104 protein-coding genes and 4 tRNA genes (1 of these 108 running past the window's edge) are annotated in these 114,329 nt (G+C 69.6%); 71 read left to right on the top strand and 37 right to left on the bottom strand.

What is annotated here, in order from left to right; genetic code table 11:
* The 6 genes from FHX50_RS07445 to FHX50_RS07420 form a co-directional block, all read left to right on the top strand.
* Positions 1–748, top strand: the 3' portion of a protein-coding gene (locus tag FHX50_RS07445; RefSeq protein ID WP_183376187.1) for a nucleotide-binding protein. The gene continues 275 nt to the left of window position 1, outside the view; only the last 748 of its 1,023 coding nucleotides appear in the window; its start codon lies beyond the left edge, outside the window; the stop codon is at positions 746–748.
* Positions 745–1,872: a TadA family conjugal transfer-associated ATPase gene (locus tag FHX50_RS07440; RefSeq protein ID WP_246370858.1), complete on the top strand. Its 1,128-nt coding sequence runs from the start codon at positions 745–747 to the stop codon at positions 1,870–1,872. The genes FHX50_RS07445 and FHX50_RS07440 overlap by 4 nt, the downstream gene beginning before the upstream one ends.
* Positions 1,869–2,927 carry a type II secretion system F family protein gene (locus FHX50_RS07435; protein ID WP_183376183.1) on the top strand — a complete coding sequence of 353 codons (1,059 nt, stop codon included), beginning with the start codon at positions 1,869–1,871 and terminating at the stop codon, positions 2,925–2,927. The genes FHX50_RS07440 and FHX50_RS07435 overlap by 4 nt, the downstream gene beginning before the upstream one ends.
* A gap of 143 nt (positions 2,928–3,070) precedes the next feature.
* Positions 3,071–3,286, top strand: coding sequence for a DUF4244 domain-containing protein (locus FHX50_RS07430; protein WP_343064062.1), 216 nt, complete (start codon positions 3,071–3,073; stop codon positions 3,284–3,286).
* A complete protein-coding gene (locus FHX50_RS07425) occupies positions 3,286–3,660 on the top strand; it encodes a TadE family type IV pilus minor pilin (protein ID WP_183376181.1) in 375 nt (124 codons plus the stop codon). The genes FHX50_RS07430 and FHX50_RS07425 overlap by 1 nt, the downstream gene beginning before the upstream one ends.
* On the top strand, positions 3,657–4,070 hold the full coding sequence (locus FHX50_RS07420) for an Rv3654c family TadE-like protein (protein WP_311200680.1): 414 nt from the start codon (positions 3,657–3,659) through the stop codon (positions 4,068–4,070). Before FHX50_RS07425 ends, FHX50_RS07420 begins: the two co-directional genes overlap by 4 nt.
* A 272-nt stretch (positions 4,071–4,342) precedes the next feature.
* Here the strand turns inward: FHX50_RS07420 and FHX50_RS07415 are convergent, their stop codons facing one another.
* Both FHX50_RS07415 and FHX50_RS07410 read right to left on the bottom strand, forming a co-directional pair.
* On the bottom strand, positions 4,343–5,566 hold the full coding sequence (locus FHX50_RS07415; RefSeq protein WP_183375244.1) for an IS110 family RNA-guided transposase: 1,224 nt from the start codon (positions 5,564–5,566) through the stop codon (positions 4,343–4,345).
* A gap of 250 nt (positions 5,567–5,816) precedes the next feature.
* Positions 5,817–8,117, bottom strand: coding sequence for a DEAD/DEAH box helicase (locus FHX50_RS07410; protein WP_221187263.1), 2,301 nt, complete (start codon positions 8,115–8,117; stop codon positions 5,817–5,819).
* 237 nt (positions 8,118–8,354) lie between these two features.
* On the opposite strand from FHX50_RS07410, the gene FHX50_RS12365 reads away from it, so the two are divergent.
* From FHX50_RS12365 to FHX50_RS07380, 5 genes are all read left to right on the top strand, one after another.
* Complete coding sequence (locus FHX50_RS12365) at positions 8,355–9,851, top strand: PrsW family glutamic-type intramembrane protease (RefSeq protein ID WP_183376177.1); 1,497 nt, start codon at positions 8,355–8,357, stop codon at positions 9,849–9,851.
* Complete coding sequence (locus tag FHX50_RS07400; protein ID WP_183376175.1) at positions 9,841–11,499, top strand: DUF7059 domain-containing protein; 1,659 nt, start codon at positions 9,841–9,843, stop codon at positions 11,497–11,499. The genes FHX50_RS12365 and FHX50_RS07400 overlap by 11 nt, the downstream gene beginning before the upstream one ends.
* Positions 11,500–11,557: 58 nt before the next feature.
* Complete coding sequence (gene topA, locus FHX50_RS07395) at positions 11,558–14,269, top strand: type I DNA topoisomerase (protein WP_183376174.1); 2,712 nt, start codon at positions 11,558–11,560, stop codon at positions 14,267–14,269.
* 319 nt (positions 14,270–14,588) lie between these two features.
* Complete coding sequence (tmk, locus tag FHX50_RS07385; RefSeq protein ID WP_183376173.1) at positions 14,589–15,338, top strand: dTMP kinase; 750 nt, start codon at positions 14,589–14,591, stop codon at positions 15,336–15,338.
* Positions 15,335–16,471 carry a DNA polymerase III subunit delta' gene (locus FHX50_RS07380; protein WP_183376172.1) on the top strand — a complete coding sequence of 379 codons (1,137 nt, stop codon included), beginning with the start codon at positions 15,335–15,337 and terminating at the stop codon, positions 16,469–16,471. The genes tmk and FHX50_RS07380 overlap by 4 nt, the downstream gene beginning before the upstream one ends.
* A gap of 21 nt (positions 16,472–16,492) precedes the next feature.
* Here the strand turns inward: FHX50_RS07380 and FHX50_RS07375 are convergent, their stop codons facing one another.
* The 4 genes from FHX50_RS07375 to FHX50_RS07360 form a co-directional block, all read right to left on the bottom strand.
* Positions 16,493–17,446, bottom strand: a complete 954-nt coding sequence (locus FHX50_RS07375) for a DUF3027 domain-containing protein (protein ID WP_183376171.1) — start codon at positions 17,444–17,446, stop codon at positions 16,493–16,495.
* A 2-nt stretch (positions 17,447–17,448) separates the two neighbouring features.
* The gene (locus FHX50_RS07370; protein ID WP_259922595.1) at positions 17,449–17,832 is read right to left on the bottom strand and encodes a cold-shock protein; all 384 of its coding nucleotides are present in this window, start codon (positions 17,830–17,832) and stop codon (positions 17,449–17,451) included.
* Between the two features lie 90 nt (positions 17,833–17,922).
* The gene (locus tag FHX50_RS07365) at positions 17,923–18,621 is read right to left on the bottom strand and encodes an NUDIX domain-containing protein (protein WP_221187259.1); all 699 of its coding nucleotides are present in this window, start codon (positions 18,619–18,621) and stop codon (positions 17,923–17,925) included.
* Complete coding sequence (locus FHX50_RS07360) at positions 18,618–19,292, bottom strand: endonuclease III domain-containing protein (protein WP_343064061.1); 675 nt, start codon at positions 19,290–19,292, stop codon at positions 18,618–18,620. Before FHX50_RS07360 ends, FHX50_RS07365 begins: the two co-directional genes overlap by 4 nt.
* 88 nt (positions 19,293–19,380) lie before the next feature.
* On the opposite strand from FHX50_RS07360, the gene FHX50_RS07355 reads away from it, so the two are divergent.
* Positions 19,381–20,058 carry a Crp/Fnr family transcriptional regulator gene (locus FHX50_RS07355; RefSeq protein ID WP_183376166.1) on the top strand — a complete coding sequence of 226 codons (678 nt, stop codon included), beginning with the start codon at positions 19,381–19,383 and terminating at the stop codon, positions 20,056–20,058.
* Positions 20,059–20,199: 141 nt separating this feature from the next.
* Here FHX50_RS07355 and FHX50_RS07350 read toward each other — a convergent pair whose 3' ends face one another.
* From FHX50_RS07350 to FHX50_RS07335, 4 genes are read right to left on the bottom strand one after another with little or no spacing between them, the layout of a single operon-like run.
* Entirely contained in the window at positions 20,200–21,012 is an 813-nt protein-coding gene (locus tag FHX50_RS07350) for an MBL fold metallo-hydrolase (protein ID WP_239375472.1), read from the bottom strand.
* Positions 21,009–21,488, bottom strand: coding sequence for a RidA family protein (locus tag FHX50_RS07345; protein WP_183376339.1), 480 nt, complete (start codon positions 21,486–21,488; stop codon positions 21,009–21,011). The genes FHX50_RS07350 and FHX50_RS07345 overlap by 4 nt, the downstream gene beginning before the upstream one ends.
* Entirely contained in the window at positions 21,485–21,664 is a 180-nt protein-coding gene (sp36, locus tag FHX50_RS07340) for a Sp36 family protein (RefSeq protein WP_183376164.1), read from the bottom strand. The genes FHX50_RS07345 and sp36 overlap by 4 nt, the downstream gene beginning before the upstream one ends.
* Before the next feature lie 10 nt (positions 21,665–21,674).
* A complete protein-coding gene (locus tag FHX50_RS07335) occupies positions 21,675–21,974 on the bottom strand; it encodes a WhiB family transcriptional regulator (RefSeq protein ID WP_183376162.1) in 300 nt (99 codons plus the stop codon).
* Between the two features lie 191 nt (positions 21,975–22,165).
* On the opposite strand from FHX50_RS07335, the gene FHX50_RS07330 reads away from it, so the two are divergent.
* From FHX50_RS07330 to FHX50_RS07320, 3 genes are all read left to right on the top strand, one after another.
* Entirely contained in the window at positions 22,166–24,487 is a 2,322-nt protein-coding gene (locus FHX50_RS07330; RefSeq protein WP_183376160.1) for a transglycosylase domain-containing protein, read from the top strand.
* Positions 24,488–24,489: 2 nt separating this feature from the next.
* The gene (locus FHX50_RS07325) at positions 24,490–25,461 is read left to right on the top strand and encodes a metallophosphoesterase (protein WP_183376158.1); all 972 of its coding nucleotides are present in this window, start codon (positions 24,490–24,492) and stop codon (positions 25,459–25,461) included.
* A 149-nt stretch (positions 25,462–25,610) separates the two neighbouring features.
* A tRNA-Pro gene (locus tag FHX50_RS07320) sits at positions 25,611–25,687 on the top strand.
* Positions 25,688–25,894: 207 nt separating this feature from the next.
* Here FHX50_RS07320 and FHX50_RS07315 read toward each other — a convergent pair.
* Both FHX50_RS07315 and FHX50_RS07310 read right to left on the bottom strand, forming a co-directional pair.
* The gene (locus tag FHX50_RS07315) at positions 25,895–26,158 is read right to left on the bottom strand and encodes a recombinase family protein (protein ID WP_183376156.1); all 264 of its coding nucleotides are present in this window, start codon (positions 26,156–26,158) and stop codon (positions 25,895–25,897) included.
* Between the two features lie 21 nt (positions 26,159–26,179).
* On the bottom strand, positions 26,180–26,410 hold the full coding sequence (locus FHX50_RS07310) for a hypothetical protein (protein WP_183376154.1): 231 nt from the start codon (positions 26,408–26,410) through the stop codon (positions 26,180–26,182).
* A 255-nt stretch (positions 26,411–26,665) separates the two neighbouring features.
* Here FHX50_RS07310 and FHX50_RS07305 point away from each other — a divergent pair, with 255 nt between their 5' ends.
* The 4 genes from FHX50_RS07305 (at position 26,666) to FHX50_RS07290 (ending at position 30,565) form a co-directional block, all read left to right on the top strand.
* Positions 26,666–26,833 carry a hypothetical protein gene (locus FHX50_RS07305; RefSeq protein WP_183376152.1) on the top strand — a complete coding sequence of 56 codons (168 nt, stop codon included), beginning with the start codon at positions 26,666–26,668 and terminating at the stop codon, positions 26,831–26,833.
* Positions 26,834–27,105: 272 nt separating this feature from the next.
* Entirely contained in the window at positions 27,106–27,981 is an 876-nt protein-coding gene (locus tag FHX50_RS07300) for a CPBP family intramembrane glutamic endopeptidase (protein ID WP_183376150.1), read from the top strand.
* A gap of 136 nt (positions 27,982–28,117) precedes the next feature.
* The gene (locus tag FHX50_RS12445) at positions 28,118–28,402 is read left to right on the top strand and encodes a GNAT family N-acetyltransferase (protein ID WP_183376148.1); all 285 of its coding nucleotides are present in this window, start codon (positions 28,118–28,120) and stop codon (positions 28,400–28,402) included.
* Positions 28,403–29,128: 726 nt separating this feature from the next.
* Positions 29,129–30,565 (top strand): beta-N-acetylhexosaminidase, encoded by a 1,437-nt coding sequence (locus tag FHX50_RS07290; RefSeq protein WP_183376146.1) that lies wholly within the window; start codon positions 29,129–29,131, stop codon positions 30,563–30,565.
* Positions 30,566–30,570: 5 nt separating this feature from the next.
* On the opposite strand, the gene FHX50_RS07285 is transcribed toward FHX50_RS07290, so the two are convergent.
* The 3 genes from FHX50_RS07285 to FHX50_RS07275 are packed head-to-tail and all read right to left on the bottom strand — an operon-like array spanning position 30,571 to position 36,607.
* On the bottom strand, positions 30,571–32,505 hold the full coding sequence (locus tag FHX50_RS07285) for an Ig-like domain-containing protein (protein ID WP_183376144.1): 1,935 nt from the start codon (positions 32,503–32,505) through the stop codon (positions 30,571–30,573).
* Positions 32,506–32,507: 2 nt separating this feature from the next.
* Positions 32,508–35,885, bottom strand: coding sequence for an ATP-binding protein (locus FHX50_RS07280; RefSeq protein ID WP_183376142.1), 3,378 nt, complete (start codon positions 35,883–35,885; stop codon positions 32,508–32,510).
* Positions 35,882–36,607, bottom strand: a complete 726-nt coding sequence (locus tag FHX50_RS07275) for a DUF4194 domain-containing protein (RefSeq protein WP_183376140.1) — start codon at positions 36,605–36,607, stop codon at positions 35,882–35,884. Before FHX50_RS07275 ends, FHX50_RS07280 begins: the two co-directional genes overlap by 4 nt.
* Positions 36,608–36,767: 160 nt before the next feature.
* Here FHX50_RS07275 and FHX50_RS07270 point away from each other — a divergent pair, with 160 nt between their 5' ends.
* From FHX50_RS07270 to FHX50_RS07250, 5 genes are read left to right on the top strand one after another with little or no spacing between them, the layout of a single operon-like run.
* Positions 36,768–37,388, top strand: coding sequence for a hypothetical protein (locus FHX50_RS07270; protein ID WP_183376138.1), 621 nt, complete (start codon positions 36,768–36,770; stop codon positions 37,386–37,388).
* Positions 37,389–37,432: 44 nt separating this feature from the next.
* On the top strand, positions 37,433–38,005 hold the full coding sequence (locus FHX50_RS07265; RefSeq protein WP_183376136.1) for a hypothetical protein: 573 nt from the start codon (positions 37,433–37,435) through the stop codon (positions 38,003–38,005).
* Positions 38,006–38,056: 51 nt separating this feature from the next.
* Entirely contained in the window at positions 38,057–38,665 is a 609-nt protein-coding gene (locus FHX50_RS07260; RefSeq protein WP_183376133.1) for a hypothetical protein, read from the top strand.
* Between the two features lie 33 nt (positions 38,666–38,698).
* Positions 38,699–39,325, top strand: a complete 627-nt coding sequence (locus FHX50_RS07255; protein ID WP_183376131.1) for a hypothetical protein — start codon at positions 38,699–38,701, stop codon at positions 39,323–39,325.
* Positions 39,318–39,905 carry a hypothetical protein gene (locus FHX50_RS07250; protein WP_183376129.1) on the top strand — a complete coding sequence of 196 codons (588 nt, stop codon included), beginning with the start codon at positions 39,318–39,320 and terminating at the stop codon, positions 39,903–39,905. The genes FHX50_RS07255 and FHX50_RS07250 overlap by 8 nt, the downstream gene beginning before the upstream one ends.
* On the opposite strand, the gene FHX50_RS07245 is transcribed toward FHX50_RS07250, so the two are convergent.
* Positions 39,875–41,362 carry a DUF3375 domain-containing protein gene (locus FHX50_RS07245; RefSeq protein ID WP_343064060.1) on the bottom strand — a complete coding sequence of 496 codons (1,488 nt, stop codon included), beginning with the start codon at positions 41,360–41,362 and terminating at the stop codon, positions 39,875–39,877. The genes FHX50_RS07250 and FHX50_RS07245 overlap by 31 nt on opposite strands.
* Before the next feature lie 112 nt (positions 41,363–41,474).
* Between FHX50_RS07245 and FHX50_RS07240 the strand changes: the two genes are divergently transcribed.
* Positions 41,475–42,005, top strand: a complete 531-nt coding sequence (locus tag FHX50_RS07240; RefSeq protein ID WP_183376124.1) for a hypothetical protein — start codon at positions 41,475–41,477, stop codon at positions 42,003–42,005.
* A gap of 12 nt (positions 42,006–42,017) precedes the next feature.
* Here the strand turns inward: FHX50_RS07240 and FHX50_RS07235 are convergent, their stop codons facing one another.
* Both FHX50_RS07235 and tgt read right to left on the bottom strand, forming a co-directional pair.
* Positions 42,018–45,095 carry a glycoside hydrolase family 2 TIM barrel-domain containing protein gene (locus FHX50_RS07235; RefSeq protein WP_343064059.1) on the bottom strand — a complete coding sequence of 1,026 codons (3,078 nt, stop codon included), beginning with the start codon at positions 45,093–45,095 and terminating at the stop codon, positions 42,018–42,020.
* A 132-nt stretch (positions 45,096–45,227) separates the two neighbouring features.
* Positions 45,228–46,478, bottom strand: a complete 1,251-nt coding sequence (gene tgt, locus FHX50_RS07230) for a tRNA guanosine(34) transglycosylase Tgt (protein ID WP_183376121.1) — start codon at positions 46,476–46,478, stop codon at positions 45,228–45,230.
* A 59-nt stretch (positions 46,479–46,537) separates the two neighbouring features.
* Here tgt and FHX50_RS07225 point away from each other — a divergent pair, with 59 nt between their 5' ends.
* The 4 genes from FHX50_RS07225 to FHX50_RS07210 all read left to right on the top strand — a co-directional run bounded on the left by FHX50_RS07225 (position 46,538) and on the right by FHX50_RS07210 (position 54,508).
* A complete protein-coding gene (locus FHX50_RS07225; RefSeq protein ID WP_183376118.1) occupies positions 46,538–49,003 on the top strand; it encodes an acyltransferase family protein in 2,466 nt (821 codons plus the stop codon).
* 43 nt (positions 49,004–49,046) lie between these two features.
* A complete protein-coding gene (locus FHX50_RS07220) occupies positions 49,047–51,023 on the top strand; it encodes a DUF6541 family protein (RefSeq protein ID WP_183376115.1) in 1,977 nt (658 codons plus the stop codon).
* 34 nt (positions 51,024–51,057) lie between these two features.
* The gene (locus tag FHX50_RS07215; RefSeq protein WP_183376112.1) at positions 51,058–52,383 is read left to right on the top strand and encodes a M18 family aminopeptidase; all 1,326 of its coding nucleotides are present in this window, start codon (positions 51,058–51,060) and stop codon (positions 52,381–52,383) included.
* Positions 52,384–52,495: 112 nt separating this feature from the next.
* The gene (locus tag FHX50_RS07210) at positions 52,496–54,508 is read left to right on the top strand and encodes an acyltransferase family protein (RefSeq protein WP_183376109.1); all 2,013 of its coding nucleotides are present in this window, start codon (positions 52,496–52,498) and stop codon (positions 54,506–54,508) included.
* A 16-nt stretch (positions 54,509–54,524) separates the two neighbouring features.
* Here the strand turns inward: FHX50_RS07210 and FHX50_RS07205 are convergent, their stop codons facing one another.
* Both FHX50_RS07205 and FHX50_RS07200 read right to left on the bottom strand, forming a co-directional pair.
* Positions 54,525–54,860, bottom strand: coding sequence for a hypothetical protein (locus FHX50_RS07205; protein ID WP_183376106.1), 336 nt, complete (start codon positions 54,858–54,860; stop codon positions 54,525–54,527).
* Positions 54,850–56,196: a glutamyl-tRNA reductase gene (locus tag FHX50_RS07200; protein WP_183376104.1), complete on the bottom strand. Its 1,347-nt coding sequence runs from the start codon at positions 56,194–56,196 to the stop codon at positions 54,850–54,852. The genes FHX50_RS07205 and FHX50_RS07200 overlap by 11 nt, the downstream gene beginning before the upstream one ends.
* Positions 56,197–56,273: 77 nt before the next feature.
* On the opposite strand from FHX50_RS07200, the gene hemE reads away from it, so the two are divergent.
* The 13 genes from hemE to FHX50_RS07135 all read left to right on the top strand — a co-directional run bounded on the left by hemE (position 56,274) and on the right by FHX50_RS07135 (position 70,181).
* Positions 56,274–57,365: a uroporphyrinogen decarboxylase gene (hemE, locus tag FHX50_RS07195; protein WP_246370857.1), complete on the top strand. Its 1,092-nt coding sequence runs from the start codon at positions 56,274–56,276 to the stop codon at positions 57,363–57,365.
* Positions 57,362–58,909, top strand: a complete 1,548-nt coding sequence (locus FHX50_RS07190) for an FAD-dependent oxidoreductase (RefSeq protein ID WP_183376099.1) — start codon at positions 57,362–57,364, stop codon at positions 58,907–58,909. The genes hemE and FHX50_RS07190 overlap by 4 nt, the downstream gene beginning before the upstream one ends.
* Positions 58,906–59,589, top strand: coding sequence for a hydrogen peroxide-dependent heme synthase (hemQ, locus tag FHX50_RS07185; protein WP_183376096.1), 684 nt, complete (start codon positions 58,906–58,908; stop codon positions 59,587–59,589). Before FHX50_RS07190 ends, hemQ begins: the two co-directional genes overlap by 4 nt.
* A complete protein-coding gene (locus tag FHX50_RS07180; protein ID WP_183376095.1) occupies positions 59,586–60,749 on the top strand; it encodes a ferrochelatase in 1,164 nt (387 codons plus the stop codon). The genes hemQ and FHX50_RS07180 overlap by 4 nt, the downstream gene beginning before the upstream one ends.
* Complete coding sequence (hemC, locus tag FHX50_RS07175) at positions 60,746–61,648, top strand: hydroxymethylbilane synthase (protein ID WP_183376092.1); 903 nt, start codon at positions 60,746–60,748, stop codon at positions 61,646–61,648. Before FHX50_RS07180 ends, hemC begins: the two co-directional genes overlap by 4 nt.
* 50 nt (positions 61,649–61,698) lie before the next feature.
* Positions 61,699–62,466: a uroporphyrinogen-III synthase gene (locus FHX50_RS07170; RefSeq protein ID WP_183376089.1), complete on the top strand. Its 768-nt coding sequence runs from the start codon at positions 61,699–61,701 to the stop codon at positions 62,464–62,466.
* On the top strand, positions 62,466–63,461 hold the full coding sequence (gene hemB / locus FHX50_RS07165; protein ID WP_183376086.1) for a porphobilinogen synthase: 996 nt from the start codon (positions 62,466–62,468) through the stop codon (positions 63,459–63,461). The genes FHX50_RS07170 and hemB overlap by 1 nt, the downstream gene beginning before the upstream one ends.
* Before the next feature lie 8 nt (positions 63,462–63,469).
* A complete protein-coding gene (gene hemL, locus FHX50_RS07160; RefSeq protein ID WP_183376321.1) occupies positions 63,470–64,753 on the top strand; it encodes a glutamate-1-semialdehyde 2,1-aminomutase in 1,284 nt (427 codons plus the stop codon).
* A gap of 4 nt (positions 64,754–64,757) precedes the next feature.
* Positions 64,758–65,294, top strand: a complete 537-nt coding sequence (locus FHX50_RS07155; RefSeq protein WP_183376084.1) for a hypothetical protein — start codon at positions 64,758–64,760, stop codon at positions 65,292–65,294.
* Positions 65,295–65,414: 120 nt separating this feature from the next.
* The gene (locus FHX50_RS07150; protein ID WP_183376081.1) at positions 65,415–66,434 is read left to right on the top strand and encodes an ABC transporter substrate-binding protein; all 1,020 of its coding nucleotides are present in this window, start codon (positions 65,415–65,417) and stop codon (positions 66,432–66,434) included.
* Positions 66,431–67,429 (top strand): FecCD family ABC transporter permease, encoded by a 999-nt coding sequence (locus tag FHX50_RS07145; RefSeq protein ID WP_239375423.1) that lies wholly within the window; start codon positions 66,431–66,433, stop codon positions 67,427–67,429. Before FHX50_RS07150 ends, FHX50_RS07145 begins: the two co-directional genes overlap by 4 nt.
* Positions 67,426–68,376, top strand: a complete 951-nt coding sequence (locus FHX50_RS07140; RefSeq protein ID WP_239375422.1) for a FecCD family ABC transporter permease — start codon at positions 67,426–67,428, stop codon at positions 68,374–68,376. Before FHX50_RS07145 ends, FHX50_RS07140 begins: the two co-directional genes overlap by 4 nt.
* Positions 68,373–70,181 carry an ATP-binding cassette domain-containing protein gene (locus FHX50_RS07135; protein ID WP_183376079.1) on the top strand — a complete coding sequence of 603 codons (1,809 nt, stop codon included), beginning with the start codon at positions 68,373–68,375 and terminating at the stop codon, positions 70,179–70,181. Before FHX50_RS07140 ends, FHX50_RS07135 begins: the two co-directional genes overlap by 4 nt.
* 180 nt (positions 70,182–70,361) lie before the next feature.
* Here the strand turns inward: FHX50_RS07135 and FHX50_RS07130 are convergent, their stop codons facing one another.
* Entirely contained in the window at positions 70,362–71,489 is a 1,128-nt protein-coding gene (locus FHX50_RS07130; protein WP_183376077.1) for a GTP-binding protein, read from the bottom strand.
* Positions 71,490–71,545: 56 nt separating this feature from the next.
* Between FHX50_RS07130 and rpmB the strand changes: the two genes are divergently transcribed.
* The 5 genes from rpmB to FHX50_RS07105 all read left to right on the top strand — a co-directional run bounded on the left by rpmB (position 71,546) and on the right by FHX50_RS07105 (position 72,748).
* Positions 71,546–71,782 (top strand): 50S ribosomal protein L28, encoded by a 237-nt coding sequence (gene rpmB / locus FHX50_RS07125; protein WP_183376074.1) that lies wholly within the window; start codon positions 71,546–71,548, stop codon positions 71,780–71,782.
* Position 71,783: 1 nt separating this feature from the next.
* On the top strand, positions 71,784–71,951 hold the full coding sequence (gene rpmG, locus FHX50_RS07120; RefSeq protein WP_183376072.1) for a 50S ribosomal protein L33: 168 nt from the start codon (positions 71,784–71,786) through the stop codon (positions 71,949–71,951).
* Positions 71,951–72,256, top strand: coding sequence for a 30S ribosomal protein S14 (gene rpsN / locus FHX50_RS07115; RefSeq protein ID WP_183376069.1), 306 nt, complete (start codon positions 71,951–71,953; stop codon positions 72,254–72,256). Before rpmG ends, rpsN begins: the two co-directional genes overlap by 1 nt.
* An 88-nt stretch (positions 72,257–72,344) precedes the next feature.
* Positions 72,345–72,629: a type B 50S ribosomal protein L31 gene (locus FHX50_RS07110; protein WP_183376054.1), complete on the top strand. Its 285-nt coding sequence runs from the start codon at positions 72,345–72,347 to the stop codon at positions 72,627–72,629.
* Positions 72,626–72,748: a ribosomal protein bL36 gene (locus FHX50_RS07105; RefSeq protein ID WP_183376051.1), complete on the top strand. Its 123-nt coding sequence runs from the start codon at positions 72,626–72,628 to the stop codon at positions 72,746–72,748. The genes FHX50_RS07110 and FHX50_RS07105 overlap by 4 nt, the downstream gene beginning before the upstream one ends.
* A 389-nt stretch (positions 72,749–73,137) precedes the next feature.
* Here the strand turns inward: FHX50_RS07105 and FHX50_RS07100 are convergent, their stop codons facing one another.
* Both FHX50_RS07100 and FHX50_RS07095 read right to left on the bottom strand, forming a co-directional pair.
* Positions 73,138–74,688, bottom strand: coding sequence for a glycosyltransferase family 4 protein (locus tag FHX50_RS07100; RefSeq protein WP_183376048.1), 1,551 nt, complete (start codon positions 74,686–74,688; stop codon positions 73,138–73,140).
* The gene (locus tag FHX50_RS07095; RefSeq protein ID WP_259922549.1) at positions 74,685–75,854 is read right to left on the bottom strand and encodes an NAD-dependent epimerase/dehydratase family protein; all 1,170 of its coding nucleotides are present in this window, start codon (positions 75,852–75,854) and stop codon (positions 74,685–74,687) included. Before FHX50_RS07095 ends, FHX50_RS07100 begins: the two co-directional genes overlap by 4 nt.
* Positions 75,855–76,039: 185 nt before the next feature.
* Between FHX50_RS07095 and FHX50_RS12360 the strand changes: the two genes are divergently transcribed.
* The 8 genes from FHX50_RS12360 to FHX50_RS07055 are packed head-to-tail and all read left to right on the top strand — an operon-like array spanning position 76,040 to position 85,670.
* Complete coding sequence (locus FHX50_RS12360) at positions 76,040–76,738, top strand: FHA domain-containing protein (RefSeq protein WP_183376045.1); 699 nt, start codon at positions 76,040–76,042, stop codon at positions 76,736–76,738.
* A gap of 4 nt (positions 76,739–76,742) precedes the next feature.
* Positions 76,743–77,246 (top strand): FHA domain-containing protein FhaB/FipA, encoded by a 504-nt coding sequence (locus tag FHX50_RS07085; RefSeq protein WP_183376043.1) that lies wholly within the window; start codon positions 76,743–76,745, stop codon positions 77,244–77,246.
* Positions 77,243–78,607, top strand: a complete 1,365-nt coding sequence (locus FHX50_RS07080; RefSeq protein WP_183376041.1) for a Stp1/IreP family PP2C-type Ser/Thr phosphatase — start codon at positions 77,243–77,245, stop codon at positions 78,605–78,607. Before FHX50_RS07085 ends, FHX50_RS07080 begins: the two co-directional genes overlap by 4 nt.
* The gene (locus tag FHX50_RS07075; protein ID WP_183376038.1) at positions 78,607–79,989 is read left to right on the top strand and encodes an FtsW/RodA/SpoVE family cell cycle protein; all 1,383 of its coding nucleotides are present in this window, start codon (positions 78,607–78,609) and stop codon (positions 79,987–79,989) included. Before FHX50_RS07080 ends, FHX50_RS07075 begins: the two co-directional genes overlap by 1 nt.
* Complete coding sequence (locus FHX50_RS07070; protein ID WP_183376036.1) at positions 79,986–81,431, top strand: peptidoglycan D,D-transpeptidase FtsI family protein; 1,446 nt, start codon at positions 79,986–79,988, stop codon at positions 81,429–81,431. Before FHX50_RS07075 ends, FHX50_RS07070 begins: the two co-directional genes overlap by 4 nt.
* On the top strand, positions 81,428–82,702 hold the full coding sequence (locus FHX50_RS07065) for a protein kinase domain-containing protein (RefSeq protein ID WP_183376033.1): 1,275 nt from the start codon (positions 81,428–81,430) through the stop codon (positions 82,700–82,702). The genes FHX50_RS07070 and FHX50_RS07065 overlap by 4 nt, the downstream gene beginning before the upstream one ends.
* On the top strand, positions 82,699–84,942 hold the full coding sequence (pknB, locus tag FHX50_RS07060) for a Stk1 family PASTA domain-containing Ser/Thr kinase (protein ID WP_343064058.1): 2,244 nt from the start codon (positions 82,699–82,701) through the stop codon (positions 84,940–84,942). The genes FHX50_RS07065 and pknB overlap by 4 nt, the downstream gene beginning before the upstream one ends.
* On the top strand, positions 84,942–85,670 hold the full coding sequence (locus tag FHX50_RS07055; protein ID WP_183376031.1) for an anthranilate synthase component II: 729 nt from the start codon (positions 84,942–84,944) through the stop codon (positions 85,668–85,670). The genes pknB and FHX50_RS07055 overlap by 1 nt, the downstream gene beginning before the upstream one ends.
* Positions 85,671–85,701: 31 nt before the next feature.
* Here the strand turns inward: FHX50_RS07055 and FHX50_RS07050 are convergent, their stop codons facing one another.
* Both FHX50_RS07050 and FHX50_RS07045 read right to left on the bottom strand, forming a co-directional pair.
* Entirely contained in the window at positions 85,702–85,881 is a 180-nt protein-coding gene (locus FHX50_RS07050; RefSeq protein WP_183376029.1) for a hypothetical protein, read from the bottom strand.
* A 1-nt stretch (position 85,882) separates the two neighbouring features.
* On the bottom strand, positions 85,883–86,584 hold the full coding sequence (locus FHX50_RS07045) for a class E sortase (RefSeq protein WP_183376027.1): 702 nt from the start codon (positions 86,582–86,584) through the stop codon (positions 85,883–85,885).
* 123 nt (positions 86,585–86,707) lie between these two features.
* Between FHX50_RS07045 and FHX50_RS07040 the strand changes: the two genes are divergently transcribed.
* From FHX50_RS07040 to FHX50_RS07015, 6 genes are all read left to right on the top strand, one after another.
* A complete protein-coding gene (locus tag FHX50_RS07040) occupies positions 86,708–86,983 on the top strand; it encodes a cell division protein CrgA (protein ID WP_183376024.1) in 276 nt (91 codons plus the stop codon).
* A gap of 2 nt (positions 86,984–86,985) precedes the next feature.
* Entirely contained in the window at positions 86,986–87,825 is an 840-nt protein-coding gene (locus FHX50_RS07035) for an SGNH/GDSL hydrolase family protein (protein ID WP_415829893.1), read from the top strand.
* 168 nt (positions 87,826–87,993) lie between these two features.
* Entirely contained in the window at positions 87,994–89,058 is a 1,065-nt protein-coding gene (locus FHX50_RS07030) for a hypothetical protein (RefSeq protein WP_183376020.1), read from the top strand.
* Positions 89,059–89,310: 252 nt separating this feature from the next.
* Positions 89,311–90,507 (top strand): LppM family (lipo)protein, encoded by a 1,197-nt coding sequence (locus FHX50_RS07025; protein ID WP_183376018.1) that lies wholly within the window; start codon positions 89,311–89,313, stop codon positions 90,505–90,507.
* A gap of 94 nt (positions 90,508–90,601) precedes the next feature.
* Positions 90,602–90,674 (top strand) — tRNA-Arg (locus FHX50_RS07020).
* A 202-nt stretch (positions 90,675–90,876) separates the two neighbouring features.
* Complete coding sequence (locus FHX50_RS07015) at positions 90,877–91,077, top strand: hypothetical protein (protein ID WP_183376016.1); 201 nt, start codon at positions 90,877–90,879, stop codon at positions 91,075–91,077.
* A 64-nt stretch (positions 91,078–91,141) separates the two neighbouring features.
* Here FHX50_RS07015 and FHX50_RS07010 read toward each other — a convergent pair whose 3' ends face one another.
* From FHX50_RS07010 to FHX50_RS07000, 3 genes are read right to left on the bottom strand one after another with little or no spacing between them, the layout of a single operon-like run.
* On the bottom strand, positions 91,142–92,839 hold the full coding sequence (locus FHX50_RS07010; RefSeq protein WP_183376013.1) for an FAD-binding oxidoreductase: 1,698 nt from the start codon (positions 92,837–92,839) through the stop codon (positions 91,142–91,144).
* The gene (locus tag FHX50_RS07005; protein WP_183376010.1) at positions 92,836–93,534 is read right to left on the bottom strand and encodes a lysophospholipid acyltransferase family protein; all 699 of its coding nucleotides are present in this window, start codon (positions 93,532–93,534) and stop codon (positions 92,836–92,838) included. Before FHX50_RS07005 ends, FHX50_RS07010 begins: the two co-directional genes overlap by 4 nt.
* Positions 93,531–94,304, bottom strand: a complete 774-nt coding sequence (locus tag FHX50_RS07000; RefSeq protein ID WP_183376007.1) for an SDR family NAD(P)-dependent oxidoreductase — start codon at positions 94,302–94,304, stop codon at positions 93,531–93,533. Before FHX50_RS07000 ends, FHX50_RS07005 begins: the two co-directional genes overlap by 4 nt.
* Before the next feature lie 109 nt (positions 94,305–94,413).
* On the opposite strand from FHX50_RS07000, the gene FHX50_RS06995 reads away from it, so the two are divergent.
* The 6 genes from FHX50_RS06995 to FHX50_RS06970 all read left to right on the top strand — a co-directional run bounded on the left by FHX50_RS06995 (position 94,414) and on the right by FHX50_RS06970 (position 101,446).
* Positions 94,414–96,636 carry an HAD-IB family hydrolase gene (locus FHX50_RS06995; protein ID WP_183376005.1) on the top strand — a complete coding sequence of 741 codons (2,223 nt, stop codon included), beginning with the start codon at positions 94,414–94,416 and terminating at the stop codon, positions 96,634–96,636.
* Between the two features lie 188 nt (positions 96,637–96,824).
* The gene (gene focA, locus FHX50_RS06990; RefSeq protein WP_183376002.1) at positions 96,825–97,751 is read left to right on the top strand and encodes a formate transporter FocA; all 927 of its coding nucleotides are present in this window, start codon (positions 96,825–96,827) and stop codon (positions 97,749–97,751) included.
* Between the two features lie 176 nt (positions 97,752–97,927).
* Positions 97,928–98,896, top strand: coding sequence for an ABC transporter ATP-binding protein (locus FHX50_RS06985; protein ID WP_183375999.1), 969 nt, complete (start codon positions 97,928–97,930; stop codon positions 98,894–98,896).
* Positions 98,893–99,654 (top strand): ABC transporter permease, encoded by a 762-nt coding sequence (locus tag FHX50_RS06980; RefSeq protein WP_183375997.1) that lies wholly within the window; start codon positions 98,893–98,895, stop codon positions 99,652–99,654. The genes FHX50_RS06985 and FHX50_RS06980 overlap by 4 nt, the downstream gene beginning before the upstream one ends.
* The gene (locus tag FHX50_RS06975; RefSeq protein ID WP_183375993.1) at positions 99,651–100,802 is read left to right on the top strand and encodes a sensor histidine kinase; all 1,152 of its coding nucleotides are present in this window, start codon (positions 99,651–99,653) and stop codon (positions 100,800–100,802) included. Before FHX50_RS06980 ends, FHX50_RS06975 begins: the two co-directional genes overlap by 4 nt.
* A complete protein-coding gene (locus FHX50_RS06970) occupies positions 100,799–101,446 on the top strand; it encodes a response regulator transcription factor (protein WP_183375991.1) in 648 nt (215 codons plus the stop codon). Before FHX50_RS06975 ends, FHX50_RS06970 begins: the two co-directional genes overlap by 4 nt.
* Positions 101,447–101,522: 76 nt before the next feature.
* On the opposite strand, the gene ppc is transcribed toward FHX50_RS06970, so the two are convergent.
* A complete protein-coding gene (ppc, locus tag FHX50_RS06965) occupies positions 101,523–104,369 on the bottom strand; it encodes a phosphoenolpyruvate carboxylase (protein WP_183375988.1) in 2,847 nt (948 codons plus the stop codon).
* 307 nt (positions 104,370–104,676) lie between these two features.
* Positions 104,677–104,766, bottom strand: a tRNA-Ser gene (locus FHX50_RS06960).
* Positions 104,767–105,000: 234 nt separating this feature from the next.
* Here FHX50_RS06960 and FHX50_RS06955 point away from each other — a divergent pair.
* A complete protein-coding gene (locus FHX50_RS06955; RefSeq protein ID WP_183375986.1) occupies positions 105,001–105,771 on the top strand; it encodes a CDP-alcohol phosphatidyltransferase family protein in 771 nt (256 codons plus the stop codon).
* On the opposite strand, the gene FHX50_RS06950 is transcribed toward FHX50_RS06955, so the two are convergent.
* Together FHX50_RS06950 and FHX50_RS06945 are read right to left on the bottom strand one after the other, a co-directional pair.
* On the bottom strand, positions 105,677–106,684 hold the full coding sequence (locus FHX50_RS06950; RefSeq protein WP_183375983.1) for a hypothetical protein: 1,008 nt from the start codon (positions 106,682–106,684) through the stop codon (positions 105,677–105,679). The genes FHX50_RS06955 and FHX50_RS06950 overlap by 95 nt on opposite strands.
* A gap of 3 nt (positions 106,685–106,687) precedes the next feature.
* Complete coding sequence (locus FHX50_RS06945) at positions 106,688–107,164, bottom strand: peroxiredoxin (RefSeq protein WP_183375981.1); 477 nt, start codon at positions 107,162–107,164, stop codon at positions 106,688–106,690.
* A 305-nt stretch (positions 107,165–107,469) separates the two neighbouring features.
* Here FHX50_RS06945 and FHX50_RS06940 point away from each other — a divergent pair, with 305 nt between their 5' ends.
* The gene (locus tag FHX50_RS06940) at positions 107,470–107,985 is read left to right on the top strand and encodes a hypothetical protein (protein ID WP_183375978.1); all 516 of its coding nucleotides are present in this window, start codon (positions 107,470–107,472) and stop codon (positions 107,983–107,985) included.
* A gap of 98 nt (positions 107,986–108,083) precedes the next feature.
* Here FHX50_RS06940 and FHX50_RS06935 read toward each other — a convergent pair.
* Positions 108,084–108,171: transfer RNA gene (locus tag FHX50_RS06935), tRNA-Ser, on the bottom strand.
* A gap of 293 nt (positions 108,172–108,464) precedes the next feature.
* Between FHX50_RS06935 and FHX50_RS06930 the strand changes: the two genes are divergently transcribed.
* Positions 108,465–109,517: a zinc-binding dehydrogenase gene (locus tag FHX50_RS06930; protein WP_183375976.1), complete on the top strand. Its 1,053-nt coding sequence runs from the start codon at positions 108,465–108,467 to the stop codon at positions 109,515–109,517.
* 21 nt (positions 109,518–109,538) lie between these two features.
* Here the strand turns inward: FHX50_RS06930 and FHX50_RS06925 are convergent, their stop codons facing one another.
* Genes FHX50_RS06925 through serS form a run of 3 tightly spaced genes read right to left on the bottom strand, consistent with a single transcriptional unit; the run spans position 109,539 to position 112,218 of the window.
* Positions 109,539–110,063, bottom strand: a complete 525-nt coding sequence (locus FHX50_RS06925; protein WP_246370856.1) for an aminoacyl-tRNA deacylase — start codon at positions 110,061–110,063, stop codon at positions 109,539–109,541.
* A complete protein-coding gene (locus tag FHX50_RS12115; protein ID WP_343064057.1) occupies positions 110,056–110,958 on the bottom strand; it encodes an HAD family hydrolase in 903 nt (300 codons plus the stop codon). The genes FHX50_RS06925 and FHX50_RS12115 overlap by 8 nt, the downstream gene beginning before the upstream one ends.
* Positions 110,959–112,218 (bottom strand): serine--tRNA ligase, encoded by a 1,260-nt coding sequence (gene serS, locus FHX50_RS06920; protein ID WP_183375971.1) that lies wholly within the window; start codon positions 112,216–112,218, stop codon positions 110,959–110,961.
* A 22-nt stretch (positions 112,219–112,240) separates the two neighbouring features.
* On the opposite strand from serS, the gene FHX50_RS06915 reads away from it, so the two are divergent.
* Positions 112,241–113,209 carry a diacylglycerol/lipid kinase family protein gene (locus FHX50_RS06915; RefSeq protein WP_183375968.1) on the top strand — a complete coding sequence of 323 codons (969 nt, stop codon included), beginning with the start codon at positions 112,241–112,243 and terminating at the stop codon, positions 113,207–113,209.
* A gap of 38 nt (positions 113,210–113,247) precedes the next feature.
* Here FHX50_RS06915 and pheA read toward each other — a convergent pair whose 3' ends face one another.
* Positions 113,248–114,216, bottom strand: coding sequence for a prephenate dehydratase (gene pheA / locus FHX50_RS06910; RefSeq protein WP_183375965.1), 969 nt, complete (start codon positions 114,214–114,216; stop codon positions 113,248–113,250).
* Positions 114,217–114,329 lie beyond the last annotated feature (113 nt).

Raw genomic sequence — 114,329 nt, 5'->3', positions numbered from 1 at the left:
CCTGGACGCCGGGGCGGCGAGCCTCCGGATCCTCCCCGGCGAATCCGCTGACCTGCTCGCAGACCTCGCGGGCGCATCCCGCCGGCCCGGCCGCGGCGCGATCATCACCGTTGTACCCGGGTCCGGCGGCGCCGGTGCCACATCCCTCGCTGCACGTCTCGCCGGGGCGGCTGCCCGCACGGGCAGGCCCGTCACCCTCGTGGATGCGGACCCGTCGGGGCCGGGGATGGAGCACGTCATCGGCGCCGCCCACGTCCCCGGCGCCCACTGGCCGGACTTCGCAGACGCGGATGCCGCGGCCGGGTCCGCGATCCGCTCCGCCCTGCCGCAGATCGACGGGATCCACCTGCTGACCGGGCCTGTGCCGGCGGCGGCCACCGTCGGCCGGATCCTCACCGCGCTCACCAGCGTGGACGGCTTCGTGGTGGTCGATGCGGGGCTCGGCATCGCCGCGGAGATCGCGCCGCTCAGCCGCGAGGTGCTCATGGTGGTGCACGCCCGTGACCTCACTGTTCGCTCGGCTGTGCGGCGCGCGGAGCAGCTGCGGGAGGCGGCACCGTCGATGGGGATCGCTGTGCGCCGCCATGGCGATGTGGGGGTGCGGGATGTGCGCGCGGACCTGGACCTGCCGGTGGCGATGTCGTTCCGCGACAGCCGCCCCGGCGTGCAGCCCGTGGTGGATGTGCGCCGCGGCGGGGCCGATGCCGCCTGCGCGGCGTTCTGGTCGTCATGGGAGGCACGGTCATGACCGATCTGCTGTCGTTGGTGCACGCGGACCTGCTCGCCCACCCGGGCGAGGTTGATGTGGCGCGGGTGGCCCGGGTACTGGAGGAGAACGGCCAGGTGCGCGGCCCGCAGAGCCTGCTGGAGGTCACCGCGGAGCTGCGCGACCACATCAGTGGCCTCGGCCCGCTGCAGCCGCTGGCCGCCCCCGGCGTCACCGACATCCTCGTCAACGCCGACGGCACCGTCTGGACCGACTCCCCCGACGGTCTGAAGCGCGCTGACCTGCGCCTGGGCCGGGACGAGGCCCGGCAGCTCGCGGTGCGGCTCGCCACGATCGGTGGGCGCCGCCTCGATGACGCGATGCCGTGGGCGGATGCGCAGCTGCCCGGCGGGATCCGCATGCACGCTGTGCTGCCGCCGCTGAGCGCCGGCGGGGCCGTTATCTCGCTGCGCCTGGCCGCCGCCACTCCCCTGTCGTTGGATGCGCTGGAGGCGACGGGCACACTGCACCCGTCGGCTCGCACCCTGCTGGAGCGGATCATCGACCGGCGCTGCGCGTTCCTGATCTCCGGCGGCACCGGGACGGGGAAGACGACTCTGCTGTCCGCGATGCTGGCGCGCGTCGGCCCCGAGGAGCGGATTGTGATCGTGGAGGATGCCTCCGAACTGGAGCCGAACCACCCGCACACGGTGCATCTGCAGGCACGGCACGCGAATGCGGAGGGCGCCGGCGAGGTGGGGCTCGGGATGCTCGTCCGGCAGTGCCTGCGGATGCGGCCGGACCGGATCGTGGTGGGCGAATGCCGCGGTGAGGAGATCCGTGAACTGCTGCAGGCGCTGAACACGGGCCATGAGGGCGGCTGCGGCACGCTGCATGCGAACACGGCGGCGGATGTGCCGGCGCGTCTGGAGGCGCTCGGGTCGCTCGCGGGGCTGACGGACCGTGCTCTGAGCGCGCAGGTGCTGTCCGCGATCGACCTCGTGCTGCACATGCGCCGCGACGGCGCGCACCGAGTGCTGGATTCGGTCGCGATCCTCTGCCGCGGGGCCGACGGGCGCCTCACCAGTGAGTTGGCAGCACGGTTCACCGGGGACAATGCGCGGTTCTTCCCGGCGTTCGACCAGATCGAGGCGAGGCTGCGATGACTGCGGCGCGTGCTTCGGTCCCCGTCGGCCCCGCTCGGCTCGACCGCCCTGCCCAGCTCGACCGCGCGGTCCGGCGCGCCCGCCCGGCCCGAGGCGCGAATCCCGCGCCGGCGGAGCTGACGGCCCTGCTCGACCAGGTGTCCATGGTGCTGCAGGGCGGCATCGCACCGTCGCGCGCCTGGGCTGCCGTCGCCGCCGCGCAGGAGGCGGAGGCGCCGAAGGCTCTCGCGCAGCGGATCGCTCTCGGCGCCGTTCCCGACGGCGACGACCCGCACCTGCGGGCCCTGGCGCTCTGTCTGCGCATCAGCGCCACCAGCGGCGCGGCGGCGAGCAGTCTGCTGCTGCACCTCGCGGGTTCCCTGCGGGACCTGGCCGATGCAGAGCGCGCCCGCGACAGCGCGTTCGCCGGCCCGAAGGCGACGGCGCGGATCCTGATGGCGCTGCCGCTGGCGGCGCTCGTGCTCGGATTCGCGCTCGGCGCGGACCCGCTCAGTGTTCTGTTCGGCTCCCCCGCCGGTCTCGGTCTGCTGGCGCTCGGAGGGACGCTGACCGCCGCGGGCTGGTGGTGGATGCTGCGCCTTCTGCACGTGGCCCGGGGGACGGTTCCGCACGTGGACCCCAGCATCATCCTGGATGTTCTGGCCGCCGTGATCGAAGCGGGGTCACCGCTCGCGCACGCGCTGCGAGCCGTGGGCCGCGCGCTGGGCGATAAACCGCCCGGCCCGGAACTGGTCCGCGCGGGGTTCGCCCTCGAACAAGGGGTCGCCGCGACGGTTGCGCTGTCCCGATTGGGCGGCGAGCTCGCCTCGATCCGCTCCACCGCTATCCTCGCGCACGCAACGGGTGCGCAGCTGGCGCCGCTTCTGCGGATGCAGGCTCGGGACCTGCGGCGCTCCCGCGCCCGCGATGCGGAAGCGGCGGCGGCGCGGCTCGCCGTCCGGCTCGTCCTGCCGACGGGGGTCGCGATCCTGCCCGCGTTCGTGGCGCTCGGCATCGTCCCGATCATCATCGACCTGCTCACCGCCGATCTGGGCCTGATCCTCGGCGGCGGGTAGCCCACCCACCGCTGGCTCCGTCGGCCTCCCTCCTGCGCCCCCGACGGCCCCGTCGGCCTCCCGCCTGCAGCGCCGGCAACCCCCGCCCCTCTCCCCCGCTGTCTCCGGGCCGCCCGGCCCGGTTGGAGAAAGAAGGAGAAACCATGTCCACCACCACGATCCGCCGACGCATGAACCGCACAATCGGCACCCTGCGCACCCGACTCGCCCGTGAGGACGGCGCCACGACCGCGGAATACGCCATCACTCTTCTCGCCGCCTGCGGGTTCGCGGCTGTGCTGGTCGCACTGCTGCGGTCCGAGGAGGTGCAGAGCCTGCTGATGGGCATCGTCACCAGTGCCCTGGGAATGGGCGGCTGATGATGACGGCACTTCGCGGCGAGCGCGGTGCCGTCACGGCGGAGACGGCTGTGGTGCTCACGGTCGTCTCCGCCCTCCTCCTGCTGATCGCGCAGGTGGGGGCAGTGATGGCCGACGGCGCCCGCCTGCACGACGGCGCCTCCGCGACTGCGCGCGCCGCTATGCGCGGCGAGGACGATCCGGCGCGTGATGGCCGTGCCGTCGCCGGGGACGGCGCTCAGTTCAGCATGTCGCGGTCCGGTGACCTCGTGACGGTGCGGGCAACGAAGGAGCACCGCCTCGCCGGTGGGCTGCTCGGCGGCCTCAGCCTGACGCTGAGGTCGGAGGCGACGGCGCGCCTGGAACCGCATCTGGCACCGGGTGGTGCACCGTGACGCCCCGCCGGCCCGCGAGCGCCGCTCCTGTTGGAGCGCGCCGCCGCGTGATCGGGCGGTGCGGCTCGGAGGAGGGATCGGCACCGGCAGCGATGCTGACGTGGTGCTCCATCGCGTCGCTGCTGCTCGCCCTCGTGGTCATGCTCGGCCAGGTGCACATCGCCCATGCCCGTGCGCAGGGTGCGGCAGATCTGGCGGCGCTCTCGGGCGCGGACGCGGCCGCTGTTGGGGCCGACGGGTGCTCCACTGCGGCCATGATCGCGCACGCGAACGGGGCGGATGTGCTCTCCTGCAGCAGCGACGGTCAGGACGTCGTCATCGAGGTGCGGCTCCCTGCGGGACGGATCGGATCCGCGCGCGCCATCGCCCGTGCCGGTCCCGCACCCACCGGCGCCGAGCGCTCTGGTTAGGGTGGAAGGCAGATCCCCGATTCTGGGACAGGACGTGAGCAGCGAACCAGCATCCGCCCAGTTCACTCCGCCTCCAATGGTCCACGCCATCACGGGGCACCTCTTCACCGGCGCGATCAAGGGCGTCATCATCATCGGTGTGCTGTGGGCGGCCAGGGTGGTCGGTCTGGTCCCGCGTTCGTCCCTGGACTCGATCATCGGTTTCGTCGACATGATGGCCCTCGTGGGCGAGACGGCCCGGCGGGTCGTGGGGGGTGTCCCTATGTTTCGAGTCAAGCCGCGAGAGCGGTCGGCTCGGGGGTAGGGGCGGTTGTCGGTGGCTGGTAGTAGGTGCCGTCGCGGAGCATGGCGTAGATGACGTTGCAGCGGCGGCGGGCTAGGCAGATCACGGCGGCGTTGTGCCGTTTGCCTTCGGCGCGTTTGCGATCGTAGTAGGCCTTGGAGATGGGGTCGTGGTTGGAGGCGACCCAGGCGGAGTAGAACAGGGCGTTCTTCAGGCGTTTGTTCCCTGACCGGGCGGGGAACTCTCCGCGGATCGAGGTGCCTGATCTGCGGGTGACCGGCGCGATCCCGGCATAGGCCGCGAGGTGGCTGGCGGACTCAAACGCGGAGCCATCACCGATCGCGAGGAGGATCTGGGCGGCGGTCTTGATGCCGATCCCCGGCATGCTCATCAAGACCGAGGCGAGAGGGAAGTCCTCCAGCATGCCCTCCACTTCGTGGGCCACGGTCGCGCGCTGTTCTTTCAGCTCTTTAACCTGGCCAGCGACTCGGGGGATCACCAGCTCAACCGCTGCGGTGGCGGGCACGATGACGGTCTGCTCGCTAAGGGCTGTGAAGATCTGCTCGACCAGCGTCTCGGGGTCGCGGCGTGAATGCGCGCGGGCGAACCGCAGCACCTTCCCTCGGCCGGCACTTCGGAGGCCGGTGGGTCCGCCAAACTTCTCCAGCAGGTCCAGCACGAGCCCAGTGGAAAGCTTCCCGCCTGCGAAGACGCGCTCGAGCGCGGGGTGGATCTGGGTGAGCAGGGACCGGATCCGGTTCAGCGCCCTTGTGGTCTCGTGAGCGAGGTCCTCATCGAACCCGGCCAGAACCTTCAGCGCGGAGAGGACCTCGCTGTCACGATCGACCTGCCGGAGGGTGTGAGGCATGGTGCGGGCCGTGTCGGCGATGATGAAAGCATCCCGCGCATCAGTCTTTGACCTGCCCGGATACAGATCCGCGGCCTTCCGCATCGCCAATCCGGGAAGGTAGGCGACTGTGCAGCCGGTATCCCGGGCCACCGCGATCGGCAACGCTCCGATGGTGTTCGGCTGATCGACGACCAGCAGAACTTCGCCGTGGTTCTGCAGCTGGGTGAACAGCTCGCGAAGTTTGGTCTCGTCCTGCGGGAGGGGCTTGTCGAACAGCTTGTTCCCCTCCGGGTCGAGTGCGCACGCGTGGTGAGCTGTCTTCCCGACGTCCAGGCCGATCACGACCGCGAACCCTGTGTTCATGACGCTGTCCTCCTCATCACTGCTGGCCGCAGTCTCGACACCCGATGCCGGCACCCACGTTACGAAGAGACCTCAGACAGAGCTGGGCCGTGTCCCTATCAGCGGTCAACGCGTGTCTCTCGACCGGGCGGCAACACCCCCCGGACCATCAATGGCAGGGCAACAAAGCCATACCCGGCCGAGCGACCAGACCCCGTCCATCGGGGTGCTCACAAGGTAACGGGCGGAACTGGCCCGACGGGTTGCGCGGCTAGTCCGACGGCACGCGGTCGAGCAGAGCCCGCAGCAGCCGCACCGCCCCCGCCTTCGACAGCGGTTCGTTGCCGTTGCCGCACTTCGGGGACACCACGCAGGCGGGGCACCCGTCGGCGCAGCGGCATGACTCGATGAGGTCCGCCGTCGCCGAGAGCCACGACTGCGCCGTCGCGTAGCCGCGCTCGGCGAAGCCCGCACCACCGGGGGCGCCGTCGTACACGAAGATTGCGGGCCCGCCCACATCCGGGTGGTGGGCGCTCGACAGCCCGCCGAGGTCCCACCGGTCGCAGGTGGCGAGCAGCGGCAGCAGGGAGATCTGCGCATGCTCCGCGGCATGCAGCGCGCCCGGCAGGTCCGCCGCCTCGATCCCCGCCGCCTCCGTCAGGGCCGACGGGATCTCGAACCACACCGCCGCGGTCTGCAGCGTGCGCGGCGGCAGGTCCAGCTTCCGGTTCGCGATCACGGCGGAGGTGTAGATGTCCCGTACCTGATACCCGGTGACCTGACTGGTGACGTCCACGCGGCCTGTGCACACCTGCACCTCGCCCCAGCGCACAGAGTCGCGCACCTGTCGGATCGTCAGCGACGTCTGCGACTGAGGGTGCGTGGTGTGCGGCGGCGCTTCCCGGTGCACCATCGCCACGTTCGCATCCGCATCGAGCCGGTCCACCACGAAGCTGACGCCCTGGTGCAGGTACACCGCGCCGTCATGCACGTGCGTGTGCGCGGAGCCGCCGTCCACAGTGCCGATCAGCTGCCCCGTCTCCGAATCCACGATCCTGACGGGCTCACCGCCGCTGCCGCGCAGGTCCGTGAGGTCGTGCGCGTTCGCATCCAGCGTCCAGAACCAGCCCGATGCTCGCCGTCGCAGCACGCGCCGCGCCGCGAGTTCGTCGAGGAGCTCCCGCGCCGTCGGCCCGAACACGTGCTCCTCCCCGTCCCGGATCGGCAGCTCGGACGCGGCCGCCGCCAGGTGCGGGGAGAGCACGTACGGGTTCTCCGGGTCGAACACGGCCGCTTCCACGTCCTGATCCAGGATCGTGTCCGGGTGGGTGACCACGTACTGGTCCAGGGGGTCGTCGCGCGCCACGAACAGGGCGAGGCCGCCGTCGGCCCCGCTGGCGGAGGAGCGGCCCACGCGCCCGAACTGCTGGAACAGGGAGGCGCGGGTGCCGGGCCACCCCGTCACCACCACGGCGTCGAGCCCGGCGATGTCGATGCCGAGCTCCAGGGCGTTGGTGGAGGCGAGGCCCCGCAGGTCGCCGCTGCGCAGCCGCTGTTCGAGGGCGCGGCGCTCCTCCGGCAGGTAGCCGCCGCGGTAGGCCGCCACCACTCGGCCGGCGTCGGGCCGGCGGCTCTCCAGGATCCGCTGGGCGGTGCGCGCCACCAGTTCGCTGGAGCGGCGGGCGCGGGTGAACACGAGGGTCTGCGCCCCGGCATCCACGAGGTCGGCGAGGAGCCCGCCCGCTTCGGCGGGTGGTGACGCATCCGCGGGCGGCTGCCAGAACGCGATAGTGCGGCCCGCATGCGGGGACCCGTCGGCCGTGACGGCGGTGACGGACTCCCCGGTGAGGCGGGAGGCGGAGGCCGACGGGGCCGCGGAGGTGGCGGAGGCGAGGATGAACGTGGGGTTCGCGCCGTAGTGGCGGGCGATGCGCTGCAGGCGGCGCATCACCATGGCGGTGTGGGCGCCGAAGACGCCGCGGTACACGTGGCATTCGTCGATGATGATGTAGCGCAGCGCCCGCAGGGTGTGCACCCAGTGCTCGTGACCGGGCAGGATCCCGAAGTGCAGCATGTCCGGGTTGGTGAGGATGAGGTTGGCGTGGCTGCGGATCCAGCGGCGCTCCTCGCTCGGGGTGTCGCCGTCGAACGTGGCGGCGCGGACCTCGGGCATGCCGGCGTCGCGGGCCAGGGTCCGGACCGAATGCAGCTGGTCCTGCGCGAGCGCCTTCGTGGGCGCAATGTAGAGGGCGGTGGCGCGCTTCGCCTCCGAGCGGGGCGCCGCGAGCGCCGTCAGCACCGGCATCAGGTAGGCGAGTGACTTCCCGGACGCGGTGGAGGTGGCGATCACGCAGTGGCGGCCGGCGCGGGCGAACTCGGCGGCCTCCACCTGGTGGGTGTAGGGCTCGCGGACGCCGCGGTCCTGCAGAGCGAGGACGAGCCGGGGGTCGATCCAGCGGGGCCAGGGTGCGTGCTGGGCGGCCCGGCCGGGCATGCGTTCGAGGCGGAGGAGGCTCTCCGCCCGATCGATGGGTCCCGTTATCCGCTCAACGAGCTGTGCCGCGGTTGTCATTGCCGCACAATGGTAGTCATGAGCCACCCATCTCACCCCGCGTCGAACGCGAACTCACCCCGTGACCCCCGCCGCCAGCCCGCCCACCCCTCCCATCCGCAGCAGCCCGGTCAGCCTGGTCATCCTGCTCAGCCCGGTGGACCCGGTCAGCCTGGGCGGTCCGCTCAGTCGCAGCAGCCGGGCCGACGGGGCCCCAGCAGTGGGGCCGGTCAGCCGGCGGCGAGTGGACAGGCACCGGTGTGGCAGCAGCAGCCGGTGCAGCAGTCCTACGAGGTTCCGAAGCTGTTCGAGACCGGGCTGCGCCGTGTCCAGGGAGGTGGCACAGGGCTGCGTCGCCGAGCGGGCGCGCAGCCGCAGCAGCCGCCGTCGGTTCCGCGCGGGCCCGGTACGACGGGCCAGCCGCAGGGTCCGGGATACGGGGGCCAGCAGCAGTTCGCACAGCCGCAGGGAGTGTCCGGGGGTCCCAGGCCGCGCCGCCAGGCGCCTGCGCCGGCCCTCGACCAGTGGGGCCAGCCGGTCACCCAGCCGCAGCAGATCCAGCCGGAGTCGGCGTGGGGCACGCAGCTGCGCCGCATCGAGGCGGTCAACAATGAGGTCAGGACCGTCAACTGGCGCGCCGTCATCGGCTGGCTCATGGTGCCGGTGCTGCTGCTGGTGCTCGCGGCGTCGTTCCTGCTGTACGCGCTGACGTTCGGTGTCCTCGGTACGGCGTTCTACGGCACCGTCGCTTTCTGCTCCCTCGTGGTGATCATCCTGGTGATGTTCCTGGTGGACATGTGGCACCCGATGCCGGTCTATATGAAGATCATCGCGGTGCTGTGGGGTGCGGGCGTGTCCACGATGATCGCCGGCATCCTCAATTCCGTGTTCGGCGAGTTCGCGTACGCGTACTTCCTGGATGAGCAGACCGCGCACGCAGCCACCGCGATGTTCTCCGCGCCGGTCACCGAAGAGCTGCTGAAGGGCCTCGGGGTGGCGCTGATCTTCCTGGTGTTCCGCAAGCACATCACGGGCCCGCTGGACGGCATCATCATCGGTGCCCTGGTGGGCGGCGGCTTCGCGTTCGTGGAGAACATTCAGTACTACCTGCGGGCCGCGGAGGCCGGCGGGGTGCAGGCCGCGACCATGCTGATCGTGGTGCGCGGTGTGCTCGGCATCTGGGGTCACTGCGTGTTCACGTCGATGACCGGCATGGTGATCGGCCTGATCGACCGGCGCTTCGGTCTGGTCCCGGCGATCCTCTCGTTCCTGGTGGCGCCGCTGCCGGCGATGTTCCTGCACTTCATGTGGAACTTCTCCTCCACGCTCCTGGGCGGCTTCGGCGGCCTGGTCCTCCTGGCGATCGGCTGGTTCGTCATGTTCACGATCTGGTTCATTCTGATCGCGGTCCTGATCCGCCTCGAATCGGGCCTGACCCGCGCCCGCCTCGGCGACTACGCGAACCAGGGCTGGCTCACCCACGACGAGGTCACCATGCTCGCCACCTGGAGCGGTCGCCGCGAGGGCCGCCGTTGGGCCGCCACGTTCAACGCGAAGCCGACGATGAAGAAGTTCATCCGTCAGGCGGCGGAGCTGGCGTTCACCCGTCAGCGTCTGCTGGCCGACGGCGCGAAGCCCCGCCACCTCGAGGCGGAGCAGTACTTCCTCAACCATATGGAGGCGAACCGCGCGAACCTCCTGTCGCAGGCGCGCCAGGCGGGTGTGGTGCCGCAGGGGGTGGGGTATGGCCGCTGAACCGCTGTCCATCGGGCCCCTGCTCGGTCACCTCACGCACAGCGCGTCACCGTTCCGCATCAGCGGCGAGGCGGGGGCCGACGGAGTCCTCCCTCCGATCGACGCGCTGCGCGCGGACCTTGCGGCCGCTGACTTCACCGTCACCCGCATCAATGAGGTCCTCTCCCCCATGGCGCAGCGCGCCCTGGAGGCGGAGAACGCGATCCCGGCGCAGCGGGAACTGGCGGTCAGTGAGCACCCGTCGGCCCTGCTCATGCGGCTGCTCGCGCTCGGCGCCGCTCTGCCCGCGGACGAGGTCGAGGAGGTTCTGCCCACGCTGACGGTGGCGGGTGCGCTGGCGCTCGGCCTACTCACCCCCGCCGGCGATCCCGCCGGTGGGGCCCTCGGGCGCGACGCTGACGGCCGGCCGCGCCTCGTGCGCGCCGCCATCGACCTGCGCCCCTACGAGGCCGAGGACGACGACGGCGCCATCCTCTGGTGGATCGCCTCCGACCTCGGCGAGACCGCCACCGGCCGCGCCCTCGACGGCGACCACGTCCTCGGCATCGGCGGCGCCACCTCCACCCTCATCGCCCTCACCCCGCGCAGTGAGGTGCGCAGCGCCCTCGACCTCGGCTGCGGCTGCGGCATCCAGGCGCTGCACGCCGCCCGCCACGCCCGCAGCGTCATCGCCACCGACATCTCCGAGCGCGCTCTCGCGTTCACCGCGTTCAACGCCCTCCTCAACCGAGAATCGCTGCCCGACGGGTGCGCCCTGGAGCTGCGTCAGGGCTCCATGTTGGAGCCCGTCGCCGGGGAGCGCTTCGACCTCGTAGTCTCGAACCCGCCGTTCGTCATCACCCCGCGCACCCCCGGCGGGGACACGTGGACCTACCGCGACGGGGGCCGCGCCGGTGATGCCCTCGTCGCCGACCTCATCCGCGACCTCCCGAACCATCTGGAGCCGGGCGGCATCGCCGCCATGCTCGCGAACTGGGAGATCACCGCCGGTGCCGACTGGCGGGAGCACCCGTCGGCCTGGCTCGACGGCTCGGACGTGGACGCGTTCGTCATCCAGCGCGACCGGGAGGACCCCGCCTCCTACGCGCAGACGTGGCTGCGCGACGGCGGCCTCACCCCGCGCGATGACCGCTGGGCGGCGATGATGACCGCCTACCTAGAGGACTTCGCGTCCCGAGATGTGGAGGAGGTCGGCTTCGGGTACGTGATCCTCCACCGGCCGACGGACACCCGCCCCGCGGTGCGGTTGCTCGATGAGGTGGGGACCACGGGGCAGGGGCCGCTGGGTCCGCGACTGAAGGGAATGCTGGTGAACGCCGTCACCCTGGCGGGCCTCAACGATGATGACCTGCTCGCATCCCACCTCGCGCGCGCGGACGACGTCATGGAGCGCCGCCACTTCGTGCCCGGGGCGGAGGACCCCGTCATGATCGATCTGGTGCAGGGCGGCGCGTTCGGACGCACTCTGCCGCTCACCTCGGAAATGGCCGGTGTGCTGGGCGTTCTCGACGGCACCCACCCGCTGAAGCCGCTCGTCCAGGCATACGCAGCGCTGTCCGGTGAGGAGCTGGAGGAGGTGAGCGAGCGGGTCCTGGAGCAGGTGCGGACACTTCTCCACTGGGGATTCCTCTCTTTCCGGGCCGAATGACGAGGGTGCTACATTCATGGCGACCAGGCCGTAGACGTTGATCGAGGAGAGTGCCGCCGTGAGTGCAGACCGCAATCTGGTGATTGTCGAGTCCCCCGCCAAGGCCAAGACCATTGGCCGCTACCTCGGTGACGACTTCACCGTGGCCGCATCCGTCGGCCACATCCGCGACCTGCCGCTGCCGAAGGACCTCCCGGCGGAGCTGAAGAAGGGCCCGTACAAGAAGTTCGCCGTCGATGTGGAGAACGGGTTCGAGCCCTACTACGTGGTCTCCCCCGACAAGAAGAAGACGGTCACCGAGCTGCGCCGCCTGCTGAAGGACGCCGACGCCCTCTACCTCGCCACCGATGAGGACCGCGAGGGAGAGGCGATCGCGTGGCACCTGCTGGAGACGCTGAAGCCGAAGAAGTCGCTGCCGGTGTACCGCATGGTGTTCCACGAGATCACCAAGGACGCCATCCAGCGCGCCCTCAACGAGACCCGCGAACTGGACCACCGCCTGGTCAACGCGCAGGAGACCCGCCGCATCCTCGACCGCATCGTCGGCTACGAGCTCTCCCCCGTGCTGTGGCGCAAGGTGCAGCGCGGGACGTCCGCGGGTCGTGTCCAGTCCGTCGCCACCCGCCTCGTGGTGGACCGCGAACGCGAACGCATGGCGTTCGTCCCCTCCTCCTACTGGGACATCACCGGCGAGTTCTCCACCGCCGACGGGGCCGACCGCACCGCGGACACCCCCGCGTTCACGGCGCTGCTGCGCACCGTGGACGGCGCCCGCATCGCCTCCGGCCGCGACTTCACCGATGCCGGTGAGCTGAAGAACCCGTCGGTCACGGTCCTCACCGAGGAGTCCGCCGCCTCCCTCATCTCCGCGATCGACGGAGAGCCCGCAACGGTCTCCGGTCTCGAATCGAAGCCGTACACGCGCCGGCCCGCCGCCCCGTTCACCACGTCCTCCCTGCAGCAGGAGGCGTCCCGCAAGCTGCGGATGAGCGCCCGCCAGACCATGTCCACGGCGCAGCGGCTGTACGAGAACGGCTACATCACCTACATGCGAACCGACTCAGTGGTGCTGTCCGGTGAGGCGATCCGCGCCTCCCGCGCCCAGGCCGCCGACCTCTACGGCGCCGAGTATGTGCCGGACCGTCCCCGCGTGTACTCCTCGAAGTCGAAGTCCGCGCAGGAGGCGCACGAGGCGATCCGCCCCGCCGGTTCGAACTTCCGAACCCCCGCCGAGGTGGGGTCGCAGCTCAGCGGTGACGAGTTCCGCCTGTACGAGCTGATCTGGAAGCGCACCATCGCCTCCCAGATGGCGGATGCGAAGGGCACCACCACGTCGGTCACCCTCGGCGTCTCCGGTAAGGGCCGCACCGCCGAGTTCACTGCATCAGGCACCATCATCACGTTCCGCGGATTCCTCGCCGCCTACGAGGAGTCCCGCGACCAGGGCCGCTACGACGACGACGCGAAGGACAAGCGCCTGCCGCAGATGTCGGAGGGGCAGGCGCTGTCGGTGGTGTCGCTGACGCCGGACGGCCACGAGACCACCCCGCCGCCGCGCTACACCGAAGCATCCCTGGTGCGCGCACTGGAGGAGCGCGGCATCGGCCGCCCCTCCACCTACGCCGCCACCATCGGCGTGATCCAGGACCGCGGCTACGTGTTCAAGAAGGGCACCGCGCTGGTGCCGAGCTGGCTGGCTTTCTCCGTGGTGCGCCTGCTGGAGGAGCACTTCGGCAAGCTCGTGGACTACGACTTCACCGCCGATATGGAGGCGGGTCTGGACCGCATCGCCGCAGGCACCCAGGACCGCACCGAATGGCTGAAGGACTTCTACTTCGGTCCGGAGAACGCCGGGCCGGGCGCAGCGCCCGACGCCGCCCACGGCCTGAAGACCCTGGTGGACGACCTCGGCGAGATCGATGCCCGGGCCATCAACACCACCGAGCTCGGCGAGGGCATCGACCTGCGCATCGGCCAGTACGGCCCGTACGTGGAGAGGACCGTGGACGGCTCCCCCGTGCGCGCCAACGTGCCCGGTGACTTGGCGCCCGATGAGCTGACCCTGGAGAAGGCGAAGGAGCTGCTGGAGCGTCAGAAGGACGACGGCCGCGCCCTCGGCACCGACCCCGACACCGGCAACGAGATCATCGTGAAGGACGGCCGCTTCGGCCCTTACTTCACCGAGGTCCTCGAGGTGGACGAGTCGATCCCGAAGACGAAGCGTCCGAAGCCGCGCACCGGGTCCCTGCTGAAGTCGATGGACATGGCGACCGTGACGCTCGAGGACGCCCTCAAGGTGATGCGCCTGCCGCGGGTGGTGGGCACCGAGGAGGACGGCACCGAGATCACGGCGCAGAACGGCCGCTACGGCCCGTACCTGAAGAAGGGCACGGACTCGCGGTCCCTGCAGAGTGAGGACCAGATCTTCTCCATCACCCTGGAGGAGGCGCAGGCGATCTACGCGCAGCCGAAGACCCGCGGCCGCGCCGCCGCGAAGCCGCCCCTGAAGGAGCTCGGCACGGACCCGACCAGTGAGAAGCCGATCGTGGTGAAGGACGGCCGGTTCGGCCCGTACATCACGGACGGCACCACCAACGTGACCCTGCGCCGCGACGATGTGCTGGAGAACCTGACGCACGAGATCGCAGTGGAGCGCCTCGCGGAGAAGCGCGCGAAGGGCCCGGCGAAGCGCCGGACCACGAAGCGCACCACCACCCGCAAGGCGCCCGCGAAGAAGACCACGACCTCGAAGGCCGCGCAGAAGAGGTGACCCGCGCGCCGCGCCCGTCCCGCGGCGCGGCGGCATGGACCCTCCGTTCCTCCCCCCCCCGAGGACCGTCCGATCGAGCTGGGGGATGCGAACGCGATCGTGCCGGGCATGGGCACGGTGGGTCGTGCCGCGTACCGTGAGCTGACCGAGGAGTACGGGTACTCCGTGCTCAGTGTGGAGCACGACCACCAGCGCGTGAAGGAGATGCGGGCGTCGGGCGTCGGGCCTCGGGCACGTCTACGACGAGTAGCCTGCCAGTCCTCCACAGTCGCGTCAGTACCGCTCGGGTTCTCTCGCGGGGATCTGCGAGAATGGCGGCATGCTTTCGCTGACTCCCCCTGCTGCCCGCACCGCTGAGAGCGGACTGTTCATCTCCCTGGAGGGCGGCGACGGCGGCGGCAAGACCACCCAGATGCCGCGCGTGCACGAGTTCCTCTCCGGCCCCGAGAGCCCGTTCGTCGGCTTCTCCTCGGGGGCCGACGGGTCCCGGCCCGGCGGGGCTCCGACCGGCCCGCCGGTGCTGCGGACGAAGGAGCCGGGCGGCAGCGCTCTGGGCGCCGAGCTGCGTTCCCTGATCCTGCATTCGGACCATGTGGCGGACCGCGCGGAGGCGCTGATGTACGCCGCGGACCGCGCCCACCATGTGGAGACGGTGATCCGGCCGCATCTGGACGCCGGCGGGATCGTGCTGACGGACCGGTATCTGGATTCGTCGGTCGCGTACCAGGGGGCGGGCCGCACCCTCCCGGTCGAAGACGTCGAGTCGCTGAGCATGTGGGCGGTGGGCGGTCTGATGCCGAACCTGACGCTGCTGCTGGACATCGCACCTCAGAAGCTGGCGGAGCGCCGCGATGTGGGGACGCATGACCGGCTGGAGCGCGAGGCCCTCGACTTCCATGAGCGCGTCCGTTCCGCGTACCTGGAGCGTGCAGCGAAGGAGCCGGACCGGTGGGCCGTGATCGATGCAGGCGCGGGGATCGATGAGGTCACTGAGCAGCTGCGGGACGCCATCACCGGATGGGCCCGCACGCACGCCGCCGTGGTGGCGGAGAAGCTGGGACAGCTGTGAGCGTGTGGGATGAGGTCGTCGGCCAGCGGGCCGCGATCGAGCAGTTCACGCGGGCCCTCGCCCCCGGCGGGAATCTGGCGCAGGCGTGGCTGATCGCGGGGCCGCCCGGGTCGGGCCGGTCGATTGCGGCGCGGGCGTTCGCGGCGGCGCTGCAGTGCGAGCAGGCCAACGGGTGCGGGCAGTGCCACGCGTGCCGCATGGTCCTCGCGGGGTCCCACGCCGATGTGGCGGTGGTGGCGACGGATACGCTCTCGATCTCGAAGGACGAGGTGCGGTCACTGGTGGCGACTGCGCAGCGCTCCCCCGCGACCGCGCCGTACCGCATCATCATCGTGGAGGATGCGGACCGGATGAGCGCGGGCACGTTCAACGTGCTGCTGAAGGCGATCGAGGAACCACCGCCGCGGACGATCTGGATGCTGTGCGTGCCGTCGGCGCAGGACATGGCGCAGACGATCCGGTCCCGCTGCCGGCTCGTCACGCTGGTGACACCGGCGCCGGCGGATGTGGCGGACCTGCTTGCGCGCCGGGACGGCGCGGATCCGCAGACGGCGAGCCGGGCGGCGCGGGCAGCGCAGGGCCATATCGGGATTGCGCGCCGGTACGTGCATCAGCCGGAGGCACTGGCTCAGCGCGAGGAGGCGGCGCGGGCGCTGCTGGCGCTGACCAGTGTGGGCGGCGCGGTTGCATATGCGCAGAAGCTGGTGGAGGCGGCGAACGCGGAGGCGAAGGATGAAGCCGACCGGGTGGCGCAGTCGCAGCAGGAGGAGTTCCTGCGCGCCACGGGTCAGGAAGCTGCGGGGCGGATCCCGCCGCAGCTGCGGTCGCAGCTGAAGCAGCTGGAGGATGAGGCGAAGAAGCGCGCCACCCGCATGACCCGCGATGTGATCGACCGGTTCCTGCTGGACATCCATTCGGTGTTCCGCGATATGCTGACCCTGCAGCTGAATGCGGGTGCGGAGATCATCAACGAGGGTGTGATGGATGCTCTGCAGGCGCGCGCGGAGTACAGCACGCCGGCGTCGAGCCTGGCGATGCTGGATGCGGTGGGGACGGCGCGTGAGCGCATCGGCGGGAACGTGCCGCCGCAGTTGGCGCTGGAGGCGCTGCTGGCTCAGGCCGCGCTCGGCTGAGCGGGGCCCACGGGGTCAGTCCTACGCCTGGTCTTCGTTCGCGACGTCATCGCGCGTGCTGTCATCGGCCTGGTCGGCCTTCGCGCCATCGGCCTCAGCACCGTCGCGCTTGCCGTCCTCGGCCTTGGCGGCGTCGGCTTTGGCGGCGTCCGCCTTCGCGGCCTTCTCGATCTCCTTCTGCAGGAGCTTCTCGTCGATGATCGACTTCTCCTCGAAGCGATCCACAAAGTCCACTTCGTTGTCGTCGAGAACCGCCGGCGGCAGCTCCTCACCGGTGGATTCGTCACCGGACCGGGTCTCCGAGTGGGCGCCGCAGCCGTACTGCAGGGACACCACGCGACCATCTGCCGGGGACCATTCATTGGTGCACACACCGAACTCCTGGCGCAGCGACCCGGACAGCAGGGACAGGAACCCGCACGAGGAGCAGTGCGCCTGCACCGTGCCGCGGCGGCGACGGTTGGACAGCGGCTTCGGTCCGAAGTCGCTGCCGTGCCAGCGGGTCGCGGCCTCCTCGCGGCCCTCACGGGACAGCACACGGGGGCGCCCCAGGCCCAGCTCCCACTGCACCGCGCGGTCCTCCTCCGCGGCGTCGGTCTGCTCGAAGCCCTGTTCGAGGCGCTCATCGAACTCGCGGTACGGGAGGACGTCGTCGGCTCCCACATCGGAGGGGCGCAGGCGCTCCGCCCACGGCTTCCACTCCGGCGCCAGGAGGGCGTCATCGCCCGGGACCAGCGCGGTCTCGCACACCGTCGGCTGCTTCGCGCGGGGTGCGCGCGCAAGCGTCACGATCCAGTACCAACCGGCGTAGCCCTCGATGGTGGATTCGAACACGTGGGTGACCAGGCGTTCGCCGGTCGCTTCGGCGCGCACATGCGCACCCACCTGTCCTGACTCGGTGACGTCCACGAGCGCCTCAGCGGCCAGGTCAACGGCCGCTGCGCTCACGGCGTCCAGCTTCGCCTTCTTCGTCATGCTCACGCCTCGAAATCGTCGGCAACGGCACGCAGCACGGAGGCGATCTTCTCCGCCTGCTGCTTCTCGGGGTAGCGGCCGCGGCGGAGCGACGTCGAGGCTCCGTCCAGCAGCTGCATGAGGTCCTCAACGATCAGCACCATGTCCTTCGCGGGGGTGCGGCGGTTGCGCGCCACGGACGGGCTGCGCTCCAGGAGCTGAACGGACAGCGCCTGGGGTCCGCGGCGACCGTCGACCATGTCGAACTCGACGCGTGTGCCCGGACGCAGGCTGGTCAGACCATCGGGGAGGACCGAGGCGTTCACGTATACGCTGGTCCGATCCTCGCTGGTGATGAATCCGAAGCCCTTCTCCACGTCGAAGAACTTCACTCGTCCCTTGGGCACGTCTCTCGCACTCCTCGTTCTCGGCTCGCCTGCGTCAGCGGTCGCAGGGTTCTGCGCGCGACGCATCTGTGATCGTTGATCCGCTCCAGTCTACCCGGCGGGCCGCCACACCCTGTACGCGGGAACGGGCCTCTCCTCGGTCGGCTCCACCACGAGCGACGGGTCGATCGCCGCCAGCAGGCGCCGCAGCAGCCCCGCTGTGAAGCCCCACACGAACGCATCGTCATCCGGGTCGTCCGGGTCCTGCGGCAGATCGTACGCCTCCCCCATGCTGCGGCCCATCGCCCGCGCCCAGCACACCACCGCTGGGTCGCTGAGCGAACCGGGGCCCCGCAGCGGCGGGCACAGCACCCGGTGCACCTCCGCTTCGCTCAGGGTGAGGGAGGCGGGGGCCGACGGCATCCACGCGATGACCGGCACCACCCGGATGTCCCGCAGCGCCAGCACCACCGGGGGGAGGGCCCCGAGCACCGTGAAGCGGTCCGCGCTCAGCCCCACCTCCTCCCATGTTTCGCGCACGGCGGTGGCTTCGGCGGTGGCGTCGCCCGGGTCGCGTCGGCCGCCCGGCAGCGCGAACTGGGCCGGCTGGGAGCGCATCGTGTGGGCGCGCTCCTCGATGAGGATCGCGGCGTCGTCCAGGCTGGTGCCGCTGATCAGCGCGAGCACCGCCGAGTCGGATACGGCGCCGTCCTGGGCGGGGACATCAGCCCAGGGGCGCTCGGCGGCGAGGTGGGTGCGCAGGGCGTCGAGGAACGCGGGGACCCTGTCAGGACTGGGCGGAGTGCTCACGCAACCCCCACCTGGGGGCACGCCTCCTGCAGCGGGCAGGCGCCGCAGTCGGGCCGACGCGCCGTGCATACGCGCCGCCCGTGCAGGATCATCTGATGGCTGAGCAGGGTGAGGTCGGTGTCGCCGTGGGCCGCCTCCGCCACCGCGACCACGTCCTTCTCGATCGCCAGGGGGCTCTTCTTCGCGCTCCAGCCGAAGCGCGCGGACAGGCGGCCCACGTGCGTATCAACGGTCAGCAGGGACTGCCCGAACCAGTTGCCGCGCACCACGTGGGCCGTCTTGCGGCCCACTCCGGCGAGGGCTTCCAGCGCGTCCTGATCGTCCGGGACCTCGCCGCCGTGGTCGGCGAGCAGCTGCTGGGAGAGCCGGATGACCCGTTCCGCGCGGCGCGCCCCCATGCCCAGGGGGTGAAGGATCTGCGCCACGTGCGCGTGTTCGGCCTCCGCCATCGCCTCGGGCGTGGGATAGGAGCCGAACAGCGCGGGGGTCACCTGGTTGACGCGCACATCGGTGGTCTGCGCGGACAGAACGGTCGCCACCAGCAGTTCGAAGGCGGTGGTGAAGTCCAGTTCGCAGGCGGCGTCGGGGTACAGCTCGTGCAGGACGGTCCGGGCCGTCGGCATGGGCAGAGGGGCGCGGTCCGCGGCGCCGCTCGGAGCGGGCGTGGTCACTGGGAATCTCCGTTCTCTCACCCGTTGATCGATCAGGGGATGTACCCTGTCATGCGTACACCATCACAAGGCTCAGGAGACCATCATCGTGGACGAAAACATCGTACGCTCATCCCCCCTGTTTGCCGCGCTCGACGACGACGGCAAGCAGGCCGTCCTCGACTCGATGACGCAGGAGGACTTCCACCGCGGTTCCGTCATCTTCCGCGAGGGGGATCAGGGCGACCGCCTCTTCATCCTCGGCTCCGGCAAGATCAAGGTGGGCCACGCGTCGGGTGACGGCCGTGAGAACCTCCTCGCCGTGCTCGGCCCGGGCGAGACCCTCGGTGAGCTGTCCCTGTTCGACCCGGCTCCCCGCAACGCCACCGCCACCGCGGTCGCCGAGACCACCCTGTACTCGCTGACCCAGCAGGACCTGTACCGCGTCCTCGCGCAGCGCCCCGAGGTGGCCCGCCACCTGCTCGCATCACTCGCACGCCGCCTGCGCAAGACCAACGACTCCCTTGCGGACCTCGTGTTCGCGGACGTTCCCGGTCGCGTGGCGAAGAACCTGCTGGACCTCGCGCAGCGCTTCGGCCGCCAGACCGATGACGGCATCATGGTCTCCCACGGCCTCACGCAGGAGGAGCTCGCCCAGCTGGTCGGCGCTTCCCGTGAGACCGTCAACAAGGCCCTCGCGGACTTCGCGTCCCGCTCCTGGATCCGCCTGGAGGCACGCGCAGTCCTGCTGATCGACATCGAGCGTCTGCGCCGCCGCGCACGCTGACCCAGCACGAAGAAGCGCCCCGCTTCCCTCACGGCGAACCGGTTCCGGTTCGGACGGTGAGGAGACGGGGCGCTTCTCTCTGTCCAGCGGGGTCCGCTGCGAGACAGGGCGCTGCGGCGGGGCCGACGGGGTCGGGGCTGTTCAGTTGCCCGACAGGTACTCGATCGCCGCTTCCACATTGAGAGCGGCCGCGGACCGCAGCTGCGCACGGTGCTCCTCCGGCACGAACGACAGCTGCTCGCCGTACAGGTGCTCGACCGTCTGATCCACCGTCAGGTCCGCCCACATCGCCGCCTGCACCTCCCGGATTCGCGCCTCACGATGCTCGATCAGCGCGCCGAGGTGCTCATGGATCGCCTGCGGGCCCTCGATCTCGTCCCCGTGACCCGGATGGATGGACACCAGGGTGCCATCGGCCGCCATATCGCGCAGGAAGCCGAGGACATCAAGGTAGGTGCGCAGGGACCCGTCGGCCATGATCACCGACGTGCCGTGCCCGAGAACGGTGTCGCCCGTCAGAAGGCGCCCGCCCGGCAGCAGCAGGCAGAGGGAGTCGCCCGTGTGCCCGGGGGTGCGGATCACCTCCGCGACGGGGTCATCCATCGGGCCGATCAGGTCCGGGATGGGGGTGCTGCGGGGCACGAGGTGGGGGTCGGCGGCCCACACGGGGATCTCACGGCGACCGGACCGCCTCGACGCGGCCGACAGAGCGCGCTGCAGCGCGGCCACACCGTCGGTGTGATCGGCGTGATGGTGCGTGAGCACGATGCCGCCGACCTCATGGGCGCCGGTCGCGACGACCACGTCCAGCAGCTCCTGCAGGTGGTCGCGATCGGCCGGACCGGGGTCCACCACCCACACGGTCTCGCCGCGGGTCAGGAGGTACGAATTGGTTCCGGACAGCGTCATCGGGCCCGCGTTGGACGCGCGGACCCGATGAAGTCCAGTGGTCACCGGAACTCGGCGATGATGTCCACTTCGACGGGGACATTCATCGGCAGAGCGGCGACGCCGACGGCGGCGCGGGCGTGCTGACCGACCTCACCCTCGAACACGCTCCCGATCAGCTCGGACGCGCCGTTGATGACACCGGGCTGGCCGTAGAAGTCGGGGGCGCTGGACACATATCCAGTCAGCTTCACGATGCGGGTGACGCGGTCGAGGTCACCGATCTCCGCCTTGATGGCGGCCAGTGCGTTCAGAGCAGCGGTCTGCGCATGCTCCTTCGCGCTGTCAGCGCTGACCTCGCGGCCGACGGCGCCCTCCTCCGGCACCTCGCCGTTGACCACCGGCAGCTGACCGGAGGTGTACACGAGGTTGCCGACCACGACTGCCGGCACGTATGCGGCCAGCGGCTTCGCAGTCTGGGGCAGGGTCAGGCCGAGTTCGGCGAGGCGCTTCTCAACAGCGCCGGTGGACTGATCGCTCACTGGTCTCCTCCGATGATGGGCCGCTTGAAGTAGGCGACGAGGGATTCGGGGCCCTGCGGGCCCTGGATCACCTGGACGAGCTCCCATCCATCGGAGCCGAAGTTGTCCAGAATCGCCTTGGTGTTATGGATGAGCAGGGGCGTGGTCAGGTACTCCCATGTGGTGTGTGCAGTCATACCACCAAGACTACGCGGTCTTCTCGTGAGCGGCTTCGAGGACATCGAGCCAGTCCACCACCCCGGGATGCTGCCGCAGCAGGCGGCGGCGCTCACGCTCGGTCATCCCGCCCCACACACCGAACTCGATCCGGTTGTTCAGCGCATCGGCGAGGCAATGATTGAGGACTGGGCAGCCGCGGCAGAACTGCTTCACACGCTGCTGATCCGCTCCGCGGACGAAGAACTCATCGGGGTCCAGTTGTGCACAGGCGCCTTCGGTGGCCCAGAACCGTTCCTCGGTCGGTGTGCGGACGCTGACTGCCGTCACGGATGTGCTCCTTGGAATCGACACTGATTCGAATGTGACCTACATCCTAGGGAGCTGTGCAGCGTTTTCACAAAACGGGGGCTGCGACTGATTGGAGGACCCGTCGGCCCCGACGCCCCCCCGCACCACCCCCACATGGTGTTCACCTCGCGTGCGCGACTGGAGGGGGTCCATTGGGTACTCTGGGTCGCATGGCCCAGACCGAAGCACCGCATCAGCGCCCCGCCGGCGAGCAGCACTCGGTGTCGCTCGCGCTTTCGCAGATCGTCGTCCTGCTCGCGGGGCTTGCAGCGGTGTGCACACTGGCCGGGGTCATGATCGCGGCGCTGTTCCTGCCCGCGGTGGCGCTCACCTCCACCGCCGCAAAGGACGGCGCGGAGCTGTTCGACTCGCTGCCCAGCCAGCTCGAAGTCCAGCCGCTCAACGAGGCGTCCCATATCAAGGCGTCCGACGGCACCCTTCTGGCCACCTTCTACTCCGAGAACCGCATCATGGTCCCGCTGGAGGAGGTGTCCCCCCACCTGCAGCACGCTGTGATCGCCGTGGAGGACCGCCGCTTCTACGAGCACCAGGGCGTGGACGCCAAGGGCACGCTGCGCGCCCTGGCCTCCAACGCGCGCGGCGGTGACACGCAGGGCGCGTCCACCCTCACCCAGCAGTACGTGAAGAACGCACTGCTGGCCGACGCCATGCAGCGCGGCGACAAAGAGGCCATGAAGAAGGCGACCGAGCAGTCCTATTCGCGCAAGCTGCGCGAAGCGAAGCTCGCGATCTCCGTGGAGAAGCGGCTGTCGAAGGAGGAGATCCTCGCGGGGTACCTCAACGCCGCCCAGTTCGGGCCGTCGCAGTACGGAGTGGAGACCGCCGCCCAGCACTACTTCTCCAAGAGCGCCAAGGACCTCAACCCGGGCGAGTCCGCCCTGCTGGCGGGCGTCACGAACGCACCGAACTACTATGACCCCGTCGCGCACCCGAAGAACGCGAAGAAGCGTCGCAACGAGATCCTCCGCAAGATGCGGGCCGAGGACTACATCAGTGACGCGGAGCTGAAGAAGTACTCCGAGCAGCCGGTCAAGGACATGCTCAAGGTCAAGAACATCACCGCCGGCTGTGCGGACGCGGAGGGCTCCGGCTTCTTCTGCGACTACGTCACGAAGTCCCTGCTGAGCGACCCGGCGTTCGCGCCCACGTTCGAAGAGCGCCGCAAGCTGCTGTACGGCGGCGGACTCACCATCACCACCACGCTCGACCCGAAGCGCCAGAAGATCGCCGAGGACGTGGTGAACCGCCGCGTCCCCGCCGAGCACTCCAACGGCTTCGGCCACACCGTCGTGAGCGTGGAGCCGGGCACCGGCAAGATCCTGACCATGGCGCAGAACCGCGTGTACAACCCGCGCCAGGACGCCAAGGAGAACGAGACGTCCCTCAACTTCAACGCCCCCAAGCACATGGGCGGCGGCAGCGGCTTCCCCGTGGGCTCCACGTTCAAGCCGTTCGTGCTGACCACCTATCTGCAGCAGGGCGGGTCCATCTGGGACACGGTCGCCACGAACCGCGAAGTGTTCCGCGAGTTCCCCGCGAAGTGCCTCGGCTCAGGCCGCTGGTTCGAAGGTGCCGGATGGAACCCGGACAACGCCGTGAGCGTCACGCTGCCTCCGAACCAGACCGTTCTGGACGCCACGAAGTTCTCGGTGAACACCTCCTACGCCCGCATCGCTCACCGCTCGGACCTGTGCGAGATCGCCGACACGGCCCGCTCCATGGGCGCCGTCCCGGCGTACTGGGACACCTCCAAGAAGGAGAACCTCAACGTCCCCGTGGAGGACATGTACAAGACGGACCTCTCCCCCGCCGTGCTGGCGCTCGGCGAGCTGAACATCTCCGCCCTGGACATGGCCGCCGCCTACGCGACCTACCCGGCCGGCGGCAAGTTCTGCCGCCCGGTGGCGATCACCTCGGTCACCAACCGCAAGGGTGAGGAGCTGCCGATCACCGGCGGCGAGTGCAAGGACGTCATCAAGCCGGAAGTGGCGGACGCGATGTCGTGGACGCTCATGCAGGACCTCTCCGACCCGAAGGCGACCGGTAAGGGCATGACCATCCCCGGCCACGACGCCGGCGGCAAAACCGGAACCTCCGGCAGCCAGTTCCACACGTGGTACGTGGGCTTCACCGGCCAGGAGTCGACCGCTGTGTGGTTCGGCAACCCGACCTCCAATACCCGCCCGGGTGGGTTCAACGTGGACGGTCAGCCGCTCCGCCGCGGTCACGTGTGGGGCAACACGGTGTCCCTGCCGACCTGGCATGAATACATGAAGCGCTCACATGAGGGCCTGCCGAACAAGCCGTTCCCGCCGGAGCCTCCGAAGCCAGATGCAGCGGAGAAGAAGCAGGACGCGCAGGAGCGCGCCGCACAGGAGAAGCAGGTGGAGCAGGAATCCGGCGGCAAGAAGCCGACGGGTCCCGATGCCGCCGAAGGCGACACCACCGCCCCGGGCCAGGAGGGCGACTGATCATGACGGGCCTGCCCCTCTCCCGTTCGCCGCTGGGCATTGCGGCGACCGCTGTCGGCGCGGCAGGGTTCGCTGTCGCTGCTGGTGCGCACGTGTGGGCTCGGCACATCGAGCCGAACCTGTTCGAGGTGCGGGAGCTGTCCCTCCCGGTGCTGCCGACGGGTGCCGGCCGCCTGCGGGTCCTGCACATCTCCGACATCCACCTCGCCGTGGGACAGGAGCGCAAGATCGAGTTCCTGCGCTATCTCGCCACCATGAAGCCGGACCTGGTGGTGAACACCGGTGACAACGTCTCCAGCGCCGCCGCGATCCCCGTGCTGCTGGATGCGCTGGGGCCGCTGCTGGAGCGTCCGGGCGTGTTCGTGAACGGCTCGAACGACAAGTACGCGGCCGGCAAGCGCAACGTGTTCCGGTACTTCCTGCCCGACCCTCGCGAGGAGGGCGGTCCGAAGGATCCGCCGCTGCCGACGGAGCAGATGACCGACGCGTTCACCGCGGCAGGCTGGCTCGATCTCAACAATGCGCGTGGCACACTGCAGATGTCCGGCTGCGACGTTGACTTCGTCGGCGTGGATGATCCGCACCTGGACCATGACGAGTTCCCGGCGCCCGATGGTCGCGGGGACTCCGTCGGCCAGCCCTCCCCCGCCGGCGACGTCGCAGCCCAGGGGCGTCCGCGCCTGCGGGTCGGGGTGATGCATGCGCCGTATCAGCGGGTCATCCGCGAGATGGTGGAGGACGGCTCCGATGTGCTGTTCGCCGGGCACACCCACGGCGGCCAGTTGGCCCTGCCGTGGTTCGGTGCACTGGTGACGAACTGCGACCTGCACCGGTCGCAGGCGAAGGGCGTGTCGATGCACCACGGTGTGCCGCTGCATGTCAGCGGTGGCCTCGGCGCGAACCCGTTCTACAACATGCGGATGTTCAACCGCCCCGAAGCGACCCTGCTGACGCTCAAGCAGCGCCGCGCCTGAGGCCCGCTCGCCGCTGCCGCCCCCCCACGTGCACCAGAGGGTGTCGGAGCGCACGCTGATGCGAGTGAGTGGTCACACTCACTCGGCGCCGATTCGCGCCGCTGCCGGGGGACATGTACAGTTGAGGGGTCCGTGTGAGCGGACGGTCACGGGGTGTGGCGCAGCTTGGTAGCGCGCTTCGTTCGGGACGAAGAGGTCGCAGGTTCAAATCCTGTCACCCCGACCAGTACAGGCCTATTCAATCCTGTGGGCTGAGTAGGCCGGTGAAGTGCTACAGATGAGGAGCCTTCCGCAGAAATGCGGGAGGCTCCTTTTCTTTTCCCGACGTGCTTCGTGCTGGCCTGCTGCGCTGTTGGCGCGGTGTCGTAAGCGGTGCTGGGTGCGCCATTCGTGGAGCGTGGCGCTAGCCTCGGTGCGGATCGCGGCGAGTTCCTCAGCCGTGAATTGTTCCCCGGCGACGAGGTCTGCGACGGCGTTCTCCCCCGCGCCGGTTGCGTCCGTCGAGAATCTTCCGCACCGCCAGGAAGAGTTCTTTCTCGATGAGTGGCGTGTGCCTGCCGGGGTACAGCGTGCCCTTGGAGCGGATCACGCCGGTGTAGTACGGGTCGCGCAGAATCTTCGCCAGCTGGCTGCTGGACAGCGGCCGTGCGGGGCGTTTCGCTGAGGGCCGGGTGGTGAGCCCCTGGTCTTCGAGCATGGCCTGGAGCGGCGTGATTGATTATTGGCCGGTCGCGTACTGCTCGAACGCCCACACGATCAGCGGTGCGCGTTCTTCATCGACGTCGATGCTGTTCACGAGGCACCCGTTGAGGTCTTTACGGACGTTGAGACAGCCGAGCTTCGCGCGTCCGACCGAGCCGCCACGCTCGACCTTGAGGGCCTTGTCGGCGGACATGTCGAAGCTGTCGCCACCCACGTCAACACAATCCAGGTTGCGGTCCAGCCGCATTCAGCCCATCGTGGACCGGAAAAGAGCCCACCGCTCAAGGTGAACGATGGGCTCTTTTTCACGTCTTGACAGAACGAACGCAGCAAAGGGATTCGCATCAGACTACGAGGTCAAACGCCGTAGTTCTCACAACACCACCGAACGGAGTATTGATTATCTGAAGAATCGAGTCATACTCGGGACACCTCGTTGCTGCCATGCGGTTCGAACGTAATCGATATAGATCGCGGGCCGCACGCATGAAGGAGGATCGCCATGAGCGAGCACACCACCACCGGCAGCAGCGCCGCGCTCGAACGGGCGGAACAGGTGCGCGACAGGATCGAACGCGAGGCTGAGACGAAGCGCAACGCAATCGCGGCCGTTCTCGGAAGCAGCGGAGTTACGTCTGCTTCCGAATCACCTAAGCAGGCATCTGCCTGATCATGCAGGGGCGGTCAGATCAAGGAGCACGAACTGTCACAGTCGAGCCCAGACCTGCCGCCCCCCTCATCGAGCACGTTGGAGGCCGCCGAGCCGCTCGGAGAGCGTGCCCCGAGCGCGGTGAGCGAGCGCAGGTCGGCGTCGTGAGAACGAATAGCGAGGGGAAGACCGAAAGCACCTTAACAATCGTTGGGCTCTCCCTTGTAGCCAGTCGTAGAACATGAAAGACTTGGGATACACCCCACGCGGCAAAGACGAAGGACACAGACTCGGTGATAAATGACGCCGCAACCACAGCCACGGGGACGGGCCGCAGCTTCACAGGCTTGATTCGTCGGCATCCGCTGCTGTCCTTCTTCACACTTGCGTATTTCGGCTCTTGGCTCGCGTGGAGCCCGTGGTGGCTCTCATCGAGCGGGCTGGGCCTCTTCTCCTACGAGTTGCCGTTCAGTGCGATTGCGGGCATCAACCAGCTCGGATTGTTCGCCGGGCCGTTCCTTGCAGCATTCCTCGTGACACGCATCGTTGAAGGTCGCGACGGTGTGAAGCGGCTGTGGCACACCATCACTCAGTGGCGCGCAAAGAAGCTTGCATATGTGCTCGCGCTTCTTGTTATCCCCGCGGCAATTATCGGATGCTATTTCCTTCTTCCTGGCGGGCTGTCGATTGGAGAAGCTATCTCCTTCAGCGTAGTGGGGACGCTCGCGAGCACATTCTTCATCTATCTTCTCGGTGGCCCTTTCCAAGAGGAGCCGGGATGGCGAGGCTTCACACTTCCTCGCTTGCAGAACATGTTTCATCCGATCGTGGCCGCGCTGGTTCTTGGCGTGGTGCACTGCTTCTGGCACACACCGCTGTTCTTTACTGAGGAGTGGGACACTGCCCGGGGCGACCTCGGTCAGCTCGTTGCGTATCTCGTTCTTGTCGTGAGCCTGTCGGTCGTTCTGTCGTGGCTTGTCAACGTGGCGCGTGGGAGTGTGCTGTTGGCAATCCTCGGCCACAACACCGTTAACTGGGCGCTGTTCGTTGTTGCGACTTTGACCGGAGAGGCAGTGGTCAACAACTGGCCGGCCGCCATCGGAATGACCGCGATTGCCGCCCTTGCGATTATTGTGACGCGCGGCCGACTTGGCTACAAGCGCGACTAATCGCGGGTCGGTCTACTGTGGTGTGTTTGCCCGAGTTCGGTTCTGACAGCGCGGAGAAACAGAGCCAGGCTGTTGTCTATTGACTACAGCCTGCGCCTTGCCAGTAACGCAGCAACCGTTCATAATCGACGTCATAATGACAGCACGATCTACCGTCGGCGTATCCTCACCAGTCCCTGGCTTCTGGCTCAACCCCAGTCACCGAGGCAAAGGGGTGACCAGCGCTGCCCTAAAACTTGCCGTGGAGTTCATTGGAGAAAGCTCTATCCCGAACCTCACAGCACGGACTATTCCAGAAAACACCGCGTCTCAGCGAGTATTGGAGCGGGCAGGCTTCACACTTGTAGGCCGAAATGTGAGCGTTGTCCCATCAGGCAAGGAAGTCGAACTACTGAACAACCAACGAAGCACCCAGGTCTAAGGATCTCCCGAACAGTACCCAGTGAAACCTGGGATGGTGCGACACGATCTCAGCGGCTCAGATCTCAAAAAGTCAGCACTCGGTGGATGTTTCAGGTAGAAGGCTTGTTGGTATCCCTCTCCCGACGATGGTTCCCCGCAGCCGTTGACCCTCGAAAAGATGCTCTCCCGCTGCTCAGCTGCCTGTAGGTGGCCGCAACCTCACCCCGGCAGCGAGGATCGATAGCCGCATAGTTTCTTGGATAACGCCGATCCGTTCGGCAACCTGCGACAGGGGTGGCTCTTCATCGATGTAGAGTCGCACAGCTTCTGCGGTCTGTTCGGGCCTAAGGCGCGTCCACTTCCGGTGAGGTTTGGGTGCCGTGGTAGAAGCCGGTCGATCCCCGGAACTGCACAGAATCTCGCGGATCTGAGTGACGCTGACCTCTGTTCCCTATTCATTTGAACAGAGATGAATAAGGGCGACCAGGTGGCTGCACGAACCATCGCCCGTCGATGAGTCGGACAGCGGTCAGAGAGAAGAGCTCCGGAAGATCGGGGCTCTTCTTGCTGCTGCGCCTGCCAGGGCGAGCGGCAGCCGTCGGCCCCCATCCCCCACCCTCATGACGATCGGTGTGCGCATTCGGGCTTTTTCCGCCGCCGAATCCCGAACGCGCAGACGAATCGTTCCCGCACCGCGTTTCGGGAATGTGCGCGGGCACACAGCCTGGCCTGCCAGAATCGGCGCATGAACGATTCGCGCATCCCCGCCCGTCTGCCGCTCCTTCCCGCCCCCGACTCCGCACTGTGGATGCGCGAGGACTGGGTCACCACGGACCCGTTCGAGGAGGTGTCCGTCGGCCTCAACAGCGACCTCGACGCCGACGAATACTCCATCACCATCAACCCGACGGGCGCCTCCATCACCGCCGGCAGTGACAGCGCCCTCGCCGACGGCCGCAACGCCTTCGCCCAGATCGTGCTGTCCGCCCGCGCCGCCACCGGCGCCCTGACCGGGGAAGTCGCGATCCCCGGGGTGGTGATCTCGGATCGTCCGCTGCATGCCTGGCGCGGACTGATGCTCGATGTGGCGCGGCACTTCCGCCCCATCGACGAGCTGAAGACGATCATCGAAGCGATGGCGATCTTCCGCCTCAACGTTCTGCACCTGCACCTGACCGACGACCAGGGGTGGCGGTTCGAGGTGCGCAGCTACCCGCGGCTCACCGAGGTGGGCGCGTGGCGCGACGCGACGGTCGTCGGCAAGCCGACGTTCACCGACGCCGATGAGTACGTCCAGGAGCGCCACGGCGGCTTCTACACGCAGGCCGAGCTGCGGATGCTCGATGACTACGCGGCCGACTTCGGCATCCGGATCGTCCCGGAGATCGACCTGCCCGGCCATGTGCAGGCGGCCGTCGCCGCCTACCCGGAGATCGGCAACGACCCGCAGCGGCAGCTGAAGGTCCGAGAGACCTGGGGCATCTCCGAGCACATCCTCGGGGTGTCGGATGCGTCGATCGCGTTCATTCGCGACGTGGTGCAGCAGGCGGCGCAGGTGTTCTCCTCCCCGTACGTCCACATCGGCGGTGACGAGGTGCCGATGACCGAGTGGGAGCACAACCCCCAGGTGCCGGAGCGCCTGGAGGAGTGGGGTCTGGAGCGCCTTGAAGCGCTGCAGGGCCATCTGATGGGCATGGCGGTGGATGAGCTGCAGAAGGCGGGCAAGACCGCAGTCGTGTGGGATGAGGCGCTGGAGCGCCACGTCCCGGACGGTGTCGTGGTGATGAACTGGCGGTCCGTGGACGGTGTGCAGGTGTCGCTGGATCGGCGCTTCTCCACCGTCATCGGCAACCAGGAGCACCTGTACCTGGACCGTGCTCAGGCCCGCCGCGGGGAGCCGCTCGCGCAGACCGACCAGGTGCTGACCGTGAAGGACATCCTCTCCGCCGAGCTCGCCGGTGAGGACGTCCATGACCAGAGCGGTGTGCTCGGCATTCAGGCACAGATGTGGACGGAGTACGTGGCGGATGAGGCGCACCTGCACCGCATGCTGTTCCCACGCCTCGTGGCGGTCGCGGAGCGCGCTTGGAACGGTCAGCTGGAGGACGTGAAGGACGCGAAGCGGCGCGTTGAGGCGCAGACGGGTGTTCTGCGGCAGCTGGGGATCCAGCCGCACGACTGATGCGGTCAGCGCTGCGAGCGCCGGCCCCGTTCGATCTGCCGCCCCACCCAGAGCGACACGCTGCCGGAGAAGATCAGCAGCGCCGTCACCGACGTGTACACCGCGAACATCGTGGAGTCCTCGGGGCGCAGGCCCGCGAGCAGCGCGTTGATGCCGCTGGATGACTCCTTCGAGCTGTTCTCCCCCACCAGCTGCGGGTCGATCGACACCGCCACCCGAGCCCGCGAGTGCAGACCACTGCGGTCCTTCACGTGGTACTCCACTGGAGTGGTGCGGCCGCGGAACCCGGGCACGGGGGTGAAGCGGACCGCGCCGGCATCGGTGACCTCCCAGACCCCTTCATCGGGGATCTCGAGGCGACGGCCGGTGCCGGTGGTGAGCTCACTGATGTTGGTGGCCCGGGCCGAATGCAGCTGCAGGGTCGCCGCGTCGAACGGATGCGCGGCAGCCGCAGGAGTGTCGTTGGCGAGCACGTCAATGGTCTGGGCCTCTTCGGACCCGGTCTGGACGTCGTCGTCGCGCAGCGTGGGGACCCGGCTCGCGTACTGGACACCGAGAGTGGAGGCGCCGATGTTGCCGGAGGCGCTGCCGTTGACCGTGTAGGTGACGGGCGTGGGCGACTTCTTCAGCCCGTTCACCGGAGTGAACGTGACGGCGACGGTGTCCTTGTTGAACTCCCATTCGCCTTCACCGGGGACGGTGAGGAGGGTGCCGTCGCTGGACAGTTCGGACCCGTCGGGCATGTTGACGGTGGAGAACTGCAGCGATTCCTGCTGCACGTGCAGGGACCCATCGAGGGGGTAGAACAGCGCCTTTTCGCCCCACACAAGGGGCTGGCTCTGGGCGCTGAGCTGCGGGTACCCGACCTGGAGCGCGCCGATGGAGGCGGTGTGGCCCGAGGCGTCGGAGCCGCGCACACCCATGGAGGAGACGGCGTGCACGGAGGAGTGCTCCGGGGTGAACACGACCGTACCGGCGTCGCGGTTCAGCGCCCAGGTGCCCTGCCCCTTGACGGAGACGCGGTCCTTCGCCTTGTTGACGGTGGTGGTGTCGTCGGAGAGGGAGGGGACGAGTTCGAAGGTGGCCGGGTCGATGTTCTGCGCCTTCGCACCGAGGTCGAATTCGACCCGATCGCCGAACGGTGCGGAGGAGACGATGTCCGGGACCGCGGGCGTAACCACCCGGATCTTCCCCGGTGTGAGGACCTGACCGTTGCGGTCGGTGCCGCTGAAGGACACGGTGGACGGCTGGCGCCCGAGGCGCGGCTGCTGGGGTGTGAACACGGCGTTGCGGCCGTCGGCGGAGAGGGACCAGGTGCCTTCCCCGGGCACGACGAGACGGCGGCCGCTGTCGGTCTGGACGGTGCCGCCGGGCATGGAGTCGAGGGACAGGCGGATGCTGCCCGGGTCGACGAGTTCGTCGTCGATGCCGAGGTCCACGCTGATGGCGTCGCCTTCGCTCGCGGTGATCTGGCGGTACGGCAGGCTCGGGTAGGAGACGGTGATGGTGGTGGGCAGCGAGCTGCGACCGCTCTCGGACTTCACTCGGATGGTGGCTTTGCGCGGGCCCTGCTGGCCTGATCCTTCTGGGGTGAAGGTGATGGTAGTGCCGCTGATCGACCAGGTTCCCTGCCCGGAGACGGCCTGGTGGGTGAGGCCGTTGTCGAACCTGAGGGTGGTGAGGTCGAGCTGCTGGAGTTCGGCGGTGGACATGTGGTCGGCGAGATCGAAGCGGGCGGCGGAGCCGGGGGTGCTCTTCACTTCGGTGCTGTCGAGGGGGATTTCGAAGCCGTCGACGTCGCCGAAGCCCTCGGTCGGCAGGTCGGGCTGGGCGGTGGGAGCCGCCGCCGCGGGGTCCGCAGCCGCACTCAGGGCGACGGGCGCGCCCAGCAGGACCGCGCTGAGCGCGGCCGCTGCCAGGGTGCTGCTGCGACGGGTCACCGTCAGGATCCGTCGGCTGGGACGAAGCGGATCGGGGACACCGAGGAGTAGCGGTCGTCCTTGATGGCGACCACGCCGACACCGCCGATGAACGGCGCGAGCGCCTGCGGGTTCTTGCCCGGGTTGGCGAGCATGACCTGGAACCCGAAGTGGCGGAACGACTCCATTGCGGCGGTGATGAACTTGCCGGCGCCCTTCGAGAACGCCTCGTCGATGATGATGGGGGCGTACACGGGGACGTCCGCACCGGTGCCAGCGAGCTGGTAGCGCAGCGCCGCCGCCAGGCAGAACGTGGTGAGGCGCTCGTTCTGACCACCGGAGAGGGGGCCGCCGGACTCGTGGGCGTGGACCACGGTGCCGGCCTCGTCGACCTCTTCGGCGTGGAAGTGGACGTGGCGGCGCACATCGAGGATCACGCGGGAGGCGAGGTCGTCCTTCGTACGGGCCCGGGTGATGATGTCCATCAGGGTCTGCAGCGCCTGGAACCGCTCCTCCGCCTTCTCCCTGTCCTTCGACAGGTCGTTCTCCAGCGTCGCCCCCACGGCATCGTCCAGGGCGCGCTTGAAGTCGTCGAGCGCCGCCAGGTGCACGGGACGCATCGACAGCTGCAGGTAGCGGCCCCGGTGGAACTCCACCTGCGCCAGCAGTTCGTTGATCTTCTCCAGGCGCTTGCGGATCTGCGCGGGTTCGCGCGCGATCGCGGTGGCGAGCGCCTGCACGTCCCCGAGGGTGTTGCCGGTGAAGAACTCGAAGAATCGGTCCTCCACCTCCGGCAGGCGCTCCTCCTCGATCTGCTGCAGGATCGCCAGGAAGTCACCGGCCGCCTCGAGGGAAGTGTCGGTGTCGGCGCCTTCGGCGGGCCAGCGGCGCGCGAACTCCCGCATCGAGGTGCGCATGTCCTCCTCCGCACGGGACTGCGCACGGGTGAGCTGCATCAGCTCCGCGTCGAGGGTGGCGGAGGCGTCCTTGGTGACGCGGTCGATGGTGGACAGGCGCAGAGTCGGTGAGATCGCGCGGAACCGTTCGGTGAGGTCCTCGCGGGTCTCCTCGCTGATCTCACGGGTCTCCAGGCGCTGCTCCGCTTCCGCAGCGCGGCTGGTGGCCTGCTCCAGCTGTTCGGTGATGCGGCCCAGCTGTCCGGTGATGTCCAGCAGCTCCTGGTCGCCCTCGCTGATCTCCTTCTCCACCTGGTCGATCTGGCGCGCCAGCTCCGACAGGGCGCCGGATCCCTGCTCCGCGGCGCGGACCATCTCACCGAGGTTGGCGATGCGGCGCGCAACGGAGGCGGCATCGATGTCGTCCCAGGTGACGGCGCTGATGGCCTGGAGGGCGAACAGTTTGTCGCGGCGGGCAGCCGCTTCCTGCTCGAGGTCCTTGCGGCGGGCCTGCGCCTCGAACAGGGCCTGTTCGGCGCGGGTGCGCTCCCGTTCGAACACGGAGCGCTTGGCGCGGTTGTCGAAGCCGAGCACCCACTGGGAGCGGTCGTTGATCTGCCGGTCGGTGTTCTTCTCGTGCCGGGTGGCGGAGTGCTTGATCTGGCCGGACTGGAGCACGGCGCGCGGCAGGGTGGTGAACTCCTGCAGGTCTTCGGCGCACACGTAGTCCATGCGGGAGGCGATCTCACCGGACAGCCAGGCGTGGAACTCCCCGTCCTTCACCTCGATCTTCTCCGCGAGGGTGCGGGGGCGGATCTGGCGGGCCGGCTGGCGGGCGTCCGTGTTGACGCGGTTGTAGGACACGCGCCGGCGCAGCTTCATCTCATTGATCTCGCCGGCGAACGCGCGGTAGATCCGCTCGGGCACGAGAATGGAGCGGGCGAGGCCCCGCAGCGCCTGCTCAGCTGCCGCGGTCCACTTCTCCTCCCCTGCGCGCACCTGCAGAAGCTCTGCGGCGAACGGCAGATCAGTGGGAGGCACTCCGACGCGCTTCGCGAGGAGGTCCCGCACCGCGATGTCGTCACTGTGCAGGTTGGAGGCGCGGGACGACAGGGAGGCGAGCTCCTGTTTGGTGCCCTCGAGGTCGGCGGCAAGTTCCCGCACCCGCGCTTCCGCTTCCCACTGGCGCTGGTGGTCGTTCTTCTCGTCGTCGGTGAGGCCGTCGCGCAGGCGCGCAACATCGCGCTGCAGCGACAGGAACGTCTCCTCGTTGGAGGGGCTGCCGAGCTCCACGGTGGCGAGCTGACTGGAGAACTCGGTGGCGCGGGAGCGGCGCCGGTCGCGCTCCACTTCGAGACCGGCGATCTGCTTCTTCCAGTCGTCGATCTCGCCCCCGCCGGCGGAGCGGCGCTGCTCCTTCAGCTGTGCGAGGTCGTCGCGGGCTTCGGAGACGTCGGAGCTGACGCGGTTCTGCTGCGCCTTCAGGCGGTCCTGTTCGCTCTGCAGGCGGTCGTTCTCCTCCGCGAGAAGCCGCACGAGGTGCTCGGCGGCGAACGCGTCGATGTCGCCGCGTCGGTCCACGAGCTCCCCGCCGCGCTGCTGGGCGTCCTGCCAGGTGGCATGGGCGTCCTTCAGGGCGGTGAGGACGGCCTTCTGTTCGCGGGCGGTGACGAGCGCGGCGTACACCTCGGAGAGGTTCTGGAAGTTCGCGAGCGCCTGGTCGGCGAGGTCGAAGGTGCGCGGCTCGTCCAGCATGTAGTCGCGCAGGAGGGCGTTGATGTCGCCGAGCTCCTTCGCGGACTGGATCTTGTGCAGCAGGCTGAGCGCCTTCTCATCGGGGATGCCGAGCAGCTGGGAGAAGCGCGCGCGGTAGTCGCGGAACTGGCGGAACACTTCGGTGCCGGCCAGGTCCTTCTCCAGGGCGCGGCCCTCAATGCTGGTGGTGACGAAGGGTCGCAGTTCGGCGGCGTCGTAGGCCCGGTCGGAGATGACGTAGAGGCTCTTGACGTCGGAGTCGGCGGTGTGGCCGGCGTGCAGGAGCAGCATGCGGGTCAGCTGGATGAGGTCACCGCAGCCGTTGCCGTAGCGCAGGGAGATGACGGACAGGGTGGTGCCGTCGCGCAGCACTTCCTGGCTGAACTCGCCGGTGTCGGGGGCGTAGTGCATCGCCCAGGCGCCGCGCACGTAGGAGGCGACGGTGCGGCGGGACTTCTTCTGACGCGGGCCCGCGTCGGACGCGGCGGCGTTGAAGTGGAGGGTGCGCGGCGGGGTCAGCAGGGCGCTGATGGCGTCCAGGAGGGTGGACTTGCCGGTGCCGGGGCCGCCGGTGAGGAAGAAGCCCTTGGACGAGATGTCGAGGTCGTGGGTGCCGTGGAAGGTGCCCCAGTTGCTCAGCTGGACATGGTTGAGGCGCCACTGCCCGGGGTGCGGGTGGTCGGGGTCGGTGACGGGCGGCTGTTCGGGGGCCGACGGGGTCTCGTCGTCGAGCAGGCTCTGCTGGATCACTGCTGATCCTCCTTGTCGTCGGCGTCAGCGGTGGTGTCGGCATCGGCATCAGCGGGCGTGTCGGTGTCGAGGCCGACGGATTCCACATCGACACCGGCGCCGCGGTACAGCTCGATGAACTCGCGCGCCGTGTCCGGGGTGATCATCAGCTTCAGCACGGGAGAGACCTCATAGGAGTCCCCCTGCTCCTCCAGCAGGGCCGCCCGCTGCAGCTTCGCGATCGAATGGCGGACGTCCTTCGCGAAGCCCGCCTCGTCGGTGGAGTCGGTGCGGCGGTAGGCCGCGAGCGCCGCCAGCAGCTCCGCTTCGCTGACCACTGCGCGCTGCCCGCGGGACGCCTGGGTGAGCAGGTGCTGGCGCAGCACGAGCAGCAGAACGGAGTCAAGGCGGTTGAGGCCGCTGAGGCGGCGCAGCAGCTTCGGGGCGTCCGGGTCGCTCTCGCTCTGGCGCACGAATGCGACCTGGGAGTCGTCATCGACGATCAGTTCGAGGAACATGTCCGCGAGTCGGTTCTCGATGGCGGTGCGGTCGCGCAGCAGCTGCCCATAGCGAGCGGTGTCCTTGCGGCCGTCGAGGTACGGGCCCTGCAGGAGGGCGACCAGGACCCGTCGGGACTCCTCCACGAGGGCGCCGCCGGTGCTGCCGGCGCTGCGGAGGTCCTCCTCGTCGGCGAGGCCCCAGTCCTCGAGGGCGCTCTCGCCCAGTCCGGATCCCTGGCTCATTCGCCCTCCCTGATCGTTCGGCTGTGCACCGGTCCAGCGTACCGGTCGGGGGCAGAGATCCCCATCAGATCGCGGCTCCCTGCGTGGACGATCGCCCCCGGGGCCCCGTAGTGTTCTGTCCGTCACCCATCCCCGCCGCTGAGCCCCGGAAGGACTCGTCGTGAGCATCCAGCCTCCGCACGCCCACGGCCCGCAGCTGTCGGGCCAGGGGGCTCTGCGGGCCACGGCCCAGGTGGATCCCCGCCGACGGCTTCTGCGGGTGCGCGGGATCGCTATCGCGGCTTTGGTCTGCTCCGTCCTCATGGTGCTGTACGGGGTGCTGCGCACCGTCATCGCTCTGACCCACCTTGTGCCGCAGAACGCGTTCTTCGGTGCCGACGGTCTCTGGCAGCTCGCCGGTCTCCTGCTGTGGTTCGCGATCTGGCCGGTGGTCAGCGCCCTCGTCGTCCTGGTGATCCTGCTGATGGCGATGGGCCGCAGGGCTGTGGTGACAGGTGGTGCGATCGCCGGCGGCGCCATCTGCGTGATCCCGATGCTGTGGCTTGGGATGTACACCCTGGAGTACGTCGTGCTGATCGCGAGCGCCGCCGACTCCACGACGTACGGCTTCGGCTCCGCCCCCACCTGGCTGCTGATCACCCGGGTCCTGTTCCATGCCGGCGCCACCGTGCTGTGGGGCACCGCCGCGTGGGGCTGCTGGACGTCATGGTCATCGGCATCGGACCAGCTGGATGAGGCCACCGACCCCCTGTCCGCCGGCGCACCGGGACCCCGGCTCTGAGACGCCCCGCACACCCCCCTCCACTCGACGAAAGGAAACACTCCATGTCCTCCACACCGCAGTTCCAGCCCAGCCAGCCGTCCGGCAACCAGCCCTTCGGGGGCCAGCAGTTCGGCATGCAGCCCTCGAACCCGAACGCGGGCACGGTCCGCATCCTGGCGATCGTGATGGCGGCGCTGAGCCTGCTCGGCCTGCTCTACCAGGTCATCTCGATGATCTCCGGGTTCGTCAGCGGCGCTGTCAGCACCGATGCCGCTTCGACCGATGTCACCGGTGCCAGCGTTGCCAGCGGCCTCATCGGCCTGCTGTTCGGCGGCATCTCCATCGTCGTGTTCGTCCTTGCGATCATCGTGGCGATCATGGGGCGGGGTCGGACGCGCACCGGTGCGATCATCTGTGGGGCCCTGCTTCCGGTGAACCTCATCGTCTCCTTCGTGGCCGGCATGATCATCGGCATCATCGTCGCCTCGTCCGCTTCCTCCGGCGGGGGCGTCGCCCTCGGCATCGTCGCCCTCATCGGCGGTCTGCTCGTCCTGCTCATCAAGACCGTCGGCACCGTTGCCGCGATCATCTCCGCGAAGTCCGCTCACGAGGCGGTCCGGGCCGGCTCCCTCTGAGCCGCCCCGCCTCGCTGATCCCCCTCCGCTCCCGTATCGAAAGGGCCTCTCATGTCCTCCGCACCCCAGCAGCAGCCGAACCAGCCTGATCCGTCCGGCCGACCGGGCCCGACCGCTCAGCCGGCCGGGGCCCCGCACGGCGGTCTGTACGGCTCGGAGCCGGCGACCAGCGAGCTGAAGACCCTGCGCACTCTCTCGTTCGTCCTGCTGATTCTCAGCGGGCTCGGCCTGATGTACACGCTCGTCTCCACGATCATCGAGACGGCGCAGAACTTCTCGGACGATCCCAGCCCCCGTGACGCCGCCTCCCTGTCCGGCGCGGACGTCGCCAGCGGCGCCGTCGGCCTGGTGTTCATCGTGGTCGCCCTCATCACGTTCGTCCTCGCGATCATCGTCGCTGTGAAGGGCTCCGGTCAGATCCGCAGGGGCGCCATCATCTGCGGCGCCATGCAGCTGGTGAACCTCGCGGTGATCGTCGTGGTCGGCCTCATCATCGGTGCACTCACCGTCGCCGCAGCGGGTGCGGACAGCTTCACCACCATCGCTGTCGCGGCCCTGGTCATGTCGGTGCTCACGATCATCGTCAAGGCGATCGGCACATTCGGCGCCTGGTCCTCGTACCGGTCCGCCGAAACCGGCCTGCGGTCCGCCGCGCACTGATCCCCGTGCCGTCCGTGAACGTCGCGAAGAGCCATGTCCACCGCTGTTCCCGCTGACCCGCTGGCACCGGCCAACGCCGGGGCGGTCATCAGACGCGCCCGCACCACGCAGGTGATCGCCCGCATCGCCTTGATCGCCGCGGTCGTCACCGCGGTGTGCGTCACCGTGTACCGATCGATCCTGCCGGTGGTGGCGGCGGGGCTCTCCCCTGTTATGCGGGATCCGAACGAGGTCGTTCCGACGGTGCTGGTCATCACAGCCGTTCTGTTCGTCCTGCTCGGGCTCCTGACGGGACTGACTGTCGTTGCTCTGGACGTCGTGCTGCTGGTGCGCGGCCCGGGCAGGGTGCGAGCCTGGGCTGCTGCATCGCTGGTCCTCGTCCTGTTCAGCGGTCTGGTCAACCTCGGCAGACTGGTTGCGGACATCGACGGCGAGGGCACCTCTCTCCCAGGGCCGGGAGCCAGCGAGGCGGAGCGACTCGGGATGGTCATCGGCATCATTCTGGCGAGGCTCCTGTTCATCGCCCTGCCGCTGTTCCTGGCGGCGGCGGCCAATGCGCTGGCTGCTCGTGCCGCTCGCCGGGACGTCACCGCCGGGCGGGCACTGCCGACCAGCACCCCCGCCGCCCCGGCCCGGCCCGCTGAGGGCGCCCGTGCCTGAGGTGCAGAACCCGTCGGCTCCGCTCTTGGGGATCCCGACGGGTTCTCGCCGTCACCGGGCTGCGGAGCTGACGGGGGCCGTCTGCGCCACGATCACGGCGACGCTCACCACCGCTGCCTTCGCCGTGTCAGCGCTGCTCATCCCCGTAGCGGACCGGCAGGGGCAGGACGGGACCGAGTGGCTGGGGCGCCTGCTGTTCGCCATGGTCGTGGGCCTGCTCGTGGTCACGGCGACGGCTCTGGTGACCCTGGCTGCGGACGCGGTGCTGCTGGTGTTCGGGGGCCGACGGGTGCGCGCATACGCCGGTGCCGGCGGCGCAGCCCTGCTCCTCGCCGTCGTCGGTCTCGTCGTCTGGTTCGCCCTGGCTGGGGGTCCGAGCACCACGCTTTCCGACGCCGCGTCGCCTCAATGGTGGGCAGATGTGCTGGCGCTGGTGCTGCTGCTGACTGTTCTGCCGATCGCCTCCGCGGTGCTCAGCTGGATCGCCGTCCGGCACGCGCAAGCAGAGCGCTCAGGGCCGGCGCCGGCGGGGTCCGCGAACGCGGGCGCTCAGGCGTCCGGCAGGGCCTCGAGGAAGTAGAACGCGGGGATCTTCGCCGCGTACGGCACATCGCCCGGCTCCACCCACTGGATCAGCTCCGCATCGCCTTCACGCTTCGAGGCGTACTGCGTGGCCAGCAGCATCAGGCCCACCACGGACGCCAGACCCTGGGTGGCGGCGCCGTCGCGGACGAGGGAGCCGACCGTCGCCTGCCCGCGGGCCGCGACGGTGTCGTTGACGCGGGCGGTGAGGCCGGCCAGGTCGATGTCGTTGATCTGCACGAGGTCCTCGAGGGCCTCCGGGCTGAGCATGGTGGCGTCGTGCACCACCGCTTCGGCGGGCAGGCCCGGGTCCGACGGGTCCTTCAGAACATGCTGGGCCACGCTCGTCACCTGGATGCGGGTGAGGTCCAGCTCCATCGGGAACGGCGACTTCGGCGGCACCTCGTCCTTCTGCGCCAGGGCGATGCCCTGAGCCTCCTGCAGCAGGTCCAGCAGGACCCGGTGCTGGCGGAAGTCCTGGGAGCGGACGAACCGTGCCAGGGACCGGTACAGCTCGGTCTTCACATCGAGCACTTCCTGCGCCGGCTCGTACAGGTCGCTGAATACGTTCGCGAGCTTCTCCCGCTCCGCGCGGGTCAGCTTCTTCGCGAACTCGCGGGAGAGCAGCCGGTCCACCACGTCCTGCGCCTGCTCGTTCTGCCGCGGGTCGTTCAGCAGGCGGAAGAAGGCGGTGAAGGTGCGCCCCACCGTGGACTGGCCGAGGAGGTCGTCCCCGGCGAGGAGCTGTTCGAGGATCTCACCGCGGGAGCCCTCGGGCGAGAGGATCTGCTCACGCAGATGCAGGTCCACAGCCCGCAGGTCCTCTCGGTACTGCAGGAAGTCGCCGGAGAGGCGGTCGGCGATCAGCAGGATGTCCTTCAGGCGGTCCACGGACGTGTCCTGGCTGGGCAGCATCAGCTCCCCTTCGGACAGCTCCCGGATCTCCCGCTCGATGTCCTCCCGGCGCTGCTGCAGGTCCCGCAGGCGCACGTCGCGGTCCGTCTCCGTCTCCTGGGCGAGGCGTTCGAACTGCTGCAGCACCAGGGTGAGGCGGGACTCCGTGGTGGTCGGGTTGTGCTCCTCCAGGGACGCGATGAACTGGACGGCGTCCACCGTGGCGGGCGACGGCTCGAACGTGGTCTCCACCGAATGGGGATCGTCGCGGCGCGTCAGGTAGCCCTCGCGCACCCACGAGTCCACGTAGTCGCCGGCGGTGGTGCGCTGCTCATCGTCGTCGTGCAGCAGGCCGAGGTGCGTGTTGACCCGCGCCACCATCTCACTGCGCTCCAGGCGCCGGTCACCGGCGGGGAACACGGACTGCAGGATCGCCAGCACAGCAGGTGCTTTGTGGGCGCTCAGCAGGCGCCACGTCGACATGCGGCGCAGCTTCTCGTAGGCGGACTTGCGCTCACCGGCTGTGAGGCGCTGCGCGCCCGGTGCTCCCTGGTGCTTCACGCGCCCCAGGGTATCAATCGGCCCGGGCACCAGTGCCCCTCGCGGCCCTGGCAGACGGCGATTACGGTCGAAGACATCCACGACCCCGTTACCTGGAAGCAGAGGTTCCACCATGACCGCTTACCCCGCCCCCGTCGGCTGCAGCGCCGCACCTGCCGGCTTCGGTGCTCCCGCCTGGACTCCCGTCCAGCCTGTCAGCCGCACCAGCCTCCTCACCGCGCTGATCCTCAACCTCATCACCCTCGCCGGTGGCGGCATCGCCGCCGGCATGCTGGTGATGAGCGGGGTCAGCAGCAGCGAGGACTCATCCGCGGTGTTCGGCGCGTTCTTCCTCGTGCTCCTCGCCATCAACGGCGGCTTCGCGTTCCTCACCGTGATCGGAAGCCTGATCGCCGCGATCCGGCACGGCGGCGCCTCCCGCTTCTTCTCCCTCACGGCGGCCCTGCTGGTGATCCTCGCCGCCGCCGGCGTGGTCCTGCTGCTGGCGGCTGTGATCGCAGTCGGCGTCAACAACAGCACCCTCACCGACGATCAGATGGGCCTGATCGGCCTCGGCGTGATCGGGGTGATGATCGTGTCGCCGTTGCTCACACTGCTCAGCGTCATCAGCTCGATCATCGCGTTCACCACCGCGAAGAGGTGACACCGGGCGGGCTCAGTGCTCAGGGCTCAGTGCGAAGCCGAACGACGCCGGACGCGCCATCAGCAGGTGCTGATCCAACGGACCCGGTCCGCAGGCCGCGGAGCCGACGCCGTGCAGAGCCGCCGACAGCGTCACCCACGTCCGGCCGTCGGGCCGCAGCTCCCCGTCGTGCTGGGCACGGTCCAGCTCCGCTGAGGACCAGGGCCGAACCGCCAGACCCAGGCCGCTGTCGGTGCGCAGCCCCAGGACCCCCGCAGCGGTGCGGATCTGCGCGGACCGCACACCGTGACGGTTGCCGTTCTCCTGCGGGAACACGTACGGCGTGCTCATCTGCGCGATCGACCGCCTCCAGGTGGCGAACGTGGTACCGCTGCCGGTATCCGGGTAGCGCTCGAACGGCCCGTAGCCGCGGTAGGTGACGGCGTCGTCGCCGGCAGCGGGGGCAGCGTCGATCGCGAGCGTGTACCCGATGCGCGGAACCGGCAGGTCATCCGGCCACCCGTCGAACTCGACATCGACGGCGACGTGCACGCCGCCGCTGTCGGCCGTCCACGTTTCGCGGATGTCCGCACCGATGCCGGTGCCCGGCAGACCGAGCCGCTTGGCGAACCGCAGCGATGCACCGTCCGCCTCCGCCGACGCCAGTCGCAGCTGTGCGACGTCCAGGCAGACAGCCCGCCAGCGGGTCTCCAGCCCGGTCCAGGTGAAGGCGCGTTCGTTGTCCACAGGGGCGCGGGTGAGGTCCACACCCGCCCAGGTGACGGGCAGGTTCCCCAGACGCACGAGGGACCCGTGGCGGTCGAACCGCGCCGGGCCGAGCCGCCAGGTGCCGTCGGCCGCGTCCTCCGGGAGCGCAGGGGACGCGGCCGAGGCGGAGCAGGCGCCCGCGGCGGGTGCGCTGGGTGCGGTGCCGGTGCTGGAAGGCGCGGCAGGGGCCGACGGGGCCCGCAGAGCCACACGGTCCGCGATCGAGACGACGTGCCCAGCCGGCAGCGCCCGCGGCAGGACCGCATCAGCGTCACGCAGAACCGCCCGCACCGTCACCACCTCACCGTTCGGCACCGGCACGAGGGCGTCCCCGCCCGCCGGGACCGGCTCCATCTCCAGCTCCGACCACGTGCGCTGCTCATCGATCGAGAGCTCGACGCGCAGATGATCGGTGCTGAGGAACGCGTACTGGTTGCGGATGCGCAGCTGCACGGACCCGTCCGCATCTTCGAAGCCGAACGCGATGGGGGCGTACACCTGCTTCATGTCCAGCAGCGCCGGCGACGGTGACCGGTCCGGGAGGACGAGGCCGTCGGCCACGAAGTTGCCGTCGTGGATGCGCTCCCCGAAGTCGCCGCCGTAGCCGTAGACCTCGGTGCCGTCCGCGGTCGTGGTGAGCAGGGCGTGGTCGATCCACTCCCAGATGAACCCGCCGTGCAGCGCCTCATAGCGCCACACCAGATCCCAGTACTCCTTCAGCGCACCCGCGCCGTTGCCCATCGCGTGGGCGTATTCGATCCAAAGGAACGGCAGGCTCCACGCCCGCGCCGACCGCACCGTGTCCATATCGGCATCGACCCCGGCATCCAGGCACAGGCGCATCAGCAGGTCCACGAGGTCGTCATCGATGTTTCGGGCGCCGATCGCCTCACTGCGGCGATGATCCGGGTACATCAGCGAATGCACATCCACGGTGCGCCCCAGATAGTCCTGCTCATAGATGAGCAGACGACCGTCGTCCATCTCCCGCACCGCCGCGCACATCGCGTCCGTCACGGTGCCGGTGGAGGACTCATTGCCGATCGACCACATGATGATCGAGGCATGGTTCTTGTCGCGGTGCAGGAACCGGCGCGTCCGCTCCACGAGCGTCTTCTCGAACCGCGGATCGTTCGCCGGTCGACGCTGCGTGCCGCGGTCATCGGACTCGGTGCGGTCCAGGTGGAAGCCGTGCGCTTCGAAGTCGCCTTCGCAGATCACATACAGCCCCAGCTCGTCGCACCGCTCGATGAAGCGCGGATGCGGCGGGTAGTGGGAGGTGCGGACCGCGTTCACATTGTGCTGCTTCATCAGCTCCAGGTCGCGGTCCTCATTCGCCGGGTTCTGCGTCCGCCCGGTCACGGCATCCACCTCATGGCGGTTCACCCCGCGGAACACGACGCGCTGCCCGTTGACGAGGATCCTCTCCCCTACGCGCTCCACCCGGCGGAAGCCGAGCCGGACCGACACGCACTCACTCGGGGTGCGGACCAGCGCGTCGTACAGGCGCGGAGTCTCCGCGCTCCACGGCTCCACGTTGCCCATATCCACCGTCGTGGTCTCTCCGGCGGTCAGCACGCGTCGGATGCCGAGCTCCTCGATCACCAGCTCGATCCGCTCCGGCGGCACCTGCTGCGCCGCCTCATGCTCCTCCAGGCCGGAGATCACGGTGCCGACGGAGGCCGTGAGGAGATCGGGCCGGATGCTCAGCGAACCGGTCCCGGCGGCGGCGTCGAAGTCGGTGCTGACCGTGAGGTCGTGCAGGCCGCCGGCAGGCCGCAGCAGCAGCGTCACCGACCGGAAGATGCCGGAGAGCCAGAACATGTCCTGGTCCTCCACGTACGAATTGGCGGACCACTGCCGCACCAGCACCCGCAGACTGTTCTCACCCGAGGTGAGAGCCTCGGTGACGTCGAACTCCTGGGTGAGGCGCGACCCCGCCGTCGCCCCGAGCCGCGTCCCGTTCACCTCGACCTGCCCGTGCGAGTCCACGCCGTCGAAACGGAGGAACACGCGGGCGCCGTCGGCCAGGGCGCTCCCCCACTGGGCGGGCAGCTCGAACGTGCGCAGATAGTCCCCCGTCGGGTTCTCCGACGGGACATGCGGGACATCGAGCGGGAACGGGTAGATGAAGTTCGTGTACTGCGGGGCACCGTGGCCCTGCAGCTGCCACATGCCGGGCACCCGGATGCTGGTCTTCTCCCCGAACCGCTCCCCGTCCGGGGCGAAGCGGAAGGCCCAGTCGCCGTCGAGGGACAGCTCGGGGGCGTCCGACCGCAGCCACGCGCGGGGCGCGAGTCGGCCCTCACCAGTGTGGATGTCAGGAATCGGCAGTGTCGACACGGGCCACTCCTTCACAGCACCGTCGGTCAGGCCGCCGCCTCCAACAGCGAACTCGGCAGGATCTTCAGTTCCAGCTGGGCGATGTCCGGATCGCCGCCGGCGGCGACCGCCGACGGCGCCGCTGACGGGTCGCTACCGCACCTCGCCGTAGTACTGGCCGGTGCGCTCCTCCCGCAGCTCGGCGAACGTGCCGTTCGTGATGGACTCGCGGATCTCGTCGACCAGCCGCACCACGAATCGTTCGTTGTGGATGGTGCACAGGGTGGAGGACAGCATCTCCTTCGCGCGGAACAGGTGGTGGACGTAGGCGGCGGTGTAGTTCTGGCAGGTGTAGCAGTCGCAGGTGTCGTCGATCGGAGAGAACTGACGGCGGTACTTCGCTCCCGTCAGGTTGACCCGGCCGGTGCGGGTGTACACCGCGGAGTTGCGGGCCACGCGCGACGGGGACACGCAGTCGAAGGTGTCCGCGCCGGCGGCGATCGCGACGAACAGGTCGTCCACTTCGGAGATGCCCAGCAGGTGGCGGGGCCTCTCGTCGGGCAGTTCGTCCGTCACCCAGCCGACGATCGTGCCGAGGTTCTCCTTCTCCAGCGCACCGCCGATGCCGAAACCGTCGAAGCTCCAGCCGTCCACCTCCATCGACCCGAGGTCGCGGGCGGCCTTGCGCCGCAGGTCCTCGTACTGGGCGCCCTGGATGACGCCCCACAGCTGCTGGTAGGGCTTGTGCTGCCGCTCCTCGGTGAGGCGGGCGTGCTCCGCCAGGCACCGCTGGGCCCACAGGCGGGTGCGCTCCAGCGCCTCCTCCTGGTAGCGGCGGGAGTTCATCAGGGTGGTCAGCTCATCGAACGCGAACATGATGTCCGCGCCGAGACCGTGCTGGATCTGCATCGACACTTCGGGGGTGAAGCGGTGCTGAGAGCCGTCGATGAAGGAGCGGAAGTCCACACCGTCGTCATCCACGTGGGCGAGGCGGTCCTTGCCGGCCTCCACGTCATCATCGCGGCCCGACGGGGTCGTGGCCCGCTGATTGCCGGAGAACGATTCGCTGAGCACCTTCTTGAACCCGGCGCCGAGGCTCATCACCTGGAAGCCGCCGGAGTCGGTGTAGGTGGGGCCGGGCCAGTTCATGAAGCGGCCGAGGCCACCGGCCTCGTCGATGAGGTCGTGGCCGGGCTGGAGGTACAGGTGGTAGGCGTTCGCCAGCACGGCCTGGGCACCGAGCTGCGCAACGGATTCCGGCAGCACCGCCTTCACCGTCGCCTTGGTCCCGACGGGGATGAACGCCGGGGTGGCGATGTCGCCGTGCGGAGTGGAGATGACGCCGGTGCGGGCGCGGGAGTCAGCGGCCTGAGTGCCGAGGGTGAAGGACGTGGTTCGAGGCATGCATGAAGTTTCCCACGAGTGCCTCACACGGTCGACTGGGGCCGACTACACTCAGCTCGATGTCGAATCGCGGCCCCGTGTTCAGCCTCGAGGACTTCCTGCAGGAGCCCTCGCGCTCCGGTGAACCCGCCGGCGAGGACTTCCACTGGACCCAGGACCCCGTCGAAGACGACTTCGAGGACTTCGCGGCCTGGGGATCCGGGGGCGACGACTCCCCCTGGGACGACTCCCCCGCTTGGCTGGACGACGACGCGCGCGACGACTTCCCCGACTGGGACGCGCTCGAGCGCGGATCCGTCGGCCCCGACGGCTCCTCCCCCACCGACGCCGACGACCCCGCCCTGGGCGGTCCCGCCGCCGGCGCCGCACCCGGCAGCACCTCCATCGACCTGTGGCGCTCCGGCCCCGTTGCGGACCCGGACGACCTGCGGCCCCCGTCGGCCCGCCGCCGAACCTCCCACTTCCGGCCCGAGATCGAGGGCCTGCGCACCGTCGCGGTCGCGCTGATCGTCGTCTTCCATGTGTGGTTCGGGCGGGTCTCCGGCGGCGTCGACGTGTTCCTGTTCATCTCCGCGTTCCTGCTGTCCGCATCGTTCGGGCGGCGGCTGCGCACCGGCTCCCTCGGCAGCCCGATCCGCACCTGGCTGCGCACCTTCACACGTCTGCTGCCGCCCGCGGTGATCGTGATCCTCGCGGTGCTGATCGCGACCCGGTTCCTGTTGCCGCCGTCGGCCTGGCAGCCGATGATCACGCAGGCGCTCGCCTCCGCCACCTACTGGCAGAACATCCTGCTGAGCAGCGAAGCAGTCGACTACTACGCCCAGGACATCTCGGTCGCCTCCCCGCTGCAGCACTTCTGGTCCCTCAGCCTGCAGGGGCAGGTGTTCCTGCTGTGGCCGCTGCTGTTCGGTCTGGTGGCCCTGGTGTCCCGCCGGCCGGGCGCGAAGCCGAAGGCGTTCGCGTTCGCCCTGTTCGGCGCCCTGTTCGCCGCCTCCCTCGCCTACTCGATCCACCTCACCGCCACGGAGCAGACCGCCGCGTACTTCTCGACCCCGGCGCGCCTGTGGGAGGTCGCCGCCGGCACCCTGCTGGCGCTGCTGCTGCCCCGCATCGACCGCGCCACCCGCGCCGAACGCCCCGGTTCCGGCTCCCGCCCCGGCTCCGCCGTGCTGCGCGGCCTCGCCGGCTGGGTCGGATTCGGCCTGCTGGTCTCCACCGGCATCGTGCTCGATGTGCAGGGCCAGTTCCCCGGCTGGATCGCGATCTGGCCGATCACCGCCGCCGCGCTCATCATCGCCGCGGGCCACTCCGGCACCCGCTGGGGCTTCGACCGCATCCTCACCATGCGACTGCCGCGCTCGCTCGCCTCCATCTCCTACGCGATGTACCTGGTGCACTGGCCGATCCTCGTGCTCACCCTGCATGTGCTCGACAAGCCCCGCGCGGGCCTGGCCGACGGGTTCGCGATCATCGCGGTCTCCCTGCTCATCTCCTGGGCGCTGACCCGCCTGGTGGACTCGCGGTTCCGCCACCCCCGCTGGAAGGCCGCCCCCACGGGCCGGTCCCTCGCCGTCATCGGCCTGTGCCTCGCGCTCGTGGCCGGCGGCGCGTTCGGCTGGCGCTACCAGCTGTCCACCGAAGCGGAGAGGACCGCCGCCATCGGCCCCACCTCCGGTGTTCAGGAGAAGCAGAAGGCACCCGAGCCGGCCGACGTGCGCGCCGGTGACCTCGTGCCTGCGGGGCATCAGCTCGACAGCCAGTGGCCAGCCCAGCGGTACCGCTGCTCCGGTCCCAGTGCCCCTGCAGCCTTCCCCGGCCAGCACTGCGACATGCGCCTGCCCGCCGACGCCGACTACGACCACCTGGTGCTCGTGGCCGGGTCCTCTCACGCCCGCCAGTGGATTCCGGCGATGGAATCCGCCGCCGAGAAGGGCAACTGGCAGATCATCAACATGCACATGGACGCCTGCCCCTTCGCCGACGCCCCCAACCCGGAGGACCGCTGCGCCGGCTACCGCGATTGGGTAATCGACCAGGCGACTGCGCTGAAGCCTGATCTGGTCGTCATCAACGGGTCAGCCGTGGACCTCGGCCGCAACCGAGACGTCGCGCTGGCTGGTATGACCTCCGGCACCGCCGAACTCACCGCGCGCGGAATCGACGTTCTCACCATTCGTGACAACCCCCGGTTCTCCCAGAACATGTACACGTGCGCGGAGAAGGTCCTGGAGAACGACGGCACAGGAGCGGACGCGAACGCCCAGTGCGGGGTCCCCGCTGCCTCTGTGCTGTCCCTCGTCGACCCGCAGGTGCTGACAGCGTCGGCTGCCCCAGGGCCCGGCCGCGTGGTGACGGCCGATCTCACTCCCGAGATCTGCCCGTCGGGCCAGTGCGTGCCCGTCCAGGGCAACACCGCGGTGTTCATGGACTCCAACCATGTCTCGAAGGTGTTCGCCACAGCGATGCAGCCGCGGATGCTGGAGGTCATCGCCGAGTCCTACCCCGACCTGTTGGTGACCCCATAATGGTGGGAACCGCCGCTCCCCGGCCCCCGCACAAGGACTGTTCGTGGACTATCTCTACCTGTTCGCCTCGGCGCTGACCGCCATCGCGGTCCTGTTCCTGCCCGGCAGCGCCGTCACCTGGCAGCTGCCGCTGAGTTGGACATCTCGCACCGCGCTTGCCGCTCCCGTGTCCGTGGTGATCGTGTTCGTCGCTGCGGAGAGTGCAGCGCGACTGGGCGTGAGCTGGTCGCCGCTGCCGGTGCTGGCGGTGACCCTGCTGTTCGTCGCGGTGACGGCGCTGGCGATGCTGCCGGTGCGTCTGCGCCGCCGACGTGCCAGTGAGCGGGCCGTGCAGGACGCCGACGGAGGCCACCGAGCGTCGAGCAGATCCCGCGGCGCGACTCGTGTTCTGCGCCGCCATGACCCCGCCGTGCCGGTCGCGCTCGCGATCGCCGCAGTGGTGACCACCTGGACGTTCTGCTTGCTGATGGGCACACCGGTGGAGATCAGCCAGACGTACGACAACATCTTCCATATGAATGCGATCCGCTGGATCGAGAACACGGGCAGCGCCTCCGCCTGGAACGTAGGGTCGTTGACGATCAAGGACCACCCGCCGTCGTACTACCCCTCGGCGTGGCACCAGATCGCGTCCCTCCCGGTGATCCTGTTCAACGCACCGATCTGGCTGGCGCAGAACGCCCTCATGTTCGTGGTCAGCGGCATCGTGTGGCCGCTGGGCCTGCTGGCGATCTCCAAGGACGTGCTCGGGCTGCGCCGCGTCGGCGTGCTCGCCACCGGCATGGTCGCCGGCATGTTCATGGCCTTCCCGTACGGGCCCGGCATGTTCGGGATCCTGCTGCCGTTCCTGCTCGCGATGACGCTGATGCCGGCACTGGTGGCGATCGTGGCGCTCACGGTCCGCATCAACGCCGGTGCGAACGTCCATCCCCTGGCGGCGATCCCCCTGGCAGCACTGGCAGCGGCCGCGGTGGCGGTGGCGCACCCTCAGGGCGTGCATGCCGGGTTCCTGCTGCTGGTGCCGATGATCGCCTGGGCCACGGTGCATCACCTGATCGGCCGCCGCTGGGCCTGGGCGGCGCTGTGCGCAGCGGCCCTGGCTGCGGCGGTTCCGGCCGCGTGGTGGGTGTGGTCGAATCTCCGCCCTTCAGCAGCATCCGCTTCGATCTGGATCGCGCACTCCACGGAGATCCAGGCACTGAGGCAGGTCCTGGCAATGGGCATCCCCAGCGTCCGCCAGGAGATCCTCCTGGTGGCGGTGACGCTGACTTCGCTGGTGATCGTGCTGGTCGCCAAACGGGGTCGGTTCTCCTTCTTGGCGCTGTCGTTCCTGGCGTCAGGGTGGGTGTTCTATGTGGCACTTGCGGTCAATGAGCAGCCGCTGCGCTACGACGTCACCGGCCCGTTCTACAGCGACCAGTGGCGCATGGCGGCGATCCCGCTCGTGGTGGGGCTGCCCGCGATCGGCCTCGCTGCGGAGGTCATTACCGAGAAGTGGGCGAGCCCCCGCATCGTCCTGGTCGGGCTGGTTGCCGTGGGCGGCCTCAGTTCGATGTCGTGGGCATCGGAGGGGGTCGTGGAGTTCGCCCACGAGCAGTGGCGCCCGGGCCCCCTGCTCAGCGATGACGAGAAGGTCCTCCTGCGGTCCCTGCCCGACTATGTGCCGGAGGATGCGGTCATCGCCACGAACGCGCTGAACGGGTCGTCGCTCGCGTATGCGATCGGCGATCGGAAGGTCCTCAACTACACGATCAGCTTCTCCGCCCCGCGTGAGCAGCACCTGCTGAACGCGAAGCTTGACGACGCGCAGGTGAACCCGAAGGTGTGCGATGCGATGCACGATCTCGGGGTCGACTACGCCCTCGACTTCGGGCCGGAGGAGATCGGCGAGGGCAGCGCCACCTACACGGGGCTCAACGAGATCAGCGACACCGGCGCAGCGGAGGTGGTGCACCAGGTGGGCGAGGCGAAGCTTCTTCGCATGAAGCCCTGCCGCGGCACCGACGGTCACGTACGCTGAGCAGAAGCCCTTCTCCCCCTCGAAAGGACACCCCATGCCCCGCCTCGCCGACGCCCGCGAGTTCGTCGATGATCTCGCCGCGTTCGTGACCGCCTCCCCCTCCAGCTACCACGCGGTGCGCGAATCCGCTCGCCGCCTGCGCGAGGCCGGCTTCTCCGAACTGCGCGAAGAGGACGACTGGCAGGTCGAGCCGGGCGCGCGGGTGTTCGTGGTGCGGGACGGCTCCATCATCGCCGCCGCGGTGCCGACGGGTGCCGACTCCACCACTGCGCTGACGATCTTCGGCGCGCACACGGATTCGCCGTCGCTGAAGCTCAAGCCGAAGCCCTCCACCAGCGCCGCCGGGTTCTCCCAGGTCGGGGTGGAGGTGTACGGCGGGGCGCTGCTGAACTCGTTCCTCGACCGCGACCTGGCACTGGCGGGACGGATCGTCCTGGCCGGCGGGACCGTGCGCCTCGTCCGCACCGGGGCGTACCTGCGGGTTCCGCAGCTGGCGATCCACCTGGACCGCCAGGTCAACTCCGAGGGCCTGAAGCTCGACCCGCAGCGGCACCTGCAGCCGATCACGGGACTGGCCACCGACGAGCACGATGTGCTCGCCGACCTGGCAGCACTCGCCGAGGACCCGGTGACGGGTGAGGCCGCACCGGTGGACCCCGCGAACATCGCCGGGTACGACATCGTCACCGCCGACACCCAGACACCCGCCGTCATCGGTGCCCGCGAGGAGCTGTTCGCTTCGGGCCGCCTCGACAACCTGCTGTCCACCCATGCGGGCGTGCGCGCCATGATCGAAGCGGAGCCCACGGACCGCATCGCCGTGTTCGTCGCCAATGACCATGAGGAAGTGGGCTCCGCGACCCGCTCCGGTGCCGCCGGACCGTTCCTGGAGGACGTGCTGGTGCGCCTGCATCTGGCGCTCGGCGGCGACGACGCCACGCGGCGTCGTGCGTTCGCGAGCAGCCTGCTGGTGTCCTCGGATGTGGGCCACAGTGTGCACCCGAACTACGCGGAGCGGCACGACCCCGCGAACCTGCCGGTCGCAGGCGGCGGTCCCATCCTGAAGATCAACGCGAACCAGCGCTACGCCACGGACGGCCGCGGCGCCGCCGCCTGGGCTGCCGCGTGCGCCGCCGCCGGTGTCACCTCGCAGGAGTTCGTCTCGAACAATGCGATGCCGTGCGGTTCGACGATCGGCCCGATCACCGCGACCCGTCTCGGCTTCCTGACCGTGGATGTGGGTGTGCCGATCCTGTCGATGCACTCCCTGCGGGAGATGACCGCGGTGACGGACCCGCATGACCTGTTCCTGGCGGCGAAGTCCCTGCTGACTGAGACGGCGATCCGGTCCGCCTGCTGAGCCCTTCGTGAGCAGTTCCCCGAACCGGCCGAGTCGCCGGGGGCCCGTCGGCCGCCCCGGCGCCACCGCGGAACCCCGTGGACGCCGCCGCGCGCCCCTTTCCGACCGCCCCGTGTTCCGCCGCGACATCCACGGGCTGCGGGGTCTTGCCGTCCTGCTCGTGGTGCTCTACCACGTGTTCGTCGGCCGGGTGTCCGGCGGCGTCGACGTCTTCCTGTTCGTCTCCGCCTTCTTCCTGACCGGCACGTTCCTGCGGCGATGGGAGCGCGATCAGCCATCGGCGCCCCTCGCCTACTGGGCCCGCACCTTCAAACGACTCCTGCCGCCGGCCGCTGTGGTGATCGTGGGGTCGCTCGCACTGGTGTGGGCTCTGGCGGGGCCGCAGGCTGTGATGACCGAACTGCCGCACGCGGTGGCGTCCCTTGCGCAGGTGGAGAACTGGTTCCTCATCGGCCAGAGCGTGGACTACTACGCAGCGGCGCAGCAGCGGGCACCGATGCTGCAGCACTTCTGGTCGCTGTCGATCCAGGCGCAGGTGTTCCTTCTGCTGCCGCTGCTGTTCGCGCTGGTCACAGTGCTCACGCGCCGCGTCCCGGCGCATCGCCGCACCCGCGCCCGCTTCAGCTCGGCCGCACTCGTGCTGGGGGCACTGTTCGCGGTGTCCCTCGTGTGGTCGATCGTGTCCACGGGCCGTCATCAGGAGGTGGCGTACTTCGATACCGCGGCACGGCTGTGGGAGTTCTGCCTGGGCTGCCTGGTGGCGATTGCGCTGCATCATCGCGGTGGCCGAGGCCTGGCCGTCTTCGCCCAGCGGCCGGTTGCTCGCGCTGCGGCGTCCTACGGTGCGGTCGCGGCGCTGGTCTCCATGGGAGCCCTGGTCGATGTGGCGGGCCTGTTCCCCGGCCTGATCGCACTGTGGCCGCTGTCGGCCGCGGCGGTGGTGATGCTCGCCGGACACAATGGGCTCCTGGCCTCGCGGCCGTTCCAGTCCCTCGGGTCGATCAGCTACGGCCTGTACCTGGTGCATTGGCCTCTGCTGATCGTTCTGCTGATTCAGCGCGATGAGCTGCGCCTCCCCCCGCTGGTGGGGGCGGCTGTGGTGGCGGTGTCGCTGGTGCTGGCGTGGCTGCTGACGCGCCTGGTGGACACTCCGTTCCGGCGCCTGAGGTGGGCTGAGCAGCGCCCAGTGCGGGCAGCGGTCGTGATCGCGGCGGTGCTGGCTGTGGGCGCCGGCGGGGTCTGGGGTGTCCATCGCGGCGCATCGGGGCAGATCGCGGAGCAGGAGGGGCTGGCGTACGCGAACAACCCTGGGGCGCGTGCCCTCGAGCCCGGTTTCACGCCCCACCCGCAGCGGGACCCGTCGGCCCCGGAGCTTCCGGGCCGGGACGGCGCCCCGAAGGACTGGTTCGGGCTGAAGGAGAAGTGTGAGGGCCGCTTCGCCGCGCCGAAGGGCCTGTCCTCCTGCCGGATGCGAAGCCCTGCGGAGCCGACGCGCGGCGATGAGAAGGTCATCGTCTACATCGGCAATTCACGAATGGAGCAGATGGCGCCCAGCGTTGACGCGATCGCGGAAGCGAAGGGATGGCGAGCCATCGCGCTGTTCGAACCGGGCTGCGGCTTCGGCGCCGAGAAGGATGCGTGGGGCGGCAATGCGAAGCGCTGCTCGGAGTACACCGAGCTCGCCGAACAGTACGTCGCGGCGGTGAAGCCGGACGCGGTCGTGATGATCACGACCGATGTGCCCATTCGCGGCGATGAGCGTCCCTTCCCCGGCGCCGCACGGTTGGCGGAGAAGATGGCCGCTGATGGGGTCGAGGTGATCGCTCTGAGGGATTCTCCGCGGCTGAGCACCGAGCCGAACGCCTGCAGTGAGGAGCGGTCAGCGGACTGCACCTCGCCTCTGGGGCAGGGGCTGGACCGTGCCCGCCCGGACGCTGACCTCGTCGGCGCCGACCACATCCATCCTGTGGATCTCACGCCCGTGGTCTGTCCCGATGGAGAGTGCGCTCCGGCTCGCGGCAACGTCACTGTCTTCACTGACCACTACCACCTGACCTCGACCTACGCGGCCAGCGCAGCACCGGAGGTGGAGCGGCAGCTGAAGGAGTCCGGCTTCCGCTGGTGATGCGGGCCGGACCACGTCAGGTCGTGGAGTGCTGGGCGGCTGTCTCCACGGCGTCGCGCACCGCGTCGGCGGCGGGCGGCAGCGACTGGTCGCCGCTGAGGTCGGCGATGCGGCGGGCGTCCTTCGTCAGCTCGTCCACCTGGTAGAGGGCGCTGTCCACGAACCCGTCGAGGATGCTCAGCAGGGTCAGGTCGATGCGGGCGCGGACCGCGGCGGGGGTGTCGTCCCCGTCGGCCAGGATGGCGGGCAGGGCGCGGAACGCATCGGCGCTGGAGGCGGGGGCGTCGGTGCTCAGGAGGGCGCGCAGGGCTGCGCGGTCCTCGTCGCGGAGGGTGCGGACGTCATCGAACACGGGCGTCGACCTCTTTCATGGCGTCGTTCATCTGCGCCACCGTCATCGGCGGCTGGTGGAGGTCGTCCGACGGGGCCTGGCCGTCCGAGGCGCTGAGGCTGAGCTGATCGGAGACGTCCACGCCGAAGATGGTGTGCACGGCGTGGAGGAACTTCGCCCCGTTGCCGGTGCGTGCCAGCTCCTGGGCGCGCGCCATCGGCGAATGGAGCAGCCGGTTGTACACGCGGTTGAGGGAGCGCTCCACCTGCTCGGCGGCGTCATCACCGCGGGCGGCACGGACAGCCTCCACTTCGGCGGTGACCTCCGCGCGGACGCTGGCGCGCATCGCGGACACGGCAGGGTCCATGGCGCGGATGCGCTGGCGCTCCTCGAAGCGGGTGACGCCGTCCTCCACGAGGGTGCGGGCGCGCTCCATCTCATCGGTCTCTCCGGTGTCGGCGGTGATGTCGGCCAGGCCCAGCAGATGCACCCGGTCCACGGCCGCAACGGAGTCGTCCACGTCCGAGTGGAGGGCGAGGTCGAGGATCACCAGTTCGCCCTCGGGACGGACGTTGTCGGCGCTGAGCACGGTGGTGCCGCCGCCGGACGCGGCGATGATGACGGAGGAGCGGGTGATGGCGGCGGGCAGCTCGTCCTCGGTGACGGCGACGGCGCTGTGGGTGTCGGCGAAGCCGGGGGCGCGGCCGGACGGGGAGAACACGCGCAGGGTGGCGATGCGGCGGCGGTGCAGTTCGGCCGACGCGATGCGGGCCATCGCACCGGTGCCGATGATGAGGGCGTCGCGGTTGCGCAGGGAGTCCACAAGTCCTTCGGCAGCGTCCAGGGCAACAGCGACGGAGGAGCGGCCTGCGGCGCCGACCCGGGTGGAGGTGGTGACCTTCTTCGCGGTGCGCATGGCGCCCTGGAACAGGTCGTTGAGCAGGCTGGTGGTGCGTCCCTCCGAGAGCGCCTCGGAGAACGAGGTGCGGACCTGGCCGGTGATCTCGGCTTCGCCGATGACCTGGGAATCGAGGCCGGAGGCGACGGAGAAGAGCTGGCGGGCGCTGGAGCGGCCGGCGTCAGCGACGAGGGATTCGGCGACGGTGGTCTCATCGAGCCCGCTGGTGTGGGAGACGGCGCGCACCACGAGGTCGACTGCGTCGTGGAAGCGGTCGGCGTCGAGGTAGATCTCGAGGCGGTTGCAGGTGGCGATCACCACCCAGCCGATCAGGGGCTGGTCCGGATGCTCCTCGTTGAGCTCGCCGATCACGGCGTCGAGCCGTTCAGCGCCGCGTGCGAGGCGGTCCAGGCCATCGAGCCCGAGCCGATCATGGGTGGCGCGAAGAGCGATGAGCATGGAATCAACCTTAAGGCTGATGTGCTCGGGACGCGAATGTTCGCCGTTCAGCTCACTAGGGCACAATGAGCGGCATCATGACTGACTTCTCTGCGCCCTCTTCAGGGCCTTCTGGCGCGCCCTCCCCGTCCCCCGCTGAGTCGCCGCTGGTCAAGCGTCTGGCCGGCCGGGGCGCCGAGGTCGCGGACGCTCCGCCGAGCGTGTGGTTCATGCGGCAGGCCGGCCGCTCCCTCCCGGAGTACAAGCAGGTGCGCGGCACCACGGGCATGCTGGAGTCCTGTCTGATCCCGGAGATGGCGGCGGAGATCACCCTGCAGCCTGTGCGGCGACACAAGGTCGATGCGGGCATCTTCTTCTCGGACATCATGACCCCGCTGAAGATCGCGGGGCTCGGCGTCCACATCGAGCCGGGCATCGGCCCCGTGTTCGAGGAGCCGATCTCCTCCGAAGCGGACATCCGCGCACTGCCGCCGGTGGATGACGTCATCCGCGCAGCGCTCGACCCGATCCGCGAGGCCGTCCGCATCACCGTCGAGGAGCTCGGCTCCACCCCGCTGATCGGCTTCTGCGGCGCCCCGTTCACGGTGGCGTCGTACATGGTGGAGGGCCGCCCCTCCCGCGACCACCTCACCACCCGCTCCCTCATGACGCGCGAACCCGAACTGTGGGCGCACCTCGCCGAATGGGTGGCGAACCTCTCCGGCGAGTTCCTGCGCGCCCAGGTCGAAGCGGGCGCCTCCGCCGTGCAGCTGTTCGACTCGTGGGCCGGGTCCCTGTCCGAGCGGGTGTACCGCGAGCACGTCCTGCCGCATTCGGAGCGCACCCTCGGCTTCGTCGCGGACCTCGATGTCCCCCGCACCCATTTCGGGGTGGGGACCGGCCACATGCTGCCGGCGATCGCGGACGCCGGCGCCACGTGCGTGGGCGTGGACCACCGGATCGAACTGTCCGAGGCGATCGACCTGCTGCCGGGCCATCTCGCGGTCCAGGGCAACATCGACCCGTCGGTCCTGTTCTCCTCTGAGGAGGTCCGCTTTGCTGAGGCGAAGCGCGTCGTCGAGCAGGGCCGCGCCGCCGCCGGTCAGGTAGTGAACCTCGGCCACGGCGTGCCGCCCACCACCGACCCGCAGGTCCTCACCGACCTCGTCGCCCACATCCATTCGCTGTGACCGCCACCGCCACCCGCACTCTCGTCATCGGCGGAGGGTTCGCCGGCCTCCTCGCCGCTCTGCGCGCCGCCCAGGCGGGCGAGCAGGTGACGCTCGTGGAAGCCGACTCCGTCACCGGCGGTGTGATCCGCTCCGCCGTCGTGGACGGTCTCGACCTCAATGCCGGGCCGGAGGCGTACGCGTCCCGCGGCGGCCGGGTCCAGGCCCTCGTGGAGGAGCTCGGCCTCGCCGACCGTGTGGTGGAACCCGCCGGGTCCAGCAGCTTCATCGTCCTGGACGACCATGCGTTCGCGTCGCCGTCGCGCGCGGTGATGGGGCTGCCGGCGCAGCCGCTGTCGGCGGAGTCGCGTCGCGCACTCGGCCTCGTCGGCTCCCTGCGCGCCGCGGCGGAGCGCCTCCTTCCGGCGTCGTACGGCTGGCGGGACGGCATCAGCATTGGGGAGCTCACCCGCCGCCGCTTCGGCCGACGGGTGCTGGACCGCCTGGTGGCGCCGCTGATCACCGGGGTGCACTCCGCGGATCCGATGGCGCTGGAACTCGAGACTGTGCTGCCGGGTCTGCGCCGACGCGCCGACCAGGCCGGCAGTGTGCAGCAGGCGGTGGCGGGCATGCTCGCCGAGCGGGATGCCGCGCAGCGGGGCCGTGCAGCCTCCGCGGGCCCTCGCACCTCCGCCCGGCCGACGGGTGCCGCCGGCAGGTCGGGCGCGCCCGTGCGGGCGGGCGCCGCGGTCCGCGCGGTCACCCCGACGATGGCGGCGATCCCCGAGGCGATGGCCGAGCGCATCCGTGAGCTCGGCGGCACGATCCGCACCTCCACCAGGGCTGTGTCCCTCGTTGCTGACGGCGACGCCTGGTCCGTGGTGCTCGACCCCGTCGGCGCTGATCGCGCACCCGAGCAGTCCGCCGACAGCACCGCACCCGAGCACACCGCGAGCGCGCCGGAGCGCATCACCGCGGACCGCCTTGTCATCGCGACCGATCCGGACACCACCCGCGACCTCCTGCGCGGCCTCGACACCGACCCCGCCCAGGCGAGCCTCGCCGATCTCGTGCCCGCCTCCCGGCCCGTGCCGGTGCGGCTGTGCACCCTCGTGCTGCAGGCGCCCGCTCTCAGCCGCCATCCGCGCGGCAACGGGGCGCTCGTGGCCCCGTCGGCCACCACCATCACGGCGAAGGCGATGACGCACGCGAGCGCGAAATGGGACCATGTCCGCAACGCGGCCCGCACGGACGAGCACCCGCACCGGCACGTGATCCGCCTCAGCTACGGCCGCGGCGACGAGCCCCTCCCCGACCGCGGCCGATTCCCCGACCTGGCGCTGCGGGACGCCGCCCGCATCCTCGGCGTGGAGGGCGCCGGCCTCAGCCTCGTGGACTGGACCCTCACCGACATCACCCGCACCCAGCGCAGGGCCGCCGCCGGGCACTCCGACGCGGTCGCGGCGCTCCGGTCGGCGCTGCCGGCCACCATCGAACTGTCCGGCGCCTGGATCGACGGCACCGGACTGGAAGCCATCACTCGAGAAAGGGACACCCGCTCATGAGCGAGATCATCCGCTTCACCACCTACACCGTCTACAAGAAGATCGGCGGCCTCAACGACGAAGGCACCGTCAGCGCCGACCAGGTCGAACAGGACCTGCAGAAGACCACCGAGGCGTTCTCGCCGCTCGGTGTGGAGGTCCTCGGCTTCTACGACGCCACCGCGTTCCGCGCGGAGGACGACCTCATCCTGTGGGTCTCCGCGGAGAAGCCGGAGGCGATCCAGGAGGCGCTGCGCCTGTTCGAGCAGTCGATCGCCGGCACCTACCTGGAGAAGGTGTGGCAGGCCTCCGGTGTGCACCGCGAGCACGAGTTCACCCGCACCCACCGCCCCGCGTTCATGGAGGACGACAAGCCGCGCAAGCAGTGGATCACCATCTACCCGTTCGTCCGCTCCTACGAGTGGTACCTGCTGGAGGAGGAGGAGCGCCGCGAGCAGATGGCCGAGCACGGCCGGTTCGGCCGCGACTACCCGAACGTGTGGGGCAACACCACCGCCGCGTTCGCCCTCGGCGACTATGAGTGGCTCCTCTCCTTCGAGGCCGATGAGCTGCACGAACTGGTCGACATGATGCGGCACCTGCGCTACACGAAGGCGCGCCTGCACGTGCGCGAAGAGCTGCCGTTCCACGTGGGCCGCCGCCTCGGCGAGCTCAGCGACGTCGCGGAGATCCTCCTGTGAGCGCCCCCATCGACTCGATCCTCTTCGCCTCCTTCGGCGGGCCGGAGACTCTCGATGACGTGATGCCGTTCCTGCGCAACGTCACCCGCGGTCGCGGCATCCCTGACGAGCGCCTCGAGGAGGTCAGCCACCACTACCGCGCCCTCGGCGGCAAGTCCCCCATCAACGACCAGAACAAGGACCTGATCGCGCGCCTGGAGAAGGCTCTGGCGGCGCGCGGCATCGACCTGCCGGTCTACTGGGGCAACCGCAACTGGGAGCCGTACGTCAACGACACGGTCAAGCAGATGCACGCCGACGGGCACCGCCACGCCCTCGGTCTCGTCACCAGCGCCTACTCCTCCTACTCATCCTGCCGCCAGTACCGGGAGGACTTCGGCCTCGCCCTGCAGGCGAACGACCTCAAGGGCGAGTTCGAGATCTCCAAGGCCCGCGTCTACTTCAACCATCCCGGGTTCCTCGACCCGGTCGTGGACTCGGTGCGCGGCGCCATCGCCGATCTCGAAGCCGACGGCCACGAGCGCTCCGCGATCGACGTGCTGTTCTCCACGCACTCCATCCCGAACACGATGGCGGACACCTCAGGTCCCCGCGACACGTGGGAGGAGGGCTCCGGCGGTTGGTACGTGAAGCAGCATCAGGCTGCGATCGACTACGTCATCGAGAAGGCCGACGCATCGGATGTGCCGCACCAGCTGGTGTACCAGTCGCGGTCGGGCCCCGCCCACATTCCGTGGCTGGAGCCGGACATCAACGACGTCATCGAAGGCCTGGAGGGCCGCACCGCGGTCATCGTGGTGCCGATCGGGTTCGTCACCGACCACGTGGAGGTCGTGTGGGACCTCGATACGGAGGCGAAGGAGACCGCTGAGGAGAAGGGCCTGGCGTTCATCCGCGTCCCCACCTCCGGCAGCAGCGACCGCTTCGTCGAGGCCCTCGTGGACCTCGTGGAGGAGCGGGTCAACGGTGCTGAACCGACGATCGCTGTGGGCCGCGACATCCAGTGCGGCGACGTCTGCGGCGCCGGGTGCTGCCCGAACGCCCGCGCGATCCAGCGCACCACCTCCGGTGTGGACTCCGAGGAGGACTGGGAGAAGGCCGGGGAGCCGAGCGAGCTCGCGCTGATGATCCGCGCGAAGCGGGAGGGAGCCGGCCGATGACGGATGCGCCCGTGCGCGTGGGCACTCGCGCCTCGAAGCTGGCGCTGTCGCAGTCCGCCTGGGCTGCCCGCCACCTCGGGGTCGAGTTCGAGCTCGTCCACGTCTCCACCCACGGCGACCGCGACCAGACGTCCCCGCTCACGCAGATCGGCGGCACCGGCGTGTTCGTCTCCGCTGTCCGCGAAGCGCTGCTGTCCGGCGAGGTCGACGTGGTGGTGCACTCCCTCAAGGACCTCCCCACCGCCGAGCCCGACGGGATCCGCCTCGCCGCGGTCCCGCCGCGCGAGTCGCCCAGTGATGCCCTGATCGCCCGCGACGGCCTCACCCTCGAGACCCTCCCGGCGGGGGCGAGCGTCGGCACGGGTTCGCCGCGCCGTGCCGCCCAGCTGCGCCTCCAGCGCCCCGACCTGGATGTGCAGCCGATCCGCGGCAACATCGACACCCGCATCGCGAACGTCACCGAGGGCCGCTTGGATGCGGTGGTGCTCGCCGCCGCCGGACTCAACCGCCTGGGGCTGACGGACCGCGTCACCGACGAGTTCGACCCGACGGTGTTCCTGCCCGCTCCCGCGCAGGGCGCCCTCGCGGTGGAGGTCCGGGAGGACGATCACCGGTTCGATGACGCCCTCGCCGCCCTCGACTGCCCCGTGACCCGCGCGGCCGTGACGGCGGAGCGTCAGCTGCTGAACTCCCTGGAGGCGGGATGCAGCGCCCCCGTCGCAGCGTACGCGGTGGTGGACGGCGCCCAGCTGCGCATGCAGGCCGGCACGTACGGCAGCACCGCGCACATGCTGGAGGAGGCGGCCGGCCCGATGGAGGACCCGCGCCAGCTGGGCCGCCGCATGGCGGAGACGATGCTGGGCCGCGGCGCCCGCGACCTCCTGTCCGAAGGGATCTGAGCCCCATCACCGCCGCGTCTGCATCCGCTGCACCGTCCGGTCGGGTCCTGGTGGCCCGGCCGGACGGCCGCGCTGATGCCCTGCTGCGGGCCCTCGCGGACCGCGGCCTGGAGGGGGTGCACCATCCCGTCACCGCGTTCGAGCACAGCGACCTGACGGACCTGCGCCGTGCCCTCGATGCCGGCGCTTACGATGCGCTCGCCCTGACCTCGCGCACCACCGTGGAGGCGCTCTGCACCGGCGGCTGGCCCGCACGGTCCGGCCGGCAGGACTTTACAGTGGCAGCCGTCGGCCCCGGCACCGCCGACGCCGCCCGCGCAGCCGGCCTGCGGGTCGACCTCGTCGCCTCGGGCAGCGGGGAGGCCCTCGTCCGGGAGCTGCCCGCCCCCGCCCCGGGCGCGCGGCTCGCCCTGCCCGCGTCATCCGCCGCCGACCCCGCCCACGCCGAGGGCCTGCGCGAAGCCGGCTGGGCGGTGGACCGCATCGTCGCCTACCGGCCCGTCCCGCGTCCCCTCCCGGACTCGGTGATCGCCGACCTGGCCGACGGGGCCGTCGGCGCCGTGGTCCTCACCTCCCCGATGATCGCCCGGGCAGTCCTGCAGCATCCCCTCGCCGCCGGGGTGCGAGTCGTCGCGATCGGGGAGCCGACCCGGGCCGCCGCGGAATCCGTCGGCCACCCCCCGGACGCGATCGCCGCCGACCCGACCGACACCGCCCTCGCCGACGCCACCGTCCGTGCCCTGAGCAGCGACCCAGCCGGCCCGACGGGCCCGACGCCGCTCACCGCCACCGACCCGCCCCATCGAGAGGAGCACTGATGATCCACCGACCGAGGCGCCTGCGCGCCACCGCCGCCCACCGCCGCCTGGTGCGCGAGCACACCCTGCGCACCGCCGACCTCATCCTGCCGATGTTCGTGCGCGAAGGCCTGGAGGAACCTCAGCCGATCTCGTCGCTGCCCGGCGTGGTGCAGCACGACCTCTCCTCCCTGCGCGGGGCCGCCCGCGAGGCCGCTGAGCTCGGCCTCGGCGGCATCATGCTGTTCGGGGTGCCGGAGGAGAAGGACGCCACCGGCACCGGCGGTGTGGACCCCGACGGGATCCTCAACCGAGCCCTGCGCGAGGTGCGCCGCGAAGTCGGCGACGACATCCTCGTGATGAGCGACCTGTGCCTGGACGAGTTCACCGACCACGGCCACTGCGGCGTGCTCGGCGCCGACGGGACCGTCGACAACGACGCCACCCTCGAGGTGTACGCCGAGATGGCGCGCCAGCAGGCCGATGCCGGCGCCCACATCGTGGCGCCGTCGGGCATGATGGACGGCCAGGTCCGCGTCATCCGCGACGCCCTCGACGAGCACGGCCGCACCGACGTGGGCATCTACGCCTACACCGCCAAGTACTCCTCCGCGTTCTACGGCCCGTTCCGCGAAGCCGTCAACTCCTCCCTCACCGGCGACCGCCGCACCTACCAGCAGGACTCCGCGAACAGCGCCGAAGCGCTGCGCGAACTCGAGCTGGACGTGGCCGAGGGCGCCGACCTGGTGATGGTGAAGCCGGGCCTGCCCTACCTCGATGTGCTCAGCCAGGTGGCGGAGGCCTCCCCCGTCCCGGTGGGCGTGTACCAGGTGTCCGGGGAGTACGCGATGATCGAAGCGGCCTCCGCCAACGGCTGGCTGGACCGCGACCGCACCGTGCTGGAGTCCCTGCTGGCGTTCAAGCGCGCCGGCGCCTCCAGCGTCCTGACCTACTATGCGGCGCATGCGGCACGCCTGCTGCGTGAGCGCCCCGACGAATTCGGAGAGTACCTGTGAGCTTTGAGATGACCACCAGCAGCACCCTGTTCGAGCGCGCGAAGGCGTCCATCCCCGGCGGCGTCAACTCCCCCGTGCGCGCCTTCGGCTCCGTCGGCGGCACCCCGCCGTACCTCGTGCGCGGCAAGGGCGCCCTGCTGTGGGACGCCGACGGCAACGAATACGTCGACATGGTCGGCTCCTGGGGCCCCATGATCCTCGGCCACGCCGACGACCAGGTGGTGCAGGCCGTCCAGGAGGCCGCCGCGAAGTCCCTCTCATTCGGCGCCCCGCACGAGGGCGAGATCGAACTGGCGGAGACCGTGATCGAACGGATCGCACCGGTGGAGCAGATCCGCATGGTCAACTCCGGCACCGAAGCGACGATGAGCGCGCTGCGCCTGGCCCGCGGCTTCACCGGCCGCGACATGATCATCAAGTTCGCCGGCTGCTACCACGGCCACGTGGACTCCCTGCTCGCGGAGGCGGGCTCGGGTGTCGCCACGTTCGCGCTGCCCGGCTCCGCCGGCGTCACCGACGCCACCGCCCACGACACCCTGGTCCTGCCGTACGGAGACCAGGAGGCCCTTGAGGCGGCGTTCGCGGAGCACGGTGAACGGATCGCCGCGATCATCACCGAAGCCGCGCCCTGCAACATGGGCGTCATCAGCCCGGGGAACTTCAACGAGTTCCTGCGCCGCACCGCCGACCAGCACGGCTCCCTGCTCATCATCGACGAAGTCCTCACCGGCTTCCGCGCCTCCCGCGAAGGCTTCTACGGGGTGGACGGTGTGGCCGCTGACCTCGTCACCTTCGGCAAGGTCATCGGCGGCGGCATGCCCGTGGGCGCGTTCGGCGGCCGCGCCGACATCATGCAGCGCCTCTCCCCGCTCGGCCCCGTGTACCAGGCGGGAACCCTGTCGGGGAACCCGCTCGCCACCGCGGCGGGTCTGGCGACGCTGCGCCAGCTGGAGGAGCCGGTGTACGAGCAGATCACGACCGCCGGTGACGCGCTGAAGCGCGAACTGACCTCGGCGCTGAGCGCGGAGGGAGTTCCGCACACCGTGAACACCGCCGGCACCCTGTTCTCCGTGTTCTTCACCGACGGTCCCGTCGGCGACTACGAGGCGGCGAAGGCGCAGAACACGGAGGCGTTCGCGGCGTTCTTCCACGCCATGCTGGACCAGGGCGTGTACATGCCTCCGTCGGCGTTCGAGGCGTACTTCGTGTCCCGTGCCCACGACGACGCGATCATCGACCGGGTCGTCTCGGCGCTTCCTGCGGCGGCTCGCGCAGCCGCACAGGTAGGCTGAACGCATGATCCCACCGCAGCTGACCACACTGGGGCCGTACGCGATCCGGCTCCTGATCATCGGAGTCGTCTTCGGCGTCATCTCGGCCGTCATCCTGACGGGGCACACGACCGTTGCCGCTGTGCTGTCACTGCTGTGGTGGGTGCTGTCGTTCCTCGCGGCGGGCGCCGTCGGCCCCCTGGCCGCGAAGCGCCACCGCTCGGGCCCCGGCTACCCCGCGGAGCCCGAGCAGTGGCTCATCGCCTTCTCCCGCGCGTTCACCATCACCCTGGCGGTGCTGGTGCTCGTCGGCTGGTTGGGGCTGTCGCTGCCGGACCTGTTCGGCGGCGAGCAGGCCGCCGGTGCGGACGGCTCCTCCGTCCGACGGGTGCTGATGACCGCGATCCTCGCGGCGATCGCCGTGATCGGCGGCTGGCTGCTCTCCACGCGCCACACCCTCTGGCTGCTGTACGGATCCTCCCGCGGCGCGGAGGCGTCGACGCCCGCGGTCAGCGACGTTGAGCACCCGAGCAGCGAGGGCGGCTCGCACGCGGTTCACTGAAACCGGCGCTCGGCTGCGTGAGCGGACGCTGCCGGCGGGTGGTTCATCTCACCCTTGCGCAAATCGATTTACGCAACTTCTGCGTTGCAGAATCGGAGCCCGTAAGGCTAGCCTTACCTCATGAACGTTTCTCGTCGATCCCTGCTGACCGCATCCGCGGCAGCCACCGCCGCCTTCGCGGCGACCGCCCTGTCCGCCTGCACCACCTCGGCCTCATCCCCGGGCGCCGGCGGATCGGACTCCAGCAGTGACGATGCGGCACCGGTGACGATCAAGCACATCTACGGCACCACCGAGATCCCCTCCACTCCGACGAGGGTCGCCACCGTCTCCTGGGTCAACGCCGATACCGCCCTCGCCCTCGGTGTTGTGCCCGTGGCCATGCCCGCCATGGAGTGGGGCGGCAACGGCAACAGGTCCACCGACTGGATCGACGCCAAGCTCGCGGAGCTCGGCGGCCCCGCCCCCACGCTGTTCTCCGAAGCCGACGGCATCAACGCCGACGCCATCGCCGCCGCCACCCCCGATGTCATCCTCGCCGCCTACTCGGGACTCACCAAGGACGAGTACGAGAAGCTCTCCAAGATCGCCCGCGTCGTGGGCCCCATCAAGGCGAACTACCTGACGTCCTGGCAGGAGGCCGCCACCGTCATCGGAGCCGCGCTGCGCAAGGACCCGAAGGAGCTCATCTCCTCGGTGGAGAAGCAGATCACCGATGCCGGCAAAGACATCCCGAAGGGCACCACGTTCATCGCCTCCACCCTCGACACTGCGGCGAACACCATCTCCCTGTACACCGGGGACGACACCCGCCCCCGCCTGCTGCGCGCCCTCGGCATGACGGAGGCGGAGGTGGTGCGCAAGAACGCCCCGAAGGACCAGTTCTTCTTCGAATGGTCCCCGGAGCGCGCCGATGAACTGGACTCCGACGTCATCTACTCGTGGATCCCCGCCGGCACGAAGCCCGAGGCCGTCAAGGCGAACTCCCTGTTCGGCCGGATCCCCGCGGTCCAGAACGACAAGCTGATCGTCACCGACTCCGACCACGCCACCCTGTCGGTCTCGGCGGCCAGCGCGCTGTCCCTCCCCTGGGCTGTGAAGAACGTGATCCCCGCCTGGATCGAGACCATCACGGCGTGAGCACACGCCTGCCCGTCCCGGTGATCCTGCTGGTCAGCGCCCTCGCCCTGGCCGGTGGGATCGTCGCTTCCCTGACGATCGGCGCGCGTGCAGTTCCCGTCGGCGAGGTCTGGGCGGCGCTGACCACCGCGGCGGACTCCACCAGTGCGGACGTGGTCCGCTCCCGGATCCCCCGCACCGTGCTCGCCGTCGCGGTGGGTGCAGCCCTCGCCGTGGCCGGTGCCGCGATGCAGGGCATGACCCGCAACCCCCTCGCGGATCCGGGCATCCTCGGCCTGAACGCCGGCGCCGCCTTCGCCGTGGTCGCCGCGATCCAGCTGTTCTCCATCGGCTCCGTCCTCGGCTTCGCCTCCGCCGCGTTCCTCGGTGCGGGCGTCGCCGCCGTCGCCGTGTACGTCATCGCATCCCTCGGCCGCGCCGGCGCCACCCCGGTGCGCCTCGCCCTCGCCGGCGCGGGACTGTCCGCTGCGCTCAGCGCTGCCACCTCCGCGATCCTGCTGACGAACAACACCGCGATCGGGCAGTTCCGCTTCTGGCAGGTGGGGGTGCTCGGCGCCCGCAGCGTCCGCGACGTCCTCCTGATCCTGCCGCTGATGCTGGCGGGCGCTGCGGTCATCGCCGGGTCGGCTCGCCTGCTGAACACCCTCGCCCTGGGGGACGACTCCGCGGCGGGCCTCGGCATCTCCGTCGCCCGCGGCCGGATCCTGCTCGGTGCGGGTGCGGTGCTGCTGGCGGGTTCAGCGACCGCCCTGGCCGGACCGATCGCGTTCGTGGGACTCGTGGTTCCGCATGCGGTCCGGCTGCTGGTGGGCGGTGACTATGCCCGGATCATTGCGCTGAGCGCGCTGCTGGGGCCGGTGCTGCTGCTGGTCGCCGACACCGTCGGCCGGGTGATCGCTCCGCCGGCGGAGGTGCAGGTCGGGGTGATGACCGCGGTCATCGGCGCCCCGGTGTTCATCGCACTGATCCGATCCGGCAGGCAGGTGGGACTGTGAGCGCTGCCCTCCGACTGACCGCGGTGCTGCTGTGGCTCGCCGCAGCGTGCCTGCTGCGCCTCATGCTGGGCGATCCCCTGCTGCTGGCCGGCGACATCATCCTCGGCCTCACCGGCGACGCCCCGGGAGTGCGCTTCATCCTCGTGGAGTCCCGCCTGCCCGCGGTCGCGGTGGGCGTCCTCGCCGGTGCGGCACTGGGTGCCTCCGGCACCCTGTTCCAGACTCTGCTGCGCAATCCTCTGGCCGCCCCGGATGTGGTGGGCGTCAGCTATGGAGCGTCGGCGGCGGCCGTGGTGGGGATGAGCGTGTTCGCCCTGCAGGGCCCCGCTCTCAGCGCGGTGGCTGTGCTGGGCGGTCTGGCGTCCGCGCTGCTCGTGATGTGGGTGGCGCGCGGCGGGACCACCCAGTTCGTCCTCGTGGGCATCGCGGTGGCCGCCGCGCTGCAGGCGGTGGTGAACTTCCTGCTGACCCGGTCTGATGCGCGCACCGCGCAGGACCTGCTGCACTGGCTGGTGGGGTCATTGGCGTCCGCGTCGTGGGAGCGCGCGGGTGTTCTCGCACTCTGCCTGCTGGGCCTCGCGCCGGCGGCGGCGCTGGTGATCCGGCCGCTGTCCTCCCTGGAGCTCGGCGAGGATGCGGCCGCGTCCCTCGGTACCCGCGTCGGCACGGCCCGCGTCGCGGTGGTGTTGGTCGCCGTGGCACTGAGCGCCGTCGCGATCGCGGTGACGGGGCCGCTCGCCTTCGTCGCGTTCCTCTCCGGGCCGATCGCGCGGCTGCTCCTTCCCGGCCGACGTGCCCTCGGCCTCACCCTCGCCGCCGCGGCCGCCGTGGGCGCCGCCCTCACCGTGACAGCGGACCTCACTCCTCTGCCCGCCGGTGTCATCACCGGTCTGCTGGGGGCTCCGTTCCTGCTGTGGATGCTGACCCGAAAGGACTCCTCCCTATGACCAGTCTGCGCGCCGACCACCTGTCCCTCGGCTATGACCGCTCCCTGATCGTGGACGACCTCTCCCTTGAGCTGCCCCACGGCGAGGTCACGATCATCGTGGGCGCGAACGGGTCCGGGAAGTCGACTCTGCTGCGGGGCCTGTCCCGGCTTCTGCGCCCGCAGGGCGGCTCGGTGCTGCTGGACGGCAAGTCGATCCAGCAGCAGTCGCCGAAGCAGGTGGCGCGCAAGCTCGGCCTGCTGCCGCAGACGCCGACAGCGCCCGACGGCATCACCGTGCGCGACCTCGTGGGACGCGGCCGGTTCCCCCACCAGGGTCTGTTCCGCTCCCTCACCGCGGAGGACCACGCCGCCGTGGACCGTGCCCTGGCCGCCACGGGGATGCAGGAGCACGCGGACCGGATCACCAGTGAACTGTCCGGCGGGCAGCGGCAGCGCGCCTGGATCGCCATGGCGCTCGCGCAGGAGACCGACCTGCTGCTGCTGGACGAGCCGACCACCTTCCTGGATGTGGCGCACCAGATCGATGTGCTGGACGTGGTGCAGCGGCTGAACCGGGAGCGCGGAACCACGGTGGCGATCGTCCTGCACGATCTGAACCTCGCCGCCCGGTACGCCGACACCCTGGTGGCGATGAAGCAGGGAGCGGTGGTCGCCGCCGGGGCGCCCGGGGACGTCGTCACATCGGAGCTGGTGGGCGAGGTGTTCGGCCTGGACGCGGACGTGGTGACCGACCCGCAGACCCGGACACCGATGGTGGTGCCGCGCCGGGCGGCGGCTGCGGATCGTCCCCGTCCGGTGCTGGAGATCGCCCATTCGCTGCTGATGCGCACGCACGTGGCGCAGGTGGAGAACCTCTCCCCCACGTTCCTGCGCCTGACGCTGGCCGGCCCGGACCTGCAGCACTTCGGCTGCGGGGCTCACCCGCAGGATCTGCGGGTCAAGGTGCTGGTGCCTCCGTCGGCCGATCCGGGGCGCCCGGCGGGCACCGCTGCTGCCTCCGCTGCCGCACCGTCCGCCGGCGCCCGCGGCGATGCCGACCCGATCGAGCGTCTGCGGCCCGGGGCGAGCTGCACTGAGGCCGAGGCCGACGCCTGGTACAAGGAGTGGCTGCAGGTGCCGGAGGAGGTGCGCGGCGTCATGCGCACCTACACCGTGCGCGAGCACCGGCAGGCTCTGCACCCGGGCAATGCGAGTCCGCATCCGGAGATCGTGATCGACGTGGTGCGGCACATCGGCGGCCGGGCCTCCGAGTTCCTCCAGTCAGTGCAGGTGGGCGACACGGTGGAGATCCTCGGACCGAATCGGCACGTGGTGGGGCCGGACTGGGCGGGAATCGCGTTCCGCCCCGGGGACGCGCGGCACCTGCTGCTGGCCGGCGACGAGACGGCGGCGCCGGCGATCCTGTCGATCCTGGAGGCGCTGCCCGCATCGTTCACAGGTGACGCCCTGATCGAAGTGCCGGATTCCGCTGATGAGATGCCCGTGATGACGCGCAGCGCCGTGCGCGTGCAGTGGCTGGTGCGCGGGTCGCAGCCGTCCGGGGCTCTGCTCGAGGACGCTGTGCGCAGCTGCGTGGCGCCGCCGCCGTTCCTGGAGGCCGGGGAGGAGCCGGAGGACATCGACGTGGACCAGATACTGCTGTGGGAGACCGCCTCGGGCGGGTCGCTGCCGTTCTACGCGTGGCTCGCCGGGGAGGCGGGCGTCATCAAGCAGCTGCGCCGCTACCTGGTGCGCGACGCCGGTATCGACCGGACGCAGGTGAGCTTCATGGGCTACTGGCGGGTGGGCCGTTCGGAGTCCTGACCCCGCCGCCGGGCCGCGGAGATCGAATCGCCGCCCTCGAGCGGGCCTGATGCTCCCTCCGCTCCGGTCCGGCCCCGCCCCGGCCTGGCCCGGGCCCACCGGTCCGGTTGCATGCGTTTCAGCGCTCATTCCGGCGATTGAGAGCGCTGAAACGCATGGAACCGGGAATCTGCGCTGACCTTATGCGGCGCGCTGCCCGAGCCACGGGTCCAGCGCGTCAGCGCGCCCGAGCCAGGGGGCGAGCCCGTCGGCCCACTCCTCCTCGGTCAGCAGGCAGGTCTGGAAGGCCTGGCGCACACGCGCGGCATCAGCGGGGTCCACTCCGGTGATGACCAGGCGGGTGCGCGGCAGAGCCGTCACTGCGGGCACGGGCCCCGGGGTGGGCGCTGCCCCGTCGGCCCCTCCCCCGGCGTCCCGGCTGAGGCCGGCGCGCGCTTCGCTCTGCTCCGCATCCACACCGATGGCGAGCTGCCCGCCGGCACCCTCCCAGCGGCACACCGAATGCGGTCGGGTCGGCACCCAGAACTCGCCGCGAGCGCGCAGGCGCCCCGCACCGATCCATTCGATGTTCTCCACCAGGCGGTCCGGGTGGAAGGGCCGCTCGTCCTCCAGTTCGATCGTCCACGCATGCGCGGTGGACGGGTGCGCGTGAGGTCGCACGAGGCGGGAGTGGGCCGAGTCGCAGGAGTGACGATGGCCGAACACACCCTCGTCGTCCACGTCGTAGTGGCCGGTGAGGATCGCGTCGGCGGCGGCGAGCTGCGCCACCAGGTCATGGCCGACGGGGTCCTCCTCGTCCACCGCCACGATGTCCGCGTACTCCACCTGGGCGGCGAGCACCTCGCCGATGCTGCGTTCGTCCGCACCGGATGCAGTGAGGCCGCGCTCGGCCACGGTGTCGTCTCCGAGCAGGTCGTTCTGCACGGTGCGGGAGTCCACGGCGGTCACCACGCGAGCCAGGTGCGCGCCGGGGACGGATGCGGAGAGCAGGTGCGCGATGACGTGGGGGTCGGCCGTGACGGGGACGGCGAGGACGATCGCTTCCCAGCGCCCGGCGTCGACCAGGGAGCGGAGGGTGGGGATCGCTTCGGTGCTCATCGCGCAGGTGGAGCAGGGATGCTCGAGGTGGATCGCGGTGTCGTCGAGGATGCCGGTGGAGTCGGAGACGACGCGGCGCAGGGTGTGCCCGGTGAGGTCGTGACGGAGGGTCACGGTCCGACGGGCCCCGAGCATGAGTGAGGCTGCGAGGCCGTCGCGCAGGACGGGGTCCATCGAGGCGACGATGGCGATGGGCGTGGAGTGGGTCATGGCGTCCCCTCCTCCTTCTTGTTGATAACGGTTCTCATCCGCTATAGTGCTTCACCATGACCACCTACTGTCAAATCACCGGCAAGCGCCCCACATCCGGCAGGCGCGTCTCCCACTCGGGAAAGCGCACCGCCCGCACCTTCCGCCCGAACCTGCAGACGAAGACGTTCTACGTCCCGTCGCTCGGTCGGCGGGTCACGCTGACGGTCTCCGCCGTCGGCCTCAAGACCATCAACCGCCGCGGGATCGATTCCGTTGCCCGCGACCTCATCGCCCGAGGGGAGAAGATCTGACATGGCGAAGGCCAGCGACATCCGACCCATCATCCGCATGCAGTCCACCGCCGGCACCGGCTACACCTACGTCACCACGAAGAACCGGCGGAACACGCCGGACCGCCTCGTGCTGCGCAAGTACGACCCGATCGCCCGCCGCGTCGTCGAGTTCAAGGAGACCCGCTGATGGCGAAGACCTCGAAGATCGCCCGCAACCGCCAGCGCGAACAGGTCGTGGCGAAGTTCGCCGACCGCCGCGCCGAACTGAAGCGCACCATCAAGGATCCGGCCAGCTCACCCGAGCAGCGCGCCGCCGCCCAGGCCGAACTGCAGCGCCAGCCCCGTGACGCCTCCGCCACCCGCCTGCGCAATCGCGACCGCATCGACGGCCGCCCCCGCAGCGTGTACCGCAAGTTCGGTCTCTCGCGGGTGCGGCTGCGCGAACTCGCCCACCGCGGCGAACTGCCCGGGATCACGAAGTCGAGCTGGTGAGGGGCCGACGGGTTCCTCCGCACCCCGATCCGGCGCTGCACGCCCGCGCCGCCGCACTGCACAGCCGCGCACAGACAAGGAAGCACACATGAAGAAGGACATTCACCCCACCTACGAACCGGTGGTGTTCCGCGACAAGTCCGCGGACTTCGCCATCCTCACCCGATCCACGGCCGCCGGCCGCGCCACCGGCACCGTGACCTGGGAGGACGGCCGCGAGTATCCCGTGATCGACATGGAGATCTCGTCCGCCTCGCACCCCTTCTACACGGGCAGTGCACGGGTCGTGGACACGGCCGGTCGCGTGGAGAGGTTCAACCGCCGTTACGGCCGAAAGGCCGCCGGCGCAGAGAAGAAGGAGTCAGCAGCATGAAGGTCCGTGCTTCGATCCGGTCGCTCGCGAAGCAGCCGGGCGCGCAGGTTGTGCGCCGACGCGGCCGCACGTTCGTCATCAACAAGAAGAACCCGCGCATGAAGGGGCGCGCCGGCTGAGTCAGCTGATGCCAGCGGTGGCCACGAGTCATTCGAGGCCGCCGCGGACGTGCAGAAGTTGGAGTGAAACCGCCCCTCAGGTGGCCCGATGGCCGGATCTGGGGCGTTTCACTCCATCTTGTGCACAAGGGCGGCCCTGACCCGGCGGCCTGGCGCCCCACGAGACCGAGAACCGGCAACCTGGCGCCCCGCGGGACCGCGACCCGGCGGGCGCAGAGCGACTCTCGGCCGCACACCCCGTTGCATGCGCTTCAGCGCCCATTCCGCCTGGAATGAGCGCTGAATTGCGTTGAACCGCCGCGGGCGATGGCTGGGCGGGCTCGGAGCGACGCTGCAGCGACGAGGCAGCGAGCCCCGTAAGCGATCGCTTGGCGGGCAGCAGCGGTAGGTCAGCGGGTGCGAATGCTGGAGCCGCTGGTCCGCTTCGACGCCGCGAAGAACGGGGTGCGGGCGGTCGACCCGCCGCCCATCCACAGGCGGGCCGGCTTCTTCGGCTCCAGGCGACCGGCCTTGTCGTGGTGGCGGATCGTCACCGTGCCGCCCCACATGACGGTCTCCGGCACAACAGTCCAGCCGCGGGATGACCGGGCACCGGTCCCGGAAGCGGAGGTGACGGCCTGACCGGCGGCAGCGCCGGCGGCATCGGCCGCCCCGGCACCCTGCCCGGCATCAGCGACCTGCTGCCCATCGCCGGCGCCCTGCTCCGCGGCCCGCTCCGCCTCGGCGCGATCCATGAGATCCGCGAGATCCTGCTCGACAACCGCGAACGCCGTGGAGAAGGCCTGCGCCTCACGATGACGCCGGATCGCCTTCTCGTACAGGGCCACGAACACGGCACTGGCGCGCGGCCACGAATGCTCCTCGGCATCCGCACGACCCGCCGCACGGACGCGGTCCACCAGACGCGGATCGTCCAGCAGCTCAACGGCCTGCTCCAGGGAGCCGCCCGGCACAGCGGAGTCAGAGACATCGAAGAGGATGCCGTTCTCCCCGCTGGTGATCTGCTCCATAGTGGGGCCCGACCGCGCCGCAATCACCGGAAGCCCGCTCGCCTTCGCCTCGAGGATCACGAGGCCCAGCGTCTCCGTGACCGACGGGAACACGAACGCGTCAGCCGAGGCGAACGCGCGCGCCAGCTCCTCGCCGCGCATGAACCCTGCGAAGGTGGTGTTCGTGCCGGCGAACAGCTGCTCCAGTTCCCCGCGAACGGGGCCGTCTCCGACCACCGCGAGCGCGATGTCGTCACGGCGGCGCATCATCGGCTCCAGCAGGTGCAGGTCCTTCTCGGCGGCGAGGCGCCCGACGAACAGCAGCAGCCGTCGGCCCTGCACACCGCCGAGGCGCTCGCGCATCTCGTCATCGGCGCGGCTCGGGCGGTACAGCTCGGTGTCCACGCCCGACGGCACCACATCGACGCGGCGCACGCCCTGCGCCATCAGCTCCGAGCGCGCGGTGGCGCTGGTGGCGATGTTGACCTCGGCGTCACGGTGCATCTTCTCGGTCGCCCAGCCGACCAGGGGCGCGCCCCACGACCAGGCGGGGTAGCGCTCGAGGTACGCCGGGAGGTTCGTATGGTAGCTCGCCGCCAGCGGAATGCCGTACTTCTTCGCCGCCCACACGCCGACCTGGGCCAGCAGGATCGGCTGCACGGCGTGGATGACGTCCGGGCGGAAGTCCTGCACCACCTGATCGGCGACGATGCGCGCCTGCACGAGGGGCAGGGACCAGGGGCGGTGGCTGTAGAACGGCGTCTTCACGGCGCGCACGCCGTGGATGAGGACCCGTCGGCCGCCCGTTTCGTACACGCGGGCGCCGAGGTCAGGCGCGATGACCTGGACCTCGTGGCCCTCGGAGATGAGGTGGTCGATGAGTCGCTTCAGACGGGTGACGACCCCGTCGATGGAGGGAATGAACGTCTCGGTGACGATCAGTACCTTCATTTCCACGTCACTTTCGGCAGGACGAGATCCCGCTTGACCCTGTCGCTGTAGCGCTGTGCGGTGCGCAGGGCGTCGGCGATGACCTCGTCGGTGAGCAGGTGCGGTTCGAGGCCCAGGTCGATGAGCCGGGTGTTGACGGCGTTGTAGTAGTGGTCGTACTTCTCGATGCGCGGGTTCTCGATGTTCTCCACGCTGGGGTCCAGATCCATGGTGCGCGCCACCGCGGCGACGCGGTCGGCGAGCTCCTGCACCGAGAACTGCTCGGTGAACTGGTTGAACACGCGGAACTCGCCGCGGTCCGCCGGGTTGTTGCAGGCGATCTCGATGCAGCGCACCGTGTCCTCGATGTTGAGGTAGCCGCGGGTCTGGGAGCCCTGGCCGTACACAGTGATGTCATGGCCGATGGCCGCCTGAATGATGAAGCGGTTCAGGGCGGTGCCGAAGACCGCGTCATAGTCGAAGCGATTGGCGAGGCGGTCGTCCAGGCGGGTCTGCTCGGTGTCCAGGCCGTACACGATGCCCTGGTTGAGGTCCGTGGCGCGGATGCCCCAGATGCGGCACGCGAACATGATGTTGTCGCTGTCGTGGACCTTGGACAGGTGGTAGAAGCTGCCGGGCTGCTTCGGGAAGGGCAGGCGGTCGGTCCGACCCTTGTGCTCGATCTCGATCCAGCCCTCTTCGATGTCGATGTTCGGCTGGCCGTACTCGCCCATGGTGCCGAGCTTGACGAGGTGGGCGTCCGGAGCGAACTCCTTCATCGCGTAGAGGACGTTGAGGGTGCCCTCCACATTGTTGCGCTGGGAGTAGATCGCGTGCTCGCGGTCGATCATGGAGTAGGGCGCGGAGCGCTGCTCAGCGAAGTGGACGAAGGCATCCAGCTGCTGGCCGTCCGTGGCCTCCCGGAACACTCCGGTGAGGAAGTCCCAGTCGTTGAGGTCGCCGATCCGGGTCTCGATCGTGCGTCCGGTCAGCTCCTTCCACGCCTCAACGCGCTCCTCCAGGGATGCGATCGGGGTGACGGAGTTGGAGCCGAGCTCCTCGTCGATCCTCTCCCGCACGAGCGAGTCCACGATGGTGACCCGGTGGCCCTGAGCTGACAGATGAAGGGCTGTCGGCCAACCGCAGAATCCGGCGCCGCCAGCAACAACGATATTCAGATTACTCACGCCGGTCACGTTACCGAGGCAAGGTCAATGCCCGGTGAACGAGCATCGACGAGCATCCAACAGGAATGCCCCGTGGATCACATTCGGCGCCGTGACAGCATCTTCACTCCACCCGCACACATCGCGACCAGTTCCTCCGCGCGCGTCGCGATAGGATCGAAGGGTCCACACCGTGCGGAGGTAACGTGAGCTTTCTCGACAGAATCGAACGCGGGCTCGACCGAGGCGTCGCCAGCGTCTTCAACCGCGGCAGCGGATCGATCAAGCCGCTCGACCTGGCCCAGGGTCTGAAGCGTGAGTGCGATGACCAGATCCACGTGCTGGACCGGGCCCGCACCCTCGCCCCCAACACGTACTTCCTGTACCTGCACTCCTCGAACTACGACCAGTTCGAGTCCTGGAAGGACGCCCTCCAGGACCAGCTGCAGGACATCCTCGTGGACCACGCGGACAAGCAGCGCTACCTCTTCGTCGGCAACGTCAGCGTCACCATCGAACGCGATGACGAGGTGCGCGCCGGTCGCTTCGAGACCGAGTCCCGCACCGAACGCTCCTCCCTCGCACCCGCCACCGGGGACGCCCAGCAGTTCCAGCCGATCCTGGAGATCGACGGCCAGCAGTACCTCCTCACCGGCCCCGTCACCGTGCTCGGCCGCGGCGGCGACAGCGACATCATCCTGGACGACACCGGAGTCTCCCGTCACCACCTCGAGCTGCGCGTGGACCGCGGCACGATGACCGCGACGGACCTCGGCTCCACCAACGGCACCTACGTGAACGGCGAGCGGGTCACCACGCCCACTCCCCTGCCCGACGGGGCCACCATCCGCATCGGGCGCACCCGCCTCAGCGTGATCCTGCCGCAGAGCACAACGGAGTGGTGACGACTTGAGCGAACTGACGATCGTCGTCCTGCGCCTGGCGTTCATCATCGCCCTGTGGGTGTTCGTGGTGGCCGCCCTGATCATCCTGCGCAACGACCTGTTCGGCACCACGGTGATCTCGCGCGGCAGCGGGAAGGACAAGCGCCGTGAGCAGCGGACCGTGACGAGTCCCGAAGAGCTGGCGAAGATGCGCACCGATCCGGAGGCCGTGGCGACCTCGCTGGTGGTGACCGCGGGGCCGCTGAAGGGCACCACGATCCGCCTGGGTGCGTCCCCGGTGCTGATCGGCCGCGCGCCCGAATGCACGCTCGTGCTCAATGATGACTACGCCTCGAACCGCCATGCCCGGATCTTCCCCGACGGGGACGACTGGTTCGTGGAGGACCTCGGCTCCACCAACGGCACCATGCTCTCCGATCAGCAGATCACGCAGGCGGTGCCGTTCAAATCGGGTGCGCAGGTGCGCATCGGCCGCACTGTCATCGAACTCCGACGGGGGCCCCGATGACAGTCGCCCTCCACTACGCGGCCAGGACCGATGTCGGTCTGGTGCGCTCGAACAATCAGGACTCCGGCTATGCGGGGCCCCACCTGCTGGTGGTGGCCGACGGCATGGGCGGACACGCCGGCGGTGACGTCGCTTCGTCCCTCGCGATCGCCCGCCTCATTCAGCTGGAGGCCGATGCCCCCGCGACCGACATCGTGGCCGGGCTCGAAACCGCGATCCTGGAAGCGGACCGCTCCATCGTGCGCCGCGCCCGTGAAGAGCCGCTGCTCAGCGGCATGGGCACCACCGTCACTGCTCTGCTGCGCGCCGAGGGCAAGTTCGCGCTCGCCCACATCGGCGATTCCCGCGCCTACGTGGTGCGCGACGGCGAAACGCACCAGGTCACGAAGGACCACACCTTCGTGCAGCGCCTCATCGACGAAGGCCGTCTCACCCCCGAGGAGGCGGAGCGCCACCCGCAGCGCTCCATCATCATGCGGGTCCTCGGCGATCTGGACACCGACCCGGAGCTCGACCTCTCCCTGCGCCCCGCGAACGTGGGCGACCGCTGGCTCCTGTGCTCCGACGGCCTCTCCGGTGTGGTCAGCCACGACACGATCGACGCGAGTCTGCGCGAGATCGACGACGTCGAGGAGTGCGCCGATCACCTCATCGAGCTGGCCCTGCGCGCCGGCGGCCCCGACAACATCACCGCGATCGTCGCCGACGTGGTCGACCTCGACCAGATCCGCCGCACCGAGGATCTGCCGTCGACGAAGACGCAGGTCGTCGGCGCCGCCGCGACCGACCGCAACCGTCCCACCCAGGCCACCGGGCCCGCTGCCCGCGCCGCCGCCCTCACCCGCGAATCCGCGCCCTATGAGGATGAGGACTTCGAGGCCGAGGAGCCGCCCCGCCGCGGTCCCTGGCCCGCCATCGCCGCCGCGGCGCTGCTCGCGATTCTGCTGACCGGTGCCGCCTGGTTCGGCTACTCCTGGACGCAGGACCAGTACTACGTGGGCACCGACGGCACCACCGTGCAGATCTACCGCGGCGTCCCGCAGGACCTGGGCCCGATCAGTCTCAGCAGCGTGGAGACCGACACCGGCATCCCCGTGAAGGACCTGCGCCCCATCACGCAGACCCAGGTGAAGTCCACCATCGTGGCGAACGACCTGAAGGACGCGGAGCGGATCGTCGCCGAACTGAAGACCGAGGCCACTCCGCCGGAGCCGTCGCCGAGCCCGACCCCGTCGGCCTCCCCGACCCCATCCACGAGCGCGACCCCGTCGGCTTCCCCCTCCGCGCCCGCCAGCCCGAGCGAGTCCTCGCCGGCTGCGGGCCCCGCCGCCGACGCCCCGACCGCTGAGGGCCGGATCTGATGGCAACAGTCGTCACCTACCAGGCCCGTACGCGCCGTCTGCTGCTGGCGGCGCTGACCGTCGCCGCCCTCGTGCTCGGCGCGGGAGCGCTGCTGATGGTCGACTTCGGCCGACGGGACGGGATCCAGCCCGAGACGCTCTGGGAGATCGGCATCGTCAGCGCCGTCGCCCTGGTGCTCGCCGGCGTCGTCGCTGTCCGCGCCCCGTTCGCGGACCCGCTGATCCTGCCCGTCACCGTCCTGCTGAACATGGTGGGCCTCGCCGAGATCCGCAGCGTGGACCTCGTGTACGAGGAGTTCACCCGCTGGGGCCACGGCTTCTCCTCCCGCCAAGTGATGTGGACGGGGATCGCGATGGCGCTGGCGCTGCTCGTGTTCTTCATCGTGCGGGACCACCGCACCATGCGGCGGTACACGTGGATCACCGGCGCTGTGGGCCTCGCTTTCCTGCTGCTGCCGCTGATGCCGATCATCGGCTCCGCCAGCTACGGCGCCCGCATCTGGATCCGCATCGGCTCCTACTCGTTCCAGCCCGCCGAGATCGCCAAGATCATGTTCGCGATCTTCTTCGCCGGGTTCCTCGTGTCCCGCCGCGACACCCTCGCCCTCGCGGGGCCGCGCATCCTCGGCGTCACCCTGCCCCGCTGGGCGGACTTCGGCCCGATCCTCGGCGCCTGGCTGTGCGCCACCGCGGTGCTCGTGTTCCAGAACGACCTCGGCACCTCGCTGCTGTTCTTCGGCCTGTTCGTGGTGATGCTGTACACCGCCACGGACCGCCTGTCGTGGCTGATCATCGGCGCCGCCATGTTCACCCCGCCGGCGCTGCTGTCCGTGACGAAGCTGTCGCATGTGCAGCGCCGCCTCGAATGCTGGCTCGACCCGATGTCGTCTGCGAACTTCGCGAACTGCGGCCAGATCAACAACGGCATCTACGGCCTCGCCAACGGCGGCCTGATCGGCACCGGCCTCGGGCAGGGCCGCCAGGACCTCGTCCCCTTCGCCCAGTCCGACTACATCTTCGCCTCCCTCGGTGAGGAGCTCGGCCTGATCGGAGTGTTCGCGCTGCTGATGCTGTACGGCATCCTCGTGCAGCGCGGCCTGCGCGCCGCTATCGGCATGCCCGACGGGTTCGGCAAGCTCCTCGCCGCCGGCCTCGCCTTCTCCATCGGCCTGCAGATCTTCATCGTGGTGGGCGGAGTGACCCGCGTGGTGCCGCTGACCGGCCTCACGCTCCCGTTCATGGCGGCCGGTGGTTCGTCCCTGGTGGCGAACTGGATCATCATCGCGCTGCTGATCAAACTGTCCGACGCCGCCCGCCGACCAGCGGCGCGCACCCTGGACAAGGCGTCCGCGAAGAAGGTTGAGGAGGCGACCGCCGCATGAACAAGCCCCTGCGCCACGTGTCGCTCGTGCTGGCGGTGCTGTTCCTCCTGCTGTTCGGCTCCTCCACGTACTTCCAGGCGATCCGCACCCACGAGCTGAGCGCCGACTCCCGCAACGCCCGCGCCATCTACAACGAGTACGGCCGCGCCCGCGGCCCCATCGTGGTGGACGGCGAAGCGGTCGCCACCTCCACCCAGGTGAACGACAACTACGGCTACCAGCGGTCCTACGACCCGGCCCGCACCTACTCCTCCGTCACCGGATACTACTCGGTCGTGTACGGCTTCAGCGGCATCGAGGCCGCGATGCAGAAGGAGCTCAGCGGTGACGCCGACGCGCTCTTCTACCAGCGCGTGCGGGACCTGATCTCCGGTCGGCCTGCCCGCGGCGCCACCGTGGAGCTGACGATCGACCCGGCGATGCAGAAGGCGGCCGTGGATTCGCTGGACGGGCGCAAGGGCGCCGTGGTGGCCCTCGACCCGGAGACCGGTGCGGTGCTCGCCCTCGTCTCCTCCCCCACGTTCAACCCGAACGACCTCGCCGGGCATGACACCACGAAGGTCGCGGAGAACTGGAAGCGCCTGCAGGAGGACCCGGATCGTCCGCTGCGCAACCGCGCCATCTCCGGCAACCTGTATCCCGCAGGCTCCACGTTCAAACTGCTGGTCGCGGCCTCAGCGCTGCAGGACGGCGGGTACACGAAGGACTCCGTGGTGCCCGGTCCCGGTTCCTACCGGCTGCCGAACTCGAACTCCACCATGACGAACTTCTCCGGCGGTGACCGCACCGCCTGCGGACCGAACAACGAGTCCTCCCTCCAGGCCGCCATGCAGCAGTCCTGCAACACGTCGTTCGCGATGCTGGGTGTGAAGCTCGGCGAGGACAAGCTCGCCGCCACCCTGAAGGACTACGGCTTCGGGCAGGAGCAGTACATTCCGATGAAGGTCGCGCCGTCGCACATCGCCACTGACATGGACGATGCGCAGCTGGCGATGACGTCCATCGGCCAGTACGAGACCCGTGTGACCCCGATGCAGATGGCGATGGTCGCAGCGTCGTTCGCGAACGACGGCGTCGTGATGGAGCCGCAGGTCGTCAAGGGTGTGCGCACCTCGTCGCTGACCCAGGTGTCCACGATGACCCCGAAGCGCATGTCGCAGCCGCTGTCGGCGTCTAACGCCGCCCAGATGCGCGAGATGATGCAGGCGACCGTCGAGGACGGCACCGGCGGCGCGGCCCGGATCGACGGCCTCGAGGTGGGCGGCAAGACCGGCACCGCCGAGTGGGAGCGCGGGAAGAAGGCGCACTCCTGGTTCGTCGGCTACGCATCCGATGGGGAGAAGAAGGTGGCCATCGCGGTCATCGTCGAAGAGGGCGGATACGGCAGCCGCGTGGCTGCCCCCATTGCACGTGACGTCATGAAGGCGAGGTACGAGAGGTGAAGACCAAGAAGGGGCTTGTCCTCGAAGGACGCTACGAGCTCACCCGCCTCATCGCCACCGGCGGCATGGGCCAGGTGTGGGAAGGCCTGGACAAGGACCTGGACCGCACCGTGGCCGTGAAGGTGCTGCGCGAGGAGTTCGCCGGCGAAGAGGGCTACCTGAAGCGGTTCCGGGCGGAGGCCCGCCACACCGCCGCGCTCGCGCACGACTCGATCGCCGCACTGTACGACTACGGCGAGCTCGACGGCCGCGCCTACATCGTGATGGAGCTGGCGCCCGGGCGCCCGCTGTCGGACATCATCGAGGAGAACCCGAACGGCATCGATGAGGCCCGCGTGACCACCGTGATCCGCGAGCTCGCCCGAGCCCTGGACGCCGCGCACGTGAAGGGCGTGGTGCACCGTGACGTGAAGCCGGAGAACATCCTGGTGGATGAGGCGAACGGCTGGGCTATCAAGGTGACGGACTTCGGCATCGCCCGCTCCAATGAGCAGGCGCGGCTGACGAAGACCGGCCTGGTGATGGGAACGGCCCAGTACCTTGCGCCGGAGCAGGCGATGGGCAAGCAGGCGACCAGCCTCTCGGACGTGTACGCCCTCGGTATCGTCACCTACGAGATGCTGACCGGTGAGCGGCCGTTCACCGGCACCAGCCAGGTGGAGATCGCGATGGCGCAGGTGAAGCAGCCACCGCCGGAGCTGCCCTCCACGATCAGTGAGGACATGCGCACTCTGGTGATGATGATGCTGGCAAAGGCACCGGCGAACCGCCCGCGGTCGGCGTCGGCCGTGGCGCGGATCCTCGACGAGCTCGAACGCGGTGAGCAGCCGCGGTTCGCCGCCGGGCCGGTGGCGACGGGCCCGCAGAAGACGGGTGAGCGCAAGCAGAAGGACGACAGCCCGATCTCTCCGACGGGCACGCGCACCGCCGCGATGCCGCTGCTGGGCAAGCCCCGGTCGGTGTCGGTGCGGTCGGCTGCGGCGCCGAGCGCGTCGGGCGCGGCGTCGTCGAATTCGGCGCTGAGTGCGAACCCGGCACCGGATCATTCGGCGCGGCGGCCCGACGGGGTCCGCACCGTGCGGGAGGCGCAGCGGTCGCAGAAGTCGTCCTCCCTGGTGCTGCCGCTGATCGTGGTGCTGACCGTGATCATCATCGGTGTGGCGCTGGCAATCCTTGTTTCGCAGGGAGGCATGTCGTTGGGCTGGGAGCACGTAGGATTGACGGACGGATCGGTGCTGGCCGGCGAAGGAATAAGGACGGGTGAACGGTGACTGAGTCGACGATGCTCCTCAACGGCCGCTACGAGATCGGCCGCCTCCTGGGGCGCGGCGGCATGGCTGAAGTGCTGCTCGCCACCGACACGCGCCTGCACCGCACCGTTGCCGTCAAGGTCCTCCGCAGCGAGTTCGCGCAGGACGAGCACTTCCAGGAGCGGTTCCGCCGTGAAGCGCAGAGCGCTGCGAGCCTGAACCATCCCGCGATCGTCGCCGTGTACGACACCGGCGAGGATGTGAAGACCGAGCCCAACGGCACCGAGGTGACCATCCCGTACATCGTGATGGAGTACGTGGAGGGTGAGACCCTGCGCTCCAGCGTGAACGAGGAGCACCCGATGGACGTACATCAGGCGTCCGAGATCATGGCCGGGGTGCTGTCGGCGCTGGAGTATTCGCACCGCCACGGCATCGTGCACCGCGACATCAAGCCCGGCAACATCATGATCGACAAGGCCGGTGCGGTGAAGGTGATGGACTTCGGCATCGCCCGTGCTGTCGCTGAAGCGACGAACAACATGACGCAGACGTCCGCCGTGATGGGGACGGCGCAGTACCTGTCGCCGGAGCAGGCGCGCGGCCAGCAGGTCGATGCCCGCTCGGACGTGTACTCCGCTGCCGTGGTCCTGTACGAGCTGCTGTGCGGTCGCCCGCCGTTCCAGGGCGATTCGCCGGTGTCGATCGCGTACCAGCATGTACGTGAGCTGCCGGAGCGTCCCTCCACGTTCAACCCGAGCATTTCGCCGGCGATGGACGCCGTGATCCTGAAGGGCCTGGCGAAGGACCGCGATGAGCGCTATCAGAGCGCACTCGCGTTCTCCCGCGACATCGCGGCCGTGGCCGCGGGCCGGCAGCCGTCGGCTGAGCTGCCCGCCGCCTACGCCGGTGGTGGCGCTCCCGTGGACGCGCCCACGCAGGCGCTCGCGCCCGCTGATCAGCCGACGGAGCGTCTGTCGGCCACCCAGCTGATTCCGACGACCGGGCCGGGTGCCGCGGTCGCCGCCGGTTCCACTGCCGCGGCCGGGGTCGCCGGGGCGGGCGCTGCGCACGCGCACTCGAGCGCCGCTGAGCCGGCCACGGCCGACGGGGCGGCTGTTGAGGAGCGCCGTCGGGACCGGACCCCGGTTCTGCTGTGGGCGCTGATCGGTCTGGCCGTGCTGGCTGTTGCGGGGCTCGCCCTGTGGTGGCAGCTCGGCAAGTCCGGCGATCCTGCCGTTGAACAGGTGCAGGTGCCGGCGATCATCGGCGTGTCCGAGGCGGAGGCCCGGACGGAGCTGCAGGCGGCCGGCCTGAACCCGAAGTTCGACCACAAGCCGTCGAACGATGTGCCCGATGGCCAGGTGTCCGAGGTGTCGCCCGATGTGGGCACGCAGGTGGATCGTGGGTCCACGGTGAGCGTGACTGTCAGTTCGGGCCCGTCGGAGACGAAGGTGCCGGACCTGTCCGGGAAGTCGAAGAGCGAAGCGGAACAGCTGCTGAAGGACGCCGGGCTGACGATGAAGGTCGCCGGCACCGAGGACGTCAAGGACGCGAAGAAGGACACGGTGACCCGGTCCGATCCGGCCGCGGGTGACTCCGTGGAGACGGGCGGCACCGTGCAGGTGTGGCTGGCGTCCGGTCAGGCTGAGGTGCCGAGCGTCGTGGGCCTGTCCCGCGACCAGGCGGAGTCGGCGCTGTCCGATGCAGGGTTCACTGTGGACGTGTCCGAGAAGGAGGATCCGGAGCAGACGCCGGGCACGGTCCTGGAGCAGTCGCCGGAAGCCGGCGAGATGCTGGACTCCGGGTCCACGGTGCGCATCGTGGTGGCGAAGGAGCAGGGCCCGAAGGCGCTGCCGAACGTCACGGGCGCGACCCTGGATGAGGCGCGCAAGAAGCTCTCGGACGCCGGGTTCGGTGTCGAGGTGAAGCAGGAGGCGAGCGATTCGGTGCCGAAGGGCAGGGTGATCCGCACCGAGCCGAAGGCGAACGAGAAGGTGGAGCCGAACTCGACGGTCACGATCATCGTCTCCAGCGGCCCGGAGGAGAAGCCAACGCCGACTCCGACCCCGTCGCCGACTCCGGAGCCGTCGCCGAGCCCGACCGAGACGTCTCCGAAGCCGACGGATTCTCCGAGCCCCACGCAGACCACTGACAACGGCGCATCTGGGAAGAAGGGCAATGGACAGGGCAATGGCAACGGCAAGGGCGGTCCGCCGTCGGACAAGCCCGGGCTCGGCCAGGGCAACGGCAACGGCTGATGCGGACGGACGATCCCCGATCTGCTGACGGTGCCGCCGGCCCAGAAGCGGCTGCCGAGCCGCGCGGCGTCGCCGGCCCGGACTCTTCCGCTGACCCCGCCGGCCCGCGCATCCTCGTGGTCGACAACTACGACTCATTCGTGTTCACGATCGTCGGCTACCTGGAGCAGATGGGCGCCGACTGCACCGTTCGCCGCCATGACCACGCGGATCTGGACCCCACCGAGTTCGACGGTGTCCTCATCTCCCCGGGCCCCGGGAACCCGGACACGGCTGGCCGCTCCCTCGAGGTGATCGAGGCCTGTGCCCGCACCGGTACCCCGATGCTGGGGGTGTGCCTGGGCCTGCAGGCGCTGGCGCAGCTGTTCGGAGCGACCGTCGCGCATGCGCCGAATCTGATGCACGGCCGCACCTGCGCGATCACGCACGAGGAACGGAGCGTGTTCGAAGGGCTCGCGTCACCGCTGACTGCGACCCGGTATCACTCGCTCGCGGTTGTGCCGGAGACGCTGCCGGTCTGCCTGGAGGTGACGGCGTCCGCGGAAGACGGCTCCATTCAGGGCATTGCGCACCGGGAGCTGCCGCTACATGCGGTGCAGTTCCACCCGGAGTCGGTGCTGACGGAGGGCGGCCACCATATGCTGGCCGTGTTCCTGCAGCTCGCCGAGGGCGCCCCCACTGCTGACGCTGCGCGGCGCGCGGAGGGTCTGCGGCCGCTCATCGGCTGAACCCGCCGGCGCCGCGGCCTCAGGCGCGGCCTCAGCTGACCGGCAGCGGCAGCGGCGCACCCACGGTGTTGTCGTTGAACGGCATGTACAGCGCCACGATCGGGAACACCCACATGAACAGGGCGGCGACGATCGCCAGCACGAGGACGAGCACGATCAGGGCCTTCACCCACCACGGGCCGGGCAGGGCACGCCAGAGCGGTCCGTACATGTCAGAACACCTTTCCTTCGAGCTCCTGCGGAATGCCCTTCTTGCGGTCCACCCAGTGATCGAACTTCGCGTGCACGATGTAGCGTTCACGCGCGGAGTACATCGGGTGGCAGGCGGTCATGGTCATGAACTGCTCCGTCGGCTTCTCCCCCGGCTTGTTCGGGACGGGGGCGATCACTTCGATCGCGGACGGCATGGTGATCTGGTCGCTCGTGACTCGGTAGACGTAGAACGCTTCGGCGGTCTCCACGATGACCGGGTCGCCCTCCTTGAGGCGGGCGATGTCGTGGAGGGGACGGCCGTAGGTGGAGCGGTGACCCGCAATGGAGAAGTTGCCGTTCTCACCGGGGACCGCGGTCTCGCGGTAGTGGCCGTTGCCCTTGACGTTCAGCACCTCGGTCATGGAGGTGCCTTCGGCGATGGGCGATGACACCTTGTCGAACTTGGGGACGTGGAGGGTGCCCCACACCTGGTTCTCAGCGCCGGGCTTCGCCACCGGCGGCGGGCCGGACTCCGGGGGTGCGATCTTCTGCGGGGGACGGCCCCACATGTCCTCGGAGGCGGCGATGATGTCGGAATGCTCCTGGTCGGCGATGACATCGGTCCACCAGAGCTGCCACACCACGAACAGTCCGAGCAGCACTCCGACGGTGATCATCACCTCGCCGAGGATGCCGACGACGCGCGATGCCCCCGCCCTCATCGGCGTGACGCTTCCTGTGCGCTCGCACGCTCAGCGCGGGTGCGGAACGGGTGCATGCTGTGCCTTTCGTCTGTGGATGCGTTCGCTACTCTAGTGGGAGTCTCTGCAACAGGAAGGTGAGGCATGGCCAAGGACACGTCCGCGCCGTCGGCGGGGCGCCGCGCAGCCCGCGCGCGCGATGAAGCCGCCGCTCAGAGGGGCGCCCGCGAACTCGGACCGAAGCCGTCGCCGCGCTGGCTGGTGCCGGTGGCGATGACGTTGCTGGTGCTCGGTCTTCTGTACATGGTGGTGTACTACGTGTCGGCCGCCCAGTACCCGCTGCCGATCGGTGACTGGAACCTGGCGGTGGGCCTCGGCCTGATCATGCTCGGCGGCGCACTGCTGACGAACTGGCGATGACGATGAGCCCCGCCGAATCCTCCCACCCGTGGACGCGGTTCGTCGCGATCGGCGACTCCTTCACCGAAGGGATCGGGGATGCCGACGAGACCGTCGTCGGCGGTGTGCGCGGCTGGGCGGACCGGGTCGCCGAGCAGCTCACCGCCGGCACCGACGACTTCTCCTACGCGAACCTCGCGATCCGCGGCCGCCTGTACCGGCAGATCATCGACGAGCAGATCGAGCCCGCGATCGACCTGTCCCCGAACCTGGTGAGCTTCTTCGCCGGCGGCAATGACGTGATCCGCCGCGGCGACCCGGATGAGATCGCCGGTCACATCGACGAAGCCGTCGGCCGCCTCGCCACCACCGGTGCGGACATCATCCTGTGGACGGGCCCGGACGTGGGCAGCACCCCCGTGTTCCGCATGATCCGCGGCCGCACCGCCATCTACAACGAGAACATCCGCGCCATCGCGAAGCGGTACAGCACGTTCGTGGTGGACCTGTGGTCCCTGCGCGAACTGACCCGCGAGGACATGTGGGCGCCGGACCGTCTGCACTTCTCCCCGCTCGGGCACCACACCATCGCCCGCGAGGTGCTGAACGTGCTGGGCGTGGACAACGACCTCACGAGCGAGATGCCGGAGGCGGCGCCGCGGAAGGAGTGGCGCGAGGCGCGTCGCGAGGACCTCGTGTGGGCCAAGGAGTTCTTCGGCCCGTGGGTTCTGCGGCGCATCCGTCGGCAGTCCTCCGGTGACGGGATGACGCCGAAGCGCCCCACCGCGAAGCCCGTGTTCGGTGCACCGATGGCCCCCGGCGCGGACACCGGCGAGCTGGATCAGGTGCCGGGCGAGGACTGAACCCGTCGGCCCCGCTCCCGCCGGCGGGGCGAAGGACCCACAGTCCCCACCGCGATGGACACCACATCGTGTTTATAGTGTTCCCAGCTGCGATGAGATCTGCCAGCGCTCGAGCTTGGGCACCGTCCCACGATCGTGACCCTCTCCCCGAAAGAGAAAGCCATCCTCATGACCACAGCATCCCCTGCGCCCGCGCGGCGCACCCGCCCGCGCCTCACCTGGCGCCGACTCCTCTCCATCCTGATCGCCCCGTTCCTGCTGGTCGCCCTCGCGGCCTGCGGTGAGGTCAAGGGCGACATCGAGATCAAGTCGGCCAAGCAGGCGTCGATCGATATGACGATCTCCCTCGACAAGGAAGCCGCCTCCACCCTCGGCGTCGGCAATTCGTCCGATGCACTGTGCACCTCGCTGAAGTCCCAGATGGGCGTCACCTCCGCTGACAACGTCAAGGTGTCCCCGAAGGACCAGGGTGACCGCATCGGCTGCAACTTCAAGGGCGACGGCGAAGCCGAAGCCAACAACTCCGCCCTGACCGAGGAAGAGGACGGCAAGTACCTCCGCTTCAAGATCGGCAACTCCACCGTCTCCGAACAGGAGTGGGACCAGGCGATGGAGGGCATGAAGATGATGGGCCTGGACGCCTCCGGCTTCACCACCGACATCACTATCACCATGCCGGGCAAGGTCGTGGAGACCGCCAGCGGCAAGGCGGAGGGCAACAAGGTCCGCATCACCGATCCCAAGGAACTGATGACCAAGGGCATTGATGTGAAGGCAGAGACGAGCAGCTTCCCGTGGATGATCGTGATCATCGTGCTCGCCGTGCTCGCGCTCCTCGCTCTTCTGGCGATCGCCGCGCTGATCTTCTTCTTCCTGTCCCGCAAGAAGAAGAACAAGCCCTCTGCTCCGGCACCGTTCGGCACCCACGCCGCCGGCGGCTCCTCCGGTCCGTTCGGCAACCAGAACAGCCAGCAGGGCTTCAACCAGCAGGGCTTCGGTCAGCAGGGCCAGCCCAGCGCCAACAACCAGCCCAGCCAGCCGAACTTCGGCAACCAGCCGGGTCAGCCGAACTTCGGCGGCCAGCAGCAGGGCTTCGGCTCGCAGCCCGGTCAGCCGGGTCAGCCTGGCCAGCAGGGCTTCGGCGGCCAGGACGGCTTCGGCAACCAGCCCGGCCAGCCCGGCTCCGGATCCCAGAACCCCGGCCCGCAGTGGCAGGGCCCCGGCACCAACTGATCAGACAGCGGTCATCCCGCTCACCTGACGCGGCCCGCCTCCGTTCCATCGGGGGCGGGCCGCTGCCGTGAGTTCCGCGCACAGGGCGCCGCTTCGTCGACTTCGGTCGACGGGGCGGCGCCCTGGCCGTTCCCGCTCCGGTGAAATCGGCCTATAATGGACAATCGTGAGGCTCCCGGTTGGTCGGGAAGCCGGCATCCGTCGGCCCGCGCTCACGGGCCCCGCTCGTCCCTGTCAAGAAGGCCCGCGCTCATGCACCTCTCCTCCCCCGCGCACCCACCCCGCGCCGCCTGGCGTCGTCTCCTCGCTGTGCTCCTGGCACCGCTGCTGCTCCTCACCCTCGCCGCGTGCGGTGAGCTGAAGGGAGAAGTCGATTTCGAGGACGAGTCCACGGTCTCCATCGACCTCACTCTGAAGGTCGACCAGAAGACCGCTGCCGCGATGGCGTTCAACAGAGATTCCGTCGCGGAGTTCTGCGAGGACACCAAAGCCGAAGAACCGAACACACCCGGATTGAGGGTCACCCCCGTCACGTCGGGTGGCGGCTCCGGTTGCCGCATCGAATATGAGGGCAAGCACGACATGATCAAGGAGATGCTGACCGAGGAGGAGAACGGCAAGGCTCTGCGCCTCGTCACGGATGAGGGTCAGCGGATCAGCGAGGACGAATGGAACGACCTCGTCAAGAATGCACGGGAGCACGGCATCGACCTCGACGATGCGAAGGTCGATGTTGAGATCACCATGCCGGGGAAGGTGCTCTCCAGCGTCAGCGGCGAGATCGACGGCGACACCGTCCGCATCACCAATCTGCACGATCTCCTCACCCAGGGCGTCAACATCAAGTCCGAGGTGAAGAGCGGCTTCCCATGGGGTGCGATCGTCACCACCCTGCTCGTTCTTCTGCTGCTGGCAGCACTGGCCGCGGCGGCGTTCTTCTTCCTCCGCAGGCGCCGCGGGGGTCAGGGGAAGCAGCCGACGGGTTCCCCCGCAGCTCCGGGCCAGGGCGGTGCGCATGCGCCGCACCAGGCTGGAGCAGGTGCAGCCGCGGTCGCTGCACCGCAGCACCCTCAGCACCCGCAGGCACCGGGCCAGCCGCAGGCGCAGGCACACCCGCAAGCTCCGTCAGCTCCGCAGGTTCAGTCGCCCCCGCAGGCTCAGTCGGCACCGCAGGCCCCGTCGGCCGCTCCGGCACCGCAGGCGCCGGGCCAGCAGTACGCGACCGGCCAGCCCTCCGCTGCACCCCAGCAGCCGATGATGCCGGGCCAGCCGCAGGCACCGCAGGCCCCGTCGGCGGCACAGGCACCGTCCGCCTCTCAGGCCCCGTCGGCACCGCAGGCTCCCACGGGCCAGCAGCCGCTCGCGCCGAACACCGCGATGCCCCCGCAGCAGCCGCACCGCCCGGGCGACCTGCAGTCTCCGCCGACCCCGCAGCGCCCGCGCCGATGAGACGACGCACTTTGTGATGTAGGACCCGCCGCCCGGCCTTCGATTGGCATCGACTCACCAACTCGAGTAATGTTGAGAAGGTCGGAAACGGCAAGCGCCCGTAGCTTAACGGATAGAGCACCTGACTACGGATCAGGAGGTTGGGGGTTCGAATCCCTCCGGGCGCGCAGTGCTGAGAAGCCCCGAGATCACCATGATCTCGGGGCTTTCTCGTTGCCCGGGGCCCCGTCCGTTGCTTCGCAGTGCTCGGAGGGCGCTCGCCGCAGGGGCCCGAAGGCTCGCCGCAACGCAGTCCGAATCTTCGCCGCAACGGCCGAGGAGGATCGGCTGCGCAGTTCGACGGCCCCGCCCAGCCGCAGAATTCGACGGATGTTCGCTATCGAGCCCGAATTCGGCACATCCAGCGAACTCTGCAGCCAGCGCATCGAAGATCTGGGCAGCGCGGCGGCGAGCCGGGGGACCCGGCGGTGTCAGAAACCCAGGGCCAGAGACCCGACGGGGCCAGAAACGAAAGCGACTTTTTTTGCGGATCGGCAGGGCGCTTACCGCAAAAAAGTCGCTTTCGATTGAGACGACCGGGGCCGACTGCGGGGGAGGCCGGGGATTCGGCCGTGGGGCAGGGGCGCCGCCGGGGCTACGGCGTGACGATCTTGCCCGGGTTGAAGTTGCCGCCCGGGTCCTGCGCCGCGTACAGATCCTTCAGCATCCGCACGCCGCCCTCGGTGATGTCCTCTGCGATCCACGGCTGATGCTCCGTCCCCACCGCGTGGTGGTGGCTCACGGTGCCCAGGTGGTGCATGAACTCCTGCTGGATCGCGTGCTTCAGCGCCGTGTACTCCTCGAGCATTCGCTCATCCGACTCGTACGGAACAGCGAACGTGAAGTACAGGCACGCGCCCTGGTGGTAGCTGTGGCTCATGTGGCAGAACATGAAGCCGCGCAGCCCCATCTCGTCGAGCTTCCGGTAGAAGGCGTCGTACACCGAGGAGTGCATCTCGTTCAGGCGCGACCACGTGGTGCCGGTGTCCGAGACATCGCCGTACACGTTCATCCCCAGCAGGAAGTCCCGCAGGTACGGGGTGTCGAACTTCTTCTGGTCATAGATCTTGCCGGGGCCGGCGCCGAGCGTGATGCCGCCGACGGACTTCACGATCCGCTTCACCGCGGACTTCTCCCGCTCCACATGCTGCTTCGTCCCCTCGAAGCACACGTAGGAGATGCACATCTCCTCACGGGTGTCCCAGCCCTTCGAGCGCAGGTACGCGAACAGGCCCTCCTGGACCTTCGCCATCGCCTTCGACTTCCGCGACTCCGGCTCCTTCACCATCGCCAGTGAGAAGCGGGTCTCCGGGCCGTCCGACAGGCGCGTGAACACCGGATGCACCTCCGAGCGGGCAATCGCGTGCATACCCCGCACACCGCTCTCCCAATCCGGGAACATGTACGCGATGACCTCGCGCACCGGGGCGACCCGGTGCACCCGCACCGTGCACTCCGTGATCACACCGAGGCGGCCCTCCGAACCCAGCACCATCTCGTGCACGGAGGACCCGGAATCGCGGCCCGGAATCGGCTTGGTGTCGATGACCCCGTCGGCCTGCACGAGGCGCAGCCCGCGCACGATGCCCTCGATGTCGCCGTACTTGTCCGACTGCATACCGGAGGAGCGGGTCGCGGCCCAGCCGCCGAGCGTAGAGTACGCGAACGAGTCCGGGAAGTGGCCCATCGTCCAGCCGCGCTCCTGCAGCTGCTCCTCGAGGTCCGGGCCGTACACGCCGGCCTGGACGCGGGCGAGGCCAGCGGTGTCGTCGATGTCGAGGACGCGGCGCATCCGGCCCAGGTTCAGGGTGATGATCGCCCGCTTCTCGTCCACATCGGGGGTGACGGAGCCGGAGATGGAGGAGCCGCCGCCGAACGGGATGACCACGAGGTCGCGCTCCACCACGAGGCGGAGGATCGACTGCACCTCCTCGTCGCTCGCCGGATACACGACAGCATCCACGATGCGGCGGAAGTCGCCGATGCGGGCGCGGAACAGGTCTGTGACGGAGCGGCCGAAGGAGTGCACCACGCGGTACTCGTCGTCCGTGCGGACGTTCTCCGAGCCGACGATCGCGGTCAGCGCGGCGGCGTCCTCCGAGGACAGCACGCTCGCCGGCACCTCATAGTCGGACAGCTGCGGTTCGGGGCGCGGCGTGATGGCGTCGAGGTCGAGACCGACCTTCTCCTTCACCAGCGGCGCGAACAGCGGCTTGTTGTCGAAGCGGAACGTGACATCGTCCAGTCCCCAGCCCCACCACTTGTGGCGCTTCACATCAGCTGCCGAGATCATTCGCTCAGCTCCTCCCCCATCACAGTGCGGTAATTCGATTCGTACAGTTCAGCAACGGTGGCCTGCACGCGCGCGGAGAAGTCGGTGACGACCTCCCCTTCGAACGGGCGCATCGGCTCACCGAACACGACCCCGACGGGCGGCCTGCCCGGCTTCGGCCAATTGCGGCCCTTCGGCATCGCCTCATGCCCGCCGATCAGCGCCGCCGGGATCACAGGGGTGCCCACGCCGGTGGCGAGCGCAGCCGCGCCCGGTTTGAACTCGGCCATGCGGCCGGTCGTGGAGCGGGTCGCCTCCGGGAACACCAGGATCGGCACCCCAGCCTTCAGCAGACGGCGGCTGAGACCCGAGTTCTTCTTCGAGCCGTCGCGGTCGATCGGGAACGCGTTGAACATCCAGCGCACGAAGATGCGGCGGTACCACACCTCGAAGAAGTACTCGCGTGCCACGCCCGTGGACAGGTAGCGCGCCTGCTTGATCGGCAGGCCCTGCATCAGCATCGGCGCATCCAGGTGCGAGGAGTGGTTCGCGACCAGGACGAACGCGCCGCGGACCTTGTGAACCGACGGGTGCACGCTGATCGTCTGGGTCACCACCGACCCGACGATGCTGCGGAAGACGCCGCGCTGGAGCAGCCGACGGATCCGCGACCGCCAGCGGGACCGGTAGAGGGCCGGGTCGTGGTACTGATTCACTTCTCTTTGTTCCTCCGCGCCGTCAGCCAGGCGCTCATTCGGTGGATGATGGAGCGCGGCGCGAGGCGGGAGAGCGCCACGATCAGCTTGAACCTCTTCGAAGGGATGGAGATGACGCGGCCGGCGGCGGCGTCACGCAGGCACTCCTCCACGAGGCGGTCCGGGTCCAGCCACAGGAAGCCCGGGATCGAGGTCCCGTTGATGCCGGCGCGCTCGTGGAACTCGGTGCGCACCCAACCGGGGGCGAGCGCCACCACCCGCACACCCGTGCCGGCGAGGCGGACCGACAGGGCCTCCGTGTAGATCTGCGCCCACGCCTTGATGGCGGAGTAGTTGTTCTGCGGCACGTATCCGGAGGTGGAGGTGACGTTGATGATGGTGCCCTCGCCGCGCGCCGCCATGGTGCGGCCGGCGGCGCCGGACAGGTGGTAGACGGCGCGGACCATCACTTCGAGCCCGTCGTCGTGCAGGGAGAGGTCCTCGCCGAGGACGTCTGACCGGACGGAGAAGCCGGCGTTGTTGACGAGGATGTCGATCGGCGGGTCCGCTTCGAGGCGCTCCACGATCCGCTGCTGGTCATCGCGGTGGACCAGATCAGCCTCGATGGTCTCCACGTCCACGCCGTATCGGGAACGGATGTCCGAGGCGAAGGCGTCGAGTCGTTCGGGGTTGCGGGCCACGATCACCAGGTCAGCGCCGCGCTGTGCGAAGGCCCTGGCGAAGGCCGCCCCGATACCTGACGTTCCGCCGGTGATGAGGGCCCTGTGCATGCGCCCTACGATACACTAGGCCGCACTGCCCTCAGCCCCTCCAGGCGCCTCGCGGGAGGGGTCACGACGGCCCACATCACCCGATTCCACCTGGGAGAACGACCTCGTCATGGCGAATGCTCACTCGCAGATCCTGCTCACCGGCGTCACCGGATTCCTGGGACAGGCCGTCCTCCAGGACCTGCTGGAGAACCACCCCGATGTCCGCGTCACCGCGGTGATCCGACCCAAGGGCTCCCAGACCGGGCGCAAGCGCCTCGAAGGTCTGCTGCGCAAGCCCGTGTTCACCTCCTGGGCTGAGCGCACCAGCAAGGAGGAGGTCGCGTCGGCCCTCGCCGACCGGGTCGACGTCCTCGAAGGCGATCTCACCGCGATGCCGCCGCTGACGCAGAAGCTCGACGTGGTCATCCACTCCGCCTCCTCGGTGTCCTTCGACCCGCCGATCAACGAAGCGTTCGCCACCAACGTGGGCGGCGCGAAGAACCTGTACGAGGCGTTGCTGGAGTCCGATCAGGACCCGCACGTCATCCACGTCTCCACCGCGTACGTGTCCGGCCTCGCCAAGGGCCTGCGCCGCGAAGGCCGCCTCACCCACACCGCGGACTGGCGCGCCGAATACGACATGGCGCTCGCCGCGAAGGACCGGGTCGAAGCGCAGTCCCGCACTCCGGAGGTGCTGCGCCGGCTGATGCGCCGCGCCGCGTTCGAGGCCGGCAAGATGGGTCCGAAGGCCAGCGCGGAGGTCGCTGAGCGCGCCCGCCAGGACTGGGTCCACGAGCGCCTCCAGGACTACGGCCTGCAGCGCGCCAACTCCCTCGGCTGGACCGACATCTACACCTTCACCAAGGCGATGGCGGAGCGCGTCGCCGAGGAGCTGTGGGCCCAGAAGGGCCACCGCCTGTCCGTGGTGCGCCCCTCCATCATCGAGTCGGCACTGCGCCGCCCCTACCCGGGCTGGCTGGACGGCTACAAGGTCGCCGACCCGCTGATCATGGCGTACGGCAACGGCCGCCTGCCGGAATTCCCCGGCCTCGCCGACTCCATCCTCGACATCATCCCGGTCGACTTCATCGTCAACGTCATCACCGCGCTCGCCACGCAGGACGTGTCCCGCCGCGGCGATGACGCCTACTTCCAGGTCGTCTCCGGCTCCTCCAACCCGCTGCCGTTCCACGAGATGGTGTCCGCGGTGCAGGGCTACTTCCAGGAGCACCCCCTCACCGACGATGACGGCAGCCCCATCGAGGTCCCCACGTGGTCGTTCCCGTCCGTGCAGCTCATCGAGGCGCGCTTCTGGGCGACTCAGAAGGCCGCGAAGACCGCGCAGCTCATCACCAGCCAGCTGCCGGGCACGAAGCGCACCCGCCAGTGGGCCGGCCAGCTGCATAGGACCGTGAGCGGCCTGGAGACCCTGCGGAAGTTCACCGACCTGTACCGCCACTACACGAAGACCGAAATGGTGTTCGACGACGCGAACACCCGCGCTCTCCGGGAGGAGCTGCCGGCGGACTTCCTCGCCACCAACGACTTCGACGTCACCGTCATCAACTGGAAGGACTTCTTCCAGAAGCAGCACCTGCCGGCCCTCACCGAGCTGACGAAGGCGTACAAGCGGGCGAAGTCCGCCCAGCGCCGCCGCGAGGCCCGAGGCCCCGCCGCTCTGAAGGAGGGCTCGGACGTCCTCGCCGTGTTCGACCTCGACGGCACCGTCATCGCGCAGAACATCGTGCAGCAGTACCTGTCGATCATGCGCGCCACTCGCCCTCGCCGCGCCTGGGCAGCCGAAAGCGCGAAGCTGGCGTCCGCGCTGCCGCAGTACCTGCTGGCGGAGTCCCGGGACCGCTCGGAGTTCATCCGGTCCGTGAACCGCCGCTACCGGGGGTACACCCCCGCGGAGCTGCGCGGTGTGCTGTCCGGGGAGCTCGGGGAGAAGATCCGCGCCTCCATCCGCGACGAGGCCCGCGCCCGTATCGAGGAGCACCGGAAGGCCGGTCACCGCACCGTGCTCGTGACCGGTGCGCTCGATCTGCTCGTGGAGCCGATCGCGGACCTGTTCGATGACGTGGTCGCCACCCGCATGCATCTGGGTGAGGACGGCCGTCTCACCGGCTACCTCGCCACCCCGCCGGTGGTGGACGAGGCACGCGCGAACTGGCTGCGGAAGTACGCCGACGAGCACGGCCTCGACCTCGCGAAGTCCTACGGCTACGGCGACTCCGTCGCTGATGCGTCGTGGCTGCGGCTGCTGGGGCACCCGTCGGCCATCTCCCCCGACCTGGGACTGTACGCGGAGGCGAAGAAGCAGCGCTGGCAGGTGCTCGACTGGAAGTGACGGTCCCGCGCTGAGGGGTCGACGGTCGCTGCCCGACAAGGGTCCCGGGGACACCGCCGAACGGGGCGTAGTGTAGGAAAGGGCGTTCCGCTCGGGGACGCCCCATCACCCCCCCGGACAGCGTCCCAGGAAGGACCGATCGTGGACCCTCCATCGTCCCCAAACTCGTCATTCCCACGCCTCCTGCCATGGCGAAGGCCATGGAGGACGGCATGTACGCCAAAGCCACCAAGCCGATCGGCGAGCTGTTCTGGCTCGCGCTGACCGGCGGCGCCTACATCGCCCTCGGCTTCATCTTCTTCGTCACCACCCAGCAGGGGGTCGGCCCCACGTCCGGCCTGCCGATCGGCGTCACGAAGCTCATCGGCGGCCTGGTGTTCTCCACCGGCCTGATGCTCGTGGTGATGTCCGGTTCGGACCTGTTCACCGGCACCACCATGTCCCTCATGCCGACGCTGTCGAAGCGCCTCAGCTGGGGGATGATGGCCCGCCACTGGGCCGTGTCCTACATCGGCAACCTGGTGGGCGCCCTCATCGTGGTGGCGATCATCGCACTGGCGAAGACTCCGCTGAGCAACGGCGGCGCCTGGGGCCTCGTCGTGGTGAACACGACCCAGGGCAAGCTGAGCCTCGGCTTCGTCCAGGCGATCGCCCTGGGCGTGATGGCGAACCTCGCCGTGTGCCTCGCTGTGTGGATGGCGTTCGCCGGCCGCTCCGCCACGGACAAGATGCTGGGCATCGCCGGCCCGATCGCATTCTTCGTCGCCACCGGGTTCGAGCACTCCGTGGCGAACATGTTCATGCTGCCGATGGGCTGGGTGATCACCCACGTGTTCGGTGCCGAATTCTGGGGCAGTGACGCCGTGCAGGCCGCGGGCGTGACCCAGGCGGACTTCTCCTCCGTCACGATCAGCAACATCGTGCTGCACAACCTGCTGCCGGTGACGATCGGCAACATCATCGGCGGTGCCCTGTTCGTGGGCGGGTACTTCTGGGTCGCCTACCGGCGGAAGGCGCTCGCCGAGGAGCGCGCTGCCGCTCAGGCCGCTGCCGCTCCGGCGGAGAAGGCCGACGGAGTCGACCGCACCGACGGCGGTTCCCACTCCGCACGCTGAGCCGCACCCCTCCGCGTCACGCGGAACCATATCCGCACCGAGCGCCGGCCCCTCCACGGGGTCGGCGCTCCGCTGTGCCGGGGCCGGCGGGGCTGCCGGGAACCATGACAGCTGTCATGGCGGATCAGTGACACCGTCCCTGCGCACCGCCCCTCCCCCGGCGGGATTCTGGTGTCATGAACGAGAACACACCCGCCATCAGCCTCGACGAGGTGCATCAGAGAGTCGGCCCCGGCGGCCGCGTCCACGCCGTCCGCGGCGTCTCCGCCACGATCCGCCCCGGTGAGATCGTCGCCCTTCTCGGCCCCAACGGTGCCGGCAAGACCACCCTCATGGACATGGTCCTCGGCCTCACCCGTCCCGCTCAGGGCCGCGTCAGCGTGCTCGGGCAGACGCCCCGGGCCGCGGTGAGAGCGGGGCGCGTCGGCGCGGAGCTGCAGACCGGCGGCCTCCTGCCGGACCTCACCGTCCGCGACACCATCCGAATGATCGCCGCGGCCTACCGGGACCCGGCGCCCGTCGGCCAGGTCCTCGAAGACGCGCAGCTCACGGAGATCGCGAACCGCCGAGTGAAGGCCTGCTCCGGCGGTGAGCAGCAGCGGATCCGGTTCGCGCTCGCGATCCTGCCGCAGCCGGACCTGCTGGTTCTGGATGAGCCCACAACGGGGATGGACCCGTCGGCCCGCAGGCGCTTCTGGAACGCGATGGCGTCGCAGGCCGAACGCGGGCGCACCATCCTGTTCGCCACGCACTACCTCGAGGAGGCGGAGAGCTTCGCCGAGCGGATCATCATGATGGGCGCCGGCCGGATCCTCGCGGACGGGCCGGTCGACGAGGTGCGCTCCCTCGCGCAGTTCGCACACGTCTCCTGCCGCCTCCCGGCGGGGATGGGGGCCGACGGGGCCCGCTGTCTCGTCGAGGCCCTCCCCGAAGCCCGGGAGGTGCACGTGGACACAGGCCGGCTCTCCCTCGCCACCGCCCACTCCGATGAGACAGCGCGGGTGCTCCTCGCGCACGACGGTGTGCACGATCTGCAGATCCGGCAGGCGTCGCTCGATGACGCGTTCGCCGCCCTCACCGATTCGGCCGCGGAACCCGTCGGCCCCTCATCCTCCACCACCGAGTCCAGGAGCGCAGCCGCATGAACCGCCTGACCTTCATCGCCCTCACCCTGAAGCGCCTCACCGCCGACTGGGTCGGGCTGTTCTTCACGATCGTTCTGCCCGTGGGCATGTTCATCATGTTCGGGGCCCTGCAGCCCTACGGGGAGATGCAGGCGGGGCACGGAAACGTCTCCGCGCACACGATGGTGTCGATGGCGCTGTACGGCGGCGCGACAGCCGCTGTCGCTGCCGCCGGAATGACCGTGGTGGAGCGCAGCTCCGGGTGGGGCCGCCAGCTGGCCCTCACGCCGCTCAGCGGTGGTGACCTTCTGCTGGCGCGCGGCGCGGACATCCTGGTGCGGGTGCTGCTGCCGGTCATCGCGGTGAACATCGCGGGCCTGGTGACCAACGCGGACATGCCGCTGGATCGCTGGCTCGCCGCTGCCGTTTTGTGCGCAGCGGCGGCGATCCCGTTCGGATTCTTCGGGATGATCTTCGGTCTGCTGTTCCGGTCGGATTCGGCGGTGTCGGTGGCGGCGACATCGCTGGTGATCCTCGCGTTCGCCTCCAACATGTTCATGCCGCTGAGCGAGGATCTGCTCGCGTTCGCACGCTTCACCCCGCTGTACGGCCCGAGCGTGCTTGCGCACTTCCCGCTGTCGGAGGGGGTGCAGCCGACCAACGGGGGCGCCCTGCACGAGGAGTCGCTCGGGTTCGCGCTGGTGATGACGCTCGTGTGGTTCGGGGTGTTCGCCGGCATATGCTGGGCGCTGGAGCACCGGCAGAAGGGACGCGCATGACAGGAGAGCGCACCGCCCCGGCGGCTGACGCGGACCGGCCCGGCACGGCTTCGGCCAGCGCCGCTCGGCCGGGGATCCGCGGCCCGCTGCACCTGCCTGTGATGGGGATGGCCGGGATCTGGCTGCTGTATGTCGCGTTCCCGCTGATCGCGCTCTTCACCACCTACCCCGACCCGGCGCGGCGCGGCATCGGCCTCGCCATTCTCACTGTGTTCGCGGTGGTGTACCTTCTCGGTTTCGGCCGTTCCCCTCACTGGGCGGAGGGCAACCGACGGGATCTCCTGTGGCTGTGGACCGCCCTGCTGACCGCGCTGATGATCGCGCTGTATCCGCTGCTGTTCGCGATCGCGTTTTCCCTGCTGACGTTCGTGGTGGCGTCGATCGCCTTCCCACACCCGCCGCGGATCGCCCTGCCAGTGGGCGGTGCAGTGGCGCTGGTCGGGACGGCGGCTGCGCTGCTGCTGGCGCCGGAGATGCCGAAGCCGGCGGTGCTGGGCTTCACCCTCGCCGGGTCGGCTTTCGTCCTGATCACGGCGGCGATGACGGCACGGATGGAGGCGGAGGCGGAGCTGCGGCACCAACTGGCGACCGCGCAGGACAGGGAGCGGATCGCCCGAGACGTGCACGATGTCCTCGGCCATTCCCTCACGGTGATCAACCTGAAGGCGGAGCTGGCCTCGCGTCTGGTGGCGGCGGACCCGTCGGCCGCGCAGGCGGAGATGCAGCAGGTGGCGGAGCTGTCCCGGGAGGCGCTGGCGCAGGCGCGCACCACGGTGATGCGGGGCCGCGAGTCGAGCCTGTCCGAGGAGCTGGCGGCGGCGCAGCGGGCGCTGACGGCGGCGGGTGTCGCGGTGGATGCACCGGACCCGTCGGCCGCTGAGCCTGCGGCGGGGCGTGACGCGGACCTGTTCGCCGCGGTGCTCCGGGAGGCGGTGACGAACACTGTGCGGCACGCGGAGGCGTCCCGGTGCACGATCACCGTGGCACCGGGACGGCTGCAGGTCGTCGATGATGGCCGGGGCCGCGGGGAGGCGGCCGACGGGAACGGGCTGCGCGGTCTGCGCCGCCGCGTCACCGAGGCCGGCGGCCGGGTGACGGTGGAGTCAGCGCCTGGTGAGGGGACGGCAGTGACGGTGAGGATGCGATGAGCGCCACCACGACCGCGGGCGCGGGTGCGGGCGCAGCCCCGATCCGGGTGGTCATCGCGGAGGACCAGGACCTGGTGCGGGCGGCGCTGACCGCCCTGCTGAACCTGCAGGCCGGGGTGGAGGTGATCGGCGGGGTGGGCCGCGGCGACGAGGTGCTCGCGGCTGTCCGCGACCTGCGCCCGGACGTGCTGCTGCTGGACATCGAGATGCCCGGCATGAACGGCCTGGATGCGGCGGCCGCGGTGCGGGCCGAGGCGCCGGGCACGCGGGTGCTGATCGTGACGACGTTCGGCCGGCCCGGCTACGTGAAGCGCGCGATCGCGGCGGGTGCCAGCGGCTTCGTTGTGAAGGACACGCCGCCGGAGCAGCTGAGCGACGCGATCCGCCGAGTGCACGCCGGCCTCAGGGTCATCGATCCGACACTCGCGGCGGATTCCCTTATGGCGCCGGACAATCCGCTGTCGGAGCGGGAGGTCGAGGTGTGCCGCGCCGCCGCGGACGGCTCGGGGCCCGCTGCGATCGCTGCGGCGCTGCACCTCTCGGACGGCACGGTCCGCAACCATCTCTCCAGCGCGATCCGCAAGACGGGGGCGTCGAACCGCTACGAGGCGGTGCGGATCGCCACCGACAACGGCTGGCTCTAGCCGACCCGGGCCCCCGTCGGCTTCCTGGGCCCCAACGGCCGCCCCTCCGCGGCGCCGCGCAGAGGAGGGGCGACGGTCAGCCGGTGTTCTTCAGACCGGCCGCGACACCGTTGATGGTGGTCAGCAGCGCCCGCTTCTCCATCTCGGACACGTCCTCACCGCGCGCCTGTGCTTCGCGGACGCGGCGCAGCATCGCCACCTGCATGTGGTTGATCGGGTCGAGGTAGCGGTCGCGCACGGACAGGGTGCGCTTGAGGACGGGATTGTTGTCCAGCAGCTCGACCACGTCGGTCAGGCGCTCCACTTCGGCGACCGTGAGGTCGTATTCGGCGCGGATCGCGTCGAACAGGTGGTGCAGGTGCTCGGGGACGAGGGCGTGCACGTACTGGGCGGCGATGTTCATGTCGGTCTTCGCGAGGGTCATCTCCACGTTGGAGATGACGGTGCGGAAGAAGTGCCACTGCTCGTACATGTCGCGCAGGTCCGCCCCGAGTCCGGCTTCGCGCGCGGCCTTGAGGCCGGAGCCGGCGCCGAACCAGCCGGGCACGATCTGGCGGGACTGGGTCCAGCCGAACACCCACGGGATGGCGCGCAGGCCGTCCAGGCCCTTCTCGCTGGTGGTGCGCTTCGAGGGGCGGGAACCGATGTTCAGTTCGCCGAGCTGCTCCACCGGGGTGGAGGCGACGAAGTACTCGGGGAGGTTCTCGTCGTCGATGAGGGTGCGGTAGCGGGCGAAGGCGGCATCGGACACCTGCTGCATGACGTCACCGAAGTGGGCGAGGCGGTCCTTGGGGGTGCGGGGTTCGCGGTGCAGCGCGGAGCCCTGCATGACGGCGGCGAGGGACAGGTCGAGGTTCTCCCGCGCCAGCACCGGCAGAGTGTACTTGTCGGAGATGACCTCGCCCTGTTCGGTGAACTTGATCTCGCCTTCGAGGACGCCGTTGGGCTGGGCGAGGATCGCGTCGTAGGTGGGGCCGCCGCCGCGGCCGACGGATCCGCCACGGCCGTGGAAGAGGCGCAGCGTCACGCCGTGCTTCGCGGCGACGTCGCGCAGGCGCCGCTGCGCCTGGTGGATCTCCCACTGGCTGGTCATCACGCCGGACTCCTTGTTGGAGTCGGAGTAGCCGAGCATGACCTCGTGGCGGTCGCCGCGCAGGCGCACGATCTCGCGGTAGTGCTCGTTGCTGAGGAGTTCGTCGAGGATGCGGCCGGCGCCGCGGAGTTCGTCCACGGTCTCCAGCAGCGGGGTGAAGCCGATATCGGCGCGGGGGTGCTGGCCGCGCAGATCCACGAGGCCGGCTTCTCGGGCGAGGAGGGCGACGGCCAGGAGGTCGTCGGCGCCGCGGGTCATGGAGACGATGTACGTCTGGATCGCGTCGGTGCCGTAGGTGCGGTGGGCGTCGCGGATCGCGGTGAACACGGAGAACACGGCGGCAGCGGAGTCGCTCAGCGGGGAGTCGTCGGTGCCGACCAGGGCGCCGGCGATGGGGCGGCCCCTGCCGAGCTCGCGGCCGAGGAGGTCGGTGCGCTGCTCACGGGTGAGGTCGGCGTAGGAGGCGCCGGAGCCGTCGAGGTCGTCTTCGCCCATCAGGGCGTACAGCTCGGTGAGGAGATCGTGGTGCTTCTCGGCGTGTTCGCGGACATCCAGGATGGCGAGGGTGAGCCCCACTCCTGCGAGGACGCTCTGGGCGATGGCGAGCTCACCGTCGGCAACGCGGTTCCCGCGGTGGGCGCGGAGGGAGTCGCGGACTTCGTCGAAGTCGGCCTGGATCTCGTCGCCGGAGGCATAGTCGACTCCCGGCTGGTGCGCGGAGCCGCTGCGGATCCGGTCGCGGGTGCGGTCCACTTTCACGCGCATGGCGACGAGCTTCAGGCGGTACTGCTCGCGTTCGAACAGGTCGCGGCGGACCGTGTCGCCGATGGCGGGGTTGGCGGCGAAGTCGGCGTCGACGGAGTCGCCGATCTCTTCGTCGACGCCGACGATGGTGGAGGACACAGAGATCGACTGGATGAGGCGGGTGAGGACCCCGCGGGTGATGTCGAGGGCGGTCTCGGCCTGCATGGCGAGGACATCGCGGGTGACGTCAGCGGTGACGTACGGGTTGCCGTCGCGGTCGCCGCCGATCCAGGAGCCGAAGCGGAGGGGGACGCGGCCGACGGGGACGTCGGCGCCGTGGCGCCGGGCCTCGTCGCGCAGGTCCTCGATGAAGCCCGGCATGGTGATCTCGTAGATCTGCTGCAGGTAATAGAGGGCGTTGCGCGCCTCGTCCTGCGGGGTGGGCTGGAAGTCGCGCAGTTCGTCGGTCTGCCAGATCAGTTCGATGATCTCGGCGAGGTGGCGGTCCTGCTTCTCGCGTTCGCGGGTGCCCTCGGCGGTGTCGTTGTCGAGGAGGTCGGAGATGCGGCGCAGCTTCGTGAGGACGGCGCGGCGGGAGGCCTCCGTCGGGTGCGCGGTGAAGACGAGGCGGGTGTCGAGGGAGTCGATGGTCTCCTGCAGCGCCTCGGGTCCGAGTTCGTCGGCGATCTGGCCGATGGTGGTGGGGATCCACTGCTTGTCGGTGTCGGTGTCCTTGATGGCGCGGACGCGGTACACCTGTTCGGCGGCGTTGGCGAGCAGGAAGTACTGGGTGAACGCGCGGGTGAGCGCGGTGGCCTGTTCGATGGGGAGGTCGGCGAGACGCTGCTGGATGGTCTCGGCGCGGCGGGTGCCGTCGTCACCGTCGGCGGAGGAGGCGTGCTTGGACAGCTGGCGGACCTCTTCGACGAGGTCGAGCAGCTCCTGGCCGTGCTGGTCGGCGAGGGTCTGTCCCAGCATCGTGGACAGGCGGCGCACGGTGGCGCGCAGCGGGGCGTCGATGTGGGGGTCGTCGCCGACCACGGGGAACTCTGCCGTCAGGGTGGGCAGGTGCATGTTCTCAGGCATCCGGTCTCCTCGGTGCGCGCCGACGGGGTGCGCGCTCTAGCGGGCTGCCGGGGCCGTGCCGGGTGCGTTCGGATTCCCACAGCGGGGGCGGCGAAGCGGCCGGCTCAGCTCCGAACGGACGGTCCCCACTGTAGCCGGTCGTCCACCAGTTGGGGGTCGCGGTTCACATCATGAGCCTGCCCGGTTCGCGCGGGGCAGCTCCTGCACCGGCAGCTCCTTCAGCGGAGGATCTGGACGGCGATCACGCAGGATGCGAAAAAGTGCCGCTGATCCAGCGGTTCTGCTGGTCAGCGGCACTTCTTCGCGGCGGAGACGAGAGGATTTGAACCTCCGAGGCGGATCAACACCACCTACTCCCTTAGCAGGGGAGCGCATTCGGCCGCTCTGCCACGTCTCCTTGCACGGTCTGCACTGTGGGCGGTGTCCGCCGCAAGCGCTGTCCGTACCGAGTCACCTTATCGGACGTCGGGCCCTGCGCACAAAGCAGGCGGACCGCTGTCACACCATTCACCCGTCGGCCCCTCGCGTGCCGTCATCCCGGAGGGATTCCGGAGGTGCTGTGCCGGGGCTCACGCATGATCTGGTCAATGGTCTGATTCGCCCGGGCCGCCCCCACCGCATAATGGAGCGCATGTCGTCCAGCAGTGCCGCCACCAGCCCCGTCCCGCCGACCCGACGCGCCATCACCGGCGCGTGGGCCGTCCATGCACTGACCCTGTCGGGGCTGCTGTGGGCGCTGCTGGCGCTGAAGTCGCTGTCCGATGGGAACATCGCCGCGATGTGGGGATGGCTCGGCGTCGCGCTCATCGTCGACGGGCTCGACGGCTCCCTCGCGCGCCGCGCCCGCGTCCGGGAGGTCATCCCCTGGTTCGACGGCACCACCCTCGACAACCTCGTGGACTACCTGACCTGGACGTTCATCCCGGCGCTGTTCATCGCCACCCACATCGACCTCGGCAGTGACACCTGGGCGTGGGCGGCGGCCGCCCTGATCTGCATCTCCTCTATGTTCTGCTACTGCAACACGGGGGTGAAGTCCTTCGACTTCTTCTTCGTCGGGTTCCCCGCGGCATGGAACGTGGTCGGCGTGGCCCTGTGGATCCTGCAGCTGCCCGCCTGGGGCGCCGGCGCCGCCATCGTCATCCTCGCGGCGCTCACCCTCGTCCCGTGGACGTACCTGCACCCGTTCCGGGTGCGCCGCCTCATGCCGTTCAACATCGTCGCGGTCACCATCTGGATCGCCACCACCGGCATCCTCGTGGCGGACCACCCGCACCGCCCGGCAGGCCTGCTGGCCCTGTGGTGGATCAGCGGGTCGTGGTTCCTGCTGGTGAGCGCACTGCGGACGGTGCAGGGCGGGTCCGCCCCAGCGGCGCCGACGGCTCCCGCAGCCGCCGACTGAGCCGCGCTGTCCGCACATACTTGGTGACCTCCAGCGCCACCCCGGACGCGATCAGCAGCACCACCACGACGATCACCGTGGGCGGATACTGCCTGCCGTGGAACCAGAAGTATACGTACGGCGCCACGAACGTCCCCACCGTGACGGCGAGGCCCGCGATGCGCTGGCGGCGGCTCGTGCCGGACACGGCCGTGATCACGCCCCACGTGTAGGGGAACGCGGTGATCAGGTCGATCGCCCACAGAGTGAGGAGGGAGCCGTGGAACTCCTTCACCAGGGACACCGGCAGGGCGCGCAGCGCTGAGTAGACGAACACGATCGTGTACGCGATGACGGTGGCGGAGCGGGACCAGCGCTCCCACCGGCTGCGGTGACGGACCCGCACACCCGAGTCGGCGAGGTCGCGGGAGAGGCCCACCGGCACTTTCAGGGTGTCGATGCCGTCCAGCCATCCGCGCAGCAGGGCGCGCTGCTCCTCACCGGCGCTGAGGAGGTGGCGGACGATCGCGGTGGGCGCCATGCCGACGACCAGCGCGCTGTCGGCGGAGGAGTGGTCGGTGAGGTCGCGCATCAGCGGCGCGAGGTCCGATGCCTGCCACGCTGCGTGCTCCTCAGGGGTGAGGGCGGTGACCCACAGCAGGACCCCGTCGGCCAGCGCGACACGCAGGGCGCTGCCGAGAGCGGTGAGCGTGTGGGGCTCGCCCCCGTCGGCCCCCGCGGTGCCCGCACTGCCGACGTCGGCCCCTGCGGAGTCGGCGCCGGCCAGCACGGCCGGGATCGCGCCGGCGAGCGGCTCCTCGCGGACTGTGCGGGTGTCCAGCGACAGCAGCATGGGTACGCCAGCGGCTTCCCGCACGGCCGACGGGTCCACCGCGGCGTCGCGCAGGAGGGGGATGTCCGCGATCGACCCCATGCGTCAGAGGGCGAGCTTCTCGCGCAGGACAGCGATGTGCTTCGGGGTGCCGACACGGTACTTCACGAACGTGAGGCGGCCTTCGGCGTCGATCGCGAAGGTGGAGCGGATAGTGCCCTCCACCTGGCGGCCGTACATGTTCTTCATGCCCCACGCGCCGTACGCGGCCATCACCTCGTGGGACTCGTCGCCCGCCATGGTGAACGGCAGGTTCTGCTTCTCAACGAACGTCTCGATGTCCTCGATCGGGTCCGGGGAGATGCCGACGATGCGGTACCCGGCGTCGGTGAACATGTCGTAGTTGTCGCGCAGGTCGCACGCCTGCGTGGTGCACAGGGGCGTGTTCGCCGCCGGGTAGAACCAGATCAGGGCGGGGGCGCCGGCGAGGTCGGCCAGCGAGATGCGACCACCGCCCGCAGCGGGCAGGTCGAAGTCGGGGGCCATCTGGCCCACTTCCAGCTTCACATTCTGCGCGGACATCACTGTCTCCTTCATTCAGGGCGGTTGTGGGCGGCGCGCGAGCTCACCACTGTATCGGCGCGGTGACCAGGCGCTCCATTCGACGAAAGTGGACGAATCGCCTGGTCGTCACTCCGGCGCTGACGAGGCCGCGGCCGGCGCCGCGTTCGGTCTGGGGCCCGCCGATGACCATGGTCCCAGTCGCTCACTGAACCACACCTCATGCCGCCCCAGAACCCCCGGGACCTCTGGTCGGTTCCACTGCTCAACCACCAATAGAATAGGGCTGTTCCCCCCTTTCGTTCCGCTTTGAAGGATCGTCCCCGATGAAGAAGAAGCTCGTCGTCATTCTCTCCACGATCGCGCTGACCGGCTGCGGCTCGATCAGTGGTTTCGGCGTTGACGAATCCTCCGATGACCCCGTGGAAGCATCTGCAGAAGACGTCTCCGGCACCACGACGGAACCTGCGCCTGCGACGACGCCACCGCAGCCGTCCGCTGCGCCGGCTGCGACCCCCACGACCTCTGAACCGCCACGGAAAACCGAATTCGAATGGACGCAGGAGTTCTGTGAGCTCCCCGCTTCTGCGGTGATCGACAATGGCGAGGGGCTGGTCCTCGACCACAAGGGAACGGCGGACAAGGCGGAGGACACGATCGACATCGACGCACTCGCCTGTGCACTCAGCTACCTCGATACGCCTGAGAGCATCGTCCGAGCCATGGATACGACGCGGATGATCGATGGTCGGCAAACAGAATCCGCGAACGGCCTCACGTACCAGTGGTCCTACGGCGAGAACTACGGGCTCGACATCATCATCACTCGAGATGGTTCCTGAGTCTCAACGACAGGGCGCGAACAGAGAGCAGACCAGCCCATAGAACAGCGGACGACCGGCCCCCTCTCGGGACCGGTCGTCCGTCATGCTCTCGTCGGCGGAGAGTAAGGGATTTGAACCCTTGGTACGGGGTTACCGCACAGCGGTTTTCAAGACCGCCACCTTCGGCCGCTCGGTCAACTCTCCTTGCACGTCAGCGGTGCCGACATGAATGTCAGCGGTGCCAACGGCGCCGCAACAGTCTACCAGCGGGCGCGATGCCGGCGGACTGTCAGCTTCCGTCGGCCGCCAGCATCCGTTGGCCGCCAGCATCCGTTGGCGCATAGCGGCATACCAGTGCCCCAGGGCGATCGGGCTGCCTGCATACGCCGACGCGTGCTCGCGTCAGGGGCGACCGGGCCAGAGCGGCACGGGCGACCGGGCCAGAGCGTCAGCGCCGGGCACCCAGGTGGCGGAGCCGGCGCCCCTACGCTGGTGGCATGCGCACCTTCGGAATCTCCGACCGCTCCCTCCATCTGATCGACGCCCCCGAACCGACCCCGGCCACAGGCGAAGTCCTCGTGGACGTCCACACCATCGGTGTGAACCGCGCCGACGTCGCCGAAGTCGCCGGCGCCTACCCGCCCCCGCCGTTCCTCACCCCGCTGAGGACCGCCGACGGCGCCGAGTTCTGCGCGCCCGGCGTGGAGATCGCCGGCACCCGGCGCGACACCGGCGAGGAGGTCGTCGCCCTGGTGGCCGGCAACGGGTACGCCGAGGTGGTCGCAGTGGAGGAGTCGGCGCTGCTGCCCCTCCCCCAGCAGCCCACCACCCCGGCCGACGGGATCGCAGACGGCGACAGGCCGGCCGACGGGAACCCTGAGGCGACGGGCACCGCGTCCGACCGCTTCGCGTTCGCGGCGTCCGTGCTCGAAGCCGCCGCCACGGTCGTCTCGAACCTGCACCTCGAGACGCAGGTCCGCGCCGGCGAACGGGTCCTGATCCATGGGGCGACGGGATCCGTCGGCCTCACCGCAGTCCAGTTCGCGAAGGCGCGCGGCGCCCACGTCACCGCGATCGCCGGCAGCGACACCAACGCGGCTCTCCTCCGCCGCATCGGTGCGGACGTGGCCCTCAACCGGCACGACGGCGACGTGCTCGAGCAGATCGCCGCCGGCGACGGGCCGCGCAGCTTCGACGTCATTCTGGACGTCCTCGGCGGCGGTGACGCGCTCGAGAAGAACGTCAGCGCCCTCAGCGAATACGGCCGGCTCGTCATCATCGCCGTGCTCGCCGGCGCGACAGGCACTCTGCCGGTGATGCAGGTGATGCTGAAGAAGGCGCACATCATCGGCACCACCCTGCGGTTCCGCCGCGGCGAGGCGAAGGCCCAAGTGATGGAGGCGGTGCGCTCCCAGATGTGGCCGCTGATCCAGAGCGGGCAGATCCGCGTCCCGATCCAGGCGGAGGTGCCGTTCGAGGACGCTGCCGCAGCGCACCAGATCCTGCGCGCCGGCGGGCACCTCGGGAAGGTCGTGCTGCGCGTCCGGTGAGGAGCGCCCGAACGTCGTGGTTCAGGTGGGGTCGGTGACGTCAGCGATATCGGCGCTGACGAACTCGAGCATCTGCGCGCCGTTGACGAACACGGCGCGGCCGTGCTCCCCCGCACCCATCGAGATGCGGCCCCGGCCGACGGTCTCATCCGCCACCACGGGCAGCCCCGCACCGAACGGGGTGATGGTGCCGCGCTCGAACCCGGTCACCTCGAACGCCTCTTCAGCGCTCGGCATCGCCGCCCGGTTCGTCCCCAGGTGTGCGCGCAACTTCTTCCACGAGATGGCGCGGTCACCGGGCACCAGCACGATCACGTACCGGTGCTCGTCGGTGCCGGGCGCTGCCTGCGGGTACCGGTAGCGCACCACCATCGACTTCACCAGGTCATGCGGGTCGATGCCGCGCAGGTGCGCCGCCTCCTCGAGGGACGAAGCGCGCTGCGTCTCAGTGACGTCGTAGTCGATGCCGGAGGCGGCGAGCGCCGCGAGCGCGCGGTTGCCGTCGGCCCCGGAAGCAGAAGCGGGCTGCCCGGCCTGCTCAGCCAACGTAGACCCACTCCCCCACGCTGCCGGCCGACGGGTCCTGCGCGAACTCGGTTCCTGCCAGCAGCTCGTTGAGGACCGCGGCGGCGCCGTCCTCCTCGATCGTGCCGGTGACCGCATCCGCGGCGTCATTCACGTTCCGGTTCGCCTGCCCCATCGCCACACCGAGGTTCGCCCAGCGGAGCATGTCGATGTCGTTGGAGCCGTCCCCGATCGCGAGGACGTTCCGGGCACCGAGCAGGTCGATGGTGCGGGCCAGCGCAGTCGCCTTCGTGACGCCCGGCGCGGACATGTCCAGCCAGGACGAATACCCGACCGCGTACTCCACACCGTGCAGCCCGGCCTTCTGGACGATCCGGCGGAACTCCTCCCGCGGCATGTCCGGCTTCGTGACGACCACGCGGATCACGTCCTCGTGGTCGCACAGCTCCTCGAAGGACACCACCTCGGCATGGATGCCGAACTCCGCATCCTCGAACGACTCCGTGGCGAAGAAGTCACCCGCAGCGGTCTCCACCGCGTACCGGCCCTCCGGCACCACCTCGCGCATGCGGCGCAGCGCCTCATCGGGGTCGAAGGTGCGGGTGTCGATGATCTCCGCGTCGCCGCCCTGGATCCGGGCGGTGATGGCGCCGTTTGCGGCGACGGCGTACCCGTCGGCCACCTGGGCTGCGCGCACCACCGGCAGGGTCTTCGACAGGCCGCGGCCGGTCGCGATCACGGTGTGGTGCTGCGAGCGGGACAGGCGGGCGAGGACGTCCGCGATCGCGGGCGACATCCGCATCCGGTGATCCAGCAGGGTGCCGTCCACATCCAGGCCCACCACGGCGGGCTCGGACCGCAGCAGGTCCATCAGGCCGCGCGGCATCCCGGCGGGCTCATGCAGGGCGCCCTGCACTCACTTCACCTCGAAGATCTCGCGGCCCCCGAGGTACGGACGCAGACCCTCGGGCACCACCACGGACCCGTCGGCCTGCTGGTGGTTCTCCAACACCGCCACGATGAAGCGGGTGGTGCCGAGCGTGCCGTTGAGGGTGGCGGCGGGGCGCAGCTGACCGTCGTGGCGCTCCCGGATGTTGAGGCGGCGCGCCTGGAACTGGGTGCAGTTCGAGGTGGAGGTCAGTTCGCGGTACGTGTTCTGGCTGGGGATCCACGCCTCGCAGTCGAACTTGCGGGCGGCGGAGGTGCCGAGGTCGCCGGCGGCGGTGTCGATGACGCGGTAGGGGACATCGATCCGCTCCATCATCTCTCGCTCCCACTGCAGCAGGCGCTGGTGCTCCTCGTAGGACTCCTCCACCTTGCAGTACGAGAACATCTCCACCTTGTGGAACTGGTGGACGCGGATGATGCCGCGGGTGTCCTTGCCGTACGAGCCGGCTTCGCGGCGGTAGCAGGCGGACCAGCCGGCGTAGCGGATCGGGCCGCCGTCCAGGTCGAGCACCTCGTCGCGGTGGTAGCCGGCGAGGGCCGCCTCCGAGGTGCCGACGAGGTACAGGTCGTCGCCCTTGTCGAGGTGGTAGACCTCGTCGGCGTGCTCACCGAGGAAGCCGGTGCCCTCCATGGTCTCCGGCAGCACGAGGGTCGGGGTGATCATCGGGGTGAAGCCGGCCTTCGTTGCCTGGTCCAGCGCTGCATTGAGGATCGCCATCTCCAGCTGGGCGCCCACACCGCGCAGGAAGTAGAACCGTGCACCGGACACCTTCGCGCCGCGCTGCATATCGATCGCCTGCAGCTTCTCGCCGATCTCCAGGTGGTCGCGCACCTCGAAGTCGAAGGTGGGGATGGTGCCGTTCTCCTCGAGGGTCTCGAAGTCCTCCTCCAGTCCCTCCGGTGCGCCCTCCGCGATGTTGGGAATGGCGCGCAGGGCGCTGTTGCGGGCGGCGAGCGCCTCGTCGGCTTCAGCGTCCAGGCGCTTGACATCAGCCGACATCTGCTTGCCCTTCTCCAGCAGCGCCGGCTTCTCCTCAGCGGAGGCCTTCCCGATCTGCTTGGAGAAGGACTTCTGCTCGGCGCGCAGGTCCTCGAAGGCGCGGGTCTTCTCGCGCCAGGCGGCGTCCGCCTCCAGCACGGCGTCCACCGTGGCGGGGTCGCGGCGGCGCGCCTTCTGTGCCTCACGGACGATGTCGGGGTTCTCACGGAGCTGGCGAAGATCAATCATGCGCTCATTGTATGTTGGCCCTGTGAACCACGTATCAAAGCCCACGAGCATCGCCGTGGTCGTCAACCCGTCGAAGTTCGATGACCCCTCGGAGTTCACCGAGGAGGTCGCAGAGCTGTTCGCCGAGCACGGACTGCCGAAGCCGGTCTTCATCGAGACGACGGTGGAGGACGCCGGCACCGGGCAGGCGGAGCGGGCGCTGGCCGACGGGGCGGACATGGTGGTCGCCGCCGGCGGTGACGGCACCGTCCGCATGGTCGCCGGCGCACTCGCCGGAACCTCCACCGAATTCGGCATCATCCCCGTGGGCACCGGCAACCTCATGGCCCGCAACCTCGAGATCCCCGTGGATGATCTCGACGGGGCCGTGGCGGTGCTGGCCGACGGCGCCCGGGAGACCATTGACCTGGGCTGGCTGAGCATCGACCGCGGCCGCACCGAGGAGGACGAGCCCGCAGACACCGACGAGGAGCATCCGTTCCTCGTCATCTCCGGTGTCGGGTTCGATGCCGAAGTCATGGCGGACACCAAGTCCCGCCTGAAGAAGGTGGTGGGCGTGGCCGCCTACGTGCTGGCGGGCGCAACGCGCGTGCTCGGCAAGGCGATGCGGGTGTCCCTCACCCTGGACGGCCGCCGGGAGATGTCGATGCGGGCACGCACCGTCATGATCGGCAACGTGGGCCGCCTGCCCGGCGGCGTCACGCTGATGCCCGGTGCGGACGCCACCAACGGGTCGCTGGAGATCCTCGCGCTGAACTGGCGCGGACCGGCCGGGTTCGCGCAGATCGCCACGGAGCTGGTGCTGCCGGACGCGCCGGAGCTCGCCCAGATCTCGTCCTCGCGCACCTTCCAGGCGCGCCGCGTCACCGTCAGCAGCCGCAAGTCGATGCCGGTGCAGGTGGACGGCGACACCCTCGGCCGCGCCACCGCGGTGTCCGCGCGGGTGCAGCCGCGGGCGCTCGCCGTGCGGATCCCCCGCGATCAGGCCTGACCCGCCGGGTACCTGACCTGCCGGGCGCCTGACCGGCGTCAGTCGGCGATCTGTGCGCGCAGGTGGGCGGTGAACTCCTGCGCCTCATCGAACGTGGTGTCGGAGACGGCGTCGTCCACGGTCGGTTCGGCCCCGTCGGCCCGCTGGTAGGAGCCGAGGAACACCAGGCGGGAGCAGATGCGGTGCAGACTCTGCAGCGCTGCCTCCACGCGCCGGTCCTCCAGGTGCCCCTCCATGTCGATGGAGAAGGAGTAGCGGCCGAGCGCGTCCCCGAGGGGCCGCGATTCGATGCGGGAGAGGTCCACGCCGTAGGCGGAGAAGATCTCCAGGATCTCCAGCAGCGACCCGGACCGGTTGTGCGCCAGGTGGGCCACGATGGTGGTCTTGTCGGTGCCGGTGCGGGGAGGGATCTTCCCGTCGCGGGCCACGAGCACGAAGCGGGTCTGGGCGCCGATGTTGTCCTCGACCCCGTCGGCCAGCACGTGCAGGCCGAAGCTCTCCGCCGCGAGCGGGGAGCAGAGCGCCGCGCTGGTGCGGGCGGCCGGGTCCGACGGGTCCATCTCCGCGATGGTGCGGGCCGCTTCCGCGGTGGACAGCGCGGGGATGGGGGCGGCGCCGGGCAGGTTGATGCGGACGAAGTCGGCGCACTGCGCCTGCGCGTGCGTGTGGGAGGCGACCGTGCGGATCTCGGAGAGCTCCACGGCTTCGCGGGCGGCGAGGACGAACGTGATGGGGACGATCTCCTCGGCGATGATGGTGAGGCCGGTGGTGGCGGCGAGGACGTCCAGGGTGCCGGAGACGCCGCCCTCCACGGAGTTCTCGATCGGTGCCATGAGAGCGTCGATGTCACCGGCCACGAGGTCGCCGGCGGCACCGGCCACGTTCGGGTAGGCGATCAGCTCCTGCCCGGTGGTCCTCAGCGCGTCCTGCAGCAGCGGCTGCTTCAGGACCTGAAGAAGTGCCTGATGTGTGAAGGTCCGTTCGGGACCGAGGAATCCAAAGCGCATGGCGCAACCCTATGCCCTACCATCGGGGCATGCGCCGCCTGCTCCACCTGATGGTCCTGTTCACTGCGGTCCTGCTGGTGGGCCCCGCCGCGGCGGCCGTCGGCGCCGCCCCG

It is taken from the genome of Helcobacillus massiliensis (assembly GCF_014191425.1).
GTDB lineage: Bacteria > Actinomycetota > Actinomycetes > Actinomycetales > Dermabacteraceae > Helcobacillus > Helcobacillus massiliensis.
The sequence above is the reverse complement of the archived record's forward strand: the minus strand, read 5'-3'. Positions and strand labels throughout refer to the sequence as shown.

Excerpts from the sequence above, each read along its gene's own strand:
- FHX50_RS07440 (WP_246370858.1), top strand. The coding sequence starts at position 745 with ATGACCGATCTGCTGTCGTTGGTGCACGCGGACCTGCTCGCCCACCCG.
- FHX50_RS07435 (WP_183376183.1), top strand. The coding sequence starts at position 1,869 with ATGACTGCGGCGCGTGCTTCGGTCCCCGTCGGCCCCGCTCGGCTCGAC.
- FHX50_RS07430 (WP_343064062.1), top strand. The coding sequence starts at position 3,071 with ATGTCCACCACCACGATCCGCCGACGCATGAACCGCACAATCGGCACC.
- FHX50_RS07425 (WP_183376181.1), top strand. The coding sequence starts at position 3,286 with ATGATGACGGCACTTCGCGGCGAGCGCGGTGCCGTCACGGCGGAGACG.
- FHX50_RS07415 (WP_183375244.1), bottom strand. The coding sequence starts at position 5,566 with ATGAACACAGGGTTCGCGGTCGTGATCGGCCTGGACGTCGGGAAGACA.
- FHX50_RS07410 (WP_221187263.1), bottom strand. The coding sequence starts at position 8,117 with ATGACAACCGCGGCACAGCTCGTTGAGCGGATAACGGGACCCATCGAT.
- FHX50_RS07400 (WP_183376175.1), top strand. The coding sequence starts at position 9,841 with ATGGCCGCTGAACCGCTGTCCATCGGGCCCCTGCTCGGTCACCTCACG.
- tmk (WP_183376173.1), top strand. The coding sequence starts at position 14,589 with ATGCTTTCGCTGACTCCCCCTGCTGCCCGCACCGCTGAGAGCGGACTG.
- FHX50_RS07375 (WP_183376171.1), bottom strand. The coding sequence starts at position 17,446 with ATGACGAAGAAGGCGAAGCTGGACGCCGTGAGCGCAGCGGCCGTTGAC.
- sp36 (WP_183376164.1), bottom strand. The coding sequence starts at position 21,664 with ATGACTGCACACACCACATGGGAGTACCTGACCACGCCCCTGCTCATC.
- FHX50_RS07330 (WP_183376160.1), top strand. The coding sequence starts at position 22,166 with ATGGCCCAGACCGAAGCACCGCATCAGCGCCCCGCCGGCGAGCAGCAC.
- FHX50_RS07325 (WP_183376158.1), top strand. The coding sequence starts at position 24,490 with ATGACGGGCCTGCCCCTCTCCCGTTCGCCGCTGGGCATTGCGGCGACC.
- FHX50_RS07315 (WP_183376156.1), bottom strand. The coding sequence starts at position 26,158 with ATGCTCGAAGACCAGGGGCTCACCACCCGGCCCTCAGCGAAACGCCCC.
- FHX50_RS07310 (WP_183376154.1), bottom strand. The coding sequence starts at position 26,410 with ATGCGGCTGGACCGCAACCTGGATTGTGTTGACGTGGGTGGCGACAGC.
- FHX50_RS07305 (WP_183376152.1), top strand. The coding sequence starts at position 26,666 with ATGAGCGAGCACACCACCACCGGCAGCAGCGCCGCGCTCGAACGGGCG.
- FHX50_RS12445 (WP_183376148.1), top strand. The coding sequence starts at position 28,118 with ATGACAGCACGATCTACCGTCGGCGTATCCTCACCAGTCCCTGGCTTC.
- FHX50_RS07290 (WP_183376146.1), top strand. The coding sequence starts at position 29,129 with ATGAACGATTCGCGCATCCCCGCCCGTCTGCCGCTCCTTCCCGCCCCC.
- FHX50_RS07275 (WP_183376140.1), bottom strand. The coding sequence starts at position 36,607 with ATGAGCCAGGGATCCGGACTGGGCGAGAGCGCCCTCGAGGACTGGGGC.
- FHX50_RS07265 (WP_183376136.1), top strand. The coding sequence starts at position 37,433 with ATGTCCTCCACACCGCAGTTCCAGCCCAGCCAGCCGTCCGGCAACCAG.
- FHX50_RS07260 (WP_183376133.1), top strand. The coding sequence starts at position 38,057 with ATGTCCTCCGCACCCCAGCAGCAGCCGAACCAGCCTGATCCGTCCGGC.
- FHX50_RS07255 (WP_183376131.1), top strand. The coding sequence starts at position 38,699 with ATGTCCACCGCTGTTCCCGCTGACCCGCTGGCACCGGCCAACGCCGGG.
- FHX50_RS07240 (WP_183376124.1), top strand. The coding sequence starts at position 41,475 with ATGACCGCTTACCCCGCCCCCGTCGGCTGCAGCGCCGCACCTGCCGGC.
- tgt (WP_183376121.1), bottom strand. The coding sequence starts at position 46,478 with ATGCCTCGAACCACGTCCTTCACCCTCGGCACTCAGGCCGCTGACTCC.
- FHX50_RS07225 (WP_183376118.1), top strand. The coding sequence starts at position 46,538 with ATGTCGAATCGCGGCCCCGTGTTCAGCCTCGAGGACTTCCTGCAGGAG.
- FHX50_RS07215 (WP_183376112.1), top strand. The coding sequence starts at position 51,058 with ATGCCCCGCCTCGCCGACGCCCGCGAGTTCGTCGATGATCTCGCCGCG.
- FHX50_RS07200 (WP_183376104.1), bottom strand. The coding sequence starts at position 56,196 with ATGCTCATCGCTCTTCGCGCCACCCATGATCGGCTCGGGCTCGATGGC.
- hemE (WP_246370857.1), top strand. The coding sequence starts at position 56,274 with ATGACTGACTTCTCTGCGCCCTCTTCAGGGCCTTCTGGCGCGCCCTCC.
- hemQ (WP_183376096.1), top strand. The coding sequence starts at position 58,906 with ATGAGCGAGATCATCCGCTTCACCACCTACACCGTCTACAAGAAGATC.
- hemC (WP_183376092.1), top strand. The coding sequence starts at position 60,746 with ATGACGGATGCGCCCGTGCGCGTGGGCACTCGCGCCTCGAAGCTGGCG.
- hemB (WP_183376086.1), top strand. The coding sequence starts at position 62,466 with ATGATCCACCGACCGAGGCGCCTGCGCGCCACCGCCGCCCACCGCCGC.
- hemL (WP_183376321.1), top strand. The coding sequence starts at position 63,470 with ATGACCACCAGCAGCACCCTGTTCGAGCGCGCGAAGGCGTCCATCCCC.
- FHX50_RS07155 (WP_183376084.1), top strand. The coding sequence starts at position 64,758 with ATGATCCCACCGCAGCTGACCACACTGGGGCCGTACGCGATCCGGCTC.
- FHX50_RS07150 (WP_183376081.1), top strand. The coding sequence starts at position 65,415 with ATGAACGTTTCTCGTCGATCCCTGCTGACCGCATCCGCGGCAGCCACC.
- FHX50_RS07135 (WP_183376079.1), top strand. The coding sequence starts at position 68,373 with ATGACCAGTCTGCGCGCCGACCACCTGTCCCTCGGCTATGACCGCTCC.
- FHX50_RS07130 (WP_183376077.1), bottom strand. The coding sequence starts at position 71,489 with ATGACCCACTCCACGCCCATCGCCATCGTCGCCTCGATGGACCCCGTC.
- rpmB (WP_183376074.1), top strand. The coding sequence starts at position 71,546 with ATGACCACCTACTGTCAAATCACCGGCAAGCGCCCCACATCCGGCAGG.
- rpmG (WP_183376072.1), top strand. The coding sequence starts at position 71,784 with ATGGCGAAGGCCAGCGACATCCGACCCATCATCCGCATGCAGTCCACC.
- rpsN (WP_183376069.1), top strand. The coding sequence starts at position 71,951 with ATGGCGAAGACCTCGAAGATCGCCCGCAACCGCCAGCGCGAACAGGTC.
- FHX50_RS07110 (WP_183376054.1), top strand. The coding sequence starts at position 72,345 with ATGAAGAAGGACATTCACCCCACCTACGAACCGGTGGTGTTCCGCGAC.
- FHX50_RS07105 (WP_183376051.1), top strand. The coding sequence starts at position 72,626 with ATGAAGGTCCGTGCTTCGATCCGGTCGCTCGCGAAGCAGCCGGGCGCG.
- FHX50_RS07100 (WP_183376048.1), bottom strand. The coding sequence starts at position 74,688 with ATGAAGGTACTGATCGTCACCGAGACGTTCATTCCCTCCATCGACGGG.
- FHX50_RS07080 (WP_183376041.1), top strand. The coding sequence starts at position 77,243 with ATGACAGTCGCCCTCCACTACGCGGCCAGGACCGATGTCGGTCTGGTG.
- FHX50_RS07075 (WP_183376038.1), top strand. The coding sequence starts at position 78,607 with ATGGCAACAGTCGTCACCTACCAGGCCCGTACGCGCCGTCTGCTGCTG.
- FHX50_RS07070 (WP_183376036.1), top strand. The coding sequence starts at position 79,986 with ATGAACAAGCCCCTGCGCCACGTGTCGCTCGTGCTGGCGGTGCTGTTC.
- FHX50_RS07055 (WP_183376031.1), top strand. The coding sequence starts at position 84,942 with ATGCGGACGGACGATCCCCGATCTGCTGACGGTGCCGCCGGCCCAGAA.
- FHX50_RS07050 (WP_183376029.1), bottom strand. The coding sequence starts at position 85,881 with ATGTACGGACCGCTCTGGCGTGCCCTGCCCGGCCCGTGGTGGGTGAAG.
- FHX50_RS07045 (WP_183376027.1), bottom strand. The coding sequence starts at position 86,584 with ATGAGGGCGGGGGCATCGCGCGTCGTCGGCATCCTCGGCGAGGTGATG.
- FHX50_RS07040 (WP_183376024.1), top strand. The coding sequence starts at position 86,708 with ATGGCCAAGGACACGTCCGCGCCGTCGGCGGGGCGCCGCGCAGCCCGC.
- FHX50_RS07035 (WP_415829893.1), top strand. The coding sequence starts at position 86,986 with ATGAGCCCCGCCGAATCCTCCCACCCGTGGACGCGGTTCGTCGCGATC.
- FHX50_RS07030 (WP_183376020.1), top strand. The coding sequence starts at position 87,994 with ATGACCACAGCATCCCCTGCGCCCGCGCGGCGCACCCGCCCGCGCCTC.
- FHX50_RS07025 (WP_183376018.1), top strand. The coding sequence starts at position 89,311 with ATGCACCTCTCCTCCCCCGCGCACCCACCCCGCGCCGCCTGGCGTCGT.
- FHX50_RS07015 (WP_183376016.1), top strand. The coding sequence starts at position 90,877 with ATGTTCGCTATCGAGCCCGAATTCGGCACATCCAGCGAACTCTGCAGC.
- FHX50_RS07010 (WP_183376013.1), bottom strand. The coding sequence starts at position 92,839 with ATGATCTCGGCAGCTGATGTGAAGCGCCACAAGTGGTGGGGCTGGGGA.
- FHX50_RS07000 (WP_183376007.1), bottom strand. The coding sequence starts at position 94,304 with ATGCACAGGGCCCTCATCACCGGCGGAACGTCAGGTATCGGGGCGGCC.
- FHX50_RS06995 (WP_183376005.1), top strand. The coding sequence starts at position 94,414 with ATGGCGAATGCTCACTCGCAGATCCTGCTCACCGGCGTCACCGGATTC.
- focA (WP_183376002.1), top strand. The coding sequence starts at position 96,825 with ATGGCGAAGGCCATGGAGGACGGCATGTACGCCAAAGCCACCAAGCCG.
- FHX50_RS06985 (WP_183375999.1), top strand. The coding sequence starts at position 97,928 with ATGAACGAGAACACACCCGCCATCAGCCTCGACGAGGTGCATCAGAGA.
- FHX50_RS06980 (WP_183375997.1), top strand. The coding sequence starts at position 98,893 with ATGAACCGCCTGACCTTCATCGCCCTCACCCTGAAGCGCCTCACCGCC.
- FHX50_RS06975 (WP_183375993.1), top strand. The coding sequence starts at position 99,651 with ATGACAGGAGAGCGCACCGCCCCGGCGGCTGACGCGGACCGGCCCGGC.
- FHX50_RS06970 (WP_183375991.1), top strand. The coding sequence starts at position 100,799 with ATGAGCGCCACCACGACCGCGGGCGCGGGTGCGGGCGCAGCCCCGATC.
- ppc (WP_183375988.1), bottom strand. The coding sequence starts at position 104,369 with ATGCCTGAGAACATGCACCTGCCCACCCTGACGGCAGAGTTCCCCGTG.
- FHX50_RS06955 (WP_183375986.1), top strand. The coding sequence starts at position 105,001 with ATGTCGTCCAGCAGTGCCGCCACCAGCCCCGTCCCGCCGACCCGACGC.
- FHX50_RS06950 (WP_183375983.1), bottom strand. The coding sequence starts at position 106,684 with ATGGGGTCGATCGCGGACATCCCCCTCCTGCGCGACGCCGCGGTGGAC.
- FHX50_RS06945 (WP_183375981.1), bottom strand. The coding sequence starts at position 107,164 with ATGTCCGCGCAGAATGTGAAGCTGGAAGTGGGCCAGATGGCCCCCGAC.
- FHX50_RS06940 (WP_183375978.1), top strand. The coding sequence starts at position 107,470 with ATGAAGAAGAAGCTCGTCGTCATTCTCTCCACGATCGCGCTGACCGGC.
- FHX50_RS06930 (WP_183375976.1), top strand. The coding sequence starts at position 108,465 with ATGCGCACCTTCGGAATCTCCGACCGCTCCCTCCATCTGATCGACGCC.
- serS (WP_183375971.1), bottom strand. The coding sequence starts at position 112,218 with ATGATTGATCTTCGCCAGCTCCGTGAGAACCCCGACATCGTCCGTGAG.
- pheA (WP_183375965.1), bottom strand. The coding sequence starts at position 114,216 with ATGCGCTTTGGATTCCTCGGTCCCGAACGGACCTTCACACATCAGGCA.